At 61.4% G+C, this 115,343-nt stretch carries 101 protein-coding genes and 5 tRNA genes (1 of these 106 only partly in view); 74 read left to right on the top strand and 32 right to left on the bottom strand.

Features of this window, described 5'->3' with window-relative positions; translation table 11 throughout:
* The 5 genes from CVS30_RS03155 to CVS30_RS03135 all read left to right on the top strand — a co-directional run.
* On the top strand, positions 1-331 hold the final stretch of the coding sequence (locus CVS30_RS03155) for an ABC transporter ATP-binding protein (RefSeq protein ID WP_110483855.1). It extends 461 nt beyond the left edge of the window; the window shows 331 of its 792 coding nt (coding positions 462-792); the start codon falls outside the window, past its left edge; the stop codon is at positions 329-331.
* On the top strand, positions 313-1,896 hold the full coding sequence (locus tag CVS30_RS03150) for a transporter (protein ID WP_110483854.1): 1,584 nt from the start codon (positions 313-315) through the stop codon (positions 1,894-1,896). The genes CVS30_RS03155 and CVS30_RS03150 overlap by 19 nt, the downstream gene beginning before the upstream one ends.
* Positions 1,897-2,018: 122 nt before the next feature.
* Positions 2,019-2,801 carry a glucosamine-6-phosphate deaminase gene (nagB, locus tag CVS30_RS03145; RefSeq protein WP_110483853.1) on the top strand — a complete coding sequence of 261 codons (783 nt, stop codon included), beginning with the start codon at positions 2,019-2,021 and terminating at the stop codon, positions 2,799-2,801.
* 168 nt (positions 2,802-2,969) lie between these two features.
* The gene (locus CVS30_RS03140; protein ID WP_110483852.1) at positions 2,970-3,296 is read left to right on the top strand and encodes a DUF3039 domain-containing protein; all 327 of its coding nucleotides are present in this window, start codon (positions 2,970-2,972) and stop codon (positions 3,294-3,296) included.
* A 99-nt stretch (positions 3,297-3,395) separates the two neighbouring features.
* Complete coding sequence (locus CVS30_RS03135) at positions 3,396-5,168, top strand: DEAD/DEAH box helicase (RefSeq protein WP_110483851.1); 1,773 nt, start codon at positions 3,396-3,398, stop codon at positions 5,166-5,168.
* A gap of 159 nt (positions 5,169-5,327) precedes the next feature.
* On the opposite strand, the gene CVS30_RS03130 is transcribed toward CVS30_RS03135, so the two are convergent.
* Both CVS30_RS03130 and CVS30_RS03125 read right to left on the bottom strand, forming a co-directional pair.
* Positions 5,328-5,945 (bottom strand): isochorismatase family protein, encoded by a 618-nt coding sequence (locus tag CVS30_RS03130; protein WP_110483850.1) that lies wholly within the window; start codon positions 5,943-5,945, stop codon positions 5,328-5,330.
* Between the two features lie 13 nt (positions 5,946-5,958).
* Positions 5,959-7,263, bottom strand: coding sequence for a nicotinate phosphoribosyltransferase (locus tag CVS30_RS03125; RefSeq protein WP_110483849.1), 1,305 nt, complete (start codon positions 7,261-7,263; stop codon positions 5,959-5,961).
* Between the two features lie 76 nt (positions 7,264-7,339).
* Between CVS30_RS03125 and clpS the strand changes: the two genes are divergently transcribed.
* The 7 genes from clpS to rdgB all read left to right on the top strand — a co-directional run bounded on the left by clpS (position 7,340) and on the right by rdgB (position 12,223).
* The gene (clpS, locus tag CVS30_RS03120) at positions 7,340-7,645 is read left to right on the top strand and encodes an ATP-dependent Clp protease adapter ClpS (RefSeq protein WP_110483848.1); all 306 of its coding nucleotides are present in this window, start codon (positions 7,340-7,342) and stop codon (positions 7,643-7,645) included.
* A complete protein-coding gene (locus CVS30_RS03115; protein ID WP_110483847.1) occupies positions 7,638-8,204 on the top strand; it encodes a DUF2017 domain-containing protein in 567 nt (188 codons plus the stop codon). The genes clpS and CVS30_RS03115 overlap by 8 nt, the downstream gene beginning before the upstream one ends.
* A gap of 75 nt (positions 8,205-8,279) precedes the next feature.
* On the top strand, positions 8,280-9,314 hold the full coding sequence (murI, locus tag CVS30_RS03110) for a glutamate racemase (protein ID WP_110483846.1): 1,035 nt from the start codon (positions 8,280-8,282) through the stop codon (positions 9,312-9,314).
* Complete coding sequence (locus CVS30_RS03105) at positions 9,311-10,108, top strand: MBL fold metallo-hydrolase (protein WP_110483845.1); 798 nt, start codon at positions 9,311-9,313, stop codon at positions 10,106-10,108. Before murI ends, CVS30_RS03105 begins: the two co-directional genes overlap by 4 nt.
* A 141-nt stretch (positions 10,109-10,249) precedes the next feature.
* Positions 10,250-10,777: a hypothetical protein gene (locus tag CVS30_RS03100; RefSeq protein ID WP_110483844.1), complete on the top strand. Its 528-nt coding sequence runs from the start codon at positions 10,250-10,252 to the stop codon at positions 10,775-10,777.
* Positions 10,778-10,862: 85 nt separating this feature from the next.
* Positions 10,863-11,603, top strand: a complete 741-nt coding sequence (rph, locus tag CVS30_RS03095) for a ribonuclease PH (RefSeq protein WP_110483843.1) — start codon at positions 10,863-10,865, stop codon at positions 11,601-11,603.
* Positions 11,603-12,223, top strand: a complete 621-nt coding sequence (gene rdgB, locus CVS30_RS03090) for an RdgB/HAM1 family non-canonical purine NTP pyrophosphatase (protein ID WP_110483842.1) — start codon at positions 11,603-11,605, stop codon at positions 12,221-12,223. Before rph ends, rdgB begins: the two co-directional genes overlap by 1 nt.
* 148 nt (positions 12,224-12,371) lie before the next feature.
* Here rdgB and CVS30_RS03085 read toward each other — a convergent pair whose 3' ends face one another.
* A complete protein-coding gene (locus CVS30_RS03085; RefSeq protein WP_110484115.1) occupies positions 12,372-13,076 on the bottom strand; it encodes a VTT domain-containing protein in 705 nt (234 codons plus the stop codon).
* Between the two features lie 174 nt (positions 13,077-13,250).
* Here CVS30_RS03085 and CVS30_RS03080 point away from each other — a divergent pair, with 174 nt between their 5' ends.
* The 5 genes from CVS30_RS03080 (at position 13,251) to CVS30_RS03060 (ending at position 16,961) form a co-directional block, all read left to right on the top strand.
* Positions 13,251-13,652 carry a GntR family transcriptional regulator gene (locus CVS30_RS03080; RefSeq protein ID WP_110483841.1) on the top strand — a complete coding sequence of 134 codons (402 nt, stop codon included), beginning with the start codon at positions 13,251-13,253 and terminating at the stop codon, positions 13,650-13,652.
* Entirely contained in the window at positions 13,649-14,602 is a 954-nt protein-coding gene (locus tag CVS30_RS03075; protein WP_110483840.1) for an ABC transporter ATP-binding protein, read from the top strand. Before CVS30_RS03080 ends, CVS30_RS03075 begins: the two co-directional genes overlap by 4 nt.
* A 23-nt stretch (positions 14,603-14,625) precedes the next feature.
* Positions 14,626-15,294 carry a hypothetical protein gene (locus CVS30_RS03070; protein WP_110484114.1) on the top strand — a complete coding sequence of 223 codons (669 nt, stop codon included), beginning with the start codon at positions 14,626-14,628 and terminating at the stop codon, positions 15,292-15,294.
* A gap of 57 nt (positions 15,295-15,351) precedes the next feature.
* Positions 15,352-16,350, top strand: coding sequence for a 3'-5' exonuclease (locus CVS30_RS03065; RefSeq protein ID WP_110483839.1), 999 nt, complete (start codon positions 15,352-15,354; stop codon positions 16,348-16,350).
* A gap of 65 nt (positions 16,351-16,415) precedes the next feature.
* On the top strand, positions 16,416-16,961 hold the full coding sequence (locus tag CVS30_RS03060; protein WP_110483838.1) for a DUF4395 domain-containing protein: 546 nt from the start codon (positions 16,416-16,418) through the stop codon (positions 16,959-16,961).
* Between the two features lie 14 nt (positions 16,962-16,975).
* Here the strand turns inward: CVS30_RS03060 and CVS30_RS03055 are convergent, their stop codons facing one another.
* Positions 16,976-18,067 carry an ADP-ribosylglycohydrolase family protein gene (locus CVS30_RS03055; RefSeq protein ID WP_110483837.1) on the bottom strand — a complete coding sequence of 364 codons (1,092 nt, stop codon included), beginning with the start codon at positions 18,065-18,067 and terminating at the stop codon, positions 16,976-16,978.
* 88 nt (positions 18,068-18,155) lie between these two features.
* On the opposite strand from CVS30_RS03055, the gene CVS30_RS03050 reads away from it, so the two are divergent.
* The 6 genes from CVS30_RS03050 to CVS30_RS03025 all read left to right on the top strand — a co-directional run bounded on the left by CVS30_RS03050 (position 18,156) and on the right by CVS30_RS03025 (position 25,682).
* A complete protein-coding gene (locus tag CVS30_RS03050) occupies positions 18,156-18,512 on the top strand; it encodes a YidH family protein (protein WP_110483836.1) in 357 nt (118 codons plus the stop codon).
* Positions 18,499-18,909 carry a DUF202 domain-containing protein gene (locus CVS30_RS03045; protein WP_110483835.1) on the top strand — a complete coding sequence of 137 codons (411 nt, stop codon included), beginning with the start codon at positions 18,499-18,501 and terminating at the stop codon, positions 18,907-18,909. Before CVS30_RS03050 ends, CVS30_RS03045 begins: the two co-directional genes overlap by 14 nt.
* A 52-nt stretch (positions 18,910-18,961) precedes the next feature.
* Complete coding sequence (locus CVS30_RS03040) at positions 18,962-19,906, top strand: aquaporin (RefSeq protein WP_110483834.1); 945 nt, start codon at positions 18,962-18,964, stop codon at positions 19,904-19,906.
* 120 nt (positions 19,907-20,026) lie between these two features.
* Positions 20,027-21,190: an exonuclease SbcCD subunit D gene (locus CVS30_RS03035; protein ID WP_110483833.1), complete on the top strand. Its 1,164-nt coding sequence runs from the start codon at positions 20,027-20,029 to the stop codon at positions 21,188-21,190.
* Positions 21,187-24,225, top strand: a complete 3,039-nt coding sequence (locus CVS30_RS18630; RefSeq protein ID WP_110483832.1) for an AAA family ATPase — start codon at positions 21,187-21,189, stop codon at positions 24,223-24,225. The genes CVS30_RS03035 and CVS30_RS18630 overlap by 4 nt, the downstream gene beginning before the upstream one ends.
* A gap of 278 nt (positions 24,226-24,503) precedes the next feature.
* Entirely contained in the window at positions 24,504-25,682 is a 1,179-nt protein-coding gene (locus tag CVS30_RS03025) for an MFS transporter (protein ID WP_245934406.1), read from the top strand.
* A 97-nt stretch (positions 25,683-25,779) separates the two neighbouring features.
* On the opposite strand, the gene CVS30_RS03020 is transcribed toward CVS30_RS03025, so the two are convergent.
* Entirely contained in the window at positions 25,780-26,598 is an 819-nt protein-coding gene (locus CVS30_RS03020) for an alpha/beta fold hydrolase (RefSeq protein WP_110483830.1), read from the bottom strand.
* Positions 26,599-26,661: 63 nt separating this feature from the next.
* Entirely contained in the window at positions 26,662-28,053 is a 1,392-nt protein-coding gene (locus tag CVS30_RS03015; protein WP_110483829.1) for an amino acid permease, read from the bottom strand.
* A gap of 251 nt (positions 28,054-28,304) precedes the next feature.
* Between CVS30_RS03015 and CVS30_RS03010 the strand changes: the two genes are divergently transcribed.
* The 6 genes from CVS30_RS03010 (at position 28,305) to CVS30_RS02985 (ending at position 34,599) form a co-directional block, all read left to right on the top strand.
* The gene (locus CVS30_RS03010) at positions 28,305-29,048 is read left to right on the top strand and encodes an NUDIX hydrolase (RefSeq protein WP_245934405.1); all 744 of its coding nucleotides are present in this window, start codon (positions 28,305-28,307) and stop codon (positions 29,046-29,048) included.
* A gap of 30 nt (positions 29,049-29,078) precedes the next feature.
* Positions 29,079-30,407 carry a quinolinate synthase NadA gene (gene nadA, locus CVS30_RS03005; RefSeq protein ID WP_110483828.1) on the top strand — a complete coding sequence of 443 codons (1,329 nt, stop codon included), beginning with the start codon at positions 29,079-29,081 and terminating at the stop codon, positions 30,405-30,407.
* Complete coding sequence (nadB, locus tag CVS30_RS03000) at positions 30,400-32,115, top strand: L-aspartate oxidase (RefSeq protein WP_110483827.1); 1,716 nt, start codon at positions 30,400-30,402, stop codon at positions 32,113-32,115. The genes nadA and nadB overlap by 8 nt, the downstream gene beginning before the upstream one ends.
* Positions 32,112-33,005, top strand: coding sequence for a carboxylating nicotinate-nucleotide diphosphorylase (nadC, locus tag CVS30_RS02995; RefSeq protein WP_110483826.1), 894 nt, complete (start codon positions 32,112-32,114; stop codon positions 33,003-33,005). Before nadB ends, nadC begins: the two co-directional genes overlap by 4 nt.
* Positions 33,005-34,210, top strand: coding sequence for a cysteine desulfurase family protein (locus CVS30_RS02990; protein ID WP_110483825.1), 1,206 nt, complete (start codon positions 33,005-33,007; stop codon positions 34,208-34,210). Before nadC ends, CVS30_RS02990 begins: the two co-directional genes overlap by 1 nt.
* Positions 34,211-34,305: 95 nt before the next feature.
* Positions 34,306-34,599 carry a DUF1540 domain-containing protein gene (locus tag CVS30_RS02985; RefSeq protein ID WP_110483824.1) on the top strand — a complete coding sequence of 98 codons (294 nt, stop codon included), beginning with the start codon at positions 34,306-34,308 and terminating at the stop codon, positions 34,597-34,599.
* Here the strand turns inward: CVS30_RS02985 and CVS30_RS02980 are convergent.
* From CVS30_RS02980 to CVS30_RS18375, 3 genes are all read right to left on the bottom strand, one after another.
* Positions 34,596-35,150 carry a GtrA family protein gene (locus CVS30_RS02980; protein ID WP_110483823.1) on the bottom strand — a complete coding sequence of 185 codons (555 nt, stop codon included), beginning with the start codon at positions 35,148-35,150 and terminating at the stop codon, positions 34,596-34,598. The two genes, CVS30_RS02985 and CVS30_RS02980, sit on opposite strands and share 4 nt — an antisense overlap.
* 66 nt (positions 35,151-35,216) lie before the next feature.
* Positions 35,217-36,050 carry a fumarylacetoacetate hydrolase family protein gene (locus tag CVS30_RS02975; RefSeq protein WP_110483822.1) on the bottom strand — a complete coding sequence of 278 codons (834 nt, stop codon included), beginning with the start codon at positions 36,048-36,050 and terminating at the stop codon, positions 35,217-35,219.
* Positions 36,051-36,079: 29 nt separating this feature from the next.
* A complete protein-coding gene (locus CVS30_RS18375) occupies positions 36,080-36,202 on the bottom strand; it encodes a hypothetical protein (RefSeq protein WP_281268063.1) in 123 nt (40 codons plus the stop codon).
* 22 nt (positions 36,203-36,224) lie between these two features.
* Here CVS30_RS18375 and CVS30_RS02970 point away from each other — a divergent pair, with 22 nt between their 5' ends.
* Positions 36,225-37,739, top strand: coding sequence for a M20/M25/M40 family metallo-hydrolase (locus tag CVS30_RS02970; RefSeq protein ID WP_181419672.1), 1,515 nt, complete (start codon positions 36,225-36,227; stop codon positions 37,737-37,739).
* A gap of 83 nt (positions 37,740-37,822) precedes the next feature.
* Here the strand turns inward: CVS30_RS02970 and CVS30_RS02965 are convergent, their stop codons facing one another.
* Positions 37,823-38,275 carry a MarR family winged helix-turn-helix transcriptional regulator gene (locus tag CVS30_RS02965; RefSeq protein ID WP_245934404.1) on the bottom strand — a complete coding sequence of 151 codons (453 nt, stop codon included), beginning with the start codon at positions 38,273-38,275 and terminating at the stop codon, positions 37,823-37,825.
* 2 nt (positions 38,276-38,277) lie between these two features.
* Positions 38,278-39,378, bottom strand: coding sequence for a CE1758 family FMN-dependent luciferase-like monooxygenase (locus CVS30_RS02960; RefSeq protein WP_110483820.1), 1,101 nt, complete (start codon positions 39,376-39,378; stop codon positions 38,278-38,280).
* A 203-nt stretch (positions 39,379-39,581) separates the two neighbouring features.
* Between CVS30_RS02960 and CVS30_RS02955 the strand changes: the two genes are divergently transcribed.
* Positions 39,582-41,057: an MFS transporter gene (locus tag CVS30_RS02955; protein WP_110483819.1), complete on the top strand. Its 1,476-nt coding sequence runs from the start codon at positions 39,582-39,584 to the stop codon at positions 41,055-41,057.
* 22 nt (positions 41,058-41,079) lie between these two features.
* Here the strand turns inward: CVS30_RS02955 and CVS30_RS02950 are convergent, their stop codons facing one another.
* From CVS30_RS02950 to CVS30_RS02940, 3 genes are all read right to left on the bottom strand, one after another.
* Positions 41,080-44,304: an efflux RND transporter permease subunit gene (locus CVS30_RS02950; protein WP_110483818.1), complete on the bottom strand. Its 3,225-nt coding sequence runs from the start codon at positions 44,302-44,304 to the stop codon at positions 41,080-41,082.
* Positions 44,305-44,357: 53 nt separating this feature from the next.
* Positions 44,358-45,857: a malate:quinone oxidoreductase gene (locus CVS30_RS02945; protein WP_110483817.1), complete on the bottom strand. Its 1,500-nt coding sequence runs from the start codon at positions 45,855-45,857 to the stop codon at positions 44,358-44,360.
* Between the two features lie 133 nt (positions 45,858-45,990).
* Positions 45,991-47,706: an ABC transporter substrate-binding protein gene (locus tag CVS30_RS02940; protein ID WP_245934403.1), complete on the bottom strand. Its 1,716-nt coding sequence runs from the start codon at positions 47,704-47,706 to the stop codon at positions 45,991-45,993.
* Positions 47,707-47,849: 143 nt separating this feature from the next.
* On the opposite strand from CVS30_RS02940, the gene CVS30_RS02935 reads away from it, so the two are divergent.
* Positions 47,850-47,931 (top strand) — tRNA-Leu (locus CVS30_RS02935).
* Positions 47,932-48,151: 220 nt separating this feature from the next.
* On the opposite strand, the gene CVS30_RS02930 is transcribed toward CVS30_RS02935, so the two are convergent.
* The 4 genes from CVS30_RS02930 to CVS30_RS02910 all read right to left on the bottom strand — a co-directional run bounded on the left by CVS30_RS02930 (position 48,152) and on the right by CVS30_RS02910 (position 49,921).
* Positions 48,152-48,619 carry a 2-thiouracil desulfurase family protein gene (locus CVS30_RS02930; RefSeq protein ID WP_110484110.1) on the bottom strand — a complete coding sequence of 156 codons (468 nt, stop codon included), beginning with the start codon at positions 48,617-48,619 and terminating at the stop codon, positions 48,152-48,154.
* A gap of 41 nt (positions 48,620-48,660) precedes the next feature.
* Positions 48,661-49,137 carry a thioredoxin-dependent thiol peroxidase gene (gene bcp / locus CVS30_RS02925; protein ID WP_110483816.1) on the bottom strand — a complete coding sequence of 159 codons (477 nt, stop codon included), beginning with the start codon at positions 49,135-49,137 and terminating at the stop codon, positions 48,661-48,663.
* Positions 49,138-49,701: 564 nt separating this feature from the next.
* Positions 49,702-49,777 (bottom strand) — tRNA-Lys (locus CVS30_RS02915).
* Positions 49,778-49,845: 68 nt separating this feature from the next.
* Positions 49,846-49,921: transfer RNA gene (locus CVS30_RS02910), tRNA-Lys, on the bottom strand.
* A 389-nt stretch (positions 49,922-50,310) separates the two neighbouring features.
* On the opposite strand from CVS30_RS02910, the gene ilvD reads away from it, so the two are divergent.
* The 6 genes from ilvD (at position 50,311) to metG (ending at position 59,532) form a co-directional block, all read left to right on the top strand.
* Complete coding sequence (gene ilvD / locus CVS30_RS02905) at positions 50,311-51,990, top strand: dihydroxy-acid dehydratase (protein ID WP_110484109.1); 1,680 nt, start codon at positions 50,311-50,313, stop codon at positions 51,988-51,990.
* Positions 51,991-52,378: 388 nt separating this feature from the next.
* Positions 52,379-54,268 carry an acetolactate synthase large subunit gene (locus CVS30_RS02900; RefSeq protein WP_110483814.1) on the top strand — a complete coding sequence of 630 codons (1,890 nt, stop codon included), beginning with the start codon at positions 52,379-52,381 and terminating at the stop codon, positions 54,266-54,268.
* A gap of 3 nt (positions 54,269-54,271) precedes the next feature.
* Complete coding sequence (ilvN, locus tag CVS30_RS02895) at positions 54,272-54,784, top strand: acetolactate synthase small subunit (protein ID WP_110483813.1); 513 nt, start codon at positions 54,272-54,274, stop codon at positions 54,782-54,784.
* A 93-nt stretch (positions 54,785-54,877) separates the two neighbouring features.
* Positions 54,878-55,903, top strand: a complete 1,026-nt coding sequence (gene ilvC / locus CVS30_RS02890; RefSeq protein ID WP_110483812.1) for a ketol-acid reductoisomerase — start codon at positions 54,878-54,880, stop codon at positions 55,901-55,903.
* A gap of 282 nt (positions 55,904-56,185) precedes the next feature.
* Positions 56,186-57,781 (top strand): phosphoglycerate dehydrogenase, encoded by a 1,596-nt coding sequence (gene serA, locus CVS30_RS02885; protein WP_110483811.1) that lies wholly within the window; start codon positions 56,186-56,188, stop codon positions 57,779-57,781.
* 176 nt (positions 57,782-57,957) lie between these two features.
* Entirely contained in the window at positions 57,958-59,532 is a 1,575-nt protein-coding gene (gene metG / locus CVS30_RS02880; RefSeq protein WP_110483810.1) for a methionine--tRNA ligase, read from the top strand.
* Positions 59,533-59,635: 103 nt separating this feature from the next.
* On the opposite strand, the gene CVS30_RS02875 is transcribed toward metG, so the two are convergent.
* From CVS30_RS02875 to CVS30_RS02865, 3 genes are all read right to left on the bottom strand, one after another.
* Positions 59,636-60,640 carry a type IV toxin-antitoxin system AbiEi family antitoxin domain-containing protein gene (locus tag CVS30_RS02875; RefSeq protein ID WP_110483809.1) on the bottom strand — a complete coding sequence of 335 codons (1,005 nt, stop codon included), beginning with the start codon at positions 60,638-60,640 and terminating at the stop codon, positions 59,636-59,638.
* Between the two features lie 217 nt (positions 60,641-60,857).
* Positions 60,858-63,350, bottom strand: a complete 2,493-nt coding sequence (locus tag CVS30_RS02870) for an ABC transporter permease (RefSeq protein WP_110483808.1) — start codon at positions 63,348-63,350, stop codon at positions 60,858-60,860.
* Between the two features lie 2 nt (positions 63,351-63,352).
* Positions 63,353-64,105, bottom strand: a complete 753-nt coding sequence (locus tag CVS30_RS02865) for an ABC transporter ATP-binding protein (protein ID WP_110483807.1) — start codon at positions 64,103-64,105, stop codon at positions 63,353-63,355.
* Positions 64,106-64,147: 42 nt separating this feature from the next.
* Between CVS30_RS02865 and CVS30_RS02860 the strand changes: the two genes are divergently transcribed.
* Entirely contained in the window at positions 64,148-65,377 is a 1,230-nt protein-coding gene (locus tag CVS30_RS02860) for a class I SAM-dependent methyltransferase (RefSeq protein WP_245934402.1), read from the top strand.
* A gap of 5 nt (positions 65,378-65,382) precedes the next feature.
* On the opposite strand, the gene CVS30_RS02855 is transcribed toward CVS30_RS02860, so the two are convergent.
* A complete protein-coding gene (locus CVS30_RS02855; protein WP_110483805.1) occupies positions 65,383-66,075 on the bottom strand; it encodes a FadR/GntR family transcriptional regulator in 693 nt (230 codons plus the stop codon).
* Between the two features lie 254 nt (positions 66,076-66,329).
* On the opposite strand from CVS30_RS02855, the gene CVS30_RS02850 reads away from it, so the two are divergent.
* From CVS30_RS02850 to CVS30_RS02835, 4 genes are read left to right on the top strand one after another with little or no spacing between them, the layout of a single operon-like run.
* On the top strand, positions 66,330-67,541 hold the full coding sequence (locus tag CVS30_RS02850) for an aminotransferase class V-fold PLP-dependent enzyme (RefSeq protein ID WP_245934401.1): 1,212 nt from the start codon (positions 66,330-66,332) through the stop codon (positions 67,539-67,541).
* A 55-nt stretch (positions 67,542-67,596) separates the two neighbouring features.
* Positions 67,597-68,895 (top strand): ABC transporter substrate-binding protein, encoded by a 1,299-nt coding sequence (locus tag CVS30_RS02845; RefSeq protein ID WP_110483804.1) that lies wholly within the window; start codon positions 67,597-67,599, stop codon positions 68,893-68,895.
* Between the two features lie 6 nt (positions 68,896-68,901).
* Positions 68,902-69,867, top strand: coding sequence for a carbohydrate ABC transporter permease (locus CVS30_RS02840; protein ID WP_245934400.1), 966 nt, complete (start codon positions 68,902-68,904; stop codon positions 69,865-69,867).
* A complete protein-coding gene (locus CVS30_RS02835) occupies positions 69,864-70,700 on the top strand; it encodes a carbohydrate ABC transporter permease (RefSeq protein WP_110483803.1) in 837 nt (278 codons plus the stop codon). Before CVS30_RS02840 ends, CVS30_RS02835 begins: the two co-directional genes overlap by 4 nt.
* Before the next feature lie 133 nt (positions 70,701-70,833).
* Here the strand turns inward: CVS30_RS02835 and CVS30_RS02830 are convergent, their stop codons facing one another.
* The 3 genes from CVS30_RS02830 to CVS30_RS02820 all read right to left on the bottom strand — a co-directional run bounded on the left by CVS30_RS02830 (position 70,834) and on the right by CVS30_RS02820 (position 74,339).
* Positions 70,834-71,541, bottom strand: a complete 708-nt coding sequence (locus CVS30_RS02830; protein WP_110483802.1) for a response regulator — start codon at positions 71,539-71,541, stop codon at positions 70,834-70,836.
* A 5-nt stretch (positions 71,542-71,546) separates the two neighbouring features.
* Positions 71,547-72,770 (bottom strand): sensor histidine kinase, encoded by a 1,224-nt coding sequence (locus CVS30_RS02825; RefSeq protein WP_110484106.1) that lies wholly within the window; start codon positions 72,768-72,770, stop codon positions 71,547-71,549.
* A gap of 93 nt (positions 72,771-72,863) precedes the next feature.
* Positions 72,864-74,339: an SDR family oxidoreductase gene (locus tag CVS30_RS02820; RefSeq protein WP_110484105.1), complete on the bottom strand. Its 1,476-nt coding sequence runs from the start codon at positions 74,337-74,339 to the stop codon at positions 72,864-72,866.
* A gap of 84 nt (positions 74,340-74,423) precedes the next feature.
* Between CVS30_RS02820 and CVS30_RS02815 the strand changes: the two genes are divergently transcribed.
* The 11 genes from CVS30_RS02815 to CVS30_RS02765 all read left to right on the top strand — a co-directional run bounded on the left by CVS30_RS02815 (position 74,424) and on the right by CVS30_RS02765 (position 86,077).
* Positions 74,424-74,942, top strand: a complete 519-nt coding sequence (locus tag CVS30_RS02815; RefSeq protein WP_220033853.1) for a MarR family winged helix-turn-helix transcriptional regulator — start codon at positions 74,424-74,426, stop codon at positions 74,940-74,942.
* 6 nt (positions 74,943-74,948) lie between these two features.
* Positions 74,949-76,112 carry a polyprenyl synthetase family protein gene (locus tag CVS30_RS02810; protein ID WP_110483801.1) on the top strand — a complete coding sequence of 388 codons (1,164 nt, stop codon included), beginning with the start codon at positions 74,949-74,951 and terminating at the stop codon, positions 76,110-76,112.
* Positions 76,113-76,114: 2 nt separating this feature from the next.
* On the top strand, positions 76,115-77,020 hold the full coding sequence (locus CVS30_RS02805; RefSeq protein ID WP_245934399.1) for a phytoene/squalene synthase family protein: 906 nt from the start codon (positions 76,115-76,117) through the stop codon (positions 77,018-77,020).
* 74 nt (positions 77,021-77,094) lie between these two features.
* Complete coding sequence (gene crtI / locus CVS30_RS02800) at positions 77,095-78,711, top strand: phytoene desaturase family protein (protein ID WP_110483800.1); 1,617 nt, start codon at positions 77,095-77,097, stop codon at positions 78,709-78,711.
* Entirely contained in the window at positions 78,708-79,052 is a 345-nt protein-coding gene (locus CVS30_RS02795) for a lycopene cyclase domain-containing protein (RefSeq protein ID WP_110483799.1), read from the top strand. The genes crtI and CVS30_RS02795 overlap by 4 nt, the downstream gene beginning before the upstream one ends.
* Positions 79,049-79,357 carry a lycopene cyclase domain-containing protein gene (locus CVS30_RS02790; RefSeq protein ID WP_110484102.1) on the top strand — a complete coding sequence of 103 codons (309 nt, stop codon included), beginning with the start codon at positions 79,049-79,051 and terminating at the stop codon, positions 79,355-79,357. The genes CVS30_RS02795 and CVS30_RS02790 overlap by 4 nt, the downstream gene beginning before the upstream one ends.
* Entirely contained in the window at positions 79,354-80,208 is an 855-nt protein-coding gene (locus CVS30_RS02785) for a prenyltransferase (protein ID WP_245934398.1), read from the top strand. The genes CVS30_RS02790 and CVS30_RS02785 overlap by 4 nt, the downstream gene beginning before the upstream one ends.
* A gap of 66 nt (positions 80,209-80,274) precedes the next feature.
* The gene (locus CVS30_RS02780; RefSeq protein ID WP_110483798.1) at positions 80,275-81,654 is read left to right on the top strand and encodes a cryptochrome/photolyase family protein; all 1,380 of its coding nucleotides are present in this window, start codon (positions 80,275-80,277) and stop codon (positions 81,652-81,654) included.
* 56 nt (positions 81,655-81,710) lie between these two features.
* A complete protein-coding gene (locus CVS30_RS02775) occupies positions 81,711-82,793 on the top strand; it encodes a 3-isopropylmalate dehydrogenase (protein ID WP_110483797.1) in 1,083 nt (360 codons plus the stop codon).
* Positions 82,794-82,963: 170 nt separating this feature from the next.
* Positions 82,964-84,076, top strand: coding sequence for a branched-chain amino acid aminotransferase (locus tag CVS30_RS02770; RefSeq protein ID WP_110483796.1), 1,113 nt, complete (start codon positions 82,964-82,966; stop codon positions 84,074-84,076).
* A gap of 414 nt (positions 84,077-84,490) precedes the next feature.
* Positions 84,491-86,077 (top strand): cell wall-binding repeat-containing protein, encoded by a 1,587-nt coding sequence (locus tag CVS30_RS02765; RefSeq protein WP_110483795.1) that lies wholly within the window; start codon positions 84,491-84,493, stop codon positions 86,075-86,077.
* A gap of 190 nt (positions 86,078-86,267) precedes the next feature.
* Here the strand turns inward: CVS30_RS02765 and CVS30_RS02760 are convergent, their stop codons facing one another.
* Positions 86,268-86,639 (bottom strand): hypothetical protein, encoded by a 372-nt coding sequence (locus CVS30_RS02760; RefSeq protein ID WP_146233315.1) that lies wholly within the window; start codon positions 86,637-86,639, stop codon positions 86,268-86,270.
* Positions 86,640-87,051: 412 nt separating this feature from the next.
* Here CVS30_RS02760 and CVS30_RS17745 point away from each other — a divergent pair, with 412 nt between their 5' ends.
* The 7 genes from CVS30_RS17745 to CVS30_RS02730 all read left to right on the top strand — a co-directional run bounded on the left by CVS30_RS17745 (position 87,052) and on the right by CVS30_RS02730 (position 94,329).
* Positions 87,052-87,330: a hypothetical protein gene (locus CVS30_RS17745; protein WP_146233313.1), complete on the top strand. Its 279-nt coding sequence runs from the start codon at positions 87,052-87,054 to the stop codon at positions 87,328-87,330.
* 162 nt (positions 87,331-87,492) lie between these two features.
* Positions 87,493-89,448: a cell wall-binding repeat-containing protein gene (locus tag CVS30_RS02755; protein ID WP_146233311.1), complete on the top strand. Its 1,956-nt coding sequence runs from the start codon at positions 87,493-87,495 to the stop codon at positions 89,446-89,448.
* A gap of 79 nt (positions 89,449-89,527) precedes the next feature.
* Positions 89,528-90,304, top strand: coding sequence for a fumarylacetoacetate hydrolase family protein (locus CVS30_RS02750; RefSeq protein WP_110483792.1), 777 nt, complete (start codon positions 89,528-89,530; stop codon positions 90,302-90,304).
* An 81-nt stretch (positions 90,305-90,385) separates the two neighbouring features.
* Positions 90,386-90,652 (top strand): hypothetical protein, encoded by a 267-nt coding sequence (locus CVS30_RS02745; RefSeq protein WP_146233309.1) that lies wholly within the window; start codon positions 90,386-90,388, stop codon positions 90,650-90,652.
* Between the two features lie 87 nt (positions 90,653-90,739).
* Positions 90,740-91,960 (top strand): sensor histidine kinase, encoded by a 1,221-nt coding sequence (locus tag CVS30_RS02740; protein WP_110483790.1) that lies wholly within the window; start codon positions 90,740-90,742, stop codon positions 91,958-91,960.
* Complete coding sequence (locus CVS30_RS02735) at positions 91,957-92,643, top strand: response regulator (RefSeq protein ID WP_110483789.1); 687 nt, start codon at positions 91,957-91,959, stop codon at positions 92,641-92,643. The genes CVS30_RS02740 and CVS30_RS02735 overlap by 4 nt, the downstream gene beginning before the upstream one ends.
* Positions 92,644-92,883: 240 nt before the next feature.
* Entirely contained in the window at positions 92,884-94,329 is a 1,446-nt protein-coding gene (locus tag CVS30_RS02730) for an amino acid permease (protein ID WP_245934397.1), read from the top strand.
* 177 nt (positions 94,330-94,506) lie between these two features.
* Here CVS30_RS02730 and CVS30_RS02725 read toward each other — a convergent pair whose 3' ends face one another.
* On the bottom strand, positions 94,507-94,992 hold the full coding sequence (locus tag CVS30_RS02725; RefSeq protein WP_110483788.1) for an SRPBCC family protein: 486 nt from the start codon (positions 94,990-94,992) through the stop codon (positions 94,507-94,509).
* Positions 94,989-95,348, bottom strand: coding sequence for an ArsR/SmtB family transcription factor (locus CVS30_RS02720; RefSeq protein ID WP_110483787.1), 360 nt, complete (start codon positions 95,346-95,348; stop codon positions 94,989-94,991). Before CVS30_RS02720 ends, CVS30_RS02725 begins: the two co-directional genes overlap by 4 nt.
* A gap of 254 nt (positions 95,349-95,602) precedes the next feature.
* Here CVS30_RS02720 and CVS30_RS02715 point away from each other — a divergent pair, with 254 nt between their 5' ends.
* The 3 genes from CVS30_RS02715 to CVS30_RS02705 all read left to right on the top strand — a co-directional run bounded on the left by CVS30_RS02715 (position 95,603) and on the right by CVS30_RS02705 (position 99,688).
* Positions 95,603-96,880, top strand: a complete 1,278-nt coding sequence (locus CVS30_RS02715) for a hypothetical protein (protein WP_146233307.1) — start codon at positions 95,603-95,605, stop codon at positions 96,878-96,880.
* A gap of 552 nt (positions 96,881-97,432) precedes the next feature.
* A complete protein-coding gene (gltX, locus tag CVS30_RS02710; RefSeq protein ID WP_110483785.1) occupies positions 97,433-98,932 on the top strand; it encodes a glutamate--tRNA ligase in 1,500 nt (499 codons plus the stop codon).
* Between the two features lie 3 nt (positions 98,933-98,935).
* Positions 98,936-99,688 carry an HAD family hydrolase gene (locus CVS30_RS02705; RefSeq protein WP_110483784.1) on the top strand — a complete coding sequence of 251 codons (753 nt, stop codon included), beginning with the start codon at positions 98,936-98,938 and terminating at the stop codon, positions 99,686-99,688.
* Here the strand turns inward: CVS30_RS02705 and CVS30_RS02700 are convergent.
* A complete protein-coding gene (locus tag CVS30_RS02700; protein ID WP_110483783.1) occupies positions 99,685-101,580 on the bottom strand; it encodes a TIGR03767 family metallophosphoesterase in 1,896 nt (631 codons plus the stop codon). The two genes, CVS30_RS02705 and CVS30_RS02700, sit on opposite strands and share 4 nt — an antisense overlap.
* A gap of 322 nt (positions 101,581-101,902) precedes the next feature.
* Between CVS30_RS02700 and CVS30_RS02695 the strand changes: the two genes are divergently transcribed.
* Both CVS30_RS02695 and CVS30_RS02690 read left to right on the top strand, forming a co-directional pair.
* Positions 101,903-101,974, top strand: a tRNA-Gln gene (locus CVS30_RS02695).
* A gap of 93 nt (positions 101,975-102,067) precedes the next feature.
* Positions 102,068-102,140, top strand: a tRNA-Glu gene (locus CVS30_RS02690).
* 51 nt (positions 102,141-102,191) lie between these two features.
* Here the strand turns inward: CVS30_RS02690 and CVS30_RS02685 are convergent.
* On the bottom strand, positions 102,192-103,379 hold the full coding sequence (locus tag CVS30_RS02685) for an IS481 family transposase (RefSeq protein ID WP_110483782.1): 1,188 nt from the start codon (positions 103,377-103,379) through the stop codon (positions 102,192-102,194).
* Positions 103,380-103,794: 415 nt separating this feature from the next.
* Between CVS30_RS02685 and CVS30_RS02680 the strand changes: the two genes are divergently transcribed.
* Both CVS30_RS02680 and CVS30_RS02675 read left to right on the top strand, forming a co-directional pair.
* The gene (locus tag CVS30_RS02680) at positions 103,795-105,498 is read left to right on the top strand and encodes a dynamin family protein (protein WP_110484099.1); all 1,704 of its coding nucleotides are present in this window, start codon (positions 103,795-103,797) and stop codon (positions 105,496-105,498) included.
* Complete coding sequence (locus CVS30_RS02675; RefSeq protein ID WP_110483781.1) at positions 105,495-107,108, top strand: GTPase; 1,614 nt, start codon at positions 105,495-105,497, stop codon at positions 107,106-107,108. Before CVS30_RS02680 ends, CVS30_RS02675 begins: the two co-directional genes overlap by 4 nt.
* 54 nt (positions 107,109-107,162) lie before the next feature.
* Here the strand turns inward: CVS30_RS02675 and CVS30_RS02670 are convergent, their stop codons facing one another.
* Both CVS30_RS02670 and CVS30_RS02665 read right to left on the bottom strand, forming a co-directional pair.
* Positions 107,163-107,696 carry a DUF1697 domain-containing protein gene (locus CVS30_RS02670; protein WP_110484098.1) on the bottom strand — a complete coding sequence of 178 codons (534 nt, stop codon included), beginning with the start codon at positions 107,694-107,696 and terminating at the stop codon, positions 107,163-107,165.
* A 50-nt stretch (positions 107,697-107,746) separates the two neighbouring features.
* On the bottom strand, positions 107,747-108,463 hold the full coding sequence (locus CVS30_RS02665; RefSeq protein ID WP_110483780.1) for an IclR family transcriptional regulator: 717 nt from the start codon (positions 108,461-108,463) through the stop codon (positions 107,747-107,749).
* 201 nt (positions 108,464-108,664) lie between these two features.
* Here CVS30_RS02665 and leuC point away from each other — a divergent pair, with 201 nt between their 5' ends.
* From leuC to CVS30_RS02635, 6 genes are all read left to right on the top strand, one after another.
* Positions 108,665-110,158, top strand: a complete 1,494-nt coding sequence (leuC, locus tag CVS30_RS02660; protein WP_110484097.1) for a 3-isopropylmalate dehydratase large subunit — start codon at positions 108,665-108,667, stop codon at positions 110,156-110,158.
* 12 nt (positions 110,159-110,170) lie between these two features.
* Positions 110,171-110,770, top strand: a complete 600-nt coding sequence (gene leuD / locus CVS30_RS02655) for a 3-isopropylmalate dehydratase small subunit (RefSeq protein ID WP_110483779.1) — start codon at positions 110,171-110,173, stop codon at positions 110,768-110,770.
* Between the two features lie 182 nt (positions 110,771-110,952).
* Positions 110,953-112,290, top strand: coding sequence for a UDP-N-acetylglucosamine 1-carboxyvinyltransferase (murA, locus tag CVS30_RS02650; RefSeq protein ID WP_110483778.1), 1,338 nt, complete (start codon positions 110,953-110,955; stop codon positions 112,288-112,290).
* A gap of 66 nt (positions 112,291-112,356) precedes the next feature.
* On the top strand, positions 112,357-113,145 hold the full coding sequence (locus CVS30_RS02645; RefSeq protein ID WP_110483777.1) for a lysophospholipid acyltransferase family protein: 789 nt from the start codon (positions 112,357-112,359) through the stop codon (positions 113,143-113,145).
* Positions 113,142-114,179 carry an NAD(P)H-dependent glycerol-3-phosphate dehydrogenase gene (locus CVS30_RS02640; RefSeq protein WP_110483776.1) on the top strand — a complete coding sequence of 346 codons (1,038 nt, stop codon included), beginning with the start codon at positions 113,142-113,144 and terminating at the stop codon, positions 114,177-114,179. The genes CVS30_RS02645 and CVS30_RS02640 overlap by 4 nt, the downstream gene beginning before the upstream one ends.
* A gap of 3 nt (positions 114,180-114,182) precedes the next feature.
* The gene (locus CVS30_RS02635) at positions 114,183-115,316 is read left to right on the top strand and encodes a D-alanine--D-alanine ligase family protein (protein ID WP_245934396.1); all 1,134 of its coding nucleotides are present in this window, start codon (positions 114,183-114,185) and stop codon (positions 115,314-115,316) included.
* Positions 115,317-115,343: the final 27 nt, after the last annotated feature.

Here is a 115,343-nt window from a genome sequence, read left to right as displayed (position 1 = left end):
GAAGATCGCGCTGGCTGCGGCCCTGATCCATGCGCCGCGACTGCTGGTCCTCGATGAGCCTTTTGAATCGGTGGACCCGGTGTCTGCTGCAAATATCCGCGACATCCTCCAGGACTATGTGAAGTCCGGTGGCACCGTGATTGTCTCCAGCCATGTCATGGACCTCGTGCAGCGCATGTGCGACCACGTGGCCGTCATCGCGGCCGGGCGGGTCCTGGCGGCCGGCACGGTGGATGAGGTGCGTGGTGAGATGAGTTTGGAAGATAAGTTCGTTGAACTTGTCGGTGGCCGGAACCAGACTGCGGGGTTGCAATGGTTGCGCACCTCCTAAGGCTCAAGGTCACGCTGCTGCGCAACTCCCTCAAGCGCACACCCTGGCAGCTGGTGGGGCTCATCATAGGTGGCCTCTACGGAATCGGCATGTTGGTCACGGCTCTCGTGGGGTTGGCCGCCCTGGGCGCCGCCGAGACGGAGCTCGTAGGAACAGTTCTGGTTCTGGGAGGTGCCGCCGTGTTCCTTGGCTGGCTGGTCATCCCCGTAGTTGCCTCGGGACTGGACATGACGCTGGACCCCGCACGCTTCACCACCTATGCCGTCCCCATGAAGTCGATGTTGGTGGGCCTGGCCTTGTCCGGGTTTATCGGAATTCCTGGTGCCATCACCTTGCTCGCCTCTGTGGGCACGGCAATTGCATGGTGGCGCCATCCCGTGGCAGCCGTGGCCGCGCTGCTGTGCGGAGCCGTCGCGGCGTTGACGTGCGTCATTGCCTCACGCGCCATCACGGCGGCCAGCACGAGCCTGGCCTCTTCGCGCCGTTTCAAGGACGCGAGCGGCGTCGTCGTGTTGGTTCCGCTCATGTTCATGGGGCCCATCATTGCTGGCATCAGTAGCGGGCTCTCGAATTTCGCCGAGTACCTGCCGCAGCTGGCCGCCAACGTCTCTTGGACACCGCTGGGCGCCATCTGGGCGGTCCCGGCCGCCGTCGCGGCGGGAGCGTGGGGCGCCGCGGCCCTGAAATTCTTGATTGCCCTAGCAACCTTGGCCGCCCTGACGTGGCTCTGGAAGGTGTGCCTCGCCAGGTCCCTGGTCACCCCTGCCTTTTCCGGTGGTGGACGCCGGAGCCCGGGGAAACAGGGATTCTTTGCCATGTTCCCGCAAACACCCACGGGAGCGGTCGCTGCGCGTTGTTTGACGTATTGGTTCCGGGATCCGCGCTACAGCGCCGGGATCATCGTCGCGCCGCTGATTCCCTTGGTCATGGTGTTTGGTGGTTCGCAGGCCGGTGGGTTGGATTCCGTGGGTCCGATCCTGAGCTACGCGGGTGCTTTTGCGGCCTTCATGATCACGTGGAGTATTTGCGCCGACATCTCCTACGACAACACCGCCTTTGCCTTGCACCTGGCCACCGGGGTCTCGGGTAAGGCAGATCGGACCGGGCGCGTCATGGCAGCCGCCGTGCTCGCGCTGCCGCTGGGACTCCTCTTTGCTATTGTCGGCGCCATCGTTGCGGGCAACTGGCTGAACTTCCTGTCAGCCACCGGGCTCCTCATGGCAGCATCTGGTGCAGGTCTGGGACTCTCGAGTGTGTTCTCCTCCCGCTTCACGATGAACGTGCCGCTGCCGGGGGAGAGCCCCATGAAGTCCAAGCCAGGCAATAACTTCACGACCGTGCTGATCCAACTCGCAGGCTTTGCCGGTGCCTTTGTCTTGATCATTCCGGTGGGCGTCTTAATCCTCGTGGGGTTCAACACCGGAGGGTCGCTGTTCGCCTGGCTGGCGTTTGTTCTTGGCGTGGTGCTGGGCGCTGTCTATGTTGTTATCGGCATCCGCATGGGCGCAGCCCAGTACGATCAGCGGGGACCGGAATTGTTGCAGGCCGTGTCCATCGATCGATGACGTCCGGCAGAGGCTATCAGTTAGTCGAAGATGGCTGCACTGGCTTAAAGTAAGAGACAGCTAATTAGCGATCTGTAAAGAATTGCACAGGCACCTACGTGCCGTGAAAGGAAGCGTGTTTCATGGAGGTCATCATCCTCCCCAGCACCAAGGAAATTGGTACCTTGGCTGCCGATGCCATCGAGGCCCTAGTACGCAACAAGTCCAACGCTGTCATTGGCCTGGCCACGGGTTCCTCCCCGTTGCCGATCTACGATGAGCTGGCTCGCCGCCACGACGAAGACGGCCTGAGCTTCACGGGCGTCAGTGGCTTTGCCTTGGATGAATACGTTGGCCTGCCGGTAGGTCATTACGAGTCCTACCGCGAGGTGATTCGTCGCGAATTCACCAACCGGGTGGATGTTGCTCCGGAAAACGTCCACGGCCCGGACGGTGCCAGCGAGGACATCGCTGCTGCCTGCCAGCAGTATGAAGACGCCATTGTCGCCGCCGGCGGCATCGACCTGCAGATCCTCGGTGTGGGCACCAATGGTCACATTGGCTTCAACGAGCCCGGTTCCTCCTTGGCCTCACGCACCCGCATCAAGACCTTGGCCGAGCAGACTCGCCAGGACAATGCGCGCTTCTTTGACAACATCGATCAGGTGCCGCATCACGTGGTGACCCAGGGCCTGGGCACCATCATGGATGCCCGCCACCTGGTTCTCGTTGCCACAGGAGCCGGCAAGGCCGACGCCGTCCGCGACTTCGTTGAGGGCCCCGTGTCCGCAGCGTGCCCGGCCTCGATCCTGCAGTTCCACCCGCGTGCCACCGTCATCATCGACGAGGCCGCAGCCTCCAAGCTGGCCGGCGCGGCCACATACCGCCACGCCTACGAGAACAAGCCGAGCTGGCAGGGTCTCTAACACCGCAAGCGGTAGGCGAGTAGCGCAGAGCGCACAGCGGGAGGTGAGTCGCGAGAGCGTACTCGCCTCCCGCCGTCGTACCTCCTGAAGAAATAAGAGTGAGATAAACAGCGTCGAGAAGATCACTTTTTCGGTGAGTCGCGGACGCGAAGAGGATAGACTGGTTCCATGAGTTTGCCTCCAGACCCCTTCGAAAACCATCCCATGGGAAATCCCGAGCGCAGCGGCGGTTCAACGGCCGTGATCGAGCGCGAAGAGCTGCGCCAGCAGGTTGAACCCGGCGACAGCGAACGTTTCTCGCACTATGTCCGCAAGGAAAAGATCATGGAATCGGCCATGACCGGCGAGCCCGTGGTGGCTCTGTGCGGCAAGGTCTGGACTCCGGGACGGGATCCGGAAAAGTTCCCCGTCTGCCCCGAGTGCAAGGAAGTCTATGACGGACTGCGCCCCGAGGGTGGCGGCAAGGGCAAGGGCCCGAAGAAGCCCAAGGACTAGCGTTAGCCAGTAAGTATTTAGCGGTGAATACCGCTGTTTGGCCGTGCCCGGATTCGGGTGCGGAAGCGTGGAAGATGTGACAAGGATGGCGGGATTTTTTTGACGGAGACTTTGTTTGGCGGACCGTCCCTGCCACCGGCCTACCCGGAACGCGCTGCCTGGGGAACCGCCCAGAAGCTGCGTGCCTGGCAGTCCGAAGCCATGGAAAAGTACTTCCAGGAAAATCCCAAGGACTTCCTGGCCGTGGCTACCCCCGGCGCTGGTAAGACCACCTTTGCGCTGCACATCGTGACGCAGTTGATCGCCCGCGGGATCATCAACCGGGTCACGGTTGTGACGCCCACGGACCACCTCAAGCGCCAGTGGGCCGATGCCGCCGCCAAGGTGGGTATTGCGATTGACCCGAACTTCAAGAACGCCGATGGCCGCCACGGTAAGGGTTTCGTGGGGGTCGCCGTGACGTACGCACAGGTGGCTAGCAAGCCCATGCTGCACCGTGCCAAAACCGAGGCCGCCCGAACTCTGGTCATCATGGACGAGATTCATCACGGTGGCGACGCGCTCTCGTGGGGTGACGGTATCCGTGAGGCCTTTGACCCCGCAGCACGCCGCCTGGCCCTGACCGGAACCCCGTTCCGCTCCGACACGGCCGCGATTCCCTTTGTGGAGTACGCCGAGGACAAGGACGGGATCCGCCGTTCAAAGGCCGACTACACCTACGGCTACGGCGAGGCGCTCAAGGACCATGTGGTTCGCCCCGTCATGTTCATGGCGTACTCGGGCCAAATGCGGTGGCGCACCAGCGCCGGTGAGGAAATGGCGGCGAACCTGGGCGAGGCCACCACCAAGGACATCACCTCGCAGGCCTGGCGCACCGCACTGAACCCGGAGGGGGAGTGGATCCCGGCCGTGCTGGCCGCCGCCGACAAGCGACTGACCGAGGTGCGCCGGGCCGTGCCCGACGCCGGCGGGCTGGTTATTGCGACCGACCACGAAGATGCGCGTGCCTACGCCGCTCAGCTGAAGAAGATCACGGGCGAATCGCCCACGGTCATTTTGTCGGACGATGCGAAAGCCTCCGATAAGATCGACGCCTTCTCCTCGGGTGACAAGCGGTGGATGGTGGCCGTGCGCATGGTGTCCGAAGGTGTTGACGTGCCGCGCCTGGCCGTTGGCGTCTATGCCACCTCCACGGCGACGCCCCTGTTCTTTGCCCAGGCCGTGGGGCGCTTTGTGCGTGCCCGCAAGAGGGGCGAGACGGCGTCGATCTTCCTGCCCTCGGTGCCCAACCTCATGGAACTGGCCAACCAGCTCGAGCTCGAACGTGACCACGCCCTGGACCGCCCGGACAAGGATCCGGACGGCTTTATGGAGGAAGACGCCGAGATGGAGGAGGCCAACCGCGAGGAAAAGGCCTCCGACACGCTGGAGAAGTTCAAGTTTGAGGCGCTGGAATCGCAGGCGTCCTTTGACCGCGTGTTGTTCGACGGCGGCGAGTTCGGCACCGGCGGGGCCATCGGCAGTGACGATGAAATGGACTTTCTGGGCATCCCCGGGTTGCTCGACGCCGATCAGATGAGTGTCCTGCTGCGTCAGCGTCAGGCCGATCAGCAAACCCGACGGCGGAAGAAGGCTCCGGCTGCTGCGGAACCCGAGGCGCCGCCGCTGGTGGATCACCGCATGCTCATGGATCTGCGTGGCGAATTGGCCAAGAATGTCTCGGCGTGGAGTGCCCGCTCCGGCATGCCCCACGGCATGGTGCACAGCGAATTGCGACGCATCTGTGGCGGGCCCGCCGTGGCTCAGGCCAACGAGGCGCAGCTGCAGACCCGCATGAAGAAGCTGCAGGACTGGTTCATCGGGCGCAAATAGCTGCGCTCCTGGGCGCTTTTCCGCGGGCCCAACGGTTTTCGCCACAGCCCCCCATTAATGCAACAGGTCTACCTGTGGCATTAATGGGGGGCTGTGGCATTTTTCACAGTTCAAGCACGACGGCGGGCCGCACCGTCGCCGATCGGCCCTAGGCGGGCGCTATTTGAGCTCTACTCCGGCGTCTTCGAGCTCCTCGAGCGCTTCCTCGGCGGCGTCCTCGTCAATGCCGGCAATATAATCGCGCAGCACCGTCGTGTTGTACCCGGCGTTGATGGCATCCAGCGCCGTGGCGCGCACGCAGTGCTCCGTGGCGATACCCACGACCACCACGTCCTCGACGTCGTTCTCGCGCAGCCAATCATCGAGGGTCAGGGGGGTTTCCCCGTCCTCCTCGGCAGATTCGTGCGCCTCACGCTCACCCACGGCAACCTCGTCCTCGGGCGCGAGCAGGCCGTCAAAACCGGAGTAGGCGGCGTCAAACTTGCCCTTGCGGAAGTACGCGTCGATGTCCTCGGTGTCGAGATTCCGGTGCAGGGCGGCACCCTTGGAACCAGCTACACAGTGCACTGGCCAGCTCTTGACGAAGTCCGGGGTGTCGGAGAAATGGCTCCCGGGATCGACGTGCCAGTCTTGCGTGGCAACCACGAAGTCGAAGTCCGTAGCGTTCTCCAACAATTCGCTGATCTCGCTGGCCAGATCGGCTCCGCCGGCTACGGCCAGTGAGCCGCCCTCACAGAAATCGTTCTGCACGTCAACAATGATTAGGGCCTTGGCCATGGGATGCTCCTCGTTATTTCGCTGCTGGTATTGCTTGTTCGTATTCGGTGGGGATGACTGGCTCCCCACGCTGCAGGCGCCGGGCCGCTCCCGGCATTTCTGCCATGGAGGCCGCGTGGCGTGCGGTGGCGCGCACCACGCCGTCGGATCCGGTCCAGCCCGGCGTCAAGACGCCGTCGACCATGAATTCTTCCAGCAATACGCGGTCGTTGTCATCGGCCGCCGGTGCGTGGCCAATGCCCACGAGCTCGCTCGTGGCGATGCCGGCGCTGTTGAGGCGGCGCGTGGCGTACTTGCGGCCACCCACGCTGGCCTTGTTCTTGGCGGCCTTAGCGACGGAGACAAACTCTCCATTGTCACCCTCGCGGGAGACGAGCTTGTAGACCATGGACGCCGTGGGCGCCCCGGAGCCGGTCACGAGCGAGGTGCCCACGCCGTAGGAGTCCACGGGCGCGGCGGCGAGGGCCGCAATGGCAAACTCGTCCAGATCGCTCGTGACAGTAATCCGAGTGTTGGTGTTGCCGAGGGAATCTAGCAAGGCCCGGACATCGCGCGCCTGGGCGAGGAGGTCCCCGGAATCCAGCCGCACGCCGCCCAAGGCGGGGCCCGCGATGGCGACGGCCTTGCGGACCGCTGCTTCGACGTCGTACGTGTCCACGAGCAACGTGGTGCCCGAGCCCATGGACCCGAGCTGGGCGCGGAAGGCGGCCTCCTCGGAATCGTGCAGGAGCGTGAAGGAGTGGGCGGCCGTGCCGAGGGTCAGCACGCCGTAGCGCAGGCCGGCCTCAAGGTTTGAGGTGCCGTGGAAACCAGCGATGACGGCGGCACGCGAGGCAGCCACGGCGGACTCCTCATGCGTGCGGCGCGAGCCCATCTCGATGCAGGGACGCGAGCCGGCGGCACCGATCATGCGCGAGGCCGCGGAGGCGATCGCGGAGTCGTGATTGAGGATGGACAGGACGTACGTTTCCAAGATGCAGGCCTCGGCGAAGGTGGATTCGATCGTGAGGATGGGTGAATTGGGGAAATAAAGTTCGCCCTCTGCATAACCAAAGATGTTGCCGGAGAACTTGAAATCGGCCAGCCAGGACAGCGTCTCATCGTTGACAACGTTGTTCTGGGCCAGGAAATTCAGTTCCTCCGGACCGAAGCGGAAATGCTCCAATCCCTCCAAGATCCGCCCCGTTCCGCCCACCACGCCGTAGCGTCGACCGTCAGGCAGGCGGCGGGCAAACGCTTCAAAAACACTCCGGCGGTGTGCCGCGCCGGAGTGCAGAGCGGCTTGAAGCATTGTCAGCTCGTAGTGATCTGTAAACAATGATGTGCGGGGGTGGCCCCAATTTGATGGCGTAGTCACGGAATTTACTTTAGTGCGGCAACACTAGAATGGACACATGAGTGTCAGCACAGCCCCGGAAACAGACCGGGAAGCATCAACGCGCGAACTTATCTCCCCAGATATCCCTTGGGAGTTGATCGTGTGGAATGACCCGGTCAACTTGATGAGCTACGTCAGTTATGTCTTCCAAAGTTATTTTGGTTATTCAGAGGCCAAGGCGGCGAAATTAATGCTTGAGGTGCACACCGAAGGCAAGTCCGCCGTGGCCCATGGCTCAAAGGAAAAAATGGAAGCACACGTCGTGGCCATGCACGGCTTTGGCCTGTGGGCAACGGTTCAGAAGGGTGGCCCTCGTGGCTAAGGCCTTCTCCGCCGGCCGCCGCGGCATCACCGGATTCCTTGAACCGGCCGAGCGCGATCTCTTGCGCAAACTTTTCGCCGACATCATCACGATGCTCGAGCCCGAACGCCCCGCCCACGAGGACCCGCTCGCGGCCCTGATCGGCCTGGACATGGAGGTGCAGGTCCCCTCAGATCCAGCCCTCCTGCGCTTGTTGCCGCACGCGGTGAAGAACGACGACGACTCCGCACTGGAGTTTCGTCAGCTCACCGAACGCTCCCTGAGGGAAACCAAGATTGGTGCCCTGCGGGCCGCCTCCCTGAGCCTGGAGAGCGAGAAGCTGGTGCTGGATCCCGAAAGCGCCAAGCTATGGGCCATGGCGTTGAACGACGTCCGCTTGGTGCTGGCCGAACGGCTGGAAATCCGGGACGAGGAAGACGCCGAGCGGGTGCACGAGGTGCAGGACTGGGACGAAGCGGACGACGTGGAAAGCTACCTCAGCCTGGTCTACAACTTCGTCACCTGGCTGCAGGAAAGCCTGCTGCAGGCCATGCTCTCAGAGCTGACTCGCGGTAAATAAGGTGATGGCGGCAGATGTGTTGTTGCGCGCACTTGCCGCCCCACAGCCAACAAAAGAACTATTGTTGAATCGATCATGAGCACACATTCCATCAGCCCCACGCCAACGCCAGAGACGAGCTCACGAGCAAGTCTCGTGTCAGAGCGACCCATCGGAATTTTTGATTCCGGGGTGGGCGGGCTGACCGTGGCCCGTGCCGTGATCGACCAGCTGCCCAACGAATCGATCCTGTACGTGGGCGACACCGCTCGCGGCCCGTACGGCCCACTGCCCATCGCCGAGGTACGCGCCAATGCCCTCGGGGTGATGGATGAACTGGTGGATTCCGGCGTCAAGCTCCTGGTGATCGCCTGCAACTCCGCCTCCGCAGCGGTGCTGCGCGATGCCCGGGAGCGATACACCGCCCGCTACGGCATTCCCGTCATCGAGGTCATCCAGCCCGCCGTGCGCCGGGCCGTGGCCGCGACGCGCACCGGCAAGGTCGGCGTCATCGGCACGGTGGCCACCGTGGGATCGCGCGCCTACAACGACACCTTTGCCGCCGCTCCCGATCTTGCGATCACTTCCGTGGCCTGCCCCGACTTTGTGCGCTTCGTGGAATCCGGCATCACGGCCGGTCCCGAGCTGCTCAGCACGGCCAAGGAGTACTTGGCACCCCTGAAAGCCGCCGACGTGGACACGCTGGTGCTGGGCTGCACGCACTACCCGCTGCTGACCGGCGTGATTTCCTACGTCATGGGCGACTCTGTGACGCTAGTATCCAGCGCTGAGGAAACCGCGAAAGACGTCTACAAGGCCCTGGTCAGTCACGACCTCGAGCGGGTCTCCGGTGGGGCACCCACACACCAATTCCTCTCCACAGGTGACGCCGCCAGCTTTGGCGTGCTGGCCCGGCGCTTCCTGGGACCTGAGGTTCTCGCCGTCGAACAGGTCAGCCACGTGGCAGCCCACTATCCCACGGGATCTTTGAGCATCATCACCGACGACATGGTGGCCGCTGCCCGGAGCAAATCCGCGGGATCTCGCACCAGTGGCGTCTCTAATTTTGTTTTAGCCGATTCGGTGGGCAGACTGGCAGTTCCGGGAACAGACGTGGGGGAGCGAACATGAAGTTGACGATTGTTGGATGCAGCGGGTCGTTCCCTGGGCCGTCGTCGCCCGCTTCGTGTTATTTGCTGACCGCGCACGACGGCGTTCGGCCGTGGCGTGTGCTCATGGACTTGGGCAGCGGGGCCTTAGGTTCCGTGCAAAAGTACATGGATCTCGAAGACATCGACGCGATCTTCCTCAGCCACCTGCACCCCGATCACTGCATGGACCTCTGCGGCTTGCACGTGGCCGTGCGCTGGAGCCCTAACGGCTGGCACCGCGGCCGCATCCCCGTGTGGGGCCCGGCCGAAACCGCCGATCGTTTGGCCACGGCGTACGGACTCGATCTGGATCCGGGCATGCGCGAGGAGTTTGACTTCATCAACTGGCAGGAACGCGAGCCCGTCACGGTGGGCCCGTTCAAGGTCACCCCGTACGCCGTCAACCACCCCGTGCCGGAAGCCTATGCGCTGCGGGTCGAGGTCACGGAGTACGACGGAACCGGCGTGGATCGCACGGCCGTCCTCACCTACTCGGGCGACACCGATAGCTGTCAGGGGCTCGAAGATGCTGCGCAAAATGCGGATATGTTCTTGTGCGAGGCGGCCTTCGAGGAAGTCCGCGACGATCACATCAAGGACGTTCACCTCACCGGCAAGCGGGCTGGTGAAGCAGCGGAACGCGCCAATGTGAAGCGCATGTTGCTGACGCACATCCCCGTATGGACGGACTCCAACGTTGTTGTCAGCGAAGCCCGGGGCAGCTACTCCGGTGACGTGGCCGCGGCCGTTGCAGGTGTGCACTACACGATTTAACTGTCCTTTTGGCCAGTGTTTGGAGTTAATTGCCAATATCCTCCGAAAGGACTAGTTCCTCAGAAGGAGGGGGCGGATAGGTTCGGTGACAGAAGAAGGGCGGCAGCCGCCGTCGACCGTCACAGATAAAGGATGCCCGCTATGAGCGAAATGCCCCGCTACAACCCCGCACCCAACGACCTTCCCCTGGGACAGGCGCCGGTCGCGCCGCCCATCATGAACACCGTGTTCTTCATGCTTATCGGCGCCGCCGTGCTGCATGTCATTGCCTCGATCTTTGGCATTATGTACGCCAACTCCGCGCAGTTCCGTGAAGACGCCATGAAGACGTTCCAGGACGCCAAGATGACCGTTATTGACGAGAGCATGGTCGACACGACCGTCATGGTGACGGTGGGCACCCTGATCGTCATGACCGTGATCGCCGTGATCCTGTACGTGCTGATCGGCCTGTTCCTGAAGAAGGGCATGGGCTGGGCTCGCATTGTGGGTGCCATCCTGGCCGTGGTCTCGCTGTACCAGCTCGTGGGACTGACCATGCCCGGCGGCATTGCCACGATCCTGCAGGTCTTGCTCGGCATTGGCGCGATGATCCTGTGCTTCACGGGTGCCGGAGCCAAGTACTTTGCCGAGAAGAAGAGCTTCAAGCTGGCGAACAAGATGCGCTAACTCGTCACATATATCCAGCGTCATTCGATGGCGGCTCCCAGCGGCGGGGCCGCCATTGCTGTGCCCAGGCACTACCCTTGATGCTATGACTTCCTCTGAAACACTCCGCGCCGACGGGCGCTCCAATGACCAGCTCCGCGACATCACCATCACCCGCGGCTGGTCCAAGCAGGCCGAAGGTTCGGCCCTGATCGAATTCGGCAACACCCGCGTGCTGTGCACCGCCTCCCTGACCCCCGGCGTGCCGCGCTGGCTCAAGGGCGAAGGCACCGGCTGGGTCACGGCCGAATACGCCATGCTGCCGCGCGCCACGAACACCCGTAACTCCCGCGAATCCGTCAAGGGCAAGATCGGCGGCCGCACGCACGAGATCTCCCGCCTGATCGGCCGCTCACTGCGCTCCATCATCGACACCAAGGCGCTCGGCGAGAACACGATCGTCCTGGACTGCGACGTTTTGCAGGCCGACGGCGGCACCCGCACCGCGGCGATCACCGGCGCCTACGTAGCCCTGGCCGACGCCATTGCGTACGCCAAGGAAAACAAGCTCATCGCCAAGAACGCCCAGCCGCTCATCGACACGGTCTCGGCCATCTCGGTGGGCATCATCGACGGCGTTCCCATGCTGGATCTGCCCTACGTTGAGGATGTGCGCGCCGAGACCGACATGAACGTCGTCGTCACCGGCTCCGGCAAGTTCGTGGAAGTTCAGGGCACCGCGGAAGGCGCCCCGTTCGACCGTGACGAGCTCAACCAGCTGCTCGATCTCGCTCTGATCGGCACCACGGAATTGAGCCGCATCCAGCGCGAGACCCTGGGCGCCTAATGCCGGCACCGAAGGTTGTTCTCGCCACCCACAACCAGGGCAAGCTGCGGGAGTTGCGCGAGCTGTTGCGCGGCCAGATCCCGGGTCTGGATGTGGACACCGACGTGGTCGACGCCGGAGCTATCGAGGCCCCCGACGTCGCCGAAACAGGGGTCACCTTTGCGGCGAACGCGCGTTTGAAGGCTCATGCCGTGGCGCAGTTCAGCGGAGCCCTGGCTATTGCCGACGATTCCGGTCTGGCCGTGGATGTTTTGGGCGGTGCGCCGGGGATCTTCTCGGCGCGCTGGGCCGGGCGCCACGGCGACGATGCGGCAAATCTTGCGCTGCTGCTCGCCCAGCTCTCCGACATCGCCCAAGAGCACCGCGGGGCACGTTTTGTGTGCGCCGCGGCGCTGGCCAGACCGGATGGCACGCTGGATGTCGTGGAGGAGGGCACCCTCGAGGGGACGCTGCTGCACACCCCGCGCGGCGAGGGCGGCTTTGGCTACGACCCCATCCTGCAGCCGTTGGGCATGGACAAGTCCTGCGCGGAGCTGACAAGTGCGGAAAAGAACGCCATCAGCCACAGAGGCAATGCGTTCCGGGCCCTGCTGCCACACATCATCAAGGCTCTCGCCTAAGATCTGTGTCGCAGTAGATGCGAAAAACACCCGTTTTTTCGGAGGTTTTCGGTATCTACTGCCACACAGATTGACGGAGGAGGGAAAACGACGGCGGCTGCCGGGCACATGGCCCGGCAGCCGCCGTCGTTCGTGGAACTAAAAAGTCTTATGCCTGTGAGGAATTCTTCTTGCGGCGGTGGCTCAAGGCCTTGAGCAACTCGATGCCAACGGGAATGATGGAGACGGCCACGATGGCGATGAAGATGATGTCGAGGTTGTCACGCACCCACGGCACCTTGTTGCCCAGAACGTAGCCCAGGTACGTCACGCCGCCGGCCCACAGCACGGCACCGAGGGCGTTGAAGAAGACGAACTTGCGCATCTCCATCTTGGCCACGCCCACGATGACGGGTACAAAGGTACGCACGATGGGGACGAAGCGAGCCAGGATCAGGGCCTTGCCGCCGTGCTTTTCAAAGAAGGCATGGGCGCTGTCGACGTGCTGCTTCTTGAAGAGCTTGGAGTCGGGTTTGTTGAAGATGGCGGGGCCGGCCTTGTAGCCGATGAAATAGCCCAGCTGGTTGCCGACGAACCCGGAGACGATCAGCAAGAGCATCAAAACCCAGATGTTCACGGGCATGGAGCCGGTGCTGACCAGCAGGCCCGCCGTGAAGAGCAGGGAATCGCCCGGGAGGAAGAAGCCTACGAGCAGGCCCGTCTCGGCGAAGATGATGCCACAGGCAATCACCACGACCCAAGCACCCATAGCGGGGTGGTCGAGGATCTTCATGGGGTCGAGCCAGTCGGGCAGGAGGCCTAGGGACGGAACGGCTCCATGTCCTACGAGAGCCGGCAGGGCGGAATCACTCAAAGCGGAAAGTATCACCCCCCAAGATTACGGTACTTAGCTGAATGTACCCTCCACCCAAAGGATGAGCTTGTAAAGGGTTGACTTCTAGTCGCACGGTTATATGGTTAGTTACATGAGTAATGAACCGATGAGGCGAGTTGAGGCTCCTGAGCATGGTGTCACGGGGGTGTTCGCATGATCGATGACAGCCGGCCCATCTTTCTTCAGATTGCCGAGATGATCGAGAACGACATTGTCGACGGCGTCTTGGCCGAGGAAGCCCAGGTGCCCTCCACGAATGAGTTTGCAGCCTTCCATCGGATCAACCCGGCCACGGCCGCGAAGGGCGTCAACCGCTTAGTTGACGACGGAATCCTGTACAAGAAACGGGGCATCGGGATGTTTGTTGCCGCGGGAGCCCGGTCGGTCCTGATAGGCCGGCGCCGGGAAGATTTTTACGAGCAATTCCTCCGCCCGATGGCACGCGAAGCATGCAAGTTGGGCATAGACAATCAGCAATTACTGACCATGTTGGGGCGTGTGGCGGCTACCGAGTCGGATGCCCCCGCGGCCATGGAGAAAGAAGGTGTGCAATGAGTACGGCCATCGTTGAAGTCAGCAACCTTTCCCGGGTGTATCGAGACGTCACGGCGCTCGACGGCGTCAGCCTCACCCTGGAGCGAGACAAGATTTACGGACTCCTGGGGCGTAACGGCGCCGGCAAGACCACCCTGATGTCGATTCTGACGGCGCAGGGCTTTGCCAGTTCCGGCGAGGTCCGCGTCTTTGGGGAACACCCCTATGAGAATGAGCAGGTTCTGAGCCGGTTGTGTTTCATTCGGGAATCGCAAAAGTATCCCGATGACTTCAAGCCGATCCACGCCTTCAAGGCGGCCGCCTTGTTCTATCAGAACTGGGATCACGCCTTGGCCGCACAGTTGGCGCAGGATTTTGCGCTGCCCATGAAGCGCCGCATCAAGAAGCTCTCGCGCGGTCAGCTTTCCGCCGTGGGGGTGATTATCGGTTTGGCCTCTCGTGCCGAGCTGACCTTCTTCGATGAGCCGTATCTGGGTTTGGACGCCGTGGCCCGGCAACTGTTCTACGACCGCTTGTTGGCGGACTATGCGGAATTTCCCCGCACGATCGTGCTCTCCTCGCATCTGATTGATGAGGTGGCGAACCTGTTGGAGCACGTCATCATCATCGATCAGGGCCGCATCCTGGTGGACGACGACGCGGACAACATTCGCGGATCGGCCGTCTCGATCGCCGGTCCCGCCCACCTCGTCGAGTCCTTCGCCGCGGGCCGGGCGGTGCTCCATCGGGAAAGCATCGGAGCCTTGCTGGCTCTCACCCTTGACGGCGCCCTAACTGCCGCCGAGCGCCGCGAGGCGCAGGAGTTGGGTCTGGAGTTGGCTCCGGTCTCGCTGCAACAGATTGTGATTCGAAAAACGCTCGACGCCGGAGCCTCCTTGGGTAGCGACGGATCGTTCGAGGACCCCACGGATATAGAGCGCAAGGAAACTCAGATGGGAGCATCGCGATGAACCGGGCACTGGGAGTTGCCAAAATGCAGCTCATTAATAAATGGACGTTTTTGGGTATACCCGCCATCATTCTCGGCTCGGCCTTTGCCCTGACGCTGGCCATCTGGGCCATGCTGCCCGCATCCGCGGTAACGGGCATTAAATATTCCGGGGCCGGACAGGCTGTCATGTGGTACTTCTTTGCCTTGGGTATCCAATCCTTGACCCTCACCTTTCCTTTTGCGCAGGGGCTCAGCGTCAGCCGGCGTAACTTTTTCCTGGGCACGGTGGGACTGTTTACCGTGGTGGCGGCCGGGGTCGCCGCGCTCTATGTGGTGCTGGGTCAGCTAGAACTGCGCTCCAACGGGTGGGGCATGAATGGGCGGATCTTTGCCCTGCAATGGGTGGCCGATCAGCCGTGGTTCGTACAGTTGTTCTTTTACTTTGTGCTCATGATGTTCTTATTCCTGCTCGGCTTCTGGGGAGCCACCCTGTACAAGCGCTGGCAGGCGACGGGATTGCTCGTGAGCGGCCTCAGCCTGGCCCTGATCCTGGTCGCCGCCTTCGGGCTCATCACCTGGCAGGGCTCCTGGGCGCAGGTGGGTAGCTGGATTGTCTCGCTGACGCCGCTGAGCCTGGGAGTGGTGGCGCTGGGACTCTCGGCGGCCTTGGGCGTGGGCGCTTTCCTGACCTTGCGCCGCGCCACACCCTAGGTGTGAGATCCGGCTCGCGATGCGTCCGGTGTCGGGGGAGCGGGGTAGCCTTGAAAAGTGGCTTTGGACTTTACAGCAATCGATTTTGAGACCGCCAACGGATTTCGGGGTTCCCCCTGCTCCGTCGGTTTGACGAAGGTTCGTAACGGGGTGATCGTCGATGAAGGCTACTGGCTCATGCGCCCGCCAGAGGGTCACGACCACTTCGATTCGCGCAACATCACGATCCACAACATCACCCCGGATGATGTGGCCAGCTCACCGCGGTTTGCTCAGGTGTTCCCCGAGGTGCAGGCCTTCATCGGCGACGACGCCCTGGTAGCCCACAATGCGGCCTTTGATATTGGCGTGATTCGCTCCGCCTCCGAGGTGTCGGGCATGTCGGCCCCAGCTTACGACTACGCCTGCACCGTGGTGCTCTCGCGCAAGAACTACTCTCTGCCCTCCTACTCCTTGCCGTTCGTGGCCGAGGCGGCCGGCGTGCCGCTGCGTAACCACCACGACGCCACCGAGGATGCTCGGGCCTGCGCTGGCATCATGGTGGACATCGCCGCCAAGCACGGCGTGGATTCCGTGCGTGGAGTGTTCGAGGCCATGAAGCTGCCCATGCCACATATCGACGCGTATAACCCCAGGACGGATGCCATGTCGAAGGCGACGCGCTCCGCATTGGAAAAGATGGCGGAGATGAAGGCCGGGCTTGCCAGTGGCACGCCTCGTGGTGGCCGCACGAGCTGGTCCACCGAGGGCCCCAACCCGGTGCCGAACGCGCAGGCCGACGTGTCTCACCCCTTATACGGGCAGACGATTGTGTTCACCGGTGATCTGAGCGTTGGGCGTCCCGAGGCTAAGGTGCGCGCCGCCGGCCATGGTGCCCAGTGCGCCAGCAGCGTCACCTTGAAAACCACCGTCTTGGTGGTGGGCAGCGGCTTTACCGCCACGGATCTGCGTCATGGCCGGCTGACGTCCAAGGCAGCTCGCGTGCTGGAACTTCAACGGCGCGGTCAGGGCATCGAGGTGCTCTCCGAGGGCGAATTCATGCAGATGGTGGGCTAGCCCGGCGCACGTCACGCGACGCAACATGGCTTTCGACGGTGCCGCCGCAGGTCTTACCCTGAATCATGAGCCACTTCACGAGCAGTCGAGCCGTCGCGAACGACTTCATTCCGGCGCCGCCAAAGAGTCTGCTGCACCGGGTTTTTGCCTTCCCTAACCCGGTTAATGAGTACGCTGCGCGGATCACCGCTGGCATCGTCGTGGTGATGGCCTTGATCGCCGTCGTGGGGCAGTTGCCCTGGCTCGTGGGCATCATCGCGGCAGGCTTTGTGCTGCGCCTGGCCTTTGGCCCCCGAATCTCCCCGACGGCACTGCTCTCCGTCAAGGTCCTGGCCCCGCTCGTGGGCGAACCCAAACTCACTCCCGGCCCGCCCAAGCGCTTCGCTCAAGGGATCGGCGCGGCACTGTCCGTCACGGCTTTTATCCTGCTCCTGACCGGCGGATCGCTGCCCGGCTGGACCCTCATGGTGTTGCTCGTGGTCGCCGCCTCGCTGGAAGCCTTCATTGGCCTGTGCCTGGGCTGCATCATCTTTGCGTTTCTCATGCGCCGCGGGATTATCCCCGCCAGCATTTGCGAGGAATGCGCCAGCATCGGCGTCCGTAACTCCTAGCCCGCAGGCCGCGGCTACTCGCCCGTGGTCAGCTTGATGAACTCGGCTCCCAGATGACGGATCAGGATGGGTGCCTCGGCCATCGTCAACCACGACGGCGGCAGGGCTGCTTCTCCGTAAAAGGCACCGAGGATGTTCCCGGCAATGGACGCCGTGGAATCGCTATCGCCGCTGTGGTTCGTGGCGAGGCGAATCGCGGCCAGGAAATGGTCCACGGGTGAGACGGCCGCGGCCTCCGTGACCAAAACAGAATAGAGGGCAACTGCGAGAGCCTCTTCCGCTATCCAACCCAAGCCCAGCGCGTCGGTGAGGGAATCGCCGTGGAGCTGTCCGCCGTCGTGCGCGGAAAGGGTGAGGGCGGACTCTAGCCGGGCCAGAAGGTCGGCGTCAGCGTTGGGCTCGGCCACGGCGCGATCGCGGGCGGAGGTGGCAGCCTCGCGCAGGTTCAGCCCGCCCATGACCAGAGCGTGGATGAGCCAGCTAAAGGCCGCCGAACTCTGCCGGGCGGCGGGGTGGCCATGCGTGAGCGAGGCACCCTCGGAGCTGATCTTGTAGATGCTTTCGGCGTCGATATTGGGCAGCAGGCCATAGGGAGCCGAGCGCATGACGGTGCCGCAACCCTTGGAATCGAGGTTCACGGGGCGGAAAACGGTGCCCATATCGCCCGTGGCCAGGCCGGAGACACAGGCGTTGCCGGGGTGGCGCTGGTGGTGCAGCACGCTCTGGGCGTCAATCCAGCGGGCGGACTGGGCGGGGGCGTGCTCAGCGGCTTCGATGCCCTGGGTCTTGAGCCAGCGCAGGTACGCGAGCCACTGGCAGGCGTTGATGTCGGCGCTGACTCCGTTGTTGGCCCACTCCAAGACGTCCAGCAGGCCGTCGAGGGTGTATAGGGTCATCTGGGTGTCGTCGGAGAAATGCGCCGTGCCGTGGGCCTGCGAGAGATCCAGCAGCAGCGCGGGGCCGTACTTCGCGGCGATCTCGGCGAGCGCATCAAATTCCACGAGGTATCCAAAGGCGTCGCCCAGCGCCCCGCCCATCAACGTGCCCTGAACGCGGGTGGCAAAGTCGGCCGGGGGAGCGTTGAGGGGCGCTGCTGTTGTAGTCATAGCCTCCAATTTACCGCCATCGGGAGCGCTCGTGGTGCCCAGTAGAATCAAAGCTGCACCTGCCACCTAAAAAGTATTGAGGAGAGCCATGCGGGAACCAGCCTGGCGTCGGACCGGAAAAGCCCCCGACTACCGTTTTTCGTTGGCCAATGAGCGCACCTTCCTGGCGTGGGTCCGCACGGCGCTGGCGTTGCTGGCAGGGGCCGTGGCGATCGATCAGCTGGCACCCGAGATCGCCCCTCCCATGATTCGCATGGTGTTGTGCATGATCCTGGCCGTTATCGGGGCCGTCCTGGCCGTGGTCAGTTACCGGCGCTGGGCGCATCAGGAACAAGCCATGCGCAACGACGCCGAGCTGCCGCACTCCTGGCTCATGCTGGGGATGACAGTGATTGTCTCGATCGCGGCGATGGTCTTTGCCGTGCTGATCCTTGTCCGGAGCTAGGACGGGCGAGGCGGCGGAGGTTCCGGGAGGCCCCGAACGGGACCCCGGCCTGCAGCCCGAACGCACAGCCCTGGCCTGGCGCCGCACCGTCATTAGCGCCGTCATCGCCGATGTGCTGATCTGGCGCGCCTGGATCCACGCGCTCACCTCCCACGACGGCGCAGATCATTCCGCGCAGCTCATGGGCTTGGGGATCTGCGCCGCCATGGCGTGCCTGACCACGATCGTGCTGGTGATCTGCGCCGTGGGGCGAATTCGCGCCCTGCATGCCGGGGTTGCCGCACTGGATCACGACGCCGAGATCGCCCCTCAGGCTCTAATGTTACGTACAGCATCGGCCGCTATAGTTGCTCTGGCTGTGACCACGGTGTGTGCCCTCGGGCTGGGATTCTCGTAACCGCCACGGCCCCCTAATTTTATTTCATTTGCAAACGAAGGAATCATTGACCATGACTTCACCCGGAACGGCTACGGCCCCGGCACAGGCATATCCGCTGAGCACCCGAGTCGCCATCGAGGGTCTTGGCAGCTTCTTCATCGTGTTTGCCGGCCTCGGCACCGCGCTGTTCAACTCCACCGGTTCGGCCGCCACCATCGGCTTCGCCTACGGCCTGGCCTTGGTGGCGGCGATCATTTCCTTCGGTCACGTCTCCAACGGCTACTTCAACCCGGCCTTCTCCCTGGGCATGGCGGTCGCCGGCCGACTGAAGTTCTCCGCCATGGCCCTCTACATCGTTTCCCAGACGATCGGCGCCGTCCTGGCCTCCGCCGTCTGGCTCGCCATGATGAAGGTCATGCCCGCCGGTGCCACGCCCGAGACTCCGGCCCTCTTCGGCGCCCTCGCCAACGGTTTTGACGCGCATTCTCCCTCGCAGGTCCCCATGGTGGGCGTGCTCATCGTGGAGGTTGTGGCCGTCGCCATCCTGACATCCCTGGTCCTAGGCATCACCTCGAGCCGCAACAAGACCACCCTGGGCCCCATCGCGATCGGTGTGGCTTTCGCCGTCGCCGTGGCCATCACGATGCCGCTGAGCAACGGATCCCTCAACCCGGCCCGCGCCACCTCGGTCGTCTTCCTGGCCGACTCCTGGGCCATCGGTCAGCTGTGGTTGTTCTGGCTGGCCCCGCTGGTCGGTGCCGCCCTGGCCGCCGCAATTTACCGCTCCTTCGCCGCCCCCGTCACGGTAGTGGACGACGCCGAGACCTCCTCGAGCGACTCCGTCACCTCAGTCTCTGCCGCCACTGCTCAGACGAGCGCCGTCGAGCGCGAGACGGCTGCCTCCGAGGCACCTGCCGCACCGGTTCCGGCGTCGAGCGTCAATGGTGAGCCGGCCCCGAAGAAGGCCAGCGCGGTCAACGATGCGCAGGCGTTCTTTGACGGCGGCAAAAAGTAAGCTTCCTCACCCTTCACGGCCCTCCGTGCTTTGTCTTCGGGCAGAGCGGGAGGGCCGTTGTGCGTTAAGACTGTTTCTGCCGAATCCTAGAATGTCGGCGCCCTGCACTAGCGTGGAAGCATGAAGCTACTTCACACCTCCGATTGGCATCTGGGCAGGTCCTTCCACGGCGTCGGAACCCTAGGGGCGCAGCGGCGATTTGCCGATCAGCTCCTGGCGACCGTGACGGCCGAAAACGTCGACGTGGTCCTGATTGCGGGCGACGTGTATGACCGGGCGCTGCCCAGCGTGGACGTGGTGAACCTCTTTGACGAGATTCTGGCCAGGCTCAATGCGGCCGGCGTGCAGGTGGTCATCACGAGCGGAAACCACGATTCGGCGACGCGCCTTGGCTTTGGTGGGCGCTTGCTGGAACGTGCCGGCATTCATCTGCGCACGCGCCTGGCCGATCTGGCCACTCCCGTGCTGCTGCCGCTGGGGCCCGATACTGCGGCTCAGGTAGCCATCTACGGTATTCCCTTCCTTGAGCCTCGGCTTGTCGCGGCCGATCTCGGCGTGGAGGTGGGAACACATTTCAGTGTGACCGAGGCGGCCGTGAAGTTGATCCAGGAAGATCTCGCGAGCCGGGCGCCCGGCACCGCCTCCGTGGTGCTGGCCCACACCTTTGCCAGCGGCGGCATCTCCTCGACGAGCGAACGCGAGCTCTCGGTGGGCGGCGTGGGTGCCGTGCCGCTGGACCTCTTCGAGCCCTTTAGCTATACGGCGTTGGGGCATCTGCACGGTCCACAACGGCTCAGCGAGACCGTGCGGTATTCGGGTTCCCCGTTGCACTACTCCTTCTCCGAGGCCAAGCACCAGAAGGGAGCTTGGCTGCTGGAGATCACCGCGGCCGGGCTGACGGGCGTCTCCAAGGTCGACTGGGAGCCGGAGCGGGCCCTGAGCATATTGTCGGGGAAACTCGAGGAGCTGTTGTCGGGGGAGGAATGGGCCTTCGCGGAGGATCACTATTGCCAGATCACGCTGACCGACAACGAGCGTCCGGCGCTCGCCATGGAGCGGCTGCGGGTGCGCTTCCCCCACACCCTCGTGCTCATGTTTGAACCTCAGATCGCGCGGGATGCCGGCAAACAAAGCTACGGTGACCGCATAGCCAAGGCCGCCGACGCGCTCGAACTGTGCTGCGGATTCCTGGACCATGTGCGCGAACGCGGTGCCAATGACAACGAACAAGATGTCCTGCGCGAGGTCTTGGCCAGCGTCCGGGAACAGGAGGCAGCGCTATGAGGATCCACCGCTTAGAAATTCAGGCCTTTGGTCCCTTCGCCGGGCGCGAGGTCATCGACTTTGATGAACTCGGCGCCCAGGGGCTCTTCCTACTCAATGGCTCGACGGGGGCCGGCAAGACCAGCGTCTTGGACGCGATTGCCTACGCCCTTTATGGCCGGGTGCCTGGTTCCCGCCAGGGCTCCCATGCGCAGTTCCGCAGCCATCATGCCGCGGACGGCGTGGGCCCGGAGGTGCTGTGTGAATTCAGTGCGGGTGGTCGGCGGCTAGAGGTGCGCCGCAGCCCGGAGTGGATGCGCCCCCTCAAGCGCGGCACCGGCACCACCCGGGAACAGGCCAGCACCCAGCTGCGGGAAAAGACGGCCAGCGGCTGGGAGGTCAAGTCCACCCGTAACGATGAGGCGGCCTCCGAGATTCAAGAACTCCTGGGCATGAACATGGCCCAATTCACCCAGGTCGTCCTGCTGGCCCAGGGTGACTTTGCCGCTTTCCTGCGAGCTAGCGCCGAGGAACGCCAAACCCTGTTGCAGAAGCTCTTCGGCACGGAGCTGTATAAGAATGTCGAGGCCAAGCTGGCCAATGACGCCAGGCTGGCCCAGACAGAGGTAGCGGAGGGGCTGGCCCAGCTGCTGGCCACCCAACAGGTGGCACTGAGCCATGCAGCCGAGACCCTCGCCGACGATGCCGAGCCACTCTCGGAACTCAGCGGCGTGGAGCTTTTCGCCGCGCTGACCGACAAGCTCAATAAGGCCGTGCAGCGAGCCACCGCACGGGCCCAGGGCACTCAGCAAGAGGCCGATGCGCTGACGGATGAAGTGCAGTCCGCCAAGGACCGGCGCAGCAGGCATGCAGCCCTGGAGCTGGTACTGGCCGAACAGCAACGACTCGCCGCTCTCGCCAGTGACGCACAGCGTTGGCGTGCGGATCAGGAGCAACATCACGCGGCCCAGATCCTCGAGCCCTTGATGTCGGCAGCGACGAAGACGGCCGCCGCGAGCGAGCAGGCCAATCTCGCAGCAGCCGCCGCCGCAGCCGCGCTCGACGCTCATGAGATCGCCTCGTCGATGCTGGATCAGCCTGCCGCCGAGGCCAGCGAAGCCGAGCTCGAGGCACTCGATCGGGAACTCACCACACGACTTGCCTCCGTGGCCGCAGCTCTCCCGGATGAAGCCCGGCTCTCTCAGAAGACGGCTGATCTGGCGCTCGGCGAGAAGGAGCTCAAACAGGCTCTGACGGCCCAGGAAGAACAAACGCAAGCCTCCGAAAGCGCTGTGGAACGGCTCACGGCAGTCGTAGCCGAGCAGGAGCAACTCCACAGTGCCGGGCACAATGTGGCACGGGCGCAGCAAGACGCCCAGCAGGCAGCCGAACTCGTCACGGCGATTACCGACTACCAAGAGCAACTGGTCACCGTCACGGATCTGACGGACGCCGAAGTCACGGCTCGCAGCGGTGCCTTGGATGCCAAGGAGCATTGGCTCGAGGCCTTCAACCAGCGGCTGACTCAGGCCGCCGGTGAACTTGCCGCAGAGCTGATCGACGGCGAACCGTGCCAGGTCTGTGGCAGTACGGTCCACCCGGCACCCTCGCCGCTCGCTGGGGCCGGTGCGGATCTCGTGAACAAGGAGAAGGCTGCCAAACGGGCCTTCGATGCGGCCGAAAAGCTGGCCCGCGAGGCTCGTACCGAGCTCGCTGAAGCCACGAGCGCGCTCGCGGTCTTGGCCGAACGCGGGGGTGAGGGCTCCATGGAGGCGGCGAGGGCCGCCGTCGTGCTTCAGGAAGCGGCGCTCAAGGAAGCCACGAAGGCCGAAGCTAGGCTCGTGACTCTTGCGGCCGAGCAGCTGGAACTGCAAGCGCGGCTGAGTAAGGCGCAGACGGCCATGCTGGAGGCGACCGCGCAGGCGGCGTCTCTGCGGACGGGAAACGCCGCGCTGGGCCAGGAGTTGAAGGCGCTCGATGAGCATCTGCGGATTGCACGCGACGGTTTTGACTCCCTCGCTCAGCGGCACACGGCATTGACGCAGGCGCAGCGCCCGGGGGCGACATTACTGGCAGCCATGCGGCTGCTGGCCACTGCGAAGGCTGCGAAGGAGGACGCTGGCGCGGAGCTGGAGCAGGCACTGGAGGCATCCGTGTTTGCCGATCAGGCCGCCGTGCAGGCCGCGCTCTTGACAGCCGCGCAGGCCACGGAGCTTGCGGAACGGCTCAAGAGTTACGCCAAAGACGTGGCCGTGAACGTGGATAAGTTGGCTGCCGAGGAAGTAGTGACCGCTCACGCCGAGGTGGAGGCCGGGATCGTGCCGCTGTCCATGGGCGAGGTGGCGGAGCTGGGCGAGCAGGCCGCTGCGGCCAAGGCTGCGGCCAAGGCGGGGGAGCTGGCCCTGGGACTGGCGCGCTCTGCCCACAGTCAAGTGGCCGCGACGGAGCAGAAGTTCCGGACCCTCGAGGACGCCGTGGCACCTCTGCGCGAGCGCTCCAAGCTGTTGGACGGCTTGGCCAATGCCGTGCGCGGATTGGGCGATAACAAGTTGAAGATGACGCTCACCAGCTATGTGCTGGCGGCACGTCTGGAACAGGTCGCCGAGGCCGCCTCCCTGCGTCTGGCCACCATGAGCGACACCCGCTACACCCTGCGGCACAGCGACGCGAAGTCCGGCAACAAGAAGTCGGGTCTGGGGCTCGAGGTCGTGGACGAGTGGACGGGCATCAGCCGCGACACGGCCACGCTGTCGGGCGGTGAATCCTTCATGGCCTCGCTGTCGTTGGCGCTGGGCCTTTCGGATGTGGTGCAGCAGGAATCTGGCGGGCTCGATATCGAGACACTCTTTGTCGATGAAGGATTTGGCAGTCTGGATGAGCAATCGCTCGAGCAGGTCATGGACGCGCTGGAGGGTTTGCGGGACGGCGGCCGGATGGTGGGGCTGGTCAGCCACGTCGCCGAAATGAAGCAGCGAATTCCCATGCATCTGCATGTTCACAAGGGTCGCAACGGCTCCACCTTGGAGGTCGTGAGCGCCGCATCATCGGCGGCCTGAGCGGGTAGACTGCAAGGGTCTGTGGTTCGCCGTCGGGATCCTTCCGTGCGGTGACACAGGCCCGGTCTGGACAGAGGCCGCCCTCGTCAACCCGCCGCATTCGAGCCGTAGCCTTGGGCTCCGTGCGCACGCAGTGAAAGTAGCTGAGCTCCTCGCCGTCTCTAGAATCACCCCTGTCCAACGCCCCCGCTGCGAAGGGTGGGCGCTATGCGGCGCTGCCTCGACTGGCCGGGACGAGTTATATTCCGCTGGGCTTATTTGCCCGCGTACCCCTGGCCATGTTGACGATCGGTGTCCTGACACTCATCACAACGGCCAGCCATTCCTACGCCATCGGCGGTTTCGCCGCCGGAGCCGTGGGCATCGGTGCCGCGATCGGTGCACCCGTGACCGGCTACTTTGCCGATCGCCTCGGCCAAAAACGGATCCTTTTAGTCGCCGCGGTCATCAATGCGCTGCTGGTTTCGGCTGTTGTGGTCCTGGCCTACACGCTCCTGCCCGAGCAGGGAGCCAGCGTCAGCGACCCGGCGACCTTGACGGTTTTGGCGACCGCCCTGCTCTCCGGTGCGAGTTCGCCCCAGGTGGGTCCGCTGTCGCGGGTGCGCTGGATGGCGATGAGTAAGAAGCTTCCCGCGAAGGAGCAGGGGCCGCTCGTCGACACGGCGCTGTCGCTGGAAGGAACGGCGGACGAAATCACCTTCGTTCTGGGCCCGGCGCTGGTTGGCTTGCTTGCCTCACTCGTTGCCCCGTGGCTGCCCCTCGTGCTGGCCGCGGCAATGACGTTGACCCTCGTGACCATGTTCGCCCTGCATCCCACCGAACGCGTCGTGGGAGCACGCCCGGCCAGTACCACCGTGGGCAACACGGGTTACGTCAGCGCGGAACGCCCCAATTGGTTCCTCGTTGCCGTGCCCGTTGCGGCCATGGTCTGCATGGGAGCCTTCTTTGGCTCATCGCAAACAGCCCTCTCGGCCTTTACCGGTGTCTACGGCTCCGTGGACCAGGCCGGTCTCATGTACGCCATCATGGGGGCTAGCTCCGCCGTGACGGCACTCTCGGTGGCGTATTGGCCCACGAAATTCAGCTACCCGTGGCGTTGGGTCCTGGCCTCGGGCCTCATGGCCGCGGGCGCCGCCATGTTCCTGGTCCCCGCCTCGCTGGGACAGATGGCCTGGGTCTTGCTGCTCGTGGGCCTCTTTGTTGGCCCCACCATGGTGACCATCTTCAGCGTGGGCAGCGTTGTGGCGCCGCCGCAGTGGATGGGCACCGTCATGACGGCGCTGGCCAGCGGCATCGTGGCCGGCACGGCGCTGGGCAGCTCCATCGCCGGAGCACTGGCGCAGGACCAGGGCTATCACACAGCCTTTATCGTGCCGATTGTGGCCGCCTCGACGCTGTTGGTCTTGGGTCTCGTGGCTGCTGTGAGCCTGCGTGGGCGCCTGAAGCGGGATCGCTAGGGATTTCCTGCCGTCCCGGGCGTTGAGTCGTCACATCACGCCCTTCTGAGCGCTCAGAAGGGCGTGATGTGACGACTCAACGGGTGATGGGTGGGTTTTAGGCCAGAAACGCGATCGCGGCGTCTTTAAATCCGCGAGCCGTCACGGTGTTGTTGTGATTGCGCCCCGGGATGATGACTTTTTGCGGGTCGTGGACCAGCGCCGCTAGCCGGTCCATGCTCTGCGCCCGGTCATCGAGTTCCCCGGCCACAAAGAGCACAGGCATCCGGGGTGCGGCGTCCGTGGGATCGAAGGGCTCCATCTTGACGGCCTGGATCAGCGCCAACAACGCAAAGATGTCGTTGGACGGGATGAGCTGGGCCATATTGAGCAGCCAGGCGGTGGATTCGTCGGTGATGGGAGTGCCGTCATTGAGAAAGTCCTGGGCGGCGCGGAGATCAAAGTCGGCCAAGGGATCGTTGGGGCTGGGCCCGCCCAGCACCACGCGACGTACCAATTCGGGCTGCGTTGCGCTGAACTCCCAGGCCAGGCGTGAGCCCATCGAGTAGCCAATGAGGTCCACGCCGCTGGTGGGATCGGCCGGGTTGAGCGGGCGTACGCCCTCGTCAATGAGGATCTGCAAAAGATCGGCACGGATCTTACCCGGGGTATAGGAATCCAGATCCACGGGAGACTGGCTGTGGCCGTGCCCGGGAAGGTCAACGCTGATGACGTGACGGCCAGCCGTCGTGAGGGCCTTGACCCATCCGCTCTTGACCCAGTTCAACTCGATGGAGGACGCGAAGCCATGGATGAGGAAGACCGGGGGTAACGCGGCAGGGGAGTCGGGTTCGAAGACTGCCGAATGCAGGCCCGCGGAGGAACCTTCGGTCGAGTGCTGGGCTCGGGGAGCCGTGTGTTTGCCGGCGGAATTCATGGCCAACCTTTCCCGCGGAGGTCAGTGCCGCCGTCGTACGTCAACCATAGCGAAAACTGTGCGCTAGCGGAGTGCGGCGGCGCGTGTCTTCTGTCGGCGCTGGAAGATCGCATTGAGGACGGCGATGACGGCCACGAGCGTAAAGGTGCTCAGCAACTGATCCCGGCTGATCGGATCGCTGAAGCCCACCACGAAGATGGCCAGCAAGAGCACGATTCCGGCGATCGAAAGATACGGGAAACCACGCATCCGCAGCGGCAATTCGGTGCCTGCACGGTCGGCGCGGCGGCGCAGGATGAACTGCGAGAGCAAGGCCATTCCCCAGACCAGGAGGCAGGTGGAGCCCACCAAATTCAGCAAGGCATTGAGGATGACCTCGGGGTAGAAGAAGTCCAGGACCACCGTGAGGAAACCGAAGGCCACGGAAACCATGACGGCGGCAACCGGCACCGAGCGCTTGTTGGTCGCGGCCAGTCGCTGCGGGGCTTCGTGACGTTCGGACAGCGAGTAAATCATGCGCGAGGCGCCGTAGAGGTTGGCGTTCAAGGCCGAGAGTAGTGCTGCGACGGCGATCAAGGTGATGGCGGTGCCGGCCCACGGGAGCCCGGCAACATTGAGGACACCGGCGAAGGGCGAGGCCAGAGCGTCGGAGGTCCAGGGAAGCACAGCGGCGATGACAAAGATGGAACCCACGTAGAACACCAGGATGCGCCACACCACGGTGCGCACGGCTACGGCGACGCTGCGGGCCGGGGTTGCGGTTTCCGCTGCGGCCACCGCCACTATTTCGGTGCCACCAAAGGCAAAGATCACGACGAACAGGGCCGTGGTAATCCCGGCCATGCCAGTGGGAGCGAAGCCGCCATGATCGGTGAAGTTACTTAGGCCCGGTGAGGCTGCCCCGGGAATCCAGCCCAAGAGCAGCGCGGCGCCAAAGGCGAGGAAGAGCACGATCGCTGCGACCTTGAGCAGGGCAAACCAGAACTCAAATTCTCCGTAGTTCTTCACGGAGGAGAGGTTGATGGCGGTGAAGGCCACCATGAAGATCAGCGTCAGCAACCATGACGGCAAAACCGGCCACACGGTGACCAGGAGCTGGGCCGCGCCGAGAGCTTCCGCGGCAATCACGACCACGAGTTGGAGCCACCACAACCAGCCCACCGTGGCTCCGGCAACCTTGCCCATGGCCTTTTCCGCGTACACCGAGAAGGCGCCCGAGTTGGGATTGGCGGCCGCCATCTCGCCCAGGGCCCACATGACCAAAATGATCAAGGTGCCGGCGACCAAGTAAGAAATCAGAACGGCGGGCCCGGCCGTCATGATGCCCTTGCCCGAACCTAGGAAGAGCCCGGCACCAATGGCGCTGCCCAATCCCATCATGGTCAGCTGCCGTTGTTTGAGTGAGGCACTCAACCCGGTCGAGGCGGGTGCGGGCGCTGGCGTTTGCGGGAACATGGGGTGGCTGGGCCTTCTTGTTTAGCGACGTGACCGGGCAGGCCACGTGGAACAGTGGTTGAGCCCTTGCCCTCAATTATCCCACGGAGGACCCGGCCCACGTGCCGGTACCTGCCCGGCGAGTGCCCAGCCACCAGCCAGTCGCCGTCTCGGATGCTGGCTGCGTGTGTCGATTAATTTGTGAAGCGGGGATATTCGGTCGTAGAATCAGTTCAAGTCATAATGACTTTAACTAGGAACAAGGTAACGACATGGATCGAATGGCAGTGGCAGGCGCAACGAGTTTTAGCGCCGCGAACATCAGCGAACGGGCGGCCCTGCCTCCCGCGCTGGCTCTTTCCACGGTCATCTTTGCCCTGCGTCCTAGCGAGAATAGTGGCCGCCCCACCCTGTGGCTGCCGCTCGTGCGGCGGATCCGGGAACCGTTCAAGGACCTCTGGGCCCTGCCCGGCGGCCCGCTGACCCAAGCCGACTCCCTCCAGGATGCCGCGGCCCGGAATCTACAGGAAACCACAGGACTGGCCCCGAATTACCTCGAGCAGCTGTACGCCTTTGGCGGTCTGCACCGTTCGCCCAGCCAGCGTGTGGTCTCGATTGTGTACTGGGCCTTGGTGCAATCCACACAGGCCGATTTGGCGCAGGAAACCGAGAACGTCAAGTGGTTCCGGGCCGACGGGCTGCAGGAGCTGGCCTTCGATCACAACGAGATCGTGGACTACGCCCTGTGGCGGCTGCGCAACAAGATGGCGTACGGCTCCATCGCCTACCACTTGCTCGGCGAGACGTTCACCCTGGCACAGGTGCGTGAGGTGTACGAGGCCGTGCTCAATCGCAGCATCGACCCGGCCAACTTCCGCCGCCAGCTCAAACAGGCGGCGCACATCGAGGCCACCGACGAATTTCTCCAGGGCGGCAAGCATCGCCCGCCGCGCCTGTACCGTTACACCGGCGAGCGCCAGGGCGAACAACCCGGCTCGCTGTTTTCCGCCCACTAAACCACTTACCCTCATACCTTGGAGCACGCTATGTCATCTGTGAATACCACTATTCAGCTCATCACTCGCGAGCAGGCGTTGCCGCTGGGTGTGCCCGGGCGCGCGCAGGAAAGTTGCGACGACGATCTGGCGAAAGGGCCCTGGGAGTTTGACCTCGCCGAGGCGCTGGCGGGGACTCCGGGGTATGGACCGGGCGCCTCGGACGCGGATGTGGCCCCGGCAGCGACGCCTGTCCAGGGCCAGTTGCCTCAGGAGTACAAGGACGCGTCCGACGACGAACTTAAGTACCGCATTCTCACCGCCAAGGCGGAACTTGGGGAACGCGTCGTCGTTCTGGGGCATTTCTACCAGCGCGATGAGGTCATTGAGTTTGCCGACTTCGTGGGGGACTCCTTCCAGCTCGCCAATGCGGCACAGACTAGGGACAAGGCCGAGGCGATCGTGTTTTGCGGCGTGCACTTCATGGCGGAGACGGCCGATATGCTCTCCGGCAGCCACCAGAGCGTGATCCTGCCGAATCTGGCCGCAGGCTGCTCCATGGCGGATATGGCGGATCTGCCCTCGGTCGAGGCGTGCTGGGCCGAGTTGGAGGCGCTGTACGGCACCGAGCCCGACGCCGAGGGCCGAGTTCCGGTCATCCCCGTCACTTATATGAATTCTTCCGCCGCGCTCAAGGCCTTCTGTGGCCAGCATGGCGGGATCGTGTGCACGTCCTCGAACGCGGCCACGGTGCTTGAGTGGGCGTTTGAGCGGGGGCAGCGCGTGCTGTTCTTCCCCGATCAGCACCTGGGGCGCAACACGGCCAAGGCCATGGGCGTCCCGCTGGAAGAGATGCCTTTGTGGAATCCGCGCCTCCCCTTGGGCGGCAACGAGCAGGCCGTCATGGAGCAGGCCAAGGTGGTGTTGTGGCAGGGCTTCTGCTCGGTGCACAAGCGATTCACCGTCAATCAGATCGAGCAGGCCCGTGTGGACTTCCCGGGCGTGCGCGTGATCGTGCATCCGGAATGCCCCATGGAGGTCGTCGATGCCGCGGATGAGGCCGGCTCCACCGATTACATCCTCAAGGCGATCCAGGCCGCCCCGGAGGGCACCACCTTCGCGATCGGCACCGAGATCAATATGGTGAACCGGCTCGCGGCACAGTACCCGCAGCACACCATCTTCTGCCTCGACCCGGTCATCTGCCCCTGCTCCACGATGTACCGCATCCACCCCGGCTACCTCGCCTGGGTCTTGGAGGGACTCGTGGCCGGAGAAGTGCGCAACCAGATCACGGTCCCGGAGGATACCGCCGTCAACGCCCGCATCGCCCTCGAGCGCATGCTCGCCGCCAAGCCCAAGATCGTCACCCATGCGTAGCGAAAACTCGCATCTGTTAGTGGTGGGCAGCGGCATTGCCGGGCTCTACGGGGCATTGTTGGCCGCGGAGTCGGGCATGCGCGTGACGCTCCTGACGAAGGGCGCGCTGGCGCAGAGCAACACCCATCACGCGCAGGGCGGCATCTGCGCCGTGCTGGGTCCCGACGACGCCGCCCCCGGTGACACGGTCCAGGCACATATCGCCGACACCCTCGTCGCCGGTGCGGGGCAGTGCGATCCCGAGGCGGTGCGCATCCTGTGCTCCGAGGCCGCCGCTGATATCGCCGCCCTCGAGCGCTTCGGCGTGGTGTTTGATCGCAACCTCGCCACAGGCAAGCGTGCCCTGGGCCTCGAGGGAGCGCATTCGGCCGCCCGGATCTTGCACGCCGGCGGTGACGCCACGGGCGCCGTGATTGCCGACGGCCTCATCGCCGCCGTCCGTGACGCCGCCGGACTGGGCCTCATCACGGTCCTAGAGCACTGTTTTGTGACCGAGCTGCTGGGGACGGACGCTGCTCTGGACGGGATGCACGACGCCGGGACCTCGCACCGCGCGGCCATCGCCGGCCTGGCGTACCTGAACGCAGCAGACGAGCGGCACACCCTGTGTGCCGACGCTGTTCTGCTCGCCTCGGGAGGGGCCGGGCAGCTTTTTGAATTCACCACCAATCCTGCCGTGGCCACGGGCGACGGTGTGGCTCTCGCCTGGCGCGCCGGGGCGACCGTGGGAGATTTGGAATACTTCCAATTCCATCCCACGGCGCTCGCGGTGGGCAGCAACTTCCTCATCTCAGAAGCCGTGCGTGGCGCCGGAGCCGTGCTCCGCGATGGCGCCGGTGAGCGCTTCATGCCGCGCTATCACCCCGAGGGCGATCTCGCCCCGCGCGACGTGGTCTCCCGCAGCATCGCGGCCCATCTGGCAGCAACAGGCCAGGACACTGTGTATCTGGACGCCACGGGTGTCGAGGAGGCACAGGGGCCGGGCTATCTGGCACGGCGTTTCCCCACGATCGACGCCGCCACCGCGGCACTGGGCTTTGACTGGAGCCGTCAATGGCTTCCCGTGGCCCCGGCCGCTCACTACTGGATGGGAGGGATTGCCACCGACCTTGACGGACGATCCTCACTCCCGGGCCTCTACGCCGCGGGGGAAGCTGCCTGCACGGGTGTCCATGGAGCCAATCGGCTGGCCTCGAACTCGCTGCTCGAGGGCCTGGTCTTTGGCCGCCGGGCCGTCGCCGATTTCGTCGCCGCGGCAGCCGCAGGCACATCCCACTGGCCCACGCTCCCCATCGTGCCGCGGACGTTGCCCGGTGGGGAGCTGTCCGGGGGCACTGTGCCGGAGAGTGCGGTGACCCGCGCTGAACTCTCTCGCTCGGAACTGCGCCATCTCCTGAGCAGCCAGGCCGGCGTGGTGCGAGACGCCGCGGGGCTGCGTCAGGCAGCAACGGCGTTGGCCGGAGCGCTCCCCGAAGCCCAAGGCACAAGACGCAAGGAGGCAGAAGACAATAACCTCCGACTCGTCGCACACCTCTTGGTCCAGGCCGCTCTGGTGCGGGAAAACTCCGTGGGAGCCCACTACCGCAGCGACTTCCCCCAGCCACCTGTCCCCGTGCCGAGCGGACCTGCGCGAGATTCCCATTTCTGGTTCAACCCCGCACCGACCCTGACCCCAGCCCAACCCCAGCGTGAAAGCGAAACCGTATGAACGCCGTCGTACCTGTCCTGACGATTCCGAGCCTGCCGGAACAGCCGCTCGCCGAGATCCTGCAGCGCGCCTTTGCCGAGGACGCGCCCTACGGGGACGTGACCTCGCAGCTGCTCCTGCCGGCCACGGCACAGGCCACGGCCTGGCTCGTTGCCCGGGAGCCCGGAACCTTCTCCGGCGGCGCCGTGTTCACCGCCGCCATGCGGATGCAGGACCCGGCCGCCGAGGTGGAGCAGTTCGTGGCCGACGGCACCACCTTCGAGGCAGGCGAGAAGCTCATGTCCGTCACGGGGCTGGCCCGGGCGGTATTGACGGCCGAACGCATCGCCCTGAACCTCACGCAACGCATGAGCGCCATCGCAAGCCAGACGGCGCTCTACGCCGAACTCATCGCCGGCACGCGCGCCCGGGTGACCGATACCCGCAAGACCACGCCCGGGCTGCGCATCCTGGAGCGCTACGCCGTGCGCTGCGGGGGCGGGCACAACCACCGCTTCTCGCTCTCCGACGCCGTGCTGGCCAAGGACAATCACCTCGCGGTGCTCACCGGGGGAGACCCCGCCAAGCTCACGGCGGCGCTCGCAGGTGTTCGCGCCCAGCTGCCCCACACCGTGCACTTTGAGGTGGAGGTGGATGCCATCGAGCAGATCGAGCCCGTGCTGGCCGCCGGCGTGGACACCATCATGTTGGACAACTTCACGAACGAGGAGCTCGTGGCGGGCGTGGCGCTCATCAACGGCCGGGCGCTGGTCGAGGCGAGCGGCAACGTCAACCTGTCCACCATCGCGGGCATCGCGGCCACGGGCGTGGACATCATCTCCGTGGGCGCACTGACGCACAGCGTGCGGGCCCTTGACCTGGGGCTCGACATTGAGCTGAGCCGGCTCTGATGATCTTCCTCGACGCGGCGGCCACCACCCCGGTGCGGCGGGAGGTCATCGAGGCCATGTTCCCGTTCCTCACCAACCAGTTCGGCAACCCCTCCAGTCACCACGAGCTCGGCGAGCTGGCCGCGACCGCGCTGGAGCAGGCCCGGGCCCAGTGTGCCGCCGTGCTGGGGGCCCACGCCGAGGAACTCGTCTTCACCGCCGGCGGCACGGAGTCGGACAACCTCGCACTGAAGGGCATTGCCCTGGCGCGCCGGGCCGCCGACCCCACCCTGAACCGCATCCTCATCAGCGCCGTGGAACATCCCGCCATCGTGGAGTCGGCGAGCTACCTGCGCCGCGTGCACGGCTTCGTCGTGGACGTGGTGCCGGTGGATGCCAGCGGCCTCGTGGATCAGGGCGCCTTTGCCGCGTTACTGGAGAGTTCACGGCCAGAAAGTTCGACGGCGGACGAGAGTCAGGCGTCCAGCGGCGGCGTCGCGGTGGCCTCCATCATGTACGCCAACAATGAGGTGGGCACGGTCCAGGACCTTCCGGCCTTGGCCCGTCTGGCACGGGCTGCCGGGGTACCGTTGCACAGCGATGCCGTGCAGGCCGCGGGGTGGCTGTCCCTGGATGTGCGCGAACTCGGCGTAGACGCGCTGAGTATTTCCGGTCATAAGCTCGGCGCCCCCAAGGGTGTTGGGCTGTTGTATGTCCGCTCGGGGATTCACTACGAGCCGCTCATCCACGGTGGCGGACAGGAACGCGGTGCCCGCTCGGGCACGGAAAACGTCGCTTTTTCCGTGGCCCTGGCCACCGCCCTGGGCTTGCAGGAAGCAGGCCGGGGTGCCGCCGTCGGCCGCGTCACGAGACTGCGTGAGGACTTTATTGAGCGGATCTTGCGCGAGATCCCAACGGCGTTATTGACGGGGCATCGGAGCCGGCGCCTGCCCAATGTGGCCTCGTTTTGTTTCCCGGGGACGAGCGGGGAGTCGGTGTTGCTCGAGCTGGAGCGCCGGGACATTGTGTGTTCCTCGGGATCGGCGTGTGCGGCCGGATCGGACGAGCCGTCGGCCGTGCTCAGCGCGCTGGGCATGGAACGTGCCGTGGCGCAGACGGCGCTGCGCTTTAGCTTTGCCCACGATGTGACGGGGGAGCAGCTCCGGGCGGCCGGGGATGAGCTCATCGCCGCCGTGGACCGCATGCAGCGGTTGGGCGGGAAATAGCGCCCAAAAATTTGTACTAATTAGTGGGCGAATTCTGGCGTACGCTGAAGGAAATCGGGCCGTCCGGGCCGGATGTAGCAGCCAAGGAGAGCGCCATGACCGTCACCGTCCCAGTCACCGAATGTGCCGTTGCCAATTGCTCATTTAACGACCACACGCATTGCGGTGCCGCCGGCATTACGATCGGCGGACACTCCGATCACGCCCAGTGCGCCACCTTTATCGATACCGGCGTTCACGGAGGACTGCCAAAGGTTCTCGCATCTGTGGGAGCCTGCCAGCGTTCGGAATGCTCGCACAATGAGAACCTCATGTGTGCAGCCACCTCGGTACGGGTAGGCCCGGGAGCCGACAACGCCGACTGCCTGACCTACGAACACCTGAGTTAAAGCAGCGCGGGGGCGTCGTCGTTCGCGACGGCGCCATCCTGTGTGCCACCACCGTGGCGTACGCGGCGAAAGACCCAGTAGCGCAGAAGCACAAAGCGGGTCACGGCCGAGGCAATATTTCCCAGCACGATGACGGCCAGTTCCACGCCCATCGAGGCGTTGGGGGAGAGCTGGTGCAGGATCCAGAGGCTGCCGGTTGTCATTGCCAGGGCCAAGAGCATGACCCCGACGCCGCGCTTTTGATCGCGCCACCACAGATGCCGGGTGTGCAGGCCAAAGCTCACACGCCGATTGAGATCGGTGTTCAGCACGGAGCACAGCACCAGCGAGATCGTGTTGGCCCATTGGGTGCCCAGGGAGGGCCGAAGCAGCGCAAAAAGGGTCATGGAAATTGCGGTGCACACCCCCGCCACGAACACGAAGCCGCGCAATTGCGCCATGAGCGCCGGCTTGTTGCGTAGCCAGTTCAGGGGAGCAGAAAAGACCCCGCGTCCGGCATCAATTGATGCGGGGGCCGCGGGGGTCAGTTCCGGGGGTGGTGCAGCAGTCATAGGAGACCAATCCTGCCAGTTATTTCTGGCAACTCCCAATGCAGAGCATGAGAGATTGCTTTCGCTTTAGACGCCGGCAACCACAGGATTACGCAATTCGCCGATGCCACCCACACGGCAGGTCACCTCATCGCCGGGGGTCAGCTGGCGGCACTCGGCCGGGAAGCCGGTCATGATGACATCGCCGGGCTGCAGGGTCATGAAGCCGCTGAGGTACACCAAGATCTCCTCAACACCCCAGCCCAAATCGTTGCTTGTGGCGGGGGTCAGTTCGGTGCCGTTGTGCACGATGCTGATGGCCACGCCGTCGTCCTTCAGACCGGCCACAATCCACGGGCCGAGGGGGGTGAAGGTGTCCGGGCTCTTAGCGCTGATCCAGAGTTCGTCGCTCTTCTGAGCGTCGCGGGCGGAGACGTCGTTGCCGATCGTGAAGCCGAGAATGGCCTCGCGGGCGTTCTCGAGCGTGAGATTGCGGGCTGCCTGGCCGACGACGATGGTCAGCTCGGCTTCGGGGTCGACGTAGCCGACCGTGGGGCTCAGGACGATGGCCTCGCCGGGCCCGACGACCGAGCTGGCGGCCTTGTGGAAGGCCTGTGGGGGGAGGGCGCGGCCGGGGGCGCCGGTGTTGTGGGCCATGCCGAAGACGTTGACCGGGGCGCAGGGGGCCAGGAAGGTGAACTGTTCTTCGGTGACGGTGCCGCCTAGGACCCAGCCCTCGCGCGGGGCGCTATTCTGGTTGGCCGGCGAGCTCGGGAACGGGGTTTCAACGATGGTCCAGACGCGGCCCTCGGCGCTGGCGAAGTTTGCGGCGTCGTTGCGCACGAAGAACTGCTCGGGCAGGGGAGCGGCCACGGCATCGAGCGGGCGGACACGGGCAAGGCGATACGTCTCATTAGTCATGAGGACATCCTACCTCTTGTTTTTGGGTGCTATTCATCAAGATTTCTGCTGATGACTTCCAGTGCCAGGGCCTTGGCCGCGGCTGCCGGGGTCAAGAGCTCGGCCGTGATGTGTTGCCCACTGGAAGCATGGGGCGCGGTGGCGCGGCTCACTTTCTGGCATAGAATCCCTCTCATGTGGAAAAAATCAACCAGCTCGCTCAGCCGCGCCGTGACAGCGGCCATTACGGTCGGGGCAGCAGGAACCGCCGCCATCATGGGAGCCCGCGCCTACCAAGCTGCGGCGACGGGGAACACGAATGGCGTGGCCGAGGCTAGGAAGGTGAGCCGTCCGGCGTCGAGCATTGGTGGCGAATATGCCCCAGGCGCGGCCGATCGGCTCAGCGAACTCATCACCTTCCGGACGGTCTTCTCCAGCTCCCGCGATCAGATCGAGCTCGAGGAATTCACCGGGTTCATCAAGGCTCTGGAGCGGTTGTACCCTGCGGTGCACGCGACGCTGACGCGCGAATATGTCAACGGGCAGGCGCTGTTGTTCACCTGGGCGGGGACTGCGGAGGATGCGGCGGCTCGTGCCGTGGTGCTCATGGCGCATTACGATGTGGTTCCCGTTGACACGCGGGACAACTGGACGCACCCGGGATTCTCGGGCCGGCAAGAGGGCGACTACGTGTGGGGCAGGGGTGCGTTGGATGACAAGGGCGCGGTGGTGGTGTTGCTGGATGCCGTGGAATCGCTCGTGAAGGAGGGCTTCGCGCCGCGGCACGATGTGTATCTGTCGCTGGGGAACAACGAGGAGACGGCCGGCGACAGTGCCGCCGCGGCCGCCACGCTGTTGGCCGATCGCGGTGTGGAGCCGTGGCTCGTGCTGGATGAGGGTGGTGCCGTCGCCGTGGACGCCTTCCCGGGCTTGAATGTGCCGGCGGCCGTCATTGGGGTGGCCGAGAAGGGTATTTTGGATCTGGAATTGCTCACCCGGGGTGCGGGAGGGCATGCCTCCACGCCGCCTCGCATGGGGGCCACGGCTCGGCTGGCTCAGGCTGTCGTGGCGCTTGAGGAGTCCCCGTTTCCGGCCTCGATGCCGGCGCCCATTGTGGAAATGATGCGCCGGATCGGTGTCAATAGCGGCTTTGGGCTGCGGCTCGTCACGGAAAATATGTGGGCGTTCAAGGCGCTGCTCACACAGGCCTTCGGCATCATGGGCGATGAAACCAGGGCACTGACACGCACCACCGTGGCCGTGACCATGTTGGAGGGCAGTAAGGCCGGAAATGTGTTGGCCTCGACGGCTCGGGCGCACGTCAACATTCGCATTGCTGTGGGGGAGAGCATTGAATCGGTAGTGGAGCATATTCGCTCCATCATCGATGATCCCGAGGTTGAGCTCAACGTTATCTCGGGGCGGAACCCCTCGCCCATCTCGTCCTTTGAGAATGAGCAATTCGCGCTGCTGACCAGTGCCGTGGCGGCGTCGTATCCGGAGGCGGTGGTGACCCCATACATTCAGACCGGCGCCACCGACTCGCGGAATTTCACCGCCATCAGTTCGGCCGTGTATCGCTTTTCGCCACTGCTGATGGACGCGAGTGACCGAGGCAGCCTGCACTCCGTGAATGAACGCGTCCGGATCAGCTCCCTGGGCACCGGCGTGGTGTTTTACCGCGAACTGCTGCAGAGCCTCGGGCGGTAACTCGCGAACTCTTCAGACATGACGAGGGCCCCACAGTTGTGTGTGGGGCCCTCGTCATGATGCTGTGGAAGGTACTGGCGGAGCTAGTTGCCGCGGACCGAGCGCTGGAGCTTCTCGGTCAGGACCAGCAAGGTGCGCATCTCCTCGTCGGACAAGGCAGTTTCCATGATGTCCTGGATGTGCTCCACATGAGCCCGGCCCACCTTTTTCTGTACTGCCACGCCGGCCTCGGTCAGGCCGATGAGTACTCCGCGCTTGTCTTCTTCAACCGTCTTGCGCTGCACGAGGCCACGGGACTCCAGACGATCCACCATGCGGGAGATGCTGGGCTGCGTCAACAAAACATGATCGTTGAGTTCGTTCAAACGCAACCATCCCGAGGAGCAGCGGGAGAGGCTGAAGAGGACGTCGTATTCACGGCTCCCAAGCTCTTTCAGGAGGGGTTCCTTGTTGAACTCCCGCATGACGGTCACTTGGGCACGCAGCAGGGACTCCCATGAATCAGTAGTTAGCCGGCGATGCGCTGCGGTGGACACGCTTATTTCACCTCTTGGGTCAGGGCTGCCGCCTGAGCAGCGGCGCGACGGGCTTCGAAGGTGGGGCCTTCGGGAACGGATGCCGGACGGTTCTTGGCAAACTCCTCACGAAGGGTTGGCAGAACATCCGAGCCGAACAAGTCTAGCTGTTCCAGAACCGTCTTCAGGGGCAGGCCAGCGTGATCGACGAGGAAGAGCTGGCGCTGGTAGTCACCGAAGTAGTCGCGGAATGCCAGCGTCTTTTCAATCATTTCGGCGGGGCTGCCCACGGTCAGCGGTGTCTGCGAGGTGAAATCTTCCATGGACGGGCCATGACCGTAGACGGGTGCGTTGTCGAAGTACGGACGGAATTCGTTGACGGCATCCTGGGAGTTCTTGCGGATGAAGAACTGGCCACCCAAACCAACGATGGCCTGTTCCGGGGTGCCGTGGCCGTAGTGGGCGTAGCGTTCCCGGTAGAGGTTGATGAGCTGGACGTAGTGTTCCTTGGGCCAGAAGATGTTGTTAGCGAAGAAGCCGTCCCCGTAGTAGGCGGCAATTTCGGCCACCTGAGGCGTGCGGATGGCTCCGTGCCAGACGAAGGGGGCTACGCCGTCGAGCGGGCGAGGCGTAGAGGTGAAGCCGCGCAAGGGAGTGCGGAACTTACCTTCCCAGTTGACGACTTCCTCGTCCCAGAGGCGGCGCAACAGGGCGTAGTTTTCAACCGTCAACTCCACGGAATCCTGGTTGTTCTTACCGAACCAGGGGTACACGGCGCCCATGTTTCCGCGGCCCAGGACGATGTCGGAGCGGCCGTCGGCCAGGTGCTGGAGTGTGGCGAAGTCTTCGGCGATCTTGACCGGGTCGTTGGTGGTGATCAGCGTGGTGCTCGTGGAGAGGATGATCTTCTCGGTCTGAGCGGCGATGTAGGCCAGGATCGTCGAGGGGGAGCTGGGGTAGAACGGCGGGTTGTGGTGCTCACCCGTCGCGAAAACATCCATGCCGATGTCTTCGGCGTGCTTGGCGATCGTGGTGATGGCCTTGATGCGTTCGTGCTCGGTGGGGGTGCGGCCTGTGGTCGGGTCCATCGTGATGTCGCCAACGCTGAAAATTCCGAACTGCATGATTACTCCTTAAGCCCCCACGCGAGTCACGTGAGATATATGCGTTTGTATCTATTATTAGGCTCAACCCGGGTAAGTGCCAAATTGTTCCCGGGAGGGTGAAAGTGTTGAAAAATCGTGAACGGCAGCCGAATTTCTTGGTGAGTACTAGGATTCTCCAAGACAGTGTGTAATGTGCGCCACAGTAAATGCGAAGGAATTTCATGGCTTCAGTGCAACGCGGCATGAGCGGAACCAGCCTCCGCCTAGCCCCCACGGCCACGGCAGTGGTTGGTTTCTTGGTGTTGGTGGAGCTCACGAGTGGCATTTTGCAGGGCTACTACACGCCGCTCTTGACGGACATCGCCCGACACCTCGGCATCCATGACGCCGACGTCAACTGGTTTGAAGCCGCACAGCTCATGGTCAGCGCCCTCGTGGTGCCGGTGCTGGCAAAAATGGGTGACATGATCGGCCACAAAAAGGTCCTGCTGCTCTCCACGGCACTCACGGCCGCGGCCTCCTGGGGTGTGGCCTTTGCCCCGAACTTTTGGATGTTCCTTATTGCCTGGGCGCTTCAAGGCTTCTATGTGGTGTGGCTGCCGCTGGAAATCGCGCTGATCTTCAGCCGCTCGCACTCCCGTCCCGATGGCGCCGCACTGACCCGCAAGGCCGCCGGAATCCTCGTCGCGGGGCTGGAATTTGGCGTCATCGTCGGCGCCCTGGCGGGTGGCTTTATCGGTGCGGCGCTCCCCGGCCAGCTGTGGCTGACACTCATGATCCCCGCCGTCGCCGTGACGTTGTGCTTCTTCGTGGTGCTCTTGGGCGTGCCGGAATCCGAGAGTCGGACCGGTGGGCGTCTGGATCTCATGGGGTTGACGCTGCTGTCCACGGGACTCTTACTCATCACCGCTGGGCTGACGTTCATGCGGATCAACGGCCCCGGCACCTGGTGGGCATGGGCCGCCGTCGTGCTTGGCATTACCGCGCTCCTGCCGTTCACACGTCACGAACTGGGCCACAAGGACCCGTTGATCGACATCCGGCTCCTGCGCCAACCCAGCATGTGGCCCATCCAGCTCACGGCCTTCCTCTTCGGGGTCTCGGTGCTTGGCGCGCAGGCACCGCTGTCGACGTTTGCACGGACCGATCCGGCCGAGGTGGGGTACGGGCTGGGCGCCACCTCGGGGACGGTGTCCATTTTGATTGGCGTGTACGTCCTGGGCCTGCTGGTGGGTGCGCTGCTGTATCCGGTCGCGACGCGCTGGCTGACGCCGCGCATTACCTTGCTGGGCGCGGCGATCTTCGTGGGCCTGGGCTATTTGATGTTCCTGCCGTTCCACGACACCACGGCTCAGGTCCTGCTCAATATGGCCATCGCGGGAATCGGCAGCGGCGCCTTGGTCGCGGCGTTGCCCTCCGCGGCCGCCGCTGCTGCGCCGCTTACACAGACCGGCATGGCGACGGGACTCACCAATGCCACCAAGACCGTGGGTGGCGCCTTTGCCTCCTGCGTCTTTGGCATCGCGTTGGCCGGGCAGGCGCTGGGATCTTTGACGGGTGGCGGCCACAGCACGGCGGCGCCGCTGGAGGGGTACATCCTCGTGTGGACTATTTGCGGAGTCACGGCGCTTTGCGCTGGCGTGGCGTTGTTCTTTGTGCCCAAGAACGCGTTCGGCGCCGTCCGCCGGGAGGGCTAGACGGCCCGGTTATGAGTCGCCGTTAGCCAGCGGAGCGGCGGCCACGGACCTTCGGGATGGCGCCTGTGGTCCAGTCTTGGGTGTCGCCGGAGTCAAGGTGCCCGGCTACCGGGACGTGGACCTGCTGGAGTGCTTTGAGGAGATCACGACGTTCCTTGCGGCCCTCGACGAGGCGATACAGCACCGGCACAAGGATCAAGGTCAACGCCGTGGAGGAGATAAGCCCGCCCACCACCACAATGGCCAGCGGCTGGGAGATGAAACCACCGCCACCGGTGAGCCCCAACGCCATGGGTGTGAGGGCAAAGATGGTGGCCAGCGCCGTCATGAGGATGGGGCGCAGACGTTGCCGGGCACCGTGCTCGATGGCGTCGGCCACGTTCATGGCGGGCCTGTCGCCGGAGGGTTGGCGGTACTGGTTGATCAGGTCAATGAGCACGATGGCGTTGGTGACCACGATGCCCACCAGCATCAACATGCCGATGAGCGAGGGCAGCCCCAGCGGCACCCGGGTGATGAGCAGCAGCCCAACGGCTCCCGTGGCGGCGAAGGGGATCGAGACTAGCAAGATCAGCGGCTGGATCAAGGACTTGAAGGTGGCCACCATGATCACATACACAATGGCGATGGCCGCCAACATGGCCAGCCCCAGCTGCTGGAAGGATTCCGTCTGCTGTGTTGCCGCGCCACCGATCGAGGCGATCACGCCCGCCGGGAGCTCGGTGGCGTCGAGGCGCTTTTGGACCTCGGAGCTGAGGGAGCCCAGGGAGTCGCCCTCGGGCGTGACCGATACGGTGGCCGTGCGCTGCCCATTGGAGGAGGTCACCGTCAGCGGCGTCTGCACTTCCGCCACGGTGGCCACCTGGGACAGCGGAATGGCTCCGCCCGGAGTGGGCAGCTGTGCCGCGGCGAGGGCCGCCACGGAATCGAACTTGGTGCCGAGGCCGATCTGGACCTTGTAATCTGTGGTGTCGATGCGCACCGTGCCGCCCGGGATGGGGCTGACGGTCGCCGCGAGCAGACCCGTGATTTGCTGTTCATCGAGCCCGGCAGCAACGGCCTTGGCCCGGTCAACACTGACCTGGACCACGGGTTGGGTGCCGCTCAAGTTGCTGCTGACCGATTGGGCGCCGGGAACTCCGGCCATGGCCTTGACGAGTGCGTCGCTGGCCTGCTGCAATTCCTCACCGGTGGTGGCCTTGACCGTGATATCGACGGTGCTCGACGTGCCAAAGCCGCCGCCTTGCGAGCCAAGGCTAATGGTGCCCGCGTCCTTGATACCCTCCACGGCCGTGAGGACCTTGTCCTTCAGCGCCACCTGATCGGCGCCCGGGTCGGTGATGACCTGGAACGCGGCGCTGGAGGCGCCGGAGGACAGCAGCGCGGAGAATCCGCCGGAGCCGTTGCCCACCGTCACCTGAACATCCGTGATGCCCTCGATACCTATCAGTACGGTCTCAACCTTGGCGGCCGCCTGATTGGTGAGCTCCAGACTCGTCCCGGCCGGCATGTCCTGCTGAATGCTCAGGCTGTTCTGGCCGGTATCGCCCAGAAGGTTGGTGGGCAGCAGCGGCGTCATGGCCAGCGTCGCGGCCAGCACAATGCCGCCGGCCAGCAATGTCACGACGGGGTGTTTTTGGGTCTTGGACAAGATGGGCAGGTAGCCGCGCTGCAACCATGACGTCCGTTCCTTCTCTTCCACAGCGGCTAGGAGCGCCTTGCCACCCAAGGGGGCGGCGCCGTCGTTCTTCAGGGACGTGGAGGACTCGGCCGGGGACTTCAGGAACCAGTACGCCAGCACGGGAACGATCGTGAGCGAGACCAACAGCGAGGCGATGAGGGCAAAGGTGACGGTCAGCGCGAAGGGCCGGAAGAGTTCCCCGGCTAGGCTGCCCACGAAGGCGATGGGCAGGAACACGGCCACCGTGGTCAGGGTCGAGGCCGTGATGGCGGCGGCCACCTCGCGAATCGCGGCCAGGATGGCAGTCTTCTTGTCCTCGCCGTAGCTCAGGTGCCGCTTGATGTTCTCAATGACCACAATGGAGTCGTCCACCACGCGGCCGATCGCGATGGTGAGCGCGCCCAGGGTCAGGATGTTCAGCGAGTAGCCCGTGGCCCACAGCCCGATAAACGTCACGAGCAGCGAGAGCGGGATGGAGATGGCCGTGACGAGTGTGGAGCGCACCGACATGAGGAAGATCAGGATAATCACGACGGCGAAGCCCAGTCCCAGCAGACCCTCCACCGTGAGGTCGTGGATGGACTTCTCGATGAAGGGTGCCTGGTCCAAGACCGTTGTGAACGTGGTGTTGTTGCCCAGCGACGCCGTGATGCCGGGCAGGGCGTCGGCAACCTGCTGGGAGAGGGAGACGGTGTCGGCCGCGGGCTTCTTCGTGATGGCCAAGGCGAGCGTCGCCTTGCCATTGGTACGGGTGATGGAAGTGGTGGGATCGTCGGCGAGAGCCACGGAGGCCACGGAGGAGATGGTGGGTGCGGCGCCGTTGGCGGAGGACGCGAGCGGCAATGCCTTGATGGCGTCGAGCGAATTGACGGGGCTGCCGGCCTGAATCGACAGCGTGGTGCCATCCGTGCTCAGCGATCCGATGGGGACAAGGGTGCCGTTGTTCTTCAGCGCCGTGGCGATCGAGCCGGGATTGACTCCGGCGGCGGCCATCTTGGCGGGATCGGGGAGGATCTGGATGTGTTGGGAGTTGGCGCCACTGACGTCGGCGCCGCGGACGCCGTCGATCTTCAACAACGCCGGAACCGCGATGCGCTGGAGATCGGTATTGAGTGCGGCCAATTCCTGATCGGAAGAGACGGCTAGGAAGACGATGGGGAAGTCGGCGATGGAGCCGGCAATCGGCTGGGGCTCGACCCCGGAGGGGAGCCGTTGGCTGACCGTGGAAATAGCACGGTCAATTTGATTGCGGGCACGGTCCAGATTAGTACCGTAATTAAAAGCAAGGTTGATCGTGGAGACGCCGCTGCGCGAGGTGGAGGTGCTGGATTCCAGCCCCTCCACCGCGTTCAGCGCCGCCTCGAGTGGTTCACTGACCTGTTTGTCGATCACGGCCGGAGATGCGCCAGGCATCGCCGAGACCACCGTGATCTGCGGGAACTCAATACTGGGGATGAGTTCCTGCTTGAGCGAACCGAGCGTGATGACCCCGAAAACCACCGCGAAGATGGTGATCAAGGCAATCAGCGCCCGGTTGCCCAGGGACATTTTGGCCAGTTTAAACATCAAAGTACTCCCACGTTTTTATGCCGGTCCCCATCCAGCCGTGCGAGGGGACTTTAGGCTTTGTCCGTTGTCAACTGCAAGGAGGCTGCCGTGGAGGCCAGGCTCTTTTCAAAGAGTTCCGCATTCTCGTTTAGCTTAGTGCCGTAGGTGGGCATCATGGTGCGCAGGGAATCCTGCCACTCCAGCTTGAACTTGCGCGGGAAGCAACGCTGCAACAATTCCAGCATGATCGGCACGGCCGTCGAGGCGCCCGGAGACGCGCCGAGCAGCGCCGAAAGAGTTCCGTCCCCTGCCGTAATGACCTCGGTGCCGAACTGCAGCACGCCGCCCTTCTTGGCATCCTTCTTGATGATCTGCACGCGCTGGCCTGCCGTGATCAGTTCCCAGTCCTTGCCGTCGGCTTCGGGGAAGTACTCGTGAAGAGCATCCACCTTGCCGGCGCGGGACTTGGTGACTTCGCTGACGAGGTACTTGACCAGGTCCAGGTTGTCCTTGCCAACAGCAAGCATCGGGATGATGTTGTTGGTGCGGATGGAGCTGGGGAGGTCCATGTAGCTACCGGTCTTGAGGTACTTGGTGGAGAATCCGCCGTACGGACCGAACAGCAGTGAGCGCTTGCCGCCCACGTAGCGGGTGTCCAGGTGGGGGACAGACATGGGCGGTGCGCCCACGGACGCCTGGCCGTACACCTTGGCGCTGTGCTTCTCGGCGATCTTTTCATCCGTGCAACGGAAGAACTGACCGGAGACCGGGAAGCCGCCGAAGCCCTTGCCCTCGGGGATGCCCGACTTCTGCAACAGGTGCAGGGCGCCGCCACCGGAACCGATGAAGACAAACTTGGCCTTGACCTTGCCGCGCTCACCCGAAGCGGGGTGCTTCAAGGACACGTCCCACCCACCGTCTGTGGTGCGTGCCAGGTCGGTGACGGTCGTGCCGTAGTTGATTTCGACGTCGTTCTTGCCCATGTAGCCAATCAACTCACGGGTCAAGGAACCGAAGTCAACGTCGGTGCCCTCGGCCGAACGGGTTGCGGAGACCAGCTGCTGCGGGTCGCGTCCCTTCATGACCAAGGGAGCCCACTTGGCAATCTGCGCCGGGTCCTCGGAGTACTCCATGGACTCGAAGACGGGGTTGGTCTTGAGTGCCTCGTGACGGGTCTTGAGGAACTTGCGGTGAGCTTCGCCAATGACAAAACTCATGTGCGGAACAGTGTTGATGAATCCCTTGGGCGAGCCAATCAATGATTCGTCCACCAGGTGCGACCAGAACTGGCGCGAGAGCTGGAACTGCTCGTTGATGTGGATGGCCTTCGCCGGGTTAACCGAGCCGTCTTTGGCTGCGGGTGAGTAATTTAGCTCGCAAAGCGCGGAGTGGCCGGTACCGGCGTTATTCCACGGGCTGGAGGATTCCAATCCTGGCGTATCGAGCTGTTCAAACAGCACAATCTTCCAGTTTGGTTCGAGTTGCTTGAGCATGGTGCCCAGCGTGGCGCTCATGATGCCGCCTCCGATGAGTACGACGTCAGCGTCTTTGGTGTTCGAAATGAAGGTCACAGTCAACTCCGTTAGAGGCTCTTCCTAGCGCTAGAAGCGTATCGCGGCCGAGGCTGGATGCGTAAATCCGCGGTGGGGTGTAGCGCCGTCTTTTAGCGTCCGACGGCGGGAAGTCACCTTGGGCGGGACCCTCTTAGTTGGTGCCGGGAGACAATTTGACGTTGTTGAAGACCTCGTTCAAGACGGGGCTGAGCGGGTAGCTCAGGACCCGATCTGAGAGCGCTATTGCTGAGATGGGGAAGGCGATGGGTACCGCGGGAACCGTTTCGGCGAGCTGCTGATTGATGGCCTCATAGGCCGCCACACGCTCGGTACCATTGGGCATACTGCGGGCTCGTGTGATTTTGGAGACCAATTGCGGATCATTGATGGAAAGTTGGGCATTGGGTGTGCCAAAGAGCGCACCAACAAAATTATCCGGGTCGGCGTAGCTGCCGTTCCAGCCCAAAAGACTCAGGGCGTGATCGCCCTTCCCTGTGACGGCGGCGACGTAACCTTCGTTCCACGGGATCGGCACGGGCTTGATGTTAAAGCCGGCCGCAGTGAGTTCGGTGGCGATCTGCGCGTAGACCTTCTCGGGGGAGGGCAGATAAGTCCTAGCAGCATTCGTGGGGTAGTAGAACTTCAGTTCCTCTCCCCGGTAACTTGATGCCGCGAGCAGGGATTTCGCCTTGGTCAGGTCGAAACCGATCCCGGCGACTGCGTTGTTGAAGCCGCTGAGCTTGGGCGGAATAAATTGCGCCGTGGTGGCCGTGCCCGCGATGAAGTAATTGTTCACAATCGCGGACTTGTCGATCGCGGCCGCGATGGCCTCACGTACCTTTTGATCGGCCATCGCTGGCACGCTTTGATTCAGGCTCAGGTACATGACGGAGAACGGGTCGCGCTGCAGCACCTGCTTGCCGGCCTTGATGAGCTTGTCCAAATTGTCCGGCGTGACGGGGTCGAAGCCATCGATGGAACCGTCCTCGAGCGCGGCAAAGCGCGTCTCAGGCTGCTCATAGGTCTTGAAATTCAGGGAGGTGATCTGACCCTTTTCGCCCCAATACTTCGGGTTGGCGGTCAGTGCGACAGTGCCCGGTGTGGCCTGCGTAAAAGTGAAGGGGCCGGTGCCCACGGGGTGCAGCGCGTAGCGGGAAACCTTGCTAGCTGCATAGTCCCGGTCGAGGACATCTGCCGTGCCAGCCTTGAGTGCTGTGGGGGAGGAGATGGCAAAGGCCGGGAGGGTGAGCGCATCAAGGAATCCTGTCAGGCGCATCTTCAGGCGCAGGGTGACCTCCAGATCTCCCGTGGCCGTGCAGCTGTCATAGAGGGAGTTGGCGGCGTCGTCCTTAAATGCGCGGAACACCTGCTTGAACATGGACGTGGCGCCGTCGCCGCGAGTGCTGGCCGTCATGGCGTACCAGCGCTCAAAGTTCGTGCAGACGGCGGCGGCGTCGAACGGTGTTCCATCGTGGAAGCTAACGCCGGGCCGGAGCGTGAAGGTGAAGGCGAGTCCGTCCTCGAGCTCGGTCCAGGAAAGGGCAAGGCTGGGGGCCGGGGTGCCGGTCACGGGGTCGATCGTGAGCAGCCCCTCCATGACCTGGCGCGTCACGCGGTACGATTCCGTGTCTGAGACCAGAGCCGGATCGAAGCTCAAGGGCTCGGATCCGATGCCAAAGTTAAAGGTGGCGTAAACGGGCTTGGGGGTGGCTGCGGATGTGGTGCCGGGGGTAGGAACGGGAGCCGTGGTGCAGGCGCTGGCGCCAAAAAGGACCACGGCGGCCATGGCTGCTGCGCTGCTGAGTACCTTGCGACGTGGCACATCACGCAGTGCAGTGGTGCGTGATGAGCCGGCGGGGCGTGGCACGATGTCGTTCTCCTTGCAGCCATGGATATTCCGTCAGCCCCTCATCTTAGTGCGAGATTCTGAGGAGTTCCCTTGAGAAGGTGTCATGGTGGTCAAAAGCACTCCCGGCAGCCGGTAGTATTGTTCATGCTTCAAAGCACCGCGCGCGAGTGGTGGAATTGGTAGACACGCAGGTTTTAGGTACCTGTGCCTTCGGGCGTAGGGGTTCAAGTCCCCTCTTGCGCACAAAGTAAAGGCTCTGTTCTGGTGAACAGAGCCTTTTGTTTTGCCTCGTGCCGTTTTGTGCGGCGCACGTGGCGAAAATCGCTATAGTTGGGTGTTTTCGCCATAGCTGGGCATTCTCGCTATAGGCCGAGCTATAGCGAGAATGCCCAACTATGGCGTGGTTGCAAGGTGGCCGCCTTTTGCGCCCGCACAGCCCCCAAACACCAGCCCCCAATGCCCGCTACCGCTGCGGCGACTGCCCACGGAGCGCTTCGACCGTGACGCCGCGTGATTTCAGCACCGCGGCCAGCACACCGTCGCCGTTCACGAGTGCACCACTGTGGCTGCCGTCGTAAATCGTGCCGCAACCACACGAGGGGCTGCGATCCTGCAGAACAGCGTGCGTGATGCCCCGCTCAGCAACCAGCTCGGCCACAACGTGGGCGCCGTGCACAAAAGCAGAGGTGAGATCCACGCGGTCGGACGTCACCACGGAGGCGGTGCCGGCCAGGACGTCATGCCCATCCCCTCCAACGATCTCCACCGGAGGCCGCGGCGTGGGTAAACCGCCGAGCTGTTCGGCGCAGGCGGGAAGGGCCGTGCCATCGGCAACAGCCTGCATCACGGCGTCATCCGGCCGGGCCCGCGCGTCATAGCGGCACGGCAAGCCGGCCAAACAGGAACTCACCAAGGTCAGCTTTGGGGTCATGGCGGCATCGTAGCGCTCGGTGTCCGGCAGCATGGGCCGAGTTAGGCGACGTCGAGCTTCAGGTCCCGGCGCAACTTGGCGACGTGACCGGTGGCGCGGACGTTGTACTGGGCCACCGCCACCTTGGCGGCGCCGTCGATCACGATCGTGGAGCGGATCAGGCCCTCGTAGACCTTGCCATAGTTCTTCTTCTCGCCCCAGGCCGCGTAGGCGAGCGCCACGGCATGGTCCTCGTCGCTGAGCAGGGGGTAGCTGAGCTCGTCGCGAGCCAAGAACTTTTCCAACTTGGCGACGGGGTCGGGGGAGATGCCCACCACGGCGTAGCCCGCTGCCTGCAGGAAGGCCATGCTGTCGCGGAAGTCGCACGCCTGCTTGGTGCACCCGGGGGTCATGGCGGCCGGGTAGAAGAACACGATCAGGTTCCGCCCCGCGAAGTCCGCCAGCGAGGTGGTGCCGCCGGTGGCATTGGGCAGGCTGAAGGCGGGGGCAACATCGCCGGTGACAAGACGTTCGGTCATGGAATACTCCTCGGATCGCCCCGCCTGAGCGCACACGGCGAGGCGGGGAATATAGTTTTGGGCACTTTCTCCAGCCTAGCGCCTCGCCTGCAGCGTCATGTCCCCGAGCACGACGCCGGACCCTCACCTCGTGTAGTCGGGCGGCGGGCCCGCCGGTGGGCGACAAGAAACCCTGTCAGGTCTAAAATGAGAGGAATCCACTTGTTTTGCGTTGCGATGATATGAATCGGGTACCCGTCATGGATGACGGCAGAGAATTCAGAGTTTGGTGTGCGGCGTGCGAAACGGATGAGCACATAACTATTGAGAGCGCCCATCGACACCGGCGTGACGGGGTCATGATCTGGGACGTGGACTACAGCTGCACGAACTGTGGCCGGCCCTATGGCCACGAGATCCGGGCAGCAACTCTCACGAGTCCTTTAGCCTCGGTGATTATTGAGCTCGCGCACCACACCAACCTCGCAGGACCTGGAACTGCTGCCTGAGTGCTGCGGGACAGCTTTTGGGCAACAAAAAACCGCTTCACTACGTGCTGGTGAGCTGTAGTGAAGCGGTTACCCTTGGTGCACCCCTCCGGACTTGAACCGGAAACCCATTGATTAAGAGTCAATTGCTCTGCCAATTGAGCTAGAGGTGCGGATATTCATTTGTTTCAGTAAAAAACCGTTCCGACACCGGTTGTTACCGGTGTCGGAACGAATTTACTGGTGCACCCCTCCGGACTTGAACCGGAAACCCATTGATTAAGAGTCAATTGCTCTGCCAATTGAGCTAGAGGTGCATCTTTGCTGCTAGTGAGAAGCGCTTCGGATTGTGTCCGCAGCGTTCCTCGCAACGACATGAAACTATACGGGCTTTTTCGGCGCGTGTGAAATCGAAAAGTACCCTTTTGGCCCTTTTGAGCCACGGATCACACTTCACGTCCAAAATTTCCCCGGAATCTCGCGGTTTTTGTTCCAGGAATTCACAAAAGATTTTTGTGCCGGACGCCTGACCCCGGTCCGGCCCGGACAGAAATCCTTGAAGGGAGTGACGCGCTTCACGCTTCGTCGTAGACTGACGCACATGAGCGCCGACGACAGTGCCATCGAGAGCAATAACAGCGTCAACCGTGCCACCGCAGAACCTCCCGGTTTGGGACTGGGGCAGGCACCTGGCGGTGTGCCGGATATGAAACCGCGCAGCCGGGTCGTCACCGACGGAATTCACGCGGCGCCAGCCCGCGGCATGTTCCGGGCCCTGGGCATGGGCGACGACGATTTCCGCAAGCCCCAGATCGGCGTCGCGAGCTCATGGAATGAAATTACGCCCTGCAACTTATCGCTCAACCGCCTCGCCCAGGGCGCCAAGGAAGGCGTCTTTGCGGCCGATGGATTCCCCATGCAATTTGGCACGATCTCGGTTTCCGACGGCATCTCGATGGGCCATGAGGGCATGCACTTCTCGCTTGTCTCCCGCGAGGTCATCGCCGACTCGGTCGAAACCGTCATGATGGCCGAGCGCCTGGACGGCTCCGTGCTGCTCGCCGGCTGCGATAAATCCCTCCCGGGCATGCTCATGGCCGCGGCCCGGCTCAACCTCGCCAGCGTCTTCCTCTATGCCGGCTCCATCATGCCCGGTTTCGCCAAGCTCGAAGACGGCACGGAGAAGGAAGTCACCCTGATCGACGCCTTCGAAGCCGTGGGCGCCTGTGCCGCAGGCAAGATGAGCAGAAAAGATCTCGACAGTATTGAGCGCGCCATCTGCCCCGGCGAGGGAGCCTGTGGCGGCATGTACACGGCCAACACCATGGCCTGCGTGGGTGAGGCGCTGGGCATGTCCTTACCCGGTTCGGCCGCCCCGCCCAGTGCCGACCGCCGTCGTGACATGTTTGCCCGCAAATCAGGGGAGGCCGTGGTCAGCCTCCTGCGCCTGGGCATCCGCGCCCGCGACATCATGACCAAGGAAGCCTTCGAAAATGCCATCGCCGTGACCATGGCGTTTGGCGGCTCCACGAATGCCGTGCTTCACCTTCTCGCGATCGCGCGCGAGGCGCAGGTGGACCTGACCCTGGAAGATTTCAACCGGATTGGCGATCAGGTCCCGCATCTGGGCGATCTGAAACCCTTTGGCCGCTACGTCATGGTGGACGTCGACCGCATTGGCGGCGTGCCCGTCATCATGAAGGCCCTGCTCGACGCCGGACTCCTCCACGGCGATTGCCTCACCGTCACAGGCAAAACAGTGGCGGAAAACCTGGCCGATATCAATCCGCCCGATCCCGACGGCAAGGTCTTGCGCGCCCTGAGCAATCCCATCCACAAGACCGGCGGCATCACAGTCCTGCACGGCTCCTTGGCTCCAGAAGGTGCCGTCGTGAAGAGCGCCGGCTTCGACCTGGACGTTTTCGAGGGCACGGCGCGCGTCTTCGAGCGCGAACAAGGCGCCCTTGAGGCGCTCGATCGGGGCGAGATCAAGGCCGGAGACGTCGTCGTGATTCGCTACGAAGGCCCCAAAGGCGGCCCGGGCATGCGCGAAATGCTGGCCATCACCGGGGCAATCAAGGGTGCCGGGCTGGGCAAGGACGTCCTGCTACTGACAGATGGGCGCTTCTCCGGCGGGACCACGGGACTGTGCATCGGTCACGTTGCGCCAGAAGCGCTCGACGGCGGACCCATCGCCTTTGTGCGCGACGGCGACATGATCCGGGTGGACATCTCGGCTCGCAGTTTTGACCTTCTCGTGAGCGAGGAAGAGCTTGCGGCCCGCAGGGTGGGATGGCAGCCGCTGGCCGCTAAATTCACCTCGGGTGTGCTGGCCAAGTACGCGAAACTCGTCAATAGCGCCTCTACGGGGGCTTATTGCGGCTAATGTAAGCCTGAGAACGCAGGGAAGTTGCCCAAAAAATGGACAGCTTGACCAAAGAGTGGACTATGCGTCCATATAGTGAGACGTGGGTGTGGCCTGTTTGACACTCAGGAGCGGAAAACGACAGACTTGCAGACATGCAACGAAACCTCGTAGTCGTCATTAGCTAGCGCGTGACGCGAAGTGACCACACCCAAGGTCATAGATCCCGTGACGCTCGCATGAGAGTATGTCACACCACGTGCATACCCCCTCGCCAAGTGACTTATGGGCTGAGGGGATTTTTTGTTTCCACCACCAGCGGCAACTCGTAGTACTGCGTGCAGCATCCAAAATTGAACGCAAAGCAAAGAAGATTCACCCAAGCATGAGTTTCCCAAAGGAAGAACCGATGAGTAAAGGAACGCCCGCCAGCCCCGCGCTGATGGCAACCAAGTCCTCCGGACACGGTGCACATTCCGGCACCACTTCAGGTGCCGTCGGCACCACCACCCCAGTTTCCGATGTCCTCGGGCCCAACAATGTTGTGGCGCCCGTGCAGATGACCGGTTCCGAGGCGCTTGTCCGCTCTCTTGAAGAGCTTGGTGTTAAAGACATTTTCGGTTTGCCCGGTGGAGCAATCCTTCCTACCTACGATCCGCTCATGGCATCGTCGCTGAACCATATCTTGGTACGCCATGAACAGGGCGCCGGTCACGCGGCCCAGGGGTACGCCATGGTCACCGGCAACGTGGGTGTTTGCATCGCGACCTCCGGTCCCGGCGCCACCAACCTGGTCACCGCCATCATGGATGCGCACATGGACTCGGTTCCCTTGGTAGCCATCACGGGTCAGGTTTCCAGCGCCGTCATCGGCACGGATGCCTTCCAGGAAGCCGACATTGTGGGCATCACGATGCCGATCACGAAGCACTCCTACCTCGTGACCGACGCCAATGACATTCCCCGTGTCCTGGCAGAGGCCTTCCACCTCGCCTCCTCGGGACGTCCGGGCCCGGTCTTGGTTGACTTTGCCAAGGACGCCCAGCAGTCCCAGATGACGTTCTCCTGGCCGCCGGTCATTGACCTGCCCGGTTACCGCCCCGTGTTCCGCGGCCACTCCAAGCAGTTGCGTGAAGCAGCTCGCCTGATCGGTGAAGCCAAGAAGCCCGTGCTCTACGTGGGTGGCGGTGTTATCAAGGCCAACGCGGCCGAGGAACTCATGGTTCTGGCGGAACTGACCGGTGCGCCTGTGGTCACCACGCTCATGGCTCGCGGCGCGTTCCCGGATTCACACACCTTGCACGTGGGTATGCCCGGCATGCACGGTTCGGTTTCGGCCGTGACCGCCCTGCAGCAGTCGGACCTACTCATCACCCTAGGTGCACGTTTCGATGACCGTGTGACAGGTGTGCTCAGCAGCTTCGCACCGCACGCCAAGGTCATCCACGCGGACATCGACCCGGCGGAGATCTCCAAGAACCGCACGGCCGATGTGCCGATCGTGGGCTCCCTGAAGGAGATCATCCCGGATCTGAGCGCCGCCGTGAAGGCCGAGTTCGAGACCAGAGGAACCCCTGATTTGGGCGACTGGTGGGCCTTCCTAGGTAATCTGCGCGACACCTACCCCTTGGGCTGGACGGAGCCGGAAGACGGCCTCATGTCCCCGCAGCGCGTCATCTCACGCATCGGCGCCTTGACCGGCCCCGAGGGTGTGTACGTTGCTGGCGTGGGTCAGCACCAGATGTGGGCCTCACAGTTCATCAAGTACGAACGCCCCCGCTCCTGGCTCAACTCCGGTGGTGCCGGCACCATGGGTTACTCCGTTCCTGCTGCCATGGGCGCCAAGGTCGGTAACCCCGACCGCGTTGTCTGGGCCATCGACGGTGACGGTTGTTTCCAGATGACCAACCAGGAACTGGCAACCTGCCGGATCAACAACATCCCCATCAAGGTTGCTGTCATCAACAACTCCTCCTTGGGCATGGTGCGCCAGTGGCAGACGCTGTTCTACAACAGCCGCTACTCCAACACCGACCTGAACACCGGTCATGACACCATCCGCGTGCCGGACTTCGTCAAGCTCGCCGACGCGTATGGCTGCGCTGGTTTGCGCTGCGAACGCGTCGAAGACATCGACGCCACGATCGAGGCCGCCCTGGCGATCAACGACCGCCCCGTCATCATCGACTTCGTGGTCAGCCCGGACTCCATGGTGTGGCCGATGGTTCCCGCCGGTGTGAGCAATGACCAAATTCAAGTGGCCCGGAACATGACCCCGGTGTGGGACGAGGAGGACTAAGACATGAGCCGACATACTCTTTCCGTACTGGTTGAAGATAAGCCCGGTGTTTTGACGCGTGTGGCCAGCATGTTTGCCCGCCGCGCCTTCAACATCCATTCCCTGGCTGTTGGCCCCACCGAGATCGCGGGCATGTCCCGCATGACCGTGGTGGTCGACGCCGACGGCGACTTGATTGAACAAGTCACCAAACAGCTGAATAAACTAGTCAACGTCATCAAGATCGTTGAACTTGTTTCAGAGAATTCCGTGCAAAGGGACCACATCCTGGTCAAGGTACGTGCGGATGCCGCCACGAGACTGCAGGTAACCCAAGCCGCAGATCTCTTCAGGGCTTCAGTGGTCGATGTGTCTACAGACTCATTGACCATCGAGGCCACCGGCTACGCGGACAAGCTTGCAGCGTTGCTCAATGTTCTGGAACCCTTCGGGATCCGGGAGATCGTGCAATCAGGCACCTTGGCTATTGGGCGGGGATCCCGCTCGATGAGCGATCGGGCTTTGCGCGCTTCCTAGCGCGAGAGCCCCACAGCGCACCGGCCCCGGAAGGGGCCACCACACAATTTTTTACAGACAGCAATACACCCCATTTATTCAAGGAGTTCCACAGTGACTGACATGTTCTATGACGACGACGCAGACCTGTCCATCATCCAGGGTCGCAAGGTCGCCATCATTGGTTACGGCAGCCAGGGCCACGCCCACGCACTGAACCTGCGCGATTCCGGCGTTGACGTTCGCGTCGGCCTCAAGGCAGGCTCCAAGTCCATCGCCAAGGCAGAAGCAGAGGGCCTGCGCGTTCTCAGCGTTGCAGAGGCAACCGCCGAAGCCGATGTCATCATGATCCTGACCCCGGACCAGGTTCAGCGTTTCGTGTACGCCGAGGACATTGCCCCGAACCTGAAGGCCGGCGACGCCCTGTTCTTCGGCCACGGCTTCAACATCCGCTTCGGTTACATCACGCCTCCGGCCGATGTTGACGTAGCCCTCGTTGCCCCGAAGGCTCCGGGCCACACGGTTCGCCGCGAATTCGAAGCCGGCCGCGGTATCCCCGATTTGATCGCCGTTGAGCAGGACTTCACCGGTGGCGCCAAGGCTCTTGCCCTGGCCTACGCAAAGGGCATCGGCGGAACCCGCGCCGGCGTCATCGAGACCACCTTCACCGAAGAGACCGAAACCGATCTCTTCGGCGAGCAGGCCGTTCTCTGTGGTGGTACCTCGCAGCTGGTTCAGTACGGCTTCGAAGTTCTCACCGAAGCCGGCTACAAGCCGGAAATCGCCTACTTCGAGGTACTGCACGAGCTCAAGCTCATCGTTGACCTCATGTGGGAAGGTGGCATTGCCAAGCAGCGCTGGAGCGTTTCCGACACTGCTGAGTACGGCGACTACGTTTCCGGCCCGCGCGTCATCACCCCGGAGGTCAAGGAGAACATGAAGGCTGTTCTCGCCGACATCCAGAGCGGTGCATTCGCCACTCGCTTCATCAACGACCAGGACAACGGTGGCGTTGAATTCAAGGCCCTGCGCAAGAAGGGCGAAGAGCACCCGATCGAGGCCACCGGCCGCGAACTCCGTGGACTCTTCTCCTGGGTTAGCAACAGCGATGACTACACCGAAGGCTCCGTAGCCCGCTAAGACGGCTCCTCACGGATTGCTCTCATAAGTACGACGGCGCCTGCCGCACCCACGCGGGTCCGGCAGGCGCCGTCGTGCTTTAAAAGTAGGTGACCACCTGATGGACAAAAGTCCCAAAGGGTATGTGATTTGCGTCGCTTGCGTCGGTGATCTGAGTAATTATTACGGCCGCTCAGCCCGACTCCCATAAACTGGGGATGGCTTTTGCCGCTGAAATACCAGCGCAAGAACCATCACCAAAATCCCCACAAGAACACTATCGAAAAGCTAAAGAGGTCACCGGTGACAGCCACCAAGCCCGTAGTACTCCTCGCTGAGGAACTTTCGCCCGCCACGATCGAGGCCCTGGGCCCCGATTTTGAGATCCGTCACACCGACGGCGCAGATCGTTCCGCGCTGCTGTCCGCCATTGTTGACGTTGACGCGATCCTAGTTCGCTCCGCAACTCTCGTGGACGCCGAGGCGATCGCCGCGGCCAAGAACTTGAAGGTCATCGCTCGTGCCGGTGTGGGGCTGGACAACGTTGACATCAAGGCCGCCACGCAGGCCGGCGTCATGGTAGTGAACGCTCCGACGTCGAACATTGTTTCCGCGGCTGAGCTGACCATCGGTCATATCCTCTCCCTGGCCCGCCACATTCCGGCCGCCAGCACCGCCCTGAAGAACGGCGAGTGGAAGCGCTCCAAGTACACCGGCACCGAATTGCTGGAAAAGAAGCTCGGCATCATCGGCCTGGGCCGCATCGGCGCCCTCATCACCGAGCGGGCCAAGGCCTTCGGCATGGAGATCGTCGCGTACGACCCCTACGTCACCAGCGCCCGTGCCGCCAGCCTGGGCGTGCAGCTGCTCTCCCTCGATGAGCTGCTGGAACAGTCTGACTTCATCACGATCCACATGCCGCGCACGCCCGAAACTCTGGGCATGATCAGCACCGAAGCGTTCAAGAAGATGAAGAAGAGCGCGTACGTCATCAACGTCGCCCGCGGCGGTTTGATCGACGAAGCAGCCCTGAACATCGCCCTGCGCGAAGGCGATATCGCCGGCGCCGGCATCGACGTGTTCGTCAAGGAGCCGGCCACCGATGTTGACTTCCTGGAACTCGACAACGTCATCGCCACCCCGCACCTGGGTGCCTCCACGGATGAAGCTCAGGAAAAGGCCGGCATCTCCGTTGCCAAGTCGGTGCGTTTGGCACTGGCCGGCGAGCTCGTTCCGGATGCCGTGAACGTTGCCGGTGGCGTCATTGCCGCCGACGTCCGCCCGGGCATCCCCTTGATCGAGAAGCTGGGCCGCATCTTCACCGCGCTCTCCCATGCCTCGGTCACGCAGATCGATGTTGAGGTTGCCGGTGAAATTGCCGCCCTCGACGTCAAGGCCTTGGAGCTCTCCGCTCTCAAGGGTGTCTTCAAGGACGTTGTGTCCGAGCAGGTTTCCTACGTCAACGCTCCGGTTCTGGCCGAGCAGCGCGGCATCAAGACCAACCTGATCAAGACGCTCGAATCAGCCGATTACCGCAACATGCTGACCATCCGTGGCGCGCTGTCGGATGATTCACAGATCTCCGTCTCCGGTACCCTGACAGGCCCGAAGCAGATCCAGAAGATCGTCTCCGTCAACGGCTACGAACTTGAAATCCCCATGAGCGATCACCTCCTGGTCATCTCCTACGCAGACCGTCCGGGCGTTGTCGGCGCCTTGGGTCGCCTGCTGGGCGAGAACGATGTCAACATCGCCGGCATGCAGGTTGCTCGCCACACCGAAGGCGGCCAGGCTCTGGCCCTCATCACGGTTGACAGCGCCGTGCCGCAGGGCCTGCTCGAGGCCATCAAGACCGAGATCGGCGCCACCATGGCCCGTGAAGTTGACCTCGAAGACTAAGGCCTTCTAGTCGCCAGTCGGCGGCCGGATTCCCCCGCGGGCAGTAAGATTTCCTCGGTCGCTGAGCGACCTTGAAAATCCATCCCCGCTCCGGGGACCCGGCCGCCGTCGTGCTTTAAGGTTTCTCACGTGGTCACGAATCGGTGAAACACCGGCGGACACGGTAAATTCATAGGGTGACATCTACTGAATCGGCCAAGACGCCGTACTACCTGACCACTGCCATCACATACCCGAACGGTGTTCCGCACATCGGGCACGCCTACGAGTACATCGCCACCGACGCCATGGCACGCTTCAAGCGCCTCGACGGCTTCGACGTGATGTTCTTGACGGGCACCGATGAGCACGGCATGAAGATCGCACAGGCCGCCGAAGCCGCCGGTGTCACGCCCAAGGAACTCGTGGACCGCAATGCCGAAATCTACAAGGAAGCCCACAAGGCCCTCGGCATCAGCTACGACCGCTTCATCCGCACCACGGACACCGACCACTACGCAGCATCGCAGGCCATCTGGAAGAAGATGGAAGAAGCCGGCGATATTTACTTGGGTAAGTACGAGGGCTGGTACTCCGTTCGCGACGAGGCCTACTACGGCGAAGACGAAACCGAGCTGCGCGAAGACGGCAAGCGTTACTCCAAGGTCACCGACACCGAGCTGACCTGGACCGAAGAGGAAAGCTACTTCTTCCGCCTCTCGAACTACCAGGACAAGCTCCTGGCACTCTACGAATCCCAGCCGGAGTTTGGCGCGCCCCGCACCCGGTTCAACGAGGTCATCAGCTTCGTCAAGGGCGGCCTCGAGGACCTCTCCGTCAGCCGCACCACCTTCGACTGGGGTGTTCCGGTCCCCGGCAACGACAAGCACGTCATGTACGTGTGGGTTGATGCGCTCACCAACTACCTCACAGGTGTTGGCTACCCGGACCTCGACTCCGAATCGTTCAAGAAGTTCTGGCCGGCCGACGTTCACGTCATCGGCAAGGACATCTCGCGTTTCCACGCCGTGTACTGGCCCGCCTTCCTCATGTCCGCCGGGCTGGAACTGCCCAAGCGCGTCATGATCCACGGCTTCCTGCACAACAACGGTGTCAAGATGTCCAAGTCCTTGGGCAACGTCGTGGCTCCCGCCGACTGGGTGGCCCAGTACGGTCTGGACCAGGTGCGCTTCTTCCTGCTGCGCGAGGTGCCCTTCGGTGCCGATGGTTCCTACAACCACGACGCCGTGGTGGGCCGGATGAACTCCGATCTGGCCAACAACCTGGGCAACCTGGCCCAGCGTTCGCTGTCCATGGTTGCCAAGAACTGCTCCGGAACGGTGCCCACCCCGGGTGAATTCACCGAGGCGGATCTGACCATCATGTCGGCCGCTCGCGACTTGCTGGAGCACTCCCGCGCTGCCTACCAGATGCAGGACTTCCACGGTTCGTTGGAAAAGATCTGGCACGTCCTCGGCGATACCAATGCGTACTTTGCCGATCAGGCCCCGTGGGTTCTCCGCAAGACCGACGTTCCCCGCATGGAAACCGTGCTGTACGTGACCCTTGAGGTGCTGCGTATGGTCTCGATCCTCATCCAGCCCGTCATGCCCGATGCTGCCGCGAAGCTGTTGACGGTTCTGGGCCAGGGCACCTCGGAGGACTCCGCTTTGCGCGAGTTCGCCGCGATTGCCACCCCGCTGGTCGCCGGCACCGAGTTGCCCGCCCCGGCGCCGATCTTCCCGAGGTACGAAGCGCCCGTCGAGGCGTAATCCGCCCGACGGAGCGGTTCTCTAGAACGGCCGGTGTTTGCGGTTTTGGAGGGGGTTAGACCACCCTCCGAAACCGCAAACACCGGCCGTTCTGCGTCCGGCATCATTCTTGGCGCAGTCCGGCCTGCCGCAGAAGGTGGCTGAAACGGGTATTGTTCATCATTTCCGCCCAGGTCCAACGGACAAAACGCACACCCTGGCCCCGAATGTCATCCTCACGGGCCTTCTCCTTCAAGATTCTGTCCTGAAGCGACAAACCACCGCCCCAACTGGAACGGAGATACTTGTCCTTACCGTCGAATTCCCCGGCGAGGTTAAGCTCCTTGAACCAGAAATCCACAAAGGCGTTGCTGCCGTTGCGCAGGATGTACCGCTTTTGCAGGACGGGTGCCGGGAAGCCTAGCTGATGTATTCTTGCCCGGCTGATGGATTCGCCGGCTGACCCTGATAACTCAGATGCGAAGCGGACGACTGTTAGGGCCCTGCGGCTCGCTGCCTTGCTCGGAAGTGCTTCGGCAGCGGCCACGAGTTCTTCGCGCCGTAATGGCATCCCCTGTGGGCAGGTGGATTGCCATACGGGTTCACCGCTGGACGGTTCATCTCCGGCGGAACCGAAACGGTTGACGATGTATTTGCGCCCGGATGTTCGCAGGCTGGAATCACACACCGCTACTGCGTACGGAAAATCAAGGCTCAGTATCAATTGCATGACTGTGGTGAGCTTGTCCGTCAGAAGGAACGGCCCGCACCGCACAACGTGGTCCGTTAATGATCCGCGGTGTCGAACCACATCGTTCTCGTTGCGCCCGCCCGTGGTCACCTCGGTCATGGTGTGTAACCGCACCGGCGTTCCCACGATCCACAATCCCCACAGCAGTGCCGCCGTGGCGTGGGCGAGCACTGGTTGGCGTCGCGCCGCATGCTGCAAGGCCAGGGCTCGAAGCCCATATTGCTGCAGTGGGCGAAGCGCGGTCCATTCAGCGGACCGGGCATAGACTCCGCGGCGAACCCTGAAGAGTTCTCCCTTGTTGCACAATGCCACCAGAGTGCGGCGGTCCTGCCCAACACTCTCAAGGTCGGACGGCAAAATCAATCGTGGGGTGTCCATGCGTTTCAGGCTTCCAGCACAGTGGCGTCCTGCGGAAGACTCGTATCGATGAATGTGGACAATTCATACACCTATCCGGGTGGGGAGGAGACACCGATGGGCCCACACCCACCCCATGGCAGCATCGCATGCAAAAGGGACGGTGGTTGCGTAAAAAGCGGGTGGTAGACCACCGTCCTTTGACGCAAACACCGTCCCTTTTCAGCAGGAGAGGGAACTAGTCCATCGCGAGGCCCGCAACGGGGGAGAGCTTCGCTGCACGGTGCGCCGGAACCACGGAGGCCAGGAGTCCGGCTACCGCAGCGACGGCCACCACGGCCAGAACCTGTCCCCACGGGATCACGGCGGTGATGTCCGCAAAATTGCCCAGCGCCGATTGCGCCCCGGCCCAGCCATAGGCCACGCCAAGAACCGAGCCGATGATGGCGGCGACGCCGGCGATCAACACGGCTTCGATCGCCAGCATGCCACGCAGCTGTCCGCGCGTCAGGCCAAGAGCCCGCAGCAACGAGTTCTCGCGAGTGCGCTCCAGTACCGAGAGGGAGAGCGTGTTGGCCACACCAATCAAGGCGATGAAGACTGCCACGGCCAGCAGCCCGGTCACCACCAGCAGCAGCATGTCGATGACCTGGTTGAACGTGACCTTCTCCATGACCGAGCCGGAGATGGAGTCTTCGCTGATGCCCAGCGTTGTAGACAGCTCAGTCCTCAGGTCCATGAGTTGATCCGCCTTCAGCGCAGGATCAACGGAGATCCACAGCGGGGCAGTGGACGTCTGTCGCAGTGGGTCATTGGCCGCCAGCGGCGGGAAGGCATCCGAGGAGACCAGCGCCGTCATGCCGTTGTTCGTGGCAGGCGAGGCTGTCAGGTTGGTGGTGTGCGTGCCGGAGGCCAAGGTCGCCCCACTGGCTTTGATACCCTTGGGCAGGACGACAGAGGTGCGGGTGGGACGGTTGGCCGGGTTCTTCAGCACGGCGGCGGCATCGGCATCTGAAATTCCATAGGCTTCAAGCGTGAACTCGCCGGCAGTCACCTGACCCACCAGTTCCAGGCGAGCAATGTGCGCCACGCCGGGCAGTGCCCGAGCCGCGGCCAGCTGAGCCTCTGAAATGCCGGCCGTACCCAAGGGAGTTTGCGCCGTCATATCCACGGGGTAGGTGCCATCAAGTTCGGAATCGAAAGCGTTCCGCGCAGTGGCAGCCCCGGTCATCATCATGGTCACGAGCGTGACGCCAATGAGCAGCGCGGACGCCGTCGCGGTAGTGCGGCGTGGATTGCGCACAGCATTCGCGGCCGCCATTTTTCCCGGCACACCCGCCGGTCGGGCAATCGTGCCGGCCAGCGAGACTAGCTTGGGCACAAACAGCGTCGCGGCCATGAGGAAGCCAACGAAGGAGGCAGCGCCGGCCGGTAGCGCGATCAGCAGGTTCGCGGAAATACCCCCGTACACGAGTCCTGCGCCACCGGCGAGAAGCAGTGTCACGCCGATGATCAAGCGGAGGCGGCCACCGGCATTGTGGACCGAGGCGTCATCCGCCGGTCGCAGCGCTGCCAGTGGTGCGACGGCCGTGGCGGCCCGTGCCGGCACCAGCGAGGCGAGCACGGTCAGCAAGGTACCGACAATCATCCCGGCAATAATGGCCGACGGCGGAACCGCCAAGGTGGCAAAGGCAAAGTCGGGATTGTGGCTCAGTAGGGTTAATATCAACGCCATAGTTCCTGTCGCAGCCAAGACACCAAGAACGGAGGCGAAGAAGCCCACGATCAAGGCCTCGACAATGACGGAACTGCGGACCTGAGACCGGCTGGCGCCGATGCAGCGCAGCAGGGCCAGCTCCCGGGTACGTTGGGCCACCAGCACCGAGAAGGTATTGGAGACAACTAGAGCGGCCACGAGGAGCGCCACACCGGCAAAGGCGAGCAGTACGATGGTCAGCTGATCTTGTCCGCCTGTGAAGCTCGAGACCATTTGGGTGGTCTTCTCATCGGCAGTCAAAATCTCCGCAACGGGCTGATTGACGGCGGTGGCCAGGGCAGCCTTTGCGTCGGCGATGGTGACCCCGTCCTTGAGGATGACCGAGATGGTGTTGATCCCCTTCTCGGGGGAACTGAAGGCGTCGACGGCCGCTGCCGTGCCCACGAATTGCGCCAGGCCCGAGGTGATGGGATCAGAGGACGTGGCGGTGATGCCGGAGATCGTCACGGTTTGCTCGGCCCCCGGGGAGGTGCCGGATTCGGAGTCGATCGGCGGGCCGGTCAGGGTGGCCTCGCTGCCCACGCTCAAGGAACGCCGTTCTGCCGTGGTGGCATCGACGGTGACTTCCTGATCGTTGCTGGGCCACGCGCCGGAGTTCAGGGCAACGGCTTCCAGCGACGGGGAATCGGGCAGATTGCGGAAAGTGGCAGGAACGGTGGCGTTATCGACCGTGGCTTGCACAAACGGGGTGCGCTGCGCATAAGACTGCGCAACAACAGGCGAGTTAGCCACGGCGGCGGCGTCCGCCGTCGTCAAGGGGGAATCATAGGGGGAGGAGGCGACGAGATCGCCCTTGGAGTAGGCCTGGCCGATGCTGGCTTTGAGGGAGGCCGCCGTGGAGGCGTTGACCATGAGGGTCGCGGAGAGGAAGGCGACGGCGAGCAGCACCGCGAGGGTGATGGCGATGAAGCGTCTGGAGTGAGTCTTGAGCTGACTCAGGGCTACCTGCAACATGGTTAGGCCCCCAAAGATGCCAGCGCGGCGAGCACCGAATCGGCGGTGGGGTTTTCCAGTTGGCCGACGAGGGCGCCGTCGTTCATGAGGACCACGCGGTCGGCGTAGGAAGCGGCCACGGGATCGTGCGTGACCATGATGATGCTCTGGCCCATCTCGCGCGAGGAGCGGCGCAGCATGCCTAGGACCTCGGCGCCGGAGCGGGAGTCGAGGTTACCGGTGGGCTCATCGCCGAAGATGACATCGGGACGGGTGAGCAGGGCGCGCGCCACGGCCACGCGCTGCTGCTGACCGCCGGAGAGCTCGTGGGGCTTGTGCTGGAGGCGATCGCGCAGCCCCAGCGTGGTCGTGACGAAGGTGAACCATTCCTGATCCACGGTGCCGCCAGCGAGGGCCACGGGCAGGGTGATGTTGGCTTCCGCGGTCAGGGTCGGGACCAGGTTGAACGCCTGGAACACGAAGCCGATCCGGTCCCGGCGCAGCTGCGTCAGCGCCTTGTCGTTGAGCCCGGTCAGCTCGGTGTCGCCTAAGTGGATGGTGCCCGCGGTGACGGAGTCGAGGCCGGCGAGGCAGTGCATGAGCGTCGATTTTCCCGAGCCCGAGGGACCCATGATGGCGGTAAATTGCCCGGCCGGGAAGTCCAGGTCCACACCCTTGAGTGCGGCCACCTCGGTATCGCCCTTGCCGTAGGTCTTGCGCAATCCGCGGGCCTGAACCGCCATGGTGCGCTGAATGTTCTCTGTTGTGATGGTCATGGCTTCAAGCCTAATTTCGCCCGGCCGGCCACGGATCGGAGCATGGGTGGATATGTTGGGGAGGCACGACGACGAACCCTCCTACCTAGGGTGGAGCCCGGTCCCGCCGGGGTCATCGAGGCGGGAGGGCATCCAATCATTCCGTTCCCGGCCGCACCGGAGGACAATGAAGGAATGGGCACGTCGGAGCATGAATCGGCCGGTGGTGGGCGGGTGTTTTCGGACAGGGTCATGGCCGCTGCAACGGGGTTTGCGGACCTGGTCAGCATCGCCATGGGCGACAAGCTGGGCTGGTATCGGGCGCTGGCCGCAGCGGGCGGTGAGGGACTCACCCCTGAGGCCCTGGCCCAGCGCACCGGAACGGATCCACGGTATGCGCGGGAGTGGCTGGAACAGCAGGCCGTCTCCGGGCTCTTGAACGCATCGTGGCAGATGGAGAACGGTGGTTTTCGTTTCAGCCTGCCGCCGGGTGCCGAGGCGACGCTCGTGGATGAGGACTCGCTGGAGAATCTTGCACCCATGGTGCGCATGTTCCTGGCCGGGATCGCAAACTTTCCCGAGCTGATGCGGGCGTACAGATTCGGTGGGGGAGTGCCCTGGGCTGTCGTGGGTGATGGCGCTCGGGACTCGCAGGCGCGGGGAAACAAGGCCTGGTATGAAACACGGCTGGCCGCGGCGCTCGCCGGTGTCGGAGACGTCCATGCCACGCTGTCGAAGTCAGGTTCCAGGATTCTCGATCTCGGTGCCGGATATGGCTGGTCAACTCTGGCGTTGGCCACAGCGTACCCGCAGGCGAGCGTCGTCGGCATTGACATCGATGAGCCCTCGATTCTGCGCGCGCGGGAGCATGCCAGTGAGCGTCACTTATCCGATCGGGTGGAATTTCTGCACGCCGATGCCGCCGGTTGGCAAGAACCGGACAGCGCCGACGCCGTCTTCATCTTTGAGGCCCTGCACGACATGCCGTTCCCCGTTCGGGTTCTGGCGTCCATGCATACCATGGTCAAGCCCGACGGCGTGGTGGTGGTCATGGACGAGGCCGTCGCCGACGCCTTTGATCCCCCTGGCGACGAGGTTGAGCGGCTCATGTACGCCTATAGCCTGCTGATCTGCCTACCGGATAGCCTGGCCACCTCCGGGTCAGTGGGAACGGGAACACTCATGCGGCAGTCAACGCTTGAACGCTATGCCCTGGACGCGGGCTTCTCTCGAGTGGAGCGACTGCCTATAGAGGAGTTTTCCGTGTTCCGCTTCTATCGGCTGTTTCCCTAGTGGCGCTAGCCTTCCAGCTGCGGCGCCGGCCGGAATTTCTTGAGCCAAAACTCTGATTGCGCCACGTGCGCGGCCGTGGCCGTCGCCGCCGAGGCCGGATCCCGCCGGTGGATGGCCTCGAGAATGTCGCGGTGGCCCTTGTTGCTGACCTCGCGCACCTTGGCTCCCTCGGCGCTGTCAAAGATGTTGAAGTGGCGCCCGCGTGAACGGAAGAGCGTCATGAGCCCGGTCAGGGTGGCATTGCCGCCGGCCTCGCAGATGGCCTCGTGGAAGCGGGCGTCGAGGTCGGAGATGTCGGCCGAGTTTTCCGTGGCCTCCATCTTGGCGACGAGCTCATCGAGCTCGGCCAGTAGTTCGGGGGTGCTGCGTGCTGCGGCTGCGGCGGCGGCATGGGATTCCAGGGCGCGGCGGATCTCAAAGAGCTCCAGAACGCTGTCGAACGGGAAGATATCCACGAGCAGCGCGAAGCCCTTGAGGATCTCGGCTGGTTCCAGGGAGGACACATAGGTCCCGGAGCCGTGGCGGGCCTCCATGACGCCCAAGGCAGATAGTGCCCGGATGGCCTCACGGAGTGAGCTGCGCGAGACACCCAGCTGGGCGGCCAGTTCGCCTTCCGGTGGGCATTTCTGCCCGGGTGCCAGTTCGCCGGAGGCAATCTTGGCACGTAAGCCTTGCATAGCGGTTTCCACTGCGCTCATTGCCACTCCTTGCATGCCGTGGTGGTGTGTGTGGCTGTCCCGGCGTTGCGGTCGCAACGCACTCAACAACAAATTCATCATACGTGTTGAAGAAGTCCTCCGATCTATTCTTGCAATATTTCCGCAACAACCCGGAAACTTCCATAACTTTTCACAAGTCATCTGATGAATATTGTGTTTCAGCTATTGTCTTCGTTTTAATTGTGAGATAGCTTACTGATCAATCACCAGTGCTCGCCCACAGAAAGTACGCCGTGGCCTCCTCTCTCATCACCGCTCCCGCCGCCTTGCTGACACCGACAACTCAGCCGGCCATCTCGGACTGGACCCTCACTCCGGAGAAGATTCATCTCAACCACGGTTCCTACGGTGCCGTGCCCCGCGCCGCGCAGGCTCATCAGCTGGAACTGAAAACCGCCATGGACGCCAACCCTTGCACCTGGTTCATGGGGCAGGCTGCCGCCCTGGCCGGAACGCGTGCCGAGGTGGCGGCCTTCTTGCAGGTGGATCCCAATGACATGGCCCTAGTTAGCAACGCCAGTGCCGGCGTCAGCGTCGTGTACAACTCCCTGCCGTTCGCCCGGGGCGCCGAGATCGTCACGACGGACCATGCTTACGGTGCCGTCCTGGAAGGGGCCCGCCGTGTGGCGCGCGAATGTGGCGGCGAGGTGCGGGTCGCCGTCGTACCGCTTGAGGCAGACGCGGAACTGGCCTGCGAGCTCGTCATGGCCCAGGTCACCGAGCGCACGGCGTTGATCGTGCTGGACCAGGTCACCTCCGCCACGGCCCGGCGCTTCCCTGTGGTGGAGATTGCGCGCGCGGCGAAGGAGCTCGGTGTTCCGGTCTTGGTGGACGGCGCGCATGCTCCGGGTGCCGAGGCCGTCGCGGTGCCTGATTTTGAGGGTTTTTGGGTGGGTAATCTGCACAAGTTCGCCTGCGCTCCGCGTGGCACGGCGGCCCTCGTGGCGCGTGGTCCGCTGCGCAGCTACCTGCACCCCTTGATCGATTCCTGGGGTTTCCCGCACGAGTTCCCCGAGAGTTTTGATCACGTCGGCACGCAGGACATCACCTCGTGGATGGCCGCCAAGACCTCCTTCGACACGATCGAGAACCACTACGGCTGGGATGCGGTGCGACGTTACTCCACGGCCCTGGCCGATTATGGGCAGTCCATCATCGCCGAGGCGCTGTCCGCGGTGACGGGAGACAATGCCGCGGTCGACGTCGGAATGCCTGTCGGGCAGTTGCGTCTAGTCCGGCTTCCCGCAGGTTTGGCAACAACACACGAGGGTTCTCATGCGGTGCGGGCCTGGATTTCGGACAACCTGGACATCGAGACGGCCATTACCACCTTTGGCGGGGTCGGCTATGTGCGGCTCTCAAGCCATGTGTACAACACCGCGAAAGACTTTGAAGACTTTGCCGAACGGGCCGTTCCAGAGCTTTTCCGGCTGGCCACCACCTGAACAATGCGCCGCGGCGCTACAACTCATCGCTATTGCACACTATGAAAGGTTTCCCATGAAAAAGAAGTTAACGGCTATCACCGCCCTGGGCGTGGCCGCGGTTCTGGCACTTTCCGGTTGTGGCGGCGGCAGCAAGGACGCTGCCGACGGCAAGGTCACCTTGAAAATGGTGGAATCCCTGACCAACCCCACGCGTACCGAAACCTTGAAGACGCTTCTGGCAGGCTTTGAAAAAGAAAACCCGAACATCAAGGTTGACTTGATTTCCCCGCCCACCGATTCGGCGGATCAAAAGATCCAGCAGATGCTGCAATCGGGCAAGGGTGTGGATGTCGTGGAGGCCCGCGACATCACGATTGGTTCCTTCGGCGCCAACAACTGGCTCTATGACATGAGTGCCGATCTGAAGGACTGGAACGGTTGGGCGGACCTGACCGATAACGCCGTCAAGTACTCCAAGCAGGGGGACAAGACCTACTTCATCCCGTACGGCTTCTACGGGCTGTCCCTGTTTTACCGCACAGATCTGGTGAAGGACGCAGGGTTCTCCGGCCCGCCCGCCAGCTGGACGGATCTGCTGGAGCAGTCCGAAAAGCTCAACCAGCCAGATGCCAACAAGTTTGGTTACGCCTTCCGTGGCGGCACTAATGCCAACTCCAACGCTGTCGCCATCATCGAGGCTTACACAGCCGATCAGGTCGATGTGGAAAATGCCTTCCTGCTCAAGGACGGCAAGACCATCTTCTCGGCGCCCGAGGCCCAGACGGCCATGGATGACTACCTCGAGCTGTTCAAGAAGGGATCGCCGCCGTCGTCCGTTGCCTGGGGCTACCCGGAAATGGTGCAGGGCTTCAGCAACGGTTCCACCTCGTTCTTGTTGCAGGACCCCGAGGTTATCGCCACGATCAAGGAATCCACCTCGATTAAGGAAGATCAGTGGAGCGTTGCCCCGCTGCTCGTAGGCCCCACGGGTAAGGCTATTCAGCCGGTGGGAACCGCAGGCTGGGGCATTGCCCAGGCCAGCACGGCCAAGCCCGAGGCCATCAAGCTCGTCAAGTACCTCTCTCAGGGTGAGCCTGCCACCACGTTCACCAAGGAAAACTCCCTCGTCCCGATTCTGAAGTCGGCCGCCAAGGATCCGTTCTACAGTGAGGGCCCGTGGGCCGCCTACGTCAAGATGAACGAACAGCCGGAAACTTACATCTCCGCCGTTCAGCCCCGCACCGTCTCGTGGTGGACCGAATGGATTGCCAAGTCCGACGGCGAACTGCAGCGCGTCATCACCGGCAAGATGACCACCAAGGATCTGCTGGCCAGCTGGGATAAGTTCTGGACCGAAAAGATGGCGGGATAGTCACTCGTGGCACTCAATGCTGAGCAGGAAGTGGTGCGCGGGCGTAGTTCCGCCGGCGCACCACCGCAGACCTCCTACACCAGGAAGAAGCGGTTCAACTCCAAAACCGCCCTGACCATGCTGGCCTTCATGGCTCCGGCAGCGATCTTCGTGGGGATCTTTACGTACTATCCCATGATCTCGGGAAGCCAGATGGCGTTCCGCAACTGGAACCTCAATGACCTCTCGGACACCTCATGGGTTGGGTGGGGAAACTTCCGCACCCTGTTCGAGAACCCGGAATTTGGCACCATTGTTCGGAACACGATCGTGTGGGTCGTGGGATCGCTCGTGCCACAGGTCGTCATTGGTTTTGCCCTGGCCTTGTTCCTGAAGCGGAAGTTCAAGTTCCGCGGCGCCTACCAGGCCTTTATTTTCTTCCCCTGGGCTGTCTCTGGCTTCCTGATCGGCATGTTGTTCCGGTGGATGTTCAATGCCGAATTTGGTGTGGTCAATGACCTCCTCATGAAGGTCGGCATCATCCACAGCCCCGTCCCGTGGCTGGCCGAACCCGGCTTTGCCATGACGGCCATCATCATCGCCAACATTTGGTACGGCGTGACATTCTTTGCCATCATGATCCTGGCCGCGCTGCAATCGGTCTCGGATGAGATGTATGAGGCCGCCGCGATCGACGGTGCCGGCAAGATTCGCACCTTCTTCAGCATCACGCTCCCGGCCATCTCCGTGACCCTGGGGCTGACCATCCTGCTGCGCATTATCTGGATCTTCAACTTCCCGGACATCATCTGGGCCATGACCGGCGGTGGTCCGGCCGATCAAACCCACATCATCACCACCTACATGATCAAAATTACCCAAAAGGGCGACTATGGCCAGGCCTCGGCACTGGGTTTGATCGTGGTCTTTACCTTGATGCTGTTTGCCGCGTTCTACCTCATGGCAGTTCGTCCCCGAAAGGAGAATCGATGATCAACAAGGAATCCGTTCTCAGCCGGACCAGCAAGATCATCTTCCTGAGCATCTGCCTCATCGTGACGGTCTTCCCGCTCTACTGGATCGTCATCACCTCCCTGAAGGCGCCGGGCACCATCTACTCCCTGCCGCTGGATTACTGGCCCAAGGAAATCTCCTTCGAGAACTACATTGGCCTGTTCACCAAGAGCGACTTCGGCCAGTACATGATCAACAGCCTCCTGGTGGCAACAGTTGCCGCCACGGTAGCTACCCTGATTTCGCTGCTCTCGGCCTACGTTTTGGCGCGCTTCCAGTTCTCCGGCCGCGGCGCGGTCTTGGGTGCGTTCCTGCTCACTCAGATGATCCCCGGCTTCATCGCCCTGGGCCCGCTCTACATGATGATGACCAACTTCGATCTGGTCGACTCCAAGACCGGCCTGATCTTGATCTACATCGCCGTCTGCATCCCGTTCTGCACCATCATGCTGCGCGGCTTCTTCGAAAATGTCCCGGACGCACTGGAGGAGGCGGCCATGATCGACGGCTGCTCCCGACTGTCGGCGCTCTTTCGGGTGCTGGTCCCCGTCATGATGCCCGGCATCGCCGCCAGCTTCATCTTCAACTTCGTCAACTGTTGGAACGAGCTGTTCCTGTCGGTGACGTTGATGAACAGCGACGAGAACAAGACCATCCCCACGGCGCTCGCCGGCTTCATCTCCAGCTTCAACATCGACTGGGGCTCCATGTCCGCCGCGGCCGTCTTGACCGTTGTCCCCACGCTCGTGATCTTTGCCTTCGCCAGCAAGTTCATCGTCCAGGGGCTGACGGCAGGAGCCGTGAAGGGCTAGCCTCGCCTGGCTCGTTTCCTCATATCAAAGTACGACGGCGTGACTCACGGCCCCACCCACCTCACCGAGGTGGGTGGGGCCGTTTGGTGATGCGGCGTTGTTGAAAAACCCGCCATAAAGTGATGCCGCGTTGTTAGCGGGGAGTGACGATGCCGGTCTCGTAGGCAATAACAACCACCTGAACCCGGTCCCGGGCATTGAGTTTGGCCAGGATATGGCCCACATGCGTCTTGACGGTAGCTTCGGACACAAAGAGCTGCCGGGCAATCTCCGGGTTGGAGAGCCCATTGGCGATGAGCACAAACACCTCGTGCTCGCGTCCCGTGAGGCTGGCGACGGCCGCCGCGTTGACGTCGTTGGCGGGGCTGGGCGCCGAGAGCATGGGTGCCACATGATCCAAGAGGCGTCGTGTCGTGGAAGGTGCGATCACGGCGTCGCCGGCAAACACAGTCCTAATAGCGCCGAGCAGTTCCTCCGGCGGGGCATCCTTGAGGAGGAAGCCACTAGCCCCGGCCTGAATTGCGGCCAGCGCGTATTCGTCCAGATCAAAGGTTGTCAGCACCACGATCTTCAGGTCCGCCAACCAGGAACCTGCGGGGGCCATCTTGGTCCGCTCCATGAGCTTGCGCGTGGTCTCCAGACCGTCCATACCGGGCATGCGCACATCCATGAGGATGACATCGGCCGCGGTGGCGGACAGCCCGGCGAGGGCCTCGATGCCGTTGCCTGCCTGGAGGACAACGTTGAGATCGGGTTGGGAGTTGATCAGCATGCCCAGGCCTGAGCGGACCAGCTGCTGATCGTCCACGAGGGCGACCCGAATCGGGGAGGAAGATGTCATGGGTGTTAGTTCTCCGTGTAGGGGATGAATGCTGTGATGCTGAAGCCGCCGCCGGTCACAGGACCGAAGGATAGGGTGCCGTCATAAAGTTTGATGCGTTCACCCATTCCGCGCAGGCCGTTGCCGCCGCTTGAGGACTCGGCCGTGCCGGGGGAGGTGGTCGGTGGCGAGGCTGCGGCGCCTCGGCCGTCGTCCTGAACGGTGATGGTCAGTCCCCGGGAGTTCCAGATGAGAGCGACTGTGGCCTGTGCCTTGGGGCCGGCATGTTTCATGACATTGGTCAGGCCCTCTTGGATGGTGCGGTAGGCCGTCAGCTCGGCTCCAGCGGGTAAGGCACGCCGGGCTTCCCCGGTCGAGGTGTACTCCACAGGGAGCCCGGCCGCGCGAATACCGAGTAAGAGCTCATCGAGATCCCCAAGTCCTGGGAGCGGCCGCGTCGAGGCCTCATCGTCTCCGCGCAAGACGCCCAGGAGTCGTCGCATCTCCTGCAGGGACGTCCTGCCGGTGGCTGCGATGGTCGCCAGCGTCTCTGGAGCGATAGCCGGGTTGGCCACGGCAGCATAGCGGGCGCCGTCGGCCTGGGTAATGATGACGGACAGGGAGTGGGCCACGATGTCATGCATCTCGCGGGCAATGTGGGCACGCTCGTCACTAGCCGCCAGATCACGCTCATGCTGCGCCTCAATCTCCAGGCGGTGGGCACGGTCGGCGAGGGCCTGCTCACGCAAGCGCTTAGTGCGGGTCAGATCCCCTGCCGTCCAGCTGAACATGATCAGAACCCAGACCATCAGCACCGTGGCCGTACCCGCGGGCAAATCGGCCAGGGACATGTTGGCAAAGCCGATGAAGTAGCGGGTGACCAGCATGATGGCGCCAATGAGAGCCAGGAACAGTCCGCCGAGACTGGCCCAGCGCGGCCCAAAGGCTGCCAAGGCGTAGACAACTAAGGGAACCGCAATATTCGCGGCCATGGGTTGAACGTGCAAGGACCACTGCAAGATACAGACCGAGGCAATGATGAGGCCCGCCAACACGGTCCGCGTCCGCCGCCACGCTAGGGGAGCGATGAGGGCGGTGGCAAAGACGCCCGAATACACGTAGCTGGAGAGGCTATCGGCATAGCCGCCATCAATAATGCTCAAGGGCAGCATGGTCAGCCACAGCACCGACATCAGGACAAAGTCCACGGCAAAGCGGTGCCGGCGGAACCAGTCGTAAATGGAATGCATGATCACACCCTCAACCTTATGCGGCGCAGCGCTCGCAAGCCTCAGGCCCAGGGTGGAGATTTGTGGTGCCGGAGCAGTCCTAGACTCCGGTAACTACTTGCGACGGCTGGCAGCTGCCGTGATCCGGGTAGCCATACTTTTGAAAATAATCCCGTGAAACGGCAGAACCGCCAACCAGTACAAACGTCCCCAGAGCCCACGCGGGAAAAAGATAGCCCGTTGGCGAAACACGCTTCCCGCTTCGGTCTCCCGAGGAAGCACCTCAAATTCCAGCCAAGCCCTTCCAGGCACTATCATTTCGGCCCGAAGGCGGAGCAGCTGGCCGCGCTCTAGAGATTCCACTCGCCACCAGTCAACGGTGTCATTGAGCTGGAGCCGATTGAGGCTGCGCCGTCCCCGGGCCAATCCAGCTCCGCCAGCGAGCTTATCCATCCAGCCACGCACGCTCCAGGCGAATGGCAATGAGTAATAGCCGTTCTGGCCTCCAATTCCTTCAATGACATCCCATACCTGGCTGGCGGGAATATCAGTGGTTTTGCGGCGTTCATCCGTGAAGACGGTGAATCCGGCCCAATCCGGGTCGCTAGGCAGCGGTTCGGCCGGTGCGCTCAGCGCGTGGGCGGCTGCCCACGTGGTTTCAACCGCGTCAGCCTCGATCTTTTTCAGGGCTAGAGCCACAGCACGCCTGTAGCTCGTTAGCCCCTCGACGGGATCAGGAATGTAGGAGGCAATATCCTTTTCTCCGACCACACATGAATGTTGCAACGATTCGACCAGCGGAACTGCCAAACTTCTGGGAACGGGTGTGACCAGATTGACCCATTGGGCCGCAAGCCACGGGGTCAATACAGGCAGTGGGATGATCGTTGGGCGCCGAAATCCCGCCTCTTCGGCATAGCTGCGCATCATATCGGCATAGCGCAGAATCTCGGGGCCGCCAATATCGAAGGTTCGATTGAGCTGCGATGGAAGTGAAATGCTACCGACAAGGTAGTGCAAAGCGTCCCTAATAGCGATGGGCTGAATCTTGTTCATGACCCATTTAGGTGCGGGCATCACGGGAAGAACATCGGTGAGATGCCGGATCATTTCAAAACTGGCGGAACCGGAGCCAATCACTAGGCCCGCTTGCAGCACCACTGTGGGGGTTCCGGAAGCCATGAGAATCTCACCGACCTCAGTACGTGAGGCCAAATGGCGGCTGAGTTGACCCTCTGGATGAAGACCGGATAGATACACCAGGCGCTGAACTCCGGCATCGCGTGCAGCTTGAGCGAGGTTGCGGGCACAGAGGCGTTCAACTTTCTCGAAATCGGTCTCCGCCTGCGATCCTCCAGACATGGAATGGATCAGGTAGAACACAACCTCGGCGCCGGAGCACAGCTCATGCGCTGTCTGAGCATCCTCCATCGAACCTTCGATGATGGTGACTTGCTCGCTCCACGGAACATCTCGAAGTTTGTCGCGGTGACGACTCAAGACGGAAACCTCATGTCCCGCCTCCAGCAGCAACGGTATGAGCCGACCGCCAATGTATCCGGTGGCTCCTGCGACGGCAATCTTGGTCATGATCTCACCCTTCCGCTCGACAAATTTTATTTCTTCCTCCATTATGTAATTAGATTTTCTGATTATCAACAAATGGAGAGTTGTATGAGCGAGCGTCACCAAGCCCCCGGTAGGGGTGAGATGCACCAGGCCTCTGTTCTCGTGCGACAGATTCTGGTGCTCAACGAAGCCATGGAATTCATCATGCGCCGCGAGATGGATATCAATGAAACTGATTTTCAGGCCATGCAGCACCTGATGAAGCAACCCTCCATGTCGCCTGGTGAATTGGCGCACTTATTGCATCTGACACCTGCCGCGACCACAACCGTCATTGACCGCTTAGTGCTCAAAGGTCATGTTGAGCGTGCCCCTCATCCAACGGATAGGCGGCGTTGGCTCATCAGCCCGAGTGAGAAGTCTGTCCGTGATGCCATGGAAAAGCTCATGCCGATGATTTTGGAGGTAGATGAAAAGGTGCGCAACTATGACCACGCCGATCAGGCAGTGATTGTCGATTTCCTCGGTGCTGTGGTCGGGTCCATTAAAAACCGCATTGCCGCACTTGAGAACTCCAGTCCTGGGCCGGGAGGCTCAACGGCAACCAGCAACGGTGAAAGGTGAGATGCGATGACGTCAACCCAGCAAAGCCACAACTCTCTTCGAACGGATTCCCTGTTTGAGAACAACCGTGGGGACGGTGACCACGAGTCCGAATTTTCCGGGAATGGCACCTTGAACCGCGTGGACGTCACGGGGTGGGAGGCACTACAGGACCAGGTTCAGCTAACCCTCGATGATTATTTTCGGGGCCAAGAGCAACGCGCGCGAAACTATTCGGCGGCGTTTAGTGATCTATGGACCAAGATGGCTAAAACCACCAATGGTGGCAAGTGGATGCGGCCGCGATTGGTGTATGTCACCTACTCGGCTTTTGACGGAAGTGACACGAGGGCGTGTAGCGAGATGGCGGCTGCCTTCGAGATCCTTCACGCGGCCTTGTTGGTGCACGATGACGTCATTGACAGGGATTTCATTCGCAGGGGTGCTGCCACGATTGGTGCCGAATACCGCGATCTGGCTGCAAGCCGGGGACAAAATCTTGCCGATGCCGATCACGCCGGATTCTCCGCGGCCATCATTGCCGGCGATCTGCTGTTAACCGGGGCTCTCCGTCTGGCCACGTCGGCAGCAATGGGCCATCCCCACAGCGTCACGATACTGGAAACCATGCACGAGGCAATTTTTTCGGCGGCGGCCGGTGAACTCGATGACTTGTTGTTCTCACTCGGAGACTCAAACCTCCCGTTGTCCGAGGTCCTGACGATGGAGCGGCTAAAAACGGCGGTGTACTCCTTTGAGATGCCGCTTCGCGCTGGGGCGCTGTTGGCCGGGCAAACGTTGGGGACGGCTGATGCGCTGGCGGCCGTGGGGCGTGACATCGGCATTGCTTACCAGATCATCGATGACGTTTTGGGCACGTTCGGTGACGCAGCTGAGACTGGAAAATCCACCGATTCCGACCTGCGAGAAGGCAAACGGACCATTTTGACAACCTTTGCCGCTGAGGCCGAGGAATTCACCGCTGTCCTGGAATCCTTTCGCGACGGACGGGTGGATGCAAGCGCCATCAGGGAAGTTCTGCGCCAGCTGGGAGCCGAAAAGTTTGCCCTAGGTCTGGCCCAATCACTTGTTGCCGATGCTCTGGACAAGGCACAGGAACTGGCCCTGCCAGCAGCACTGTATGCCGAACTGTCGAACATTTGCGAGTACGTACTCACGAGGAGGAGCTGAGCATGGGAATGGACCCGCTGGGCCACTACTCTGACACTGCCACCAGAAGCGCAGGCGTCGTCATAGGGAGCTACTCAACCTCATTCGGGCTTGCCTGCTGGACTCTGGGGGCCGAAGAACGTCGGCACATCGAGAATATTTATGCCCTGGTCCGGGTCGCTGATGAGGTGGTTGATGGGGCGGCAGCTGCTGCCGGTCTCGACGCAGACGCAGTCTGCTGGCAGCTCGACAATTTGGAACAGGAGACGGAGCGCGGCCTGAAATATGGATATAGCACCAACATGGTGGTCCATGCCTTTGCCCTGACCGCCCGCGCAACCGGGATTGACACGCAGCTGACCACACCATTTTTTGAGTCGATGCGCACGGACGTGCACAAAACCTTGCATTCACCGGAAACCCTGACTCAGTACATTTATGGCTCAGCAGAGGTGGTGGGGCTGATGTGCCTGCAAGTATTCAAGGGTATGAAAGGCACCAAGGCTGGCCACGATGAGGAACTGGCCCATTCTGCGCGCAGCCTGGGCGCGGCCTTTCAAAAGGTGAACTTCCTTCGGGATCTCGGTGCCGATAGCGCCGACCTTGGACGCTTTTACTTCCCGGGGCTTGACCCTGCCGCCTTCAACGATACGCACAAACGGGAACTTCTCGATGACATTCGCCGCGACCTGTCGGCGGCTCGGGCGGGGATGGTTTTTCTGGCCCCGGCCGCTCGACGCGCGGTGCGGCTTGCCCACGATTTGTTTCTCGCACTCGTTGAAAAGATCGAACGCGTCCCTGCACAAGAACTGGTGCAGGGACGGGTGAGAGTTGCCGGCTGGCACAAGGCCTTCATCGCCTTGAGAGTCTTCACCGGAGTGCCGGCCGGTTCTAGAGGCAGCTCTCTCCCGAGTGAGGTGTCCCCATGAGTCAAAAGTTAGGCACGGGCAATACAATGTTCCAAAGATTCAAACGGAAAAAGGGCTCTGGTAAGGACTTGCCCATGCGGCAATCGTGCGTTGTCATCGGTGGGGGAATCTCTGGACTTGCCACGGCTGCGTTGCTGGCTCAAGAGGGTCACGCCGTCACCATCTTGGAGCAGCAGTCGCATGTTGGTGGCCGCGCAGGCCGGTGGGAACAAGACGGCTTCACTTTCGACACGGGACCCAGCTGGTACCTCATGCCAGAGGTGATCGACCACTGGTTCAAACTCATGGGAACCAGTGCCGCAGCAGAACTGACACTCACGCCCCTGAACCCTGCGTACACGTTGTGGGGAAATGACACAGCTCATCAGGCCACCGAGGTCCGTACCGGACGGCGTCAGGCCCTGGCCCTCTTTGAGTCGCTGGAAAAAGGGTCTGGACAGCAACTGAGCCGGTACCTAGATTCAGCGAAGTTGGCGTACGACCTCGCGAAGGGGCACTTTCTTTATGACCCCTTTGGTAGCCTGCGTGGTCTGCTCCACCCCGCTGTCCTCCGGCATGCCCCGCGATTGGCCACCCTTTTGGCCCGGAATCTGCACAGTTTCGTGGCGGCCCGTTTCAAGCATCCGCTGCAGCAAAAGATCCTGGGTTACCCGGCCGTTTTCCTCGGCACCAGTCCCTACAAGGCGCCTTCGATGTACCATCTCATGAGTCATCTGGACCTGCAGGACGGGGTCTTGTATCCGCAAGGAGGGTTCGCCGCCGTCGTCGATGCCATGGAACGCGTGGCGCTGCGAGCCGGTGTTGACATTGTCACCGGCGCCACGGCCACCCAGATCCTGACGGAATCTTCGGCCACGGGGGATCGCTGCGAGGGTGTGGCATGGTGCGACAGCAACGGCGAGCGACACACCACCGCTGCCAGCCTAGTAGTGGGTGCTGCCGATCTGCACCATGTTGAGACGGCGCTGCTCCCCGAACGGTTGCGCATGCACGGTGCCAAGACGTGGGAGAAAGCGGATCCTGGCATTAGCGCGGTCCTGGTCTGCTTGGGTATCAAGGGCGCACTGCCTGACTTGGACCACCACAATCTCTTATTCACCGAGGATTGGCAGGACAACTTCGCCCGGATTACCCATGGCCGGACGCTGGATAGCACCACGTCCTTGTATGTTTGCAAGCCCAGTGCCACGGATTCCACTGTGGCACCTCAAGGCAGTGAGAACCTCTTCATTCTGGTTCCCGCACCGGCCCTGACACAGTGGGGCAAGGGAGGGTACGACGGCGCAGGATCACCTCAGGTGGAAAAGGTCGCCGACGCGGCCATCGCCCAGGTGGCGGCCTGGACCAATACCCCAGACCTTGCCGAACGCATCACGGTGCGTCGCAGCTTTGGACCGGCCGATTTTCAGGAGAACTTTAACGCGTGGCAGGGGAGCGCTTTAGGCATGGCGCACACGCTGCCCCAGAGCGCATTCCTGCGTTCGGGTAATTCAAACTCGAAAGTGGCCGGGCTCTACTATGCCGGAAGTTCGGTCCGGCCCGGCATTGGCGTGCCCATGTGCCTGATCAGTGCCGAGATCGTGCTGAAATTGGTCCGCGGCGACACAAGCCCCGGGCCCCTGCCGGAACCTGAATCACCCAGCGGGCGCAAAGGCCCCACCAACCGCAGCTCTTCGGTGGCCGCGCCATGATCTATCTGACGATTCTGTTGCTATTGCTTGGCTGCATGGTTCTGCTCGATGCGCGGTGGAAACTTTTCCTCTTTGCCCGGCCGCTGGCGGCGGCGTCGGTGCTAGTTTTCGGTGTGGCATTCTTCTTGATCTGGGACGTCGCGGCCATCCACGCTGGCATCTTCCTGCACAGGGACTCCCCGCTCATGACCGGGGTCATGCTGGGACCACAGCTTCCCTTGGAAGAGGGCTTCTTCCTCTTGTTCTTGTGCTACCAAACCATGATTCTCTTCACGGCTGTGGATCGCTTCCTGCGACAAAACCGCAGACGTGGACGAAAGACAGCAAGGTGGCAGCCGTGAATTTCGCCGAGCTCAACGCCATTTTCCTGGCCATCGCGGCCCTGATCTTTGCCATCGCCCTGTGGCGCAGCAAAAGAAGATACCTGGTCGGGGTAGCTGTAACGATCTCGATCCTGGTTCTCGTGGTGCTGACAGTGATCTTCGATAACGTCATGATTGCTTCTGGACTTTTCGACTACGGCGGGCAGACTCTTAACGGTCTGAGAATCGGGCTTGCCCCGATCGAGGACTTTGCCTATCCCATCGGAGGAGCACTGCTGCTGAGTGGGCTTTGGATGCTATTCACCCGAAGAGAGGCCCCGTGAAAAATCTGTTCATAACGTCCCGACCAATTTCCTGGGTCAATACGGCTTTTCCCTTCGCGGCGGCATATTTCCTAGCCTCTGGAACAGTTGACTGGGTCTTTGTGGTGGGAACAATTTTCTTCCTCATCCCCTACAACCTGTTGATGTACGGCATCAACGATGTGTTCGACTACGAATCAGACCTACTCAATGCCCGCAAAGGGGGAGTAGAAGGAGCAATCCTAGATCGCAGGCATCACCGATTTGTCCTCTGGGCCTCGGGAATCTCCGTGGTCCCCTTCGCATTGGTGCTGGCGACGCAGGGTGGTGTTGTTGCGAATGCCGTTTTGGCGATGTCCTTGTTTGCGGTTGTCGCTTACAGTGCCCCAGGCCTGCGCTTCAAAGAGCGCCCTTTCCTAGATTCCCTGACCTCCAGCACCCACTTCGTATCACCGGCGGTCTACGGGCTCGCCTTGGCGCAAGCGCACTTTACTGTAGGGGTGTGGGCGGTGATACTGGCGTTCTTCATGTGGGGTATGGCCAGCCATGCCTTTGGTGCGGTCCAGGACATTGCCCCGGATCGAGAAGCAGGAATCGCGTCGATCGCCACAGTTCTTGGTGCTCGATCTACGGTCTGGATTGCGTTTAGCGCCTACCTGCTGGCCGGGATATTGATGCTCTGGACGGCAGTGCCCTTGGCGGGACTATTGGTCTTGCCATATCTGGCCAACGTGGCGCCCTTCTTGAGCATCACCGACACCACCTCAGCTCAGGCAAATGCAGGATGGAAACGGTTTTTGTGGATTAACTACCTGACCGGATTCCTCGTGACCATGACCTTGATATGGCTAGTTATGCAGGCAATTCCTTGAGTTCCATCGAACCCTGACATGACGCACGCTTCCTCGTGATTCACTCGCTCCATTGAAAGGGCATTCATGAACGCCTCCATAGTCTGGTTCCGCGACGATCTACGTGTGGCCGACAACCCAGCACTGGCAGCTGCAACGGCCGAGGGCGAAGTCATGGCTCTCTACGTACTGGATGAGGTGTCACCGGGCATCCGCCCACTGGGTGGCGCAGCTAAATGGTGGCTGCATCATGCCCTGACAGACCTACGCAATGAGTTGGACAATCTGGGCATCCCGCTGATCCTGCGTCGTGGACCCGGAGAGCACGCTGTAGCGGGACTGATCAACGAACTCGCGGCCGACACCATCTACTGGAACCGTCGTTACGGGGGACCGGAGCGGGACATTGATGCGGCCGTGAAATCCCATGCGCTCGAAAGTGGTGTCCACGCAGAAAGCTTCCAAGCAAGCCTGCTCCACGAGCCTTGGACCGTCACCACCGGGGCCGGGAATCCCTACCAAGTCTTTACACCCTTCTGGCGCACGGTCTCCGCCCACGATTTCAGGGCCCCACTGGAAGCTCCCACTGCCGGACGCGGATTCACCGGTATGGTGCCCGACAGCGACATCCTGGAGAGTTGGGCCCTCCTACCCGTTGCACCTGACTGGGCCAATGGGCTGCGCGAAAACTGGTCTCCCACGGCTGCGGCCGGGCAACAGTTACTGGAGGACTTCCTCGAGGAAGCAGTGGGGGAGTATGCCGAAGCGCGGGACCGGCCCGATCGCTCAGGCACCAGCCGGCTCTCGCCCTATCTGCGGTGGGGTCAGCTCAGCCCTTTCCAGGTGTGGGCAGCGCTCGCCGACAAGCGCCGCGGTAATGAACTCGCAGGATCGCCCGGTCCTGCCGTCTTTGCCTCGGAACTCGGGTGGCGAGAATTTTGCTGGCACCAGCTGTTCCATCACCCAGATCTGGCCACATCCAATCTGCGCCCGCAGTTCGATAACTTCCCGTGGAGAAGCTCCGGCCAGGATCCGCAGGCGAAGGAACACCTGTCCGCGTGGCAGCAGGGGGCCACTGGAATCCCGTTGGTGGATGCGGGGCAGCGTGAGCTCTGGCATACGGGCACCATGCACAACCGGGTCCGTATGGTCACGGCCAGCTTCCTGATTAAAAATCTTGGCTTCGATTGGCGGCTCGGCGAGCAGTGGTTTTGGGACACACTGGTGGATGCCGACGCGGCCTCAAATCCGGCGAACTGGCAGTGGGTGGCAGGTTCGGGCGCCGATGCCGCACCGTATTTCCGCATCTTTAACCCGCTGACTCAGGCCAAGAAATTCGATCCCTCGGGGGCGTACGTGCACCGCTGGGTGCCTGAATTTTTGCTGCCGCACTATCCCGAGCCCATCGTGGACCTGCAGGAGAGTCGGCGTGCAGCCCTAGAGAGCTACGCGTCTAGCAAGAGTTGATCTCATTATGTGGGATGCTTTGCCCATCATGTGGATGGTTTCGCTAGGCTGAATCCATGAACGCATCGAATTCCACAGCTGTTGTAGACACCGCCGTCATGGACATTGCTGTCATTGCCGGCGACGGTATTGGCCCCGAGGTTACCGCGGAGGCCGTCAAGGTCCTGAAGAAGGTGTCAGCGGCCGAAGGCCTCGAGCTGCAGCTGACAGACTACAAGCTCGGCGCCGAGCACTGGCTGGCCACCGGCGAGACCCTGCCCGACTCCACGATCGAGGCCCTGCGCGGTCACGACGCCATCCTCTTCGGCGCGGTCGGCGCGGCCCCCGGTGACACCTCCATCCCGTCCGGTTTGATCGAGCGCGAAATGCTCCTCAAGCTGCGCTTCGCCCTGGACCACTACGTCAACCTGCGTCCGTCCTTCTTGTACGACGGCGTGCCCTCGCCCTTGGCGAATCCCGGCAAGATCGACTTCGTGGTGGTCCGCGAAGGCACGGAAGGTCCGTACGTTGGTAACGGTGGCGTGCTGCGCAAGGGCACCCCGCAGGAAGTTGCCACCGAGGTTTCCGTCAACACGGCCTTCGGTGTTGAGCGCCTGGTGCGCGACGGTTTCCGCCGCGCCAACGAGCGTCCTCGCAAGAAGCTCACTTACGTCCACAAGCACAATGTATTGGTGTACGCCGGTCACCTGTGGAAGCGCACGGTCGAGGCCGTGGCCGCAGAATTCCCGGACGTCAGCGTTGACTACCTGCACGTCGATGCGGCCATGATTTTCCTGGTCACCGACCCCGCACGCTTCGATGTCATTGTCACGGATAACCTCTTTGGCGACATCGTGACCGATCTGGCAGCAGCCGTCACCGGCGGCATCGGCTTGGCAGCATCGGGCAACATCAACATGGACCGCACCGCGCCGTCCATGTTCGAACCGGTTCACGGCTCGGCACCTGACATTGCCGGCCAGCAAAAAGCAGATCCGACGGCGGCTATCCTGTCGGCGGCGCTGCTCCTGCACCACCTGGGTCACCACGGTGCTGCGGACAAGATCGAGGCGGCCGTCGCCGCCGACATCGCCACACGCGATGCCAGCTCACCTCGGCCCACCAGCGCCATTGGTGACGCAATTGCGGCGGCGCTCTAACGCCGTCGCACATCTAAAGAGCGCACTCTAGCTGCGCGGCCCGCCCTCCCTGCGAAAGAGCCGGGGGCGGCGGGAGTAGGCTTGAGTGTATTGATAATGAGTGCGCAACGGAGCCGATCAATTTCGCGGCCGTTCCGACACTCAGCAGGGCATACAAATGTGGAGGAAGCATGACCCAGATCGCCAATGAGCTGAGCTTTTCGCAGAAGCTAAATGAGAACCCGAAGTCCGTGGTCGAGCGGGATGCCATTTTGGCCAACCCGGGCTTTGGTGACTACTTCACGGATCACACAGCTGTCGTGGACTTCAAGGTCGATGCCAATGGCGAAGGTGGCTGGCAGAACGCTCGCATCGAGCCCTACGGCCCCATCCTCATGGACCCGGCCGCCGCGGTGCTGCACTATGGCCAGGAAATCTTCGAAGGCATGAAAGCTTACCGCCACGCCGACGGTTCCATCTGGACGTTCCGCGCCGATGCTAACGCCGCTCGCCTGAACGCGTCGGCACGCCGCCTGGCACTGCCCGAGCTGCCCGTGGAGACCTTCCTGGAATCGCTGCGCCAGCTCGTATCTGTCGATCAGGATTGGGTTCCCTCCAAGGACGGCGACGCCCTGTACCTGCGCCCGTTCATGATCGCCACGGAGGCATTCCTCGGTGTCCGCCCGGCCCGTGAGGTCTCCTACCGTGTCATCGCATCGCCCGCCGGAAACTACTTCGGTGGCGAACTCAAGCCCGTCTCTATCTGGCTCACCACCACCTTTGCCCGCGCCGGCGAAGGCGGAACGGGCGAGGCCAAGTGCGGTGGCAACTACGCTGCATCGCTCGCGGCTCAGATGGAAGCCGAAGCCAATGGCTGCAAGCAGGTCTTGTTCCTTGACCCGAACAATGACAATGCGGTGGAAGAGCTCGGCGGCATGAATATCTTCTTCGTCTTCAAGGACGGAACGCTGGTCACTCCCGCCCTTAACGGCCACATCCTGCACGGCATCACGCGCTCCTCGGTCATGCAGCTCGCGGCAGATCGCGGGCTGAAGGTCCAGGAACGCAAGATCACGATCGACGAATGGCGTGAAGGCGTTGCCGCTGGGGAGATCACCGAGGTCTTCGCCTGCGGTACCGCGGCTGTCATCACCCCCATCGGCGAGCTCAAGACGGCTGAGGGCACCATCGCCTCGCCCGCGAACGGCATCGGAGAGGTCACCAACGCCATCCGCGAGCAGCTCGTGGGCATCCAGACCGGTGTGGTCGAGGATCTGCACGGCTGGCTGACCCGCCTGGCCTAAGCACCACCGCGCGCCAGCTGCGCTTTTGCCACAGCCCCCCGTTAATGCCACAGGTATATCTGTGGCATTAACGGGGGGCTGTGGCAAATTTATTTAAGCCCGACGGCGGACCCCTCACCTTGTCCGGTTGGGGCGCCAGGTGCGTGTCACGTTCGGGCCAATTGTTCGGGGTCTGTTGCGCGGGTGGGAATTGCTGTAGCTTGTCCTTAGTCGTGACCTGTTTAATCACCTTCGTCACGGCATGACAACGAGATAATTGGGGGAGTGCATTGTGATGTCATGGCGGCCGTCTTGGACAAAATCGTTGGTGGGAGTTACAACAATATCGGCCGCGCCTGGTGCGCAAGCTATGGCCAAGCCTCAAGCCTCAATGGTCAGATCTGCATCCAGCATTGAGAAAGCTGTGGGGAAGAAATGATTAAATCTAAAAGCGGTATGAGGGCGATGGGCGCCTTGGCGATATCCACCTTGGTGGCTATCAGTGCAGTGGTAGTCGGCCCGGTGAGCCCGGCCAACGCTGCGGGGCTCAACGGTTCCGGGCCCATTCGCATGGCCGGTGCCGATCGATACAGCACGGCACAAGCTATTTCAAAGAGTAATTTCCCGTCACAGACTGAGGCCGTGTTCCTGGCGACAGGTACGAACTTTCCGGATGCGCTCTCCGCTGGCCCTGCTGCAGGCAAAGCTGCCTCACCGGTCCTTCTAACAGCATCGAATGGTCTTTCTGCGGCGGCAGCTCAAGAGTTGGATCGGCTTCGTCCTGCTTCCATCTATGTCATGGGTGGAACGGGAGCGATCTCGAACGCCGTCGTGAATGCGGCGAAGGCCTATAGCGGCAACGTCGTCCGGATTTCTGGCGCTGATCGATACGCCACGGCGACCGGCACAAGTAAACTCTTTTGGCCCACATCCGAGACCGTTTACGTGGCCTCTGGTGCCAGCTTTGCTGACGCACTATCCGGCGGCGCTTTGGCAGCCAAGACCGGATCCCCGATTCTCTTGACCGCAGCCGGTGGGCTGGTTGATGTTACCAAGACGGAACTGCGCCGTCTTGCTCCGTCACAGGTCGTGGTTCTTGGCGGTACCGGTGCCGTCTCGGATACAGCTTACGCGCAGATCGCGGCGGCAGTTCCCGGTGCGGCAATCTCTCGTATCCAAGGGTCGGATCGTTTAGGAACCTCTGCTGCGATAGCTAAGGCGGGATGGGGTACCTCAGCAAAGGCAATGTACGCCGTCGCGTGGAACTTCCCGGATGCCTTGGCAGGTGTCGCCGCGGCCGCAGCCAACGGGGCTCCTCTGCTCCTGACTAATCCCGGGTGCATGCCTGCATCGGTGTGGGATGAAAGTTCACGCCTGGGTGTTTCTACTAAGGGAATTCTTGGTGGCCAGGGCGTTCTCTCGATCAATGCTGTATCCGCCGGGTGTACTGAGGCTTATCCCACCCCCAACGCCAGTGCAAGCGCCAGATCCTACAGCGGCCACGGCGACGATGTCATTGAGATTTCCAAGCCCGATGGTGCCAACTCCGTCGCCATAGCCACCCTCAGCCACCGTGGCAGCTCCAACTTCATCGTGACGACGCTGGACGCTGGCATGAATGCCAACATGTACTTGGCAATAACAAACGGTGACTATGCCGGAACAGTAATTTTTGACGAGTATGACTGGCTAGAGCCCACAACGAGACTACAGATCTCGGCGGATGGTCCGTGGACCATCTCGATTGCCAGTGTCAGATCGGCACCTTCCTATGGGAAACAGCACATCGATGGCAGGGGAGACGCCGTATTCAACTACACGGGATCCGCGGGATCAGCCAAGCTCAACCACTATGGATCCAGCCACTTCATTATTGAGATGACACGTCTCGATGGCAGCTGGGACCCCAATGATTTGGTCCTCGTCAATGAAGGCAGCTATTCCGGCACCCGTGTCTGGCCTAAAGGCCCGACAGTGACTGCCGTTTTGGCGGACGGCACATGGAGCGCCTCGATTCGCTAAACACTGGCTCGTCCTAGGCAAGAGCTTCAGATGAAGGCGCAATGATTTGGCCGTTGACCAGCCGTGCGCCACAGTTCGGTATTGGTGGCGACCGGACTACCCAGCGACATATGTGTGGGTCACTGGGTGTCCGGTGCCTTCGGGCTCTATCCGATGAATAGTTGATGGTGATCCAGTCACATGGGTGGGGCTATTTGCACTGCTCACCGTCTGATTGGAATCCAGCGGCATTGAAAACATCCACCACATAGCCCCCATTAAACTGGACGCTGATGGATGCGGTGGCGAGCTGCTGTCCATCGCCTGTTGTAGCGGTAACCTCGATGGGATCGCCAGGCTTCCTGCCCTCCTCAGCACTCGGCAGCAGCTCCTTGAGGGCCTCGAGGCCGCGAAGGCCCGCCGCCACGCGAATTGGATCCTTCAATTGATCATCGAGCAATGGTGGATCTTGGGTGGTGAGTGTTTGGGGAAGAGGAACGGTGAGCATCGTGCCCAGATTTTCCAGGGCGGCCAGTCGCGTAGCACCGGCCGACGAGCCGTCATATTCCACGACGATTCCCAATGAGCATCTCTCCGAAATAGTCGTGGCTTCGGCAGATTCCAGCTGTGCTGTGGCCTGGCCTGGTTGGCGTGACTCACCACAAGAGACCAAGGTGAGGCCCAATAGCGCCCAGAAAACGGCGAGACTGAGGAACTTTCTCGTCCTAGACATTCTGCTTCCGTTCACAATGCTCTGCAACAAGCCATGCGTCATTGTAGGCCGGGCGTCGATTCTTTTTGAAGAGGTGCAAGTCAGGGAACGCGCAGCTGAAGGTTAATTACAACCTCGACGCCGGACCCCTCACCCCGTGATGCTGGCGACACCCACGGAGATTCCTTCCAATTAAATATGATGTGAGCCTCAAGTCTGGAAACTACCTGAGTGTGGGGGCCTTTTGACTGTGCGAAGTCGTCACTGAGCACCAGGAGGAATCATGTGGAAGCGACAAGCAGTAGCGGCACGTGTTTGGGCTGGCGGTACGGCGCAGGCCGCGCAGACCGCGGGGACGCAGACAGCCCCGGCACAGTACCCGCTCGGAGGAACCGGCCCCACAGCGAACTGCTGCAACGTTGGAGCCAAAGGGACGTCCGTGCCGGGTTGGGCATCGCGCCAGGGAACTGGTGTCACCCCAGAGCCCACGATCGAATCCATGGTCGCGGACCTAGTGGCTGCCGGGATTTCCGCCAACCGATCGGATCGGGCTCGTGGGTGAGCCGCCGGAGTAACTGCTTCGCCGGGGACATCCCCATCGTCGACGGAGCCCGGCGACGGGTGCGTGCTGTTCAGGAAATTGGAATTACAGTAGATTACTTTCCATCGCACCCTGCCACGTCGTGGACTTCAGCTGTGGCGAGGGAATCTTTTGGGGGATGGCTTGAATATCGCAGTCCGTAAAGTCTTACGCATATTTCTTGCAGTTGTTGTGGCAGGGCTCCTTGGTGCTTCAGGGGTGGTGCCCGCCGTGGCCGGGCCCATGCAGGCAGCTGCCCGGCCATCGTCGCTGACGGAGATCGGTCCCCGCTTGCTTATACCGGGATCGGCCCAGGAAATGGTGGTCAGCCCTGACGGCCTTCGTGGCTATATCTTGTCCTATGCCAACGATGTTGCCATCCAGGTCCTGGATCTCAAGACGCTGGCTTTAATCGTGAAAATCCCGTTGCCGTCTGGCTCCGGCGGGTACCAAAACCGTTCAGGAATTGCCATGGCCCATGATGGAGCGCTGCTCTATGTGGCAGGAGATGGCGCGAACGGGATCCTGGCCATTGACACCAAGACAAATGCAATTGCCTCAGTCTTCCCGATCCGAAATGGTGTAGGCGTTTCCCACTTGGCCGTCTCGCCCAACGGCCGTGAGCTCATCGCCGTTTTCAATGGAACCGAGATCAACCACTACTCATTACCATCCATGACACTGAGGCGGTCGGTCCTGTTGAGCGGTGACACCGGTGTTCAAGACCTCACCTTCGCGCCTGATTCAGACACGGTGCTGCTCACCACTGCCCGGCCGGATGCAGTGCAGCCACTTGATGTGGAAACGGGGACATTAGGAACAGCAATCCCAGTGTGCCAGTATGCCGACAGTATCGTGGTCACGCCCAACGGTGAGAAAGCCTATGTGGCGTGCAGCTACGGCTCGCTCGCCGTGGTGGACCTGGTCGCCGGGGTGGCCAGCAAAACCATGGGCGTGGGCTACCGGCTCACGGATGCCGCAATTTCTTCCGACGGCACGCGGCTGCTGGTGTCATCGTTGGGTTTTGGCACGTCATCAGTCACTGAAATTAACACAGAAACAGACCTTGCAGTCACATCGATCGACGTGAAGGAACTTGCACGGCACGTTGCCTTCAACCCGGCCACGGGGCAGGCCTATGCGTTGTCCAATTTGGATCGTGGAACAGAGCTGAATGTTATTGCCGTCAGCAAGGGAACACCGGCCACGGGCATTGACCGAATCTACGGCGCAGACCGCTATGCAACAGCGGTTGACGTGTCCAAAAGCCGCTTCGCCGCCATAAATACGCTCTACATTGCTACGGGAGAGCAATTCGCAGACGCGTTGTCGGCGGCACCGGCGGCGAGTCGGGAGCGGGCGCCGCTGCTCTTGACTAAGAGCACGGTTTTGCCCGAAGTTGCTAGGGAGGAGATCGAGCGCCTCCGGCCGGAAAGGATCATCGTTGTGGGCGGCGTTGGAGCCGTGTCTGCCGAGGTTTTTGCGCAACTTAAGTCCATGGTGCCCAACACGGTCAGGCGCAGCGGTATTGACCGCTATGCGACGTCCAGGGCAATCATCGAGGGTGCTTTCGGCACGGCGCCCTTTGTGTACCTCGCCACGGGGGAGGACTACCCTGATGCCCTGTCCGCCGGGGCAGTTGCAGCACAAAACGGTACACCGGTGCTTCTGGTACGAGGCAGTGCAGCCGGCGTTGATGCCAAGACCATGACCTTCCTAAAACAAATGAAGACGAGAAATGCGCCGATTATCGGCGGCACAGGCGCGGTGTCGCAAGGCATTGAAAACCAGTTGGCCGCAGCCTTGATGAACCCGGAGCGCTCCTCCGGGCCCGACAGGTTCGCCACCAACCTGGCAGTCAACCAGCGTTACACGGGCGGGGTGCGAGCCTATTATGCATTTGGATATGACTTTCCAGATGCCTTGGCCATTTCGTCGGTGGCCGCAGGAGCCAACGGGATGGTCTACTTGGTCCGGAGCAACTGCATTCCTTCGGCAACCAAGCGGCACATTGCGGGAATGAAGGATGTCACACGCTTCACGCTCATCGGCGGGCCTGCCGTTGTCAGCAATGACGTAGCCTTCGGCAAGGCGTGCTGAGGACCCGGTGCAGGCGAAGCAGTGCGCGCAGCGCCGTCACCGTTCACGGCGGAGCGGCTCTACGGATACACTAAATGCCATGCGTATAGCCCGATTTGTTGTAGATAATGACCCCATGTACGGCATTGTGGAAGGAGCTCCCGGCAGTGAATTTGTCACCGTCATTAAGGGCGACCCCTTCTTTAATGGTGTGGAACGAACCACCATCAAGCACGCGTTGGTAGATGTGCGTCTCGTCGCTCCCATCATCCCGCGCAGCAAGGTCATCGGAGTTGGCCGTAACTTCGCCGATCATGCCCGTGAATTGGGTAACGAAGTTCCCGAAAGCCCGTTGCTGTTCCTCAAGCCCAACACCTCCGTGGTTGGCCCCAACGAGCCAATCGTCTTGCCGGAGTTCTCGGAGGAAGTCTCCTACGAGGCTGAGCTGTGCGTCGTCATCGGCCGCATCTGCAAGGACGTTCCCGAGTCCCGCGTTGACGAGGTCATCTTCGGCTACACCTGCGGCAACGACCTCACGGCCCGCGACGTCCAGGCCAGCGACGGCCAGTGGGCCCGCGCCAAGGGCTTCGACACGGCCGCACCCCTCGGTCCGTGGATCGAAACCGAGCTCGACCCCGATGAGCTCTCCGTCAAGGGCTGGCTCAATGGCGAACTCCGCCAGGACGGCAACACCAACCAGATGGTTCGCAGCGTCCGCGAACTCGTCTCGCTCGTGTCCCAGGCATTCACCCTGCTCCCCGGCGATGTCATCATGACGGGCACCCCCGCCGGCGTGGACCTGCTCACCGAGGGCGATCGTTACGACGTCGAGATCGAGGGCATCGGCCGCCTCTCCAACCCGGTCGTCCGCCGCTAAGGTGACTCCCGGTTCGGCAGATAAAGGCAGCGTCGTCGTTAGCGACGGCGCTGCCTTTAATGTTCGACGGCGGGACCTCCCTTGAGGGGGCAGCGCGCCTTTGGGCGCGGCATGGCTCAGGCGATGAACCAGGCCGCCCAGCGTCGGATCAAGAATCCGCCGCCCAAGCCATACGCTGGCTGGGTCTTGGCTGCCGCGGCTGTGTTTGGTGTGGTGGCGCGGGCCATCTATATGAGTGATGGTCCGCGGCTCGTAGCTCAGATCTGCATTAGCGCAGCGGTTATCTTGGCTGTGCTGAGTCTGGTGCTGCGCATACGGGCGTGGCGAAAATCGCGAGCACATAAATAGTCGCGCCAGCCATCGGATTGCCGAGGCGGTCGAGATGACAACTTTAGTTGGATGTGCCGGCTCTATGGGGAAAATTAGGCTCGACGTATGAACATCAAAGAGACTCACTCAAGAAACCCCTGGCGCACCATGGCACTTGTCGTTGTGGTGGCCGCGGCCGATTTTCTCCTCTCGCTCATGAACCTTGGTCTGAGCCTCGAAAACGGCATCGTGCCGGCCGAGCCCACAGCCCCGGAATTCATCCGCTTCGCGGGCCTGCCCATTCTTGCCCCGCTGGGTGCTATCGCCCTCATTTGGCGCCACCGTTTCCCGAAGTCTGTGGCCGCGGTGACCGCTGTCCTAGGTGCGCTGTCCTTCAGCGGCGTGGCGTTCTTCGTAGCGCTCTACCTGCTCGCTAAGCGCCGGTTGGACTGGTGGGTCGCGGTGGTGATTGCCCTCTGCATTGGTGCGGAAGCTCTGGTGGGTGTCGAACCGCTCGGATGGGAAGGCACAGTGCTTGCCACCCTTCTACTGGCGGCGATTGCCGCGTGGGGTGCGTACCGTGGCCAGCGCGCCAGGCTACGTGAATCGCAGCTCGCGTCCTTGAAGGAACGTGCGGATCACGCTGAGGCTGAGCACGTAGCCGATGTGCAACGCGCACAGCTGGCCGAGCGCACCAGGATCGCCCGCGAAATGCACGACACTCTCGCGCATCGGATGTCGCTCGTGGCTGTTCAGGCCGCAGCCCTGCAGGTTGATGCTCCCGACTCCGAAACCGCTCAGTCCGCCCAGCTGATCCGTGAAACCGCACATGCAGCATTGAGCGAACTCCGTGATGTCCTAGGCGTCCTACATGAGAGCGGCGAAAGCACACCACAGGAGCAACGCTCGGCGCCCTCCGGCATCGTCGAGATTACAGAACTCATCACCCAATGGCACCAAACCGGCATGACCATCAGCTACCAAGAACCCGCGGAACCCTTGCCACCCATGCCAGATGCCATCAGCCGTGCCGCCTATCGCGTTGTGCAGGAGGGAATCACGAATGTGGCCCGCCATGCACCCGAAGCAGCCGCCACCGTGACGCTCGCCGCCACAGAATCCGAGGAGATGGTCAGTGAACTGTGGGTCACGGTGAGCAATGGTCCCAGTGCAAGCGGAGAGTCAAGCGCGGGCGCCGGGCTGGGCCTGATTGGCTTGACGGAACGCATTGAGCTCCTCGGTGGAACCCTCGAACATGATGCCACCAGCCAAGGCTTCCAGCTCCAGGCGCGCATCCCGTTCGCAGCGGTCCAAGAATCAGAAACCCAGGAAGCCCCCGCATCATGACCACGCCCATCACGGCACCGGCACCAGCCCCCGCCCTCATCCGCGTCATCGTGGCCGACGACGAGCAGCTCGTCCGCGCCGCCCTGGTCAAGATGGTCAACTCCCGAGAGGATATGACGGTGGTGGCCGAGGCTGGCAACGGTCCGCAGGCGGTGCGGTGCGCGCAGACACAGCGTGCCGACGTGGTCCTCATGGATGTGCGAATGCCCGGCGGTGACGGCATCGATGCCACGAGCCAGCTGCGCGCCCTGCCCACCCCGCCGCAGGTGTTGGTGCTGACCACCTTTGATCTGGACGATTACGTGTTCGCCGCGTTGGAGGCCGGGGCCTCGGGCTTCCTGCTCAAGGACACCGATCCCGAGCGGCTCTTCCACGCGATCCGGATGGTGGCCGCCGGCGAGGGCATGCTGGCTCCGACCGTGACCCGCCGGCTCATAGAGCGGACTCGTCAGCGTGCGGCCGCGTCGAAGGCGAACACGGCGGTCGCCCGGCTCGAGCTCCTGACCACGCGGGAGGCGGAGGTTCTCGATGCGCTCGCGCAGGGGATGAGTAACGAGGCCATCGCCCTCACCCTCTTCCTCAGCGAGGCGACCGTCAAGACCCATGTCTCGCGGATTCTGGCCAAGCTGGAATTGGAAAATCGGGTACAGGCGGCGCTATTGTTCCGCGATGCGCGTCACTAGAAAGTACGACGGCGGACCCCTCACCTAAGAGGTCGGGGACGCCGTAACTCCTCACTGGCCGCAGCAGGGTTCGACGACGAGGCTACGTTATGCATAGCACCCACCCTTCGCTGGGTAGTCCTGCAGGGATGCCAAGGGTGGCGTAGTAGAATCGTCAAGTCCTTTGCCATCGGCGCCCTGAAAATCACTCAGATCTCGCGATTCTGTGCGGGGACATTCACCCCAAATTAAGGATTTTGCGTGTCACAAGACGTCACCGACACCGCCACAAATACGCCCGGAGCTCAGAAAGTCTCGGCTGAGGGTTATCAGCAAACGTTGTCACACCGGCACGTGACCATGATCGCCATGGGTGGGGCCATCGGCGTTGGATTGTTCATGGGTGCCGGTGGGCGATTGGCCAGTACCGGCCCAGCCCTGATCTTTTCTTATATGCTCGCCGGAGTCATCGCGTACCTACTGATGCGTGCCTTGGGCGAGCTCATCATGTACCGCCAGACCTCGGGGTCTTTTGTGTCCTACGCGGGCGAACTCTTCGGTAAGAAGGGCGCGTTCCTCTCCGGCTGGATGTACTTCATCAACTGGGCCATGACAGGTATTGCCGAGCTCATCGCCATCGGGCTGTACTTCCAGTATTTCTTCCCTGGCGTTCCCGTGGCCGTCAGTGCGCTCTGCGCCTTGGCCCTGCTGGTGGGCGTGAATCTCCTGAGCGTGAAGGCGTTTGGCGAGTTTGAGTTCTGGGCTGCCTGCCTGAAGGTCGGGGCCATCCTGATTTTCCTCGTGGTGGGTACCATCATGGTCATCATGAACGCCCAGGTGGGCGAATCGCACGCCACCGTCGTGAACCTCTTCCACGACCAGGGTGGCATGTTCCCCAAGGGTGGGCTCGTCATGATCCTGGCCTTGAACGCCGTGATCTTTGCCTACAACGCCATTGAACTTGTGGGTATTACGGCAGGTGAGATGGAGCATCCGGAACGTGAAGTGCCCAAGGCGATTCGCGCCGTCGTACTTCGCATTGTGGTGTTCTATGTTGGCTCGGTGACGCTGCTGGCCATGATCATGCCCTCGGATCAGTACAAGTCGGGCGAGAGTCCCTTCGTGACGGTCTTTGCCACGATGGGGCTGGACTGGGTGGGCTCGGTCATGAACTTTGTGGTCATCACGGCCGCACTGTCCTCGTGCAATTCAGGACTGTATTCGATCGGGCGCATCTTCCGCACCATGGCCCATAACGGGCACGCGCCGGCCTGGCTGACCAAGATGTCCTCGAACCATGTGCCGTATGCCGCCATCTTGAGCATCGCCGGTGTTTACGTTGTTGGCGTCCTGGCGAACATTTGGCTCGGTGGCTCGCACGCCTTCGACCTCGCGCTGAACACGGCCTCGATCGGTGTCATCTTCACGTGGGCGTCCATCTTCGCCTGCCAGATCATGCTGCGCCACAAGAAGGGCAAGGTCTCGGCTCTCCCCATGCCTGGTTCGCCGTGGACCAGCTGGGTGGGTCTGGGCGCGCTGCTCGTTATTACGGTACTCATCGGATTCGACACCATGAAGGCGCCCGACGGCAGCGAGTACCTACTTGGCCTGTGGACCCTCTGCTCCATCCCCGTCCTGGCGCTGGGCCTGTGGTTCGGCTGGCAGTTCGTGAAGAAGAACGAACCCAAGAACGAACTGTTCAGCTAAGCAAAACTCCAAGGGACGGCGTTCGTGCTTTCGGACAGAGGTATACCTCTGTCCGAAAGCACGAACGCCGTCCCATTGTCATGTCTGGCTCGTGGAGCTAGTCCCTCGTGTGGAGGCTCGACGGCGGAGCATGAGTGTCAGTGCGATGGCCACCAAGAGTGCTCCGATGGTGGGGTGTTATTCGGCCAAGATGGCGTCGATCTGACCCATGGCCTCGCGCATTCCCTCTTCCATTCCCATCTCCAGCATCTTTGCCATCTGTTCCTCGTTTTCAAACGTGGTGGCGACGGTCATGAGCGTGAGGCCAGCGCGGTCTTCCAAGGTCACCGACATTCTGGCCTGCCCCATCTCGGTGACCGGGGCGCCGTTTTCGTCCGCGAAGCCGTCGTCGAGTTCCAGATTCGTCGGGGCCGAAATGGACACAAACTTCCACCAGCCGCGGGCCTTGGAGCCGTCTGGGCCGGTCATGTAGTAGGCGACCTCGCCGCCGGGCTGGAAGTCATAGTCTTCGAATGTTGCCGGCCAGGTGGGCGGGCCCCACCAGCGCTCGAGCTGGCGGGGGTCCTCCCACAGCTGCCAGGCGCGTTCAACGCTAGCGGCAAGCTCTGAGGTGATGGTCAGCTGCAGCTTCTCGGGGGACTTGGTGGAGTTAGTTACTGTCATGGCAATGCATCTCCAAGTTGTTCGGTTTCTTCTGCCAAAATATCTGCAATCCGGCTAGAACGTTCCCGCCAGATCGCCTCATACTCATCGAGCAATTGGCGCGCACGCTGTAGACCTTCATGATTGGCGCGCACCACCTGCTCCCTTCCGCGCTTTTCCTTGGTGACCAGAGATGCGCGTTCTAGTACGGCCACATGTTTCTGGACCGCGGCGAAACTCATGGCGTAGAGGGCGGCCAGTCCAGACACCGAGAAGGGTGCACTACTGACCCTGCGAACTATGTCTCGCCGGGTCGCATCCGAGAACGCCTGGAAGAGGCGGTCGGTGTCGTTTTCGCTGAGCTGATCTACAACCATTTGGTTGTAGATTACTCCCGAGGATTCGAAGTCGTCAAGGGTTGCGGGCAATGTGGGAGCCCCGTCGCAGCTCGCCAGAGTGATCGGGTCCGCCGTTTTGAGGGACTATTGCCCAGGCATAACTGGAATCAGCATGACGAAGTCTGCCGTAAGCACTCTGTCACCGATGAGGATCGTGTTGGGCGCCCAGAAAGGATACCTGCAGACTCGCACCAACATCGAAATTCCATTGTGATTGCTCGTAGAATCTGGGTATGTCATCTGCTGAGGTCGCTTCTAGTGTTCAGGACAGTCCCACACCTGAGTTTTGTCTTGCGTGGTTGATCATGAACTCTCCACAGTGGGTTCATAGGCGCGTCGAAGCGCTGCGGATGCAGGAAAATGGAAAGTCGCGCTGGCATATCTCGCATGACATCACGCTTCCTGAGTGGTCTTCCATTCCAGGAAGTAAGGATCGAATGATTGTCCCACTGGGGTCCGTGCGCAAGGGAGCCTTGAAGAACGTGGACACTTCAGGCGCCGGAGCCTCCTCGTTGTCGATTTTGGGTGCCGAGGACAATGGGAACTACGCCGTGGCGATGTTGCGGATGCTGGCGCAGTCTCTTCTTGGCGAGGAATTAGGTGGTTCAGCCCGATGTAGGGATGTGGTCACTGCAGTAGTACGCGCCACAACGGAAAGCTGTGACGCCTCGACAAACGAATTCAGTGTGTGGTTAGCGGATTGCCTAGAACTAGTGGCAGATGAGGACAAAGGGGCTGAGTTTGATCGATCTGTTGATCTATTCAGAGAATTTGTCCTTCAGTTCGCAACGACCTTTCTCCTGCTCGTGGAAGTAAACGACAACCTTGCAGGTACGAGGTGTGTCATCAAATATTCGCGGGACGACACCGCCCCCGAGCAAAGCGGCATTAGATCTCAGCAGGCTGCGTGGGAGATTCCTGACTACGGGTTCGCCCGCAGTTACCATTTGGAAGTAGAAGTTCCTCCCGGGTTGGTCTACAAGCAACTTGAAATAGTTGAGTACGGTTCGAATGGAACATCAACAAATCGTGCGGTGGACGCCCCTTCGAAACCTCAGGTTTTAGCCCATTTGGCCTGTGCTCCCAGTGAGCGTATGGCCACGGCTGTCGCCGGATTGACCTTGGCGCCGTCGCGACAGGGACAGTATAAAGTTGCCAGATTCAGTGTCTGGATTACGTTTGCTGTTGCGTTAGCCGCATGGGGGTCGTCGCTAGTACCCGGGGTAATAGTGTCCGACGCATCGGGCCCAGTATCTGCCGCAGTCTCCTTGCTTTTGACAGGGCCAGCGCTCTTGCTTTCGTGGTTTAGTCGGAGTCCTGAGCACGAAGTAGTGGCTTGGATTATGGGCCCCTACAGGAAGATGCTGTTAATGTCTGTTTTGACCTTGTTCTTGCTCGCAGCGTCGGCTGCGGTCCCGTTGGTCTCGCCAACGAAGGAGCTGGTCTGGTTTCCTGTGTTATTTGTTCAAGTTAGGGCTTTAGGCCTTTCGCTTCGCCACACTTCCAGCTGAATGTCGGCACCAGCAGCTACACTGCTCACTAAGGGAAGGAGCCAGAATGGTAAAGAAATCGACGTCCAGCACGTCAACCAGCACTAGCGCGAAGTCGCCGATGGACACTGCAGGAATTATTATTCGAACGTCGTCGGGACGGACCTTTGGTCGGGTCACGACATTCAGCGGCCAACGTGAGACTCAAAAGGTTATCGACAGTCTCCTTATGCGTGCCAAATCGCCACAGAGTAAGCTCGGCAACTAGCAGCCGTCACTCCGGTGTACGCCTTATGCTCCTCGAATATCGAGCGCGCCTTATGAAGGCCTTGTGAATTACCAGCAAGAACTGCTCCTTATGCCATTTCGTTGGTGATGAGGGATGCGCCTGCCTGTTTGTCCTTATCCTTCAAGGCTGCAGTGAAGTGCTTGGGGTAAGGCGCAGTCAAGCTCAATACCTATCTGGGTGCACTGATGAGCTGGGCTGGAATGCGAGTCACCGCGTAGGGTGAGCGAGTTCGCATCCTCTGCAAGAACACGGCCAACCCGGGCAGGGGCTAAACTGGATTCATCATGACTAACGCAGCCTTAATCCCCACTGTCACCGCTGAAACTCCTGTCCGGGTGCGGTTTTGCCCGTCACCGACAGGCACGCCCCACGTCGGGCTGATCCGCACGGCCCTCTTCAACTGGGCCTACGCACGTCACACCGGCGGAAAGATGATTTTCCGCATTGAAGATACCGATGCCAAGCGCGATAGCGAGGAAAGCTACAACCAGCTCCTCGACGCCCTGAAGTGGCTCGGTATCACCTGGGAAGAGGGTGTTGAGGTGGGCGGCCCGCATGAGCCGTACCGCCAGTCGCAGCGCGGGGAGATTTACTCGGACGTCATTGCCAAGCTCCTTGAGGGTGGCCACGCATATGAGTCCTATTCCACACCTGAAGAGGTAGAAGACCGTCATAAGGCAGCCGGTCGAGACGTTAAACTTGGATACGACAACTTTGATCGTGACCTCACCGCAGAGCAGATTGCTGCTTTCAAGGCTGAGGGTCGTCAGCCGGCGTTGCGCTTGCGCATGCCCGATGAAGACATCACGTTCAACGACTTGGTCCGGGGCGAGATCACCTTTAAGGCAGGATCAGTCCCGGACTACGCAATTGTCCGTCCCAACGGTGCTCCGTTGTACACGCTCGTGAACCCCGTCGATGACGCCCTCATGGGCATCACCCACGTGCTCCGCGGCGAGGACCTGCTGTCCTCCACCCCGCGCCAGGTTGCCCTCTACAAGGCCCTGTACGAGATCGGCGTTGCCGAGTACATGCCGCTGTTCGGCCACCTGCCCTACGTCATGGGCGCCGGCAACAAGAAGCTCTCCAAGCGTGACCCGGAGTCCAGCCTCTTCCTGCACCGCGACCGCGGCTTCATCCCCGAGGGCCTGCTGAACTACCTGTCCCTCCTGGGCTGGTCGCTCTCCGCCGATGAAGACATCTTCACGGTTGACCAGCTGGTTGAGAACTTTGATATCCACGACGTTCTGGGTAACCCGGCACGCTTCGATATCAAGAAGGCTGAAGCCATCAATGGAACCCACGTGCGCATGCTTGAGGGTACCGACTTCCGCAACCGTCTCGTCCCGTACCTACAGGCGGCTGGCCTGGTAGGGGAGACCCTGACGGATCGCGAGAACGAGATCCTCACCGAGGCTGCCCCGCTGGTTCAGGAGCGCATCACCTTGTTGGGTGAGGCACCTGAGATGATTTCCTTCCTTTTCAAGAAGGACGACGGCGTGGACGTCGCCGACGATGCCCGCAAGGGAATGCCGGAGAACCTGAGTGAGGTTCTTGAGGCTGCCGTTGCCGCCCTCGAGGCTGTCACCGACTGGACCGCAGAAGACATTCAGACGGCGCTCAAGTCCGCTCTGGTTGAAGGCCTTGGCATCAAGCCGCGCTTCGCCTTCGGTCCCGTGCGCACTGCATTGTCCGGCCGCAAGGTCTCACCGCCGCTCTTCGAGTCCATGGTGATCCTGGGCAAGGAATCCTCCTTGACGCGCCTGCGCGCCTTCAAGGGCTAAGCCTTGACGCTAGACGCAACAACAAACACCGCTGCATCCGCCCCTTTCACGGGGCGGGTCAGCGGTGTTTTGTTTGACATCGATGAGACCCTCGTTGACCTCGTGGCCGCAATGACGGACGCCATGGTGTCGGCCTCGGCCCACCTCTTGCCGGACTTTGGCCCCAATGACTGGGCGGATTTTTCGGCCCTCTACATGGCAGATCCGGAGCGCTACTATGACCGTTACGTGGACGGTGAGTTCTCCTTCGGCCAACAGCGAGGACTGCGGGCACGCGTCGTGTTCGAGCACCTTGGAGTGGCCTTTGATGCGGCGGCAGAGCAGCAGTGGATCACGGACTTCGAGCTGGCCCAGCCTCGCTCCATTCGTGCCTTCACCGATGTCGTGCCGGTTCTAGACGCCTTGGACGCCGCTGGCATCCCCTACGGGGCCGTGAGTAACAACGTGCACGACTATCAGCGCGCCAAGCTGGACCAGGCCGGTCTGAGCCGTATTGAGGTGCTGGTGGGCATTGACACGGTCAACGTGTCCAAGCCCGATCCCGCTATTTTCCTCGAGGGTTGCCGCCAGCTCGGCACTCTTCCCGAAGAGACCATCTACGTGGGGGACAACTACCTGATCGACGGCGTAGCCTCCTCGCGCGCGGGGCTGCACGGCGTGTGGCTTAACAGGGACGGAAAAGTCCCGCCGTCTGACGCAGATGGTGTCATGACCATCGAAGATCTGGCGGGACTTACCCTGCTACTGGGACTCTAACCGGCGGTAGGCGTTGCCGTCGATGTTGCAGCTGTTGTTGGGGCCGGTGATTCGAATGGCTTCTTGAGCAGTAGCTCGACGTTTTGGTCCTTGTCCCTACCTGAGGATTTCTCTACGCCGGCCCTTGGCGAGTTCAAGGCGAGTTCCAAACTGAGTACCGCCATATCGGCCGGTGAAAATCGCCCAGAATAGTCGATTTCCCGGGCCTCTGAGTGGTCGATCATGACGCCTATCAGAGACAGTGAACCGTCCATGTTGTCGATGATCTCCATTGATCTCGATTGCTGAGGGAAATCGATGTGTGATGCTGTGCTGACCTCCCAGAAACCATGCCCCATTCTTTTGCTAGGTCGGGGCCAGCATGCGTTTCTGTGGAGATGACCGCTGATCCAGAGGATCACATTCGGAAAGCGAGCAAACAGGTCTTGTATTTCCTCGGGGCTAGTAATGTCACCCTCGTTAGAGGTTGGTAAATTCTTCGGGCTGAATGTTATGGACGGGTGATGGCTGAAGACGACTATCAACTGATCGTCGGTGTCGTTGGCTTTCTCGACACCATCTTCATCAAAGTACGTGGCTGAAGCTGACATGAGTTCTTTTTTCAGCCAAGCAGCTTGATGCGTATCAAGCGATCCGTAACCGACACCATTGGTATCCGTGGTGTCAAGCATGAGTCCAATGATTCCGTCTGCGATTTGGAACCTGTAATAGGCAAAGCCTCCTCGAATGTTGTCGTCCGTAAACCCATGACCCACGGGACCGTGAGGTCCGGGGTTGATCATATGTGCGCTCATGAACTCAGTCTTCGACAAGGGGCGCCGTTGCTGTGAAGCCTCGACGGTTCTACCAGGAATAGCGGCTTGGATGTCTTTGATCTGTGGTTCAGTTGACCCATTGAGTTTCTTCATAAAAGAAGCGAAATCAGTATCGTCAAGTAGCGAGAGCGGAATCTTATCTCCCGTCGCCAAAGTCTTATAGTAGATCTCGTTTGGGGTGCCCAGATTGCCGACTCCATCATGAACTAACGAGTCGTGATTGCCGAATCCGGAGTACCAAGGAACACTAGCGCCTCGGGTGGCAACCGGTTTAGATGCATCTTCTAGGATATGAGGCACAGTAGGAAAGCCATATTGATTTTGCCAGATAGACGATCCTGTAGATTTTTTAGGTTGTACTGGTTGCCATATGAATTTGGCTAGTTCTTTGGGAAGAACCAAAGGTTCTTGTAGGCCGTTGTACTTTCCAGGGAAGGCAAACGCGGTGGCTGTATCTCCGTTCATAACGTCAATGAACGCATGAACTTCGTTGGCGCCGCGATTATCACTGGAATCGCCTGTAGATATGTAAAAGTCGAATGGTTGCCCAGTCACCGGTCCACGGTTCACTTCGTTCAGGCGCCGAATCATTGCATCCATAACCTGAACGGTCAGGGCCTCTTGCGGGCGGAAGTAATAGGTTGACCTGTCCAGGTTTTCCATCGACTTAGTATTGAAAGCTCCAAGTATGGTGTGAGCGGGCGACGTTGGATCCAATATGTGAGTGTCGGTAATGTGTCCGAAAGTCGTCAGGGTTCTACGTTTCCCGACCCGTTGAGAATCTGCCTTACAGAGTTCCTCCCGAACTACAAGCGGCTGGCCCTCACCGGCGGCTAAGCGCCTATAAGGCTTCTTGGGGTCCAGTCGCTGGCCTGCGACGAGCCGCGTCTCCAGCGTGGTCAGCGCGATTGCGGGAGCTATGGAAACGGGCGGTGGTGTAGGGGTGGGAGAAAGTGACGGTGCTGGAATCGGCTCGGGTGCACGGTCACATCCGGCCAAGGCCAGAGAGGTAAGCCCAAGTGCCGTGCCAGAAATGAGTGTCCTGCGGGAAAGATTGTGTGCTGAGTTTGGCTTCATGCAGTTTCTTTAAGTTCCTGATCTTGGCGGTCTGGTGTTCAACGCTACGGGTTTTGGGCTCGAGGGCGTGAATCGATTGGCAAGAATTCCTCCTGCGGCGTGCCTTTGCTGTCGGTTCTATCAGCGGTAGCTAGTCGACACCTGAAAATTCCCTAGATGTAGGGGAAAATGCGGCCAGAAATCGCATGTGACGCACAGCATAGTCAAAAGTGTCGTTCTCGTTTTGCTGTTCCGCAAACTCTCGGGTATAGTTTTATCCCGGCGCGAGAGCCGCTGAAGGGCCGGGGAAACCCGCGGACTTCAAGGCGAAATGCGCAGCCATTGGGATATGGTGTAATTGGCAACACATCGGTTTCTGGTACCGACATTCTAGGTTCGAGTCCTGGTATCCCAGCGTTTGTAAAAGCCACCTGTCATTTGGTGTGCGAAGCAAACATCGAGTACTATATTGATGTTCGTTTAGTAATAAATGAATGAATGTAACTAGGGCCCCATCGTATAGCGGCCTAGTACGCTGCCCTCTCACGGCGGTAACGCGGGTTCGAATCCCGCTGGGGTCACAAGTGTGATGTCGCGGGACATAGTTCATCTATGTCTCGCGACATCGTTCGTTAAGAAGAGTCTTCAGCTTTTGCTGGGGACTTTTTCTTTTTGGCTTGGTAGTTCTTTGTAGCGTCGAGGTTGTATTCACCGAGAATTTCTCCGGTGCTTGTCAGGATGACGGTGGCGGCGGTGTCGGCTACCAGGACCGTGATGTCTTCGTACATGTGTTGGCGTCCGACGCCTAGGTGCAGAAGTTTTCCTTGGTAGCGTAGGGATACTTTTCCTCCTGCGTCGATCTTGTCGGTGCGTACCCGGTGGTGTGTGCCGGCCTCTGAGTTGGTGGGGGTGGCCTTCGGGACTGCTTCGTAGGCTTGGGCGGGGGTGCGCCTGTTCAAGGCCCTGTGGGGGCGTTCGGTGTTGTAGACCTGAGCGAAACGGATCAGGTCCTTGTTGAGCTTTACGAGGGTTTTTGCCGGGTCTTGAATGGTGAGCCAGTGCTTGAGTGTCTGATGAAACCGTTCGATCTTTCCTTGTGTTTGCGGGTGGCTTGGTGAGCCATTCTTTTGCTGGATCCCTAGATCACGCAGGGTCTTTTCAAAGGCATTCAGTCCACCCTTGCCGCCAGATAGACGGGTCGTGAAAACCATGCCGTTATCGGTCAACGTCGAGGCTGGGAATCCATACCGCTCTGCGGCCTGCAGGAAGCACTCGAGCACCAGAGGGCCGGTGACCCTCTGGTGGGCAGTGCAGGAGATCAGGTATCGGGAGTGGTCGTCAAGGAAGTTCAAGATCTCCACATCGGCCCCACTTGCCAGGGTCCAGTGAGTGAAATCTGACTGCCACATCTCGTTGGGTTGTGTTGCTTCGAAGCGGTGCCATGAGGACCGTGGGCGTTTGTGGGGCTGATCGGTGACCAGCCCTGCAGAACGCAGGATGCGATGGATGGTTGAGGCAGCAGGAACAGCAAGGCCCTCAACTGACAGGTGCCAGGCACTGGTCTCCGCCCCGGCGTCAAGGCCCTTATCCGTGAGTTCAGGACGCAGCGACAAGATCCGTGAACGCACGGTTTCCGCGGTCTGTTGTGGACTGGAATGAGGGCGCCTGGACAATGGAAGTACCCCGTCCTCGCCCGAGGCCCTGTGCCTGCGCATCAATTCATACACCCAACGCCGACTCACACCGAAGTGCTCGGCGGCCTGGGCTGGAGTGAGCTTGCCTTGGATGATGGACTGAATAATGAGCTTGTTCTTTTCCATAACCCATCGTGATCCTGTATGAACGATGTCGCGAGAGATGCCAGCTGGGAATCTTCGCAACGATGTCCCGCGACAGGGACCGGCTATCAAGATAAGCATCATGTCTCGCTACACCGATGAACTGTCAGTGTGCATCATGTCCCGCGACAGCTATGAACGATGTCCCGATCTCAAACACCGCTGGGGTCACAAGCAAGACCGGAAACTTTAAGGTTTCCGGTCTTTTTGCTCTGCCATAGAGTTTTCAGCTCACAGTTTATTCAGCGCAATAGTCTGAATTGTTGCTCTGAACTGGCATGATGAAGCTGTGAACCCCTCTGACTCGAGTCCTTCAAGCGACAGTGGCCTACCTGGCGAAAAGAATGACGCGGCCTTGGCGCAAGAGGCAGCCGTTGGGCTGCTGGAAACTGTGCGCATGGAACTAGCCGCCGTAGATCTTCCTCTGGAGCTGCCCGGTGTGAAAGAAGCTCGTTCCGCGGCTGCTTCTTCCCTTGGCCAGTTGGATGATTACATCCTGCCGAGGTGGCGCAGTCTAGAAGCGCCGCTCTTGGCCGTGGTTGGCGGCTCGACGGGCGCGGGTAAGTCCACGCTTGTCAACGCCTTGGTAGGTCATCCTGTGACCCGCAGCGGTGCCATCCGTCCCACCACACGCCAACCTATTCTGTTGCATCACCCTTCTGACGCTCCATGGTTCGCCTCGAGTCGGGTCCTGCCCACACTGCATCGAGTTCAGGGTGAGCTCGTCAAGGGAAATACTCCTGCTTCACGCGCCGGGGCTGCTCCAGATGCCGGCGCCATGACATCTCTGGTCCTTGTGGCGGATCCGGCCGTGCCTTCCGGCATTGCGATTCTGGACGCCCCGGACGTTGATTCCATCTCTGACGATAATCGTCAGCTGGCCGGGCAACTGCTGGCTGCCGCTGATCTGTGGCTCTTCGTCACTACGGCTAACCGCTATGCCGATGCCGTGCCGTGGAAGCTCCTTCTCGATGCCGCATCCCGTGATATTACCGTTGCAGTCATCCTTGATCGAGTCCCACCGGGCGCCGACGAGGAAATAGCTGTGGATCTGCAGGAGATGCTTAGCCGCGAGGGTCTGTCGCAGGCGAAGCTTTTCGTTATCCCCGAGACTCCGCTCGATGAGCTTGGAATGCTACCCAAGTCCACTGTGGCCCCCATTAACAGCTGGCTCACCGACATTAGCGAAGATGCGGCTGGCCGAGCCGACATTGTTCGCCGCACACTCAATGGCACCGTCCGCTCACTGTCGGGCAAGATGGAGAATCTGGCGCAAGCTATCCAAGCTCAGCACAATGCAGGCGAACAGCTCATCGACGATGTCCACACAGCATTCGAAGACGCTGCGTCACGCATCACTCAAGCCACAAGTGATGGCACCCTATTGCGAGGTGAGGTGTTGGCTCGCTGGCAGGATTTTGTTGGTACAGGAGAGTTCTTCCGCGCCCTAGAGAACGGTATCGGCAGGGTTCGAGACAGGATTGGCGCCTTTTTCAAGGGTCAACCTGCCCCCGCTGTAAAGGTTGAAGCGGCTATTGAAACCGGATTGCAAGCAGTCATCGTTGATCAGGGTGGCCGCGCGTGTGAGGATGCCGATCAGCGCTGGCGCTCGGATCCCGCAGGACGCCAGCTCTTGGGTAATGATGATCTATCTGGTGTGAGTGAGGATTTCCCAGCGGCAGTGGCGGCCGAAATTCGTGCATGGCAAGGAGAGGTCATGGCTTTAATTCGCGCTGAGGGCGCGGCTAAACGCTCTCAGGCCAGATGGCTTTCCTTCGGGGTTAACGGTCTTGGCGTGATTCTCATGATCGTGGTCTTTTCATTCACGGGTGGGCTGACGGGAGCGGAGGTTGGCATTGCCGGTGGCACCGCCGTTGTAGGTCAAAAACTATTGGAAGCGGTCTTCGGAGAAGATGCCGTTCGACGCTTGGCTCGCGAGGCAAAAATGGCGCTGGACGCGCGCTGTGCCACGCTTCTTGAACGGCAACAACGGCGATTCTTAGATCGCTTGGGCACTGTGGATGGCGGGACACTCGTGCAGCGTTTCGATGCTCTCGCCGGCCAGTTGGCGGATCTTGGTGGGAAAGAGGCAAACGCATGAATCGGTACCGTCAGACTCGTGCTGAATCAACTCTGGAACGACAACTTGCCGCACTTGATGAAGCTCGAGAACTAGGGGCGGGACGCTTGGATGAGACTGCTCTGGAGGAGGTCTACGGTGTTCTAGAACGAGCTACCTCCCGCCGTTCGCTTAGCGCCGATCACACCGTAGTGGGATTCTTCGGAGCAACAGGCAGCGGAAAATCATCACTTTTCAATGCAATTTCTGGCACGAATACCGCTCGTGTTGCAGTGCGTCGTCCCACCACAAGTGAACCGCTCGCAATGGTCTGGGGATCCGAAGGTAGTGCCCCGCTGTTGGATTGGCTCGAGGTTGTCGATCGCCGAGATGGCACAACTGTGCCAGAAATGATTGAGGGTGACGGCCTGATTTTGTTGGATTTGCCCGACTTTGATTCCATCCAGCTGAGTAACCGTCGCACGGTGGAACGCTTGGCGGGACAGGTGGATGTTTTAGTGTGGGTGGTGGATCCACAAAAGTACGCGGATGCAGCTATTCACAATGAATTTATCAAACCCTTTTCCACGCATGCGGCTGTCACTTTAGTGGTACTAAACCAGGTGGATAAGCTGGCCTCCGCCGAAGTAAAACCTGTGCTTGAGTCGCTATCGGCACTGCTGGATCGCGACGGGCTAGGCTCAGTTGCCGTTACCGGTGTTTCGGCTGTGACAGGGCAAGGTATCCCGGAATTGCGCCGGAAGATATCTGCGGTTGTGAAAGCCAAGGCGGCGAAGTCGGCTCGCCTTGCTGCGGACGTTGGTGTGGCGGCTCAGCGCCTCGTTGAGGTCTCTGGAGGCGGCAACGCGGCTGGAGTGCATCAACAGGACCGCAAGGCGCTGGCGTCGATGTTGGCGGGTGCCGTGCATGTGGAAACAGTAGTATCTGCCGTCCGAACGTCATACAAACTTGAGGCTACGAAGCAGACGGGCTGGCCTGTGACGCGTTGGATGTCGCGTTTCCGCAAGGATCCGCTCCGACGATTGAGTCTGCGGCGCGACGGAACCGCTGAGGTGAATCGGACGTCCATGCCGCCAGCAGGGGCCGCGGAGCTTGCACAAATTGATTCTTCGGTTCGCGATTTTGCTGACGCCGCCAGCGCAGGATCCTCTGGACCATGGCGAGCGTCCATCAGGTCTGCTGCTCGCAGTAATAGGACTGAGCTACCTGACGCCCTTGACCAAGCCGTGGCCGGAACAGATCTCAAGGCCAATACTCGTGCGTGGTGGTGGCCACTCTTCGCTGTGATCCAGTGGCTCGCCTTATTGGTAGCCGTAGGCGGCCTGCTCTGGCTGGGTGTGTTGGCGGCACTGAGATACTTCCAGATGCCCGTTCCTGAGGTTCCCAAGGTTGAAGATTGGCCGGTGCCGACTCTCATGGTTATTGCCGGTGTGGTCCTTGGCATCTTTCTTGCCTTGACGAGTAAATTCCTGGCCATGGCAGGTGCCAGCGGTCGTGCGGCTCAAGCTCGCCGTCGCTTGAAGGAGAATATCTCAGTGGTTTCAGAAGACCTCGTGGTCACACCTGTAGAGGCGGAGATTATGCAGTATCGGGCGTTTCAACAGGCCCTTGAGGTCGCCTCAGCTGGCTGAAACTGTCATTGCTTGAGCCCGCCGATTCCGCTGGCTCATGATGTTGATGCCTATCTACTCGGCCAGTGCATCTCGACATTTGACGAGAGTCCGCAGGTTGCGGGTTGTCGTCGTACTTTTGTAGCGCGGCCGGGCCGAAAGTTTGCTGAACGGACTGTCTAAGGTGCCACCTGCGGGGGCTGGCCAAGCCAGGGCCTCGGGGCTGAGTCGCGAAATTTCGACGCCGTCAATTTCGCCACCATGTTGTGCCAACTCATCCAAAACTGCTGGGTCGGACGAGAGGGTGATGTAGCTGTGGGTTGTGGCGTCATCCGCAGCCCAAGGGCAGGTCCTGATTATATTTTCGAGCTGATCCTGGTCAAGAATAATGACCCATGCTTCGTAGCCAAAGGTTGCACGCAATAAGGCCTCCACCATGGATTTCAATTCCACGGGGGAGGCCTTTGCTGTGCACACTACATTGCCGGATGCCAGTAACGTTTTTACATGGCCTAGCGGGAGTGTTGCGAGTGCTGTACGAAGGTCGGCCATCTTGAGATTGATCCCACCGACGTTGATTCCACGAAGGAACACAGCGTATTTAGTCATGCGCAAAACACTAGCGGAACTCGGGGCCGCGCCGCCAGACATTGCGGGAGCTAGCCGTTCTTTCGGAGGGCTTCGGTCAGGATACGCGAGGCATTGCACACGATTTCAGCGTGCAGACGTCCGGGCTGGCGCGTCAGGCGTTCAATCGGACCGGAAATGGAAACGGCCGCAATGACCCGTCCGGACGGACCACGCACGGGCGCTGAAACAGAAGCAACACCGGGTTCACGTTCACCGAGGGACTGGCCCCAGCCTCGGCGGCGTACACCAGCCAAAACGGTGGGTGTGAAGCGGGCATTATGGAGCCCCTCGAGCAAACGTTCGTGATCCTCCCATGCAAGTAGCACCTGTGCCGCGGAGCCAGCCTTCATCGTCAGCTGAGTACCAACCGGGATCGTGTCGCGTAGACCGATCGGGCGTTCTGCAGACGCCACACAAACGCGTGAATCACCTTGGCGGCGGAAGATTTGTGCGCTTTCGCCGGTGGAGTCGCGCAGCTGCAGCAAAACTGGTCCGGCTGCGGCAATGAGCCGATCCTCACCCGCGGCAGAGGCCAGCTCAACGAGGCGGCTGCCGAGTACAAAACGACCCTGCATATCTCGGCTGACGAGCCTATGATGTACCAAGGCTAGTGCCAACCGATGCACGGTAGGTCTTGCCAAACCCGTCGCTGCGACAAGCTGCGCCAAGGTGGTGGGGCCGGCTTCCAATGCATCAAGCACAAGAGCCGCTTTATCGATGACGCCAACGCCACTAGAATTGTCCATGTAATGATATTGACGTCTCAACATGTGAGATGCAAATCGACGGGCTGGCCTAGGGGTCGCGTGGGCTGGTTCAGTAAGAGATATACAAACCACCGAGCAAGGGTGCTGGCGCTAAATTTACGCCCGGAATCCACGCTCAACACATGAAGGGAGCTGGGCGTGACTGAGGAAACCTCACCGGAAGCACACGACGGCGCACAGGTGCCGACAGTTTCAACTTCGACTCCGCGAAAGACCGCGAAGACGCTGGCCGAAAAAGTATGGCGTGACCATGTTGTCAAGCAGGGCGAGGGTGATGGCGACGCTGCCCAGCCTGACCTGCTCTACATCGACCTTCACCTGATCCATGAGGTCACCTCCCCGCAGGCATTCGAAGGTCTACGCCTAGCTGGTCGCCCGCTGCGCCGCCCGGACCTGACCATTGCTACGGAAGACCACAACACTCCGACTTTGGCTATCGATAAGCCGATTGCAGATCTGACCAGTCGCACTCAGATCCAGACGCTTCGCAACAACTGTGCCGAGTTTGGCGTCCGCCTGCATTCTCTCGGTGATGCAGAGCAGGGCATTGTTCACGTGGTTGGCCCGCAGTTGGGTTTGACCCAGCCCGGTATGACTGTTGTCTGTGGTGACTCGCACACCTCGACTCACGGTGCAGTAGGCGCTTTGGCTTTCGGTATTGGTACCTCTGAGGTTGAGCACGTCATGGCAACCCAGACCCTGCCGCTGAAGCCATTCAAGACGATGGCCATCAATGTGGAAGGCACCCTGCGCCCCGGCGTGACGTCCAAAGACATTATCTTGGCCGTCATCGCTAAGATCGGCACCGGCGGCGGTCAAGGTTACGTCCTTGAATACCGCGGCTCCGCTATTCGGGCCTTGTCCATGGATGCGCGCATGACAGTCTGCAACATGTCCATCGAAGCTGGCGCCCGCGCTGGTATGATCGGCCCCGACGAGATCACCTTTGAATACCTGAAGGGCCGCGCCCACGCACCTGAAGGTGAGGATTGGGACGCAGCTGTCGGGTACTGGAAGTCCCTGAACACGGAAGCCGATGCTGAATTCGACGCTGAAGTCTTCCTTGACGCCAATACTTTGGAACCCTTCGTTACCTGGGGCACCAACCCGGGACAGGGTGTGTCCCTGAGCGACAATGTGCCCAACCCGGAAGACTTTGGCGATGACAACGCGAAGGCTGCCGCAGAACGAGCATTGGCATACATGGACCTGAAAGCCGGTATGCCCATGAAGGATATTCGTGTTGACACGGTATTCCTGGGCTCGTGCACCAACTCTCGTATCGAAGACCTGCGCGCTGCGGCGGACATTGTTCGCGGTCGCGAAAAAGACCCCAACATTCGTATGCTGGTAGTTCCCGGATCGGCACGAGTTCGTTTGGAAGCCGAAGCAGAAGGACTCGACAAGGTCTTCCTGGACTTCGGTGCAGAATGGCGTTTCGCCGGATGCTCCATGTGCCTGGGCATGAATCCAGACCAGTTGGAGCCGGGGGAGCGTTGCGCTTCCACCTCCAACCGAAACTTTGAAGGTCGTCAGGGTAAGGGTGGCCGCACCCACCTCGTCTCTCCGGTTGTGGCAGCTGCTACCGCTATTCGCGGAACACTCAGCTCACCTTCAGACCTTTCTCCGGTGGTCGAGCCTGTCGAGACCCAATCCACAAGCACCGTAGCGTAAGGAGCTAACACCATGGAAAAGTTCTCCACTCACACCGGCATTGGTGTCCCGCTGCGTCAGAGCAATGTTGACACCGATCAGATCATCCCGGCCGTCTACCTCAAGCGGATCACTCGTACAGGATTCGAGGACGCACTGTTCTCAAGCTGGCGCAAAGATCCGGAATTCATCTTGAACCGCGAACCTTTTGTTTCGGGCTCCGTCCTTGTTGCAGGTGCTGACTTCGGTACAGGTTCCTCTCGAGAGCACGCCGTCTGGGCGCTCAAGGACTACGGATTCAAGGCTGTTCTCTCCTCACGCTTTGCCGATATTTTCCGCGGCAATTCGGGAAAGCAGGGACTTGTCGCTGCAGAGGTCGCTCAGGATGACATCGAACTGATCTGGAAGGTCCTGGAAAATGCTCCGGGCACCGAGGTCACGGTGGATCTGGTGGCCAAGATGGTTACAGCTGGCTCGGTTGTGGCTCCGTTCCAGATCGATGACTACACACGCTGGCGCCTGCTCGAAGGCCTTGATGACATTGGTCTGACATTGCGTGATGAACCTGCCATCACCGCGTTCGAAGCCAAGCGGCCGCCCATCAAGCCCACCACACTGCCAGCGAAGTTCTAACTAAACGCTGTCAATGAGCCGGCTCATCCTTTCTCTGGGATGGGTCGGCTTTTGCGTATCTGGCCCAGAGGTACCCGTTTGCCTCGCCGCATGTGCCGTCATTTCGGCTTACGTTGCGAAGAAACTATGCTTGTCTGAGGCTTCCGTGCTTTGCGGAGTCTAAGAAAGAGGTATAGGTGACGATGAGCAGAATTCTGACAGTTCGAGGTGGTGTTCCGCTCAAGGGACGAGTCCAGGTGCGTGGAGCCAAGAATTTAGTCCCCAAGGCCATGGTTGCCGCATTGTTGGGCAATTCCCCGTCGACGCTTCGCAACGTTCCTGAGATCAAGGACGTTGAAGTTGTTACCTCTTTGCTGCAAATTCACGGCATCACCGTGGATAAGGACTCTGTTACCGGAGACTTAACCATGGACCCGGCTAACGCGAAGAAGGCCTCCAGCTCTGAGATTAACACCCATGCCGGTGACTCACGCATACCCATCTTGCTTTGCGGACCATTGATCCATTCCATCGGGCACGCCTTCATTCCAGATCTTGGCGGCTGCAAGATCGGTGACCGTCCCATCGATTACCACCTCAACGTTCTCCGGCAGTTTGGTGCTGTCGTAGACAAGACCGGTGGTGGCATCCTCATCAGCGCACCCACCGGCCTCAAGGGCACTAAGATCAATCTTCCGTACCCCAGCGTCGGGGCCACGGAACAGGTTCTTCTTTCGGCCACGCGAGCCGAGGGTATCACTGAGCTCACCGGTGCCGCAACCGAGCCCGAGATCATCGACCTCATCGCCATCTTGCAAAAAATGGGTGCCATTATCTCCGTGCAGACGGACCGGACCATTCGTATTGAGGGCGTCGCCGAACTGACCGGCTATGACCACACAGCCCTTCCAGACCGCAATGAATCCGCGTCCTGGGCATCTGCTGCTCTCGTCACAGGCGGCGATATTTATGTTGAGGGCGCAAGCCAGCGGGACATGATGACCTTCGTGAATACTTTCCGCAAAATCGGCGGTGGCATGGACATTCATGATGACGGCATCCGTTTCTTCCACAAGGGCGGCGCGCTTAAGCCGCTGGTTCTGGAAACCGATGTTCACCCCGGCTTCATGACTGACTGGCAGCAGCCCCTAGTCGTGGCGCTGACACAGGCGGAGGGTGTTTCAATTGTTCACGAAACCGTCTACGAAAATCGTTTCGGATTCACAGAGGCACTGACGCGTATGGGCGCCAACATTCAGCTTCATCGCGAGTGCCTTGGTAGCATTCCGTGTCGTTTCGGGCAGCGTAACTTCACACATTCAGCGGTTATCTCCGGTTCCACCCCGCTCAAGGGCGCCAAGATTCATGTCCCCGATCTGCGTGGTGGTTTCAGCCATATGATCGCCGCCTTGGCCGCCGAAGGAACGTCGACAGTGTCGGGCATTGATGTCATCAGCCGCGGCTACGAGCACTTCACCTCCAAGCTCCAAGGTCTCGGCGCCGATTTTGATGTGCACGATTCAGTGAAGATTGCAGGATAGATCATGACCGGAGACCTTCCCCAACAGCACAAGGCATCTCATAAGCGTCCGTATCGGCCGCAGGGAATGAGCATTGTTACCCGGGCGTTCTTCACACTTACCGCAGCCGTTGCCAGATCTGCCGTGAACGTGGTCATGGGAAAGCAGTGGTACGGATTGGATCGTCTGCCCGTGGACGAGGGCTTCATTGTGGTCCCCAACCATTGCACCGAGATTGACCCCATCGTGGTGGGGCATATGCTGTACAACCAGAACCTTATGCCGCATTTCTTGGCTAAGGATGGATTGTTCAAGAATCCTGTCCTTGGCACCATTTTGCGGGGTGCTCAGCAGATACCAGTTGAGCGTAGTGGCGCTGGTGCCGGCAAGTCCTTGGTTGCAGCGCAAGAAGTCCTTGATGGTGGCGGTGCCGTTGTCGTTTACCCTGAAGGTACTTTGACTCGTGATCCTGAATTGTGGCCTATGAAAGGTCGCACGGGGGCAGCACGCCTTGCCTTGGGTACCGGCGCAAAGGTCATTCCTGTAGTGCACTGGGGTGCACAGGAAGTGTTTCCCCGCTACGGCAAGGGATTCAAAATGTTCCCACGCAAGAAAGTGAAAGTGGTTGTGGGTCACCCCGTTGATTTGAGTGCCTTTGAGGGCGCAACGGCGGACAAAGCCACATTAGAGGCCATGACCGAGGTCATCATGGATGAGATCACGGACATGCTGGAAGCGCTTCGTGGCGAGAAAGCTCCTGCCGAACGCTGGGATCCAATCGCACATAAGCAGAGTGCACATGGCCGCTTCGTAGAACGTGGTTCCAAGGATCAAAAGAACGAAGCTGGCACAACAGATAAAGAGGACCTCGCGTGAGCTACCTGGATGGCAGTGCGCCGGACAAGATCGCAGTCTTGGGAGCAGGAAGCTGGGGGACAACTTTCGCGAAGATTTTGGGCGATGCCGCTGCAGGAACAGATCGCAAAGTTGTTTTGTGGGGACGCCGGCAGGAGGTTGTTGACCAGATCAACGATCTACACCGCAACCCGCGCTACCTATCAACAACTGAGTTGCCGCAGAACATCACCGCTTCGGTCGACGTCAAAGAAGTTCTCAAAGACGCCGAACTGGTGGTTCTGGCGGTTCCCGCACAGACGTTGCGTGAGCAACTTCGCAGTCTTGCAGGGCACCTAGCCCAGGATGCCGTTGTAGTAAGCCTCATGAAGGGTCTTGAGCTGGGTACTGACCAGCGTATGTCTCAAGTCATCGAAGCCGAATTGGGTCTAAGTTCGGACCGTGTTGTCGTGATTTCCGGACCGAACCTGGCCATGGAAATTGCGCGACAAGAGCCTACTGCTTCGGTCGTGGCTTGCACGGATGAGAACACGGCAAAGTGGGTCGCAACGCTGTGTAAGCCCAAGTACTTCCGCCCCTACACGGTCGATGATGTCGTGGGCGTGGAAATCGGTGGCATCGTCAAGAACGTCATCGCCTTGTGCGTGGGTATCTGTGAGGGGCAAAAGGTTGGCGACAACACGAAAGCTTCAGTGATCACTCGTGGACTCGCCGAGACTACGCGTTTGGCGCTGGCATTGGGTGGCAAGGCCGAGACTATGGCCGGACTTGCCGGGCTCGGCGACCTTGTGGCCACCTGTTCTTCGGCATTGAGCCGGAACCACACTGCAGGCCGCATGCTAGGCGAGGGGCTGACTCTGGACGAGGTCAACAACCGCATGACGCAGACCGCAGAAGGCATCAAGTCCGGACGAGCGGTCTCAGATCTCGCCGCGAAGATCGGGGTGGATATGCCCATCACGAACGCCGTCGTAGGAGTTCTTGAAGGTAAACTGACTGTCGACGAACTGGGCCCACTACTGCTGGCCCGCCAACTGAAATCTGAAGGCGAATAACGCGTGACTATTGATTCCCCCGCCACTTCTGCGCCTATTCGCGTAGCCATCCTCTTCGGTGGCCGCTCCAGCGAGCACGCCGTTAGCTGTGTGACAGCTGCTGGAGTGTTGGGTGCCATTGACCGGACCAAGTATGAGGTCGTACCCATTGGCATCGCAAGAAACGGCCAGTGGGTATTGGCTGGCGAAGACATTACAGGCTGGTCGTTGACTGATGGGGCCTTGCCCGAGGTCTTGGCGGGAGATAAGACTGTGTCTCTGGCGCACTTGGGCGGAGGGCATCAGCTCGTGGTGTCTGAGGCAAACGAGATTCCGCAGGAACTGGGTTCCGTAGATGTCGTCTTCCCGCTGTTGCATGGGCCTTGGGGTGAAGACGGAACGCTGCAGGGTTTATTGGAGTTGAGCGATACTCGCTATGTAGGCGCCGGTGTCCTAGCTTCCGCTATCGGAATGGACAAGCACTACATGAAGGTGGTTTTTGAGGCTGCCGGTCTGTCAGTTGGCCCATACATTTCTGTGACGGATCGCGAATGGACAGTTGATCCAGCAAAGGTACGCAGCCGAGTAGAGGCCCTTGGATTCCCCGTCTTCGTGAAGCCGGCACGAGCTGGTTCATCCATGGGAATTTCCAAAGTGGATTCATTGGACGCGCTGGATGCCGCCGTCGTTGAGGCACGTGGGCATGATCTGAAGCTTGTCATCGAAGCTGGCATTGTGGGTCGCGAGATTGAGATCGCTGTTCTTGAAGGACGTGGGAGCGAAGCCCCTCGTGTTTCGTTACCGGGCGAAATTGCGATGCTGGATGATGAGCACGCATTCTATGATTTCGAAGCTAAGTATGTTCAGGGTAGCGCCGTGAATCTTAGCTGCCCGGCCGATATGCCGGAGGATGACGTCGCACGTATCCAGGAGCAGGCAGCTCTGGCGTTTGACGCCGTCGGTGCAGAAGGCTTGTCTCGTGTCGACTTCTTCTACACTGCTGCCGGTGAGCTGATCATCAACGAGATCAACACCATGCCAGGTTTCACACCGAGCTCCATGTACCCGCAAATGTGGGCGGCTACCGGATTGCCTTACCCAGAGCTGATTGATGAACTCCTGCAGCTGGCTCTGAACCGTAAGGTTGGTCTGCGCTAACCGCACCTTAGAATAGTCCGGAACGGC

The sequence above is a fragment of the Arthrobacter psychrolactophilus genome (genome assembly GCF_003219795.1).
Taxonomy (GTDB): domain Bacteria; phylum Actinomycetota; class Actinomycetes; order Actinomycetales; family Micrococcaceae; genus Specibacter; species Specibacter psychrolactophilus.
This window is presented reverse-complemented; position numbering and strand designations above follow the sequence as displayed.

Coding starts and splice junctions, on each gene's coding strand:
- CVS30_RS02740 (WP_110483790.1), top strand. CDS start 90,740: ATGAACATCAAAGAGACTCACTCAAGAAACCCCTGGCGCACCATGGCA.
- clpS (WP_110483848.1), top strand. CDS start 7,340: ATGAGTGTCAGCACAGCCCCGGAAACAGACCGGGAAGCATCAACGCGC.
- CVS30_RS02795 (WP_110483799.1), top strand. CDS start 78,708: ATGATCTATCTGACGATTCTGTTGCTATTGCTTGGCTGCATGGTTCTG.
- CVS30_RS02805 (WP_245934399.1), top strand. CDS start 76,115: ATGGGAATGGACCCGCTGGGCCACTACTCTGACACTGCCACCAGAAGC.
- CVS30_RS02955 (WP_110483819.1), top strand. CDS start 39,582: ATGGCTTCAGTGCAACGCGGCATGAGCGGAACCAGCCTCCGCCTAGCC.
- CVS30_RS02975 (WP_110483822.1), bottom strand. CDS start 36,050: ATGACTAATGAGACGTATCGCCTTGCCCGTGTCCGCCCGCTCGATGCC.
- CVS30_RS02820 (WP_110484105.1), bottom strand. CDS start 74,339: ATGACCAAGATTGCCGTCGCAGGAGCCACCGGATACATTGGCGGTCGG.
- CVS30_RS02900 (WP_110483814.1), top strand. CDS start 52,379: ATGAGTAAAGGAACGCCCGCCAGCCCCGCGCTGATGGCAACCAAGTCC.
- CVS30_RS02725 (WP_110483788.1), bottom strand. CDS start 94,992: ATGACAGTAACTAACTCCACCAAGTCCCCCGAGAAGCTGCAGCTGACC.
- CVS30_RS02875 (WP_110483809.1), bottom strand. CDS start 60,640: ATGGACACCCCACGATTGATTTTGCCGTCCGACCTTGAGAGTGTTGGG.
- CVS30_RS03075 (WP_110483840.1), top strand. CDS start 13,649: ATGAGTACGGCCATCGTTGAAGTCAGCAACCTTTCCCGGGTGTATCGA.
- CVS30_RS03130 (WP_110483850.1), bottom strand. CDS start 5,945: ATGGCCAAGGCCCTAATCATTGTTGACGTGCAGAACGATTTCTGTGAG.
- CVS30_RS02720 (WP_110483787.1), bottom strand. CDS start 95,348: ATGGTTGTAGATCAGCTCAGCGAAAACGACACCGACCGCCTCTTCCAG.
- nagB (WP_110483853.1), top strand. CDS start 2,019: ATGGAGGTCATCATCCTCCCCAGCACCAAGGAAATTGGTACCTTGGCT.
- CVS30_RS18630 (WP_110483832.1), top strand. CDS start 21,187: ATGAGGATCCACCGCTTAGAAATTCAGGCCTTTGGTCCCTTCGCCGGG.
- ilvD (WP_110484109.1), top strand. CDS start 50,311: ATGAAACCGCGCAGCCGGGTCGTCACCGACGGAATTCACGCGGCGCCA.
- ilvN (WP_110483813.1), top strand. CDS start 54,272: ATGAGCCGACATACTCTTTCCGTACTGGTTGAAGATAAGCCCGGTGTT.
- CVS30_RS02810 (WP_110483801.1), top strand. CDS start 74,949: ATGACGTCAACCCAGCAAAGCCACAACTCTCTTCGAACGGATTCCCTG.
- CVS30_RS02680 (WP_110484099.1), top strand. CDS start 103,795: ATGGAACTAGCCGCCGTAGATCTTCCTCTGGAGCTGCCCGGTGTGAAA.
- CVS30_RS02860 (WP_245934402.1), top strand. CDS start 64,148: ATGGGTGGATATGTTGGGGAGGCACGACGACGAACCCTCCTACCTAGG.
- CVS30_RS03070 (WP_110484114.1), top strand. CDS start 14,626: ATGCAGCTCATTAATAAATGGACGTTTTTGGGTATACCCGCCATCATT.
- CVS30_RS02700 (WP_110483783.1), bottom strand. CDS start 101,580: ATGAAGCCAAACTCAGCACACAATCTTTCCCGCAGGACACTCATTTCT.
- leuD (WP_110483779.1), top strand. CDS start 110,171: ATGGAAAAGTTCTCCACTCACACCGGCATTGGTGTCCCGCTGCGTCAG.
- CVS30_RS02825 (WP_110484106.1), bottom strand. CDS start 72,770: ATGCATTCCATTTACGACTGGTTCCGCCGGCACCGCTTTGCCGTGGAC.
- gltX (WP_110483785.1), top strand. CDS start 97,433: ATGACTAACGCAGCCTTAATCCCCACTGTCACCGCTGAAACTCCTGTC.
- CVS30_RS02985 (WP_110483824.1), top strand. CDS start 34,306: ATGACCGTCACCGTCCCAGTCACCGAATGTGCCGTTGCCAATTGCTCA.
- CVS30_RS02830 (WP_110483802.1), bottom strand. CDS start 71,541: ATGACATCTTCCTCCCCGATTCGGGTCGCCCTCGTGGACGATCAGCAG.
- CVS30_RS02645 (WP_110483777.1), top strand. CDS start 112,357: ATGAGCATTGTTACCCGGGCGTTCTTCACACTTACCGCAGCCGTTGCC.
- CVS30_RS02675 (WP_110483781.1), top strand. CDS start 105,495: ATGAATCGGTACCGTCAGACTCGTGCTGAATCAACTCTGGAACGACAA.
- CVS30_RS03015 (WP_110483829.1), bottom strand. CDS start 28,053: ATGTTCCCGCAAACGCCAGCGCCCGCACCCGCCTCGACCGGGTTGAGT.
- CVS30_RS02750 (WP_110483792.1), top strand. CDS start 89,528: ATGCGTATAGCCCGATTTGTTGTAGATAATGACCCCATGTACGGCATT.
- CVS30_RS02950 (WP_110483818.1), bottom strand. CDS start 44,304: ATGTTTAAACTGGCCAAAATGTCCCTGGGCAACCGGGCGCTGATTGCC.
- nadA (WP_110483828.1), top strand. CDS start 29,079: ATGTCATCTGTGAATACCACTATTCAGCTCATCACTCGCGAGCAGGCG.
- CVS30_RS02815 (WP_220033853.1), top strand. CDS start 74,424: ATGAGCGAGCGTCACCAAGCCCCCGGTAGGGGTGAGATGCACCAGGCC.
- CVS30_RS03080 (WP_110483841.1), top strand. CDS start 13,251: ATGATCGATGACAGCCGGCCCATCTTTCTTCAGATTGCCGAGATGATC.
- CVS30_RS02960 (WP_110483820.1), bottom strand. CDS start 39,378: ATGCAGTTCGGAATTTTCAGCGTTGGCGACATCACGATGGACCCGACC.
- CVS30_RS03100 (WP_110483844.1), top strand. CDS start 10,250: ATGAGCGAAATGCCCCGCTACAACCCCGCACCCAACGACCTTCCCCTG.
- rph (WP_110483843.1), top strand. CDS start 10,863: ATGACTTCCTCTGAAACACTCCGCGCCGACGGGCGCTCCAATGACCAG.
- CVS30_RS02835 (WP_110483803.1), top strand. CDS start 69,864: ATGATCAACAAGGAATCCGTTCTCAGCCGGACCAGCAAGATCATCTTC.
- CVS30_RS02980 (WP_110483823.1), bottom strand. CDS start 35,150: ATGACTGCTGCACCACCCCCGGAACTGACCCCCGCGGCCCCCGCATCA.
- CVS30_RS03035 (WP_110483833.1), top strand. CDS start 20,027: ATGAAGCTACTTCACACCTCCGATTGGCATCTGGGCAGGTCCTTCCAC.
- crtI (WP_110483800.1), top strand. CDS start 77,095: ATGCGGCAATCGTGCGTTGTCATCGGTGGGGGAATCTCTGGACTTGCC.
- rdgB (WP_110483842.1), top strand. CDS start 11,603: ATGCCGGCACCGAAGGTTGTTCTCGCCACCCACAACCAGGGCAAGCTG.
- CVS30_RS03055 (WP_110483837.1), bottom strand. CDS start 18,067: ATGACTACAACAGCAGCGCCCCTCAACGCTCCCCCGGCCGACTTTGCC.
- CVS30_RS17745 (WP_146233313.1), top strand. CDS start 87,052: ATGTGGAAGCGACAAGCAGTAGCGGCACGTGTTTGGGCTGGCGGTACG.
- CVS30_RS03050 (WP_110483836.1), top strand. CDS start 18,156: ATGCGGGAACCAGCCTGGCGTCGGACCGGAAAAGCCCCCGACTACCGT.
- murI (WP_110483846.1), top strand. CDS start 8,280: ATGAGCACACATTCCATCAGCCCCACGCCAACGCCAGAGACGAGCTCA.
- CVS30_RS03010 (WP_245934405.1), top strand. CDS start 28,305: ATGGATCGAATGGCAGTGGCAGGCGCAACGAGTTTTAGCGCCGCGAAC.
- CVS30_RS02870 (WP_110483808.1), bottom strand. CDS start 63,350: ATGTTGCAGGTAGCCCTGAGTCAGCTCAAGACTCACTCCAGACGCTTC.
- CVS30_RS02735 (WP_110483789.1), top strand. CDS start 91,957: ATGACCACGCCCATCACGGCACCGGCACCAGCCCCCGCCCTCATCCGC.
- CVS30_RS02775 (WP_110483797.1), top strand. CDS start 81,711: ATGAACGCATCGAATTCCACAGCTGTTGTAGACACCGCCGTCATGGAC.
- CVS30_RS02685 (WP_110483782.1), bottom strand. CDS start 103,379: ATGGAAAAGAACAAGCTCATTATTCAGTCCATCATCCAAGGCAAGCTC.
- CVS30_RS03105 (WP_110483845.1), top strand. CDS start 9,311: ATGAAGTTGACGATTGTTGGATGCAGCGGGTCGTTCCCTGGGCCGTCG.
- CVS30_RS02665 (WP_110483780.1), bottom strand. CDS start 108,463: ATGGACAATTCTAGTGGCGTTGGCGTCATCGATAAAGCGGCTCTTGTG.
- nadC (WP_110483826.1), top strand. CDS start 32,112: ATGAACGCCGTCGTACCTGTCCTGACGATTCCGAGCCTGCCGGAACAG.
- CVS30_RS02970 (WP_181419672.1), top strand. CDS start 36,225: ATGTGGAAAAAATCAACCAGCTCGCTCAGCCGCGCCGTGACAGCGGCC.
- CVS30_RS03020 (WP_110483830.1), bottom strand. CDS start 26,598: ATGAATTCCGCCGGCAAACACACGGCTCCCCGAGCCCAGCACTCGACC.
- CVS30_RS03140 (WP_110483852.1), top strand. CDS start 2,970: ATGAGTTTGCCTCCAGACCCCTTCGAAAACCATCCCATGGGAAATCCC.
- CVS30_RS02770 (WP_110483796.1), top strand. CDS start 82,964: ATGACCCAGATCGCCAATGAGCTGAGCTTTTCGCAGAAGCTAAATGAG.
- CVS30_RS02845 (WP_110483804.1), top strand. CDS start 67,597: ATGAAAAAGAAGTTAACGGCTATCACCGCCCTGGGCGTGGCCGCGGTT.
- CVS30_RS03040 (WP_110483834.1), top strand. CDS start 18,962: ATGACTTCACCCGGAACGGCTACGGCCCCGGCACAGGCATATCCGCTG.
- CVS30_RS02780 (WP_110483798.1), top strand. CDS start 80,275: ATGAACGCCTCCATAGTCTGGTTCCGCGACGATCTACGTGTGGCCGAC.
- CVS30_RS02715 (WP_146233307.1), top strand. CDS start 95,603: ATGTCATCTGCTGAGGTCGCTTCTAGTGTTCAGGACAGTCCCACACCT.
- CVS30_RS02930 (WP_110484110.1), bottom strand. CDS start 48,619: ATGACCCCAAAGCTGACCTTGGTGAGTTCCTGTTTGGCCGGCTTGCCG.
- murA (WP_110483778.1), top strand. CDS start 110,953: ATGAGCAGAATTCTGACAGTTCGAGGTGGTGTTCCGCTCAAGGGACGA.
- CVS30_RS03060 (WP_110483838.1), top strand. CDS start 16,416: ATGAGCCACTTCACGAGCAGTCGAGCCGTCGCGAACGACTTCATTCCG.
- CVS30_RS03150 (WP_110483854.1), top strand. CDS start 313: ATGGTTGCGCACCTCCTAAGGCTCAAGGTCACGCTGCTGCGCAACTCC.
- CVS30_RS03025 (WP_245934406.1), top strand. CDS start 24,504: ATGTTGACGATCGGTGTCCTGACACTCATCACAACGGCCAGCCATTCC.
- CVS30_RS02855 (WP_110483805.1), bottom strand. CDS start 66,075: ATGAGCGCAGTGGAAACCGCTATGCAAGGCTTACGTGCCAAGATTGCC.
- CVS30_RS02765 (WP_110483795.1), top strand. CDS start 84,491: ATGATTAAATCTAAAAGCGGTATGAGGGCGATGGGCGCCTTGGCGATA.
- bcp (WP_110483816.1), bottom strand. CDS start 49,137: ATGACCGAACGTCTTGTCACCGGCGATGTTGCCCCCGCCTTCAGCCTG.
- nadB (WP_110483827.1), top strand. CDS start 30,400: ATGCGTAGCGAAAACTCGCATCTGTTAGTGGTGGGCAGCGGCATTGCC.
- CVS30_RS02990 (WP_110483825.1), top strand. CDS start 33,005: ATGATCTTCCTCGACGCGGCGGCCACCACCCCGGTGCGGCGGGAGGTC.
- CVS30_RS02865 (WP_110483807.1), bottom strand. CDS start 64,105: ATGACCATCACAACAGAGAACATTCAGCGCACCATGGCGGTTCAGGCC.
- CVS30_RS02670 (WP_110484098.1), bottom strand. CDS start 107,696: ATGACTAAATACGCTGTGTTCCTTCGTGGAATCAACGTCGGTGGGATC.